We start from the raw sequence: 112632 nt of genomic DNA on the forward strand, positions 1-112632 counted from the left end.
GCAAAGCCCAGCATGTTCAGCCCCTCGACCGGCGTATAGCTGCGCGGCAGGATGATCATCACCACGCCCATCAACAGGAAATTCGCCATCATCGGGTAAAGCAGCATGACGACCGAGCGTTCCTCGGATCCGATCTTGCGTACGATCACGGCCGCGAAGGCGCCGCAGAAGGCCGCGACCATGGCCGCGACATGGCCCACGGTCAGCGCCGCCCCACCGGGGTTCAGGACGATGCCCACCCCCGCCAGGCCCACGCAGATGGCGATCCAGCGATGCAGGCGTACCTTTTCCCCCAGCAGCGGGATCGAGATCACCGTGATCAGCAGGGGGGTTGCAAAGAAGATGGAATAGGCATCGGCCAGCGGCAGCACCGAAAAGGCAAAGAAGGCGCAGCCATTGGCGGTGACGGTGAAAAGCGTTCGGGCCAGCATCCACCAGGGATGCACCGGGATCAGCGTTCCGGGCTTGGCGTCCCGCATCAGCATGACCGAGGTCAGTGGAAAGCCGAACAGGACCGAGAAGAAGACGATCTGGAAGGATGAATAATCCGCCCCGAGGTATTTCACCACCACGTCGTGGGTCGAATAGATGCCGTAGGCCAGCAAGGCGAAAAGAATCCCACGGGTATTTCCAGACATGCTGTCCCCTTCAAAAAAGACATCCTCCCGGCCTTATGCTGGGGCCGGGAGGCGAAAAGGCAAGCGGAACCTGCCCTTCAGGTCAGATTGTCGGGTGGGCTGCCCCGGTCCGGACCGGGACAGCGGCAGTCAAAGGCTGGCGTCCAGCGCCGCGATCACCGCATCGCCCATGTCGGCGGTCGTCGCCGGGGTGATGCCTTCGTCGTTCAGCAGGTCCGCGGTGCGCACACCATCGGCCAGCACCTTTTCCACCGCTGCTTCAAGGCGGGTCGCCTCGTCACCCTGATCAAAGCTGTAGCGCAGCGCCATGGCAAAGCTGAGGATACAGGCACAGGGGTTGGCCTTGCCCTGTCCGGCGATATCGGGGGCCGAGCCGTGAACGGGTTCGTAAAGCGCCTTGGGCCGGCCATTGGCCATCGGTGCACCCAGCGAAGCAGAGGGCAACATACCGAGTGATCCCGTCAGCATGGCGGCGAGATCGGACAGCAGATCGCCGAACAGGTTGTCCGTCACGATGACGTCGAACTGCTTGGGCCAGCGGGTCAGCTGCATGGCACCGGCATCGGCATACATATGCGACAGCTCGACCTCGGGGTAATCCTTGCCGACTTCCGTGACGACTTCGCGCCACAGGATGCCGGATTCCATCACGTTGGCCTTTTCCATCGAGCACAGCTTCTTGCCGCGCTTCATCGCCAGTTCGAAGGCAGAACGCGCCACGCGGTCAATCTCGGATTCCGTATAGCGCTGCGTGTTGATGCCGACGCGCTCATTGCCTTCCTCGATGATGCCGCGCGGCTCACCGAAATAGACGCCCGAGGTCAGTTCGCGCACGATCATGATGTCGAGCCCGGCGACCACGTTCTTTTTCAGGGACGAGAAATCCGCCAGCGCGTCAAAGCACTGGGCCGGACGCAGGTTGGAGTAAAGGTCCATCTCCTTGCGCAGGCGCAGCAGGCCGCGCTCGGGCTTCACCGAAAAGTCGAGTACGTCGTATTTCGGTCCACCAACGGCCCCCAGCAGAACCGCGTCGGCCTCTTGCGCCTTGGCCATGGTTTCGTCGGTCAGCGGGGTGCCATGGGCATCATAGGCCGCGCCGCCCACCAGGTCCTCGGTCACGTCGAAGGCCATGCCACGCTTGTCACCGAACCAGCCGATGATCTTGCGCACTTCGGCCATGACTTCGGGGCCGATGCCGTCTCCGGCAAGGATAAGAAGCGAGGGGTTGCTCATGGTCACTGTCCTTCCTGAACTTCCGGCCTGTCAGCGACCGGAACTGTTCCGCTTCGCCTAACGGCAAGTAGAGGAAAGTTCAAGAAACGAAGGCGGCGAGTCCGGCCTCCAGCCGGTCCCAGACCAGGGCGACGCGGGGGGTGTGGCGCAGGACCTCATGGGCGGCCAGCCAGACCGGCAACACCGGCAGCGCAAGCGGGCTCGGGATCTCTTCCAGCTGCGGATCGGCGCGCCCGATGCTGCGCTGGCCGAAACCGATGCCGCAGCCGGCGCGGACCAGTTCCCAATAGGTCACCTGATCATCGCAACGGACCGCGAAATCTTCGCGGGTCAGGGCGATCCCCATCGCGCCCATGCCGCGCAGGATCAGGTCCGACCGGTCATAGCCCACAAGGTCGCAGGCCAGAATCTGCGCCATGGTTTCCGGCCGCCCCACCCGATCAAGGTACTGTGGCGCGGCAAAGACCCCGATCTCGACCACGCCCAGCCTGCGGGTGACGATTTCCAGCTGCTCGGGGCGGAACATCCGCACCGCGATATCGGCCTCGCGGAAGGTCAGGCTTTCGGCCCGGTCAGAGGCGGCAAGTTCAATGCGTAGTTGGGGCACCTCGGCGCGCAACTGCGCCAGGATCCCCGGCAGGATGCGGAAGGCCACCATTTCCGAAGCCGTGATCCGCACCGTGCCCGCCAGCCGGTCGTCCTGCCCGGCCACGCAGAGCGCGATCTCTCCGACCGAGGCCTGGATGCGCCGCGCCGCCGGCAGGATCTGCTGTCCGGTGGGCGACAGGGCAAGACCACGGGGATGGCGCAGGAACAGCTCGGCCCCAAGGGTGTCCTCCAACCGCTTGACCTGCCGCCCCAGCGTGGGTTGCGACAGTCCAAGCGCCCGTGCCGCGCCCGACAGCGACCCGGCATCGGCCACGGCGACAAACACCTGCACCAGCGCCCAGTCGAGGGAAGAGACCCGGTTATCCATTCATTTCTGAATATAGGATATGTGGTCTCGGTCAATTCCCCAACAAGTGTGAACAGGCCATCCTGCCCGCAGATGTCAGAACAAGAGGCAGGACAGATGCAACCCACGAAGACTTCCCAAAACGTGTTGATCCTCGGCGCGCGGGGTAAATTTGGCTCTCATGCACAGGCCGCTTTCGAAGCGGCAGGCTGGAGGACCCATTGTTTCCAGCGCGGGCAGGACGACCTGATGCAGGCCGCGCAGGGCATGGACGTGATCGTGATGGGCTGGAACCCGGTCGATTACAGCCGTTGGAAGGCCGAGCTGTTGCCCATGCACGAGGCCGTCATCGCAGCGGCCAGCGCGGCAGGCGCCACCGTGATCCTGCCCGGCAATGTCTATGTCTTCGGTCCGGCATCGCCCCCGGTCTGGTCGTTGCAGACCCCACATCGCGCGACCAACCCGCTGGGGCAGTTGCGGATCAAGGTCGAGCAGATGTACCGCACCGCGCCCTGTCGGGTGATCTTGCTGCGCTGCGGAGATTTCATCGACACGCGGCCCTCCGGCAACTGGTTCGACCAGATCATCACCCGGCCGCTGGCCCGTGGCAGGATCACCTATCCGGGGCCCGCTGACCGCCCCCACGCCTGGGCCTACCTTCCCGATGCCGCCCGCGCCGCCGTCGCGCTGGCCAAAATCCGCGAAGATCTTGCCGGCTTCGAGGACGTACCCTTTCCCGGCTACACCCTGACCGGGGGCGAACTGGCCGCCGCACTGGCCTCGGCTCTGGGCCGGCCGGTCCGGGTCGCGCGTTTCCACTGGTTGATTGTGACGCTGCTGAGGCCCGTCATGGCAGGGGCCTCCGGGTTGATCGAGATGCGCTATCTCTGGGAAAAACCCCAGCGGTTGGACTCCGCCAGATTGGCGCAGCTACTGCCCGACTGGCAGCCCACGCCCCTGCCCGAAGCGCTTGAAGCTGTCACGGACTCACTGCCCGGCCGGGCCCGCCGCCGACCATCTGACCGCGGCGCAAAGCACCATCCCACATCACGCGGAAAGAGAAAATTGCACCTTGATCATCGGGGCGGTTAAACTGTTCGGTAAGCCCTTTCGTGGACAACCCCTCGGTATGCCCTCTGAAAGGACGCGCTTTCGATGACCAGTGACATGCCTCACCTTCTGAACACCCTGGGGCTGGATGCGGCCGCCCGGTCGCTGCTGAACGATGCCGGGACAATCCTGTCCGGCCAGATGGAAGAGATCGTCAACGACCAGAAGGCGATGATCCGCGCCCGTCCCGACCTGATCGGCATGTACCCGGACGAGGCGGCGCTGGATCGCGAAGTCCGGGCGCGCTCGGCCCATTGGTCCCGGCTGTTCTCTGACAGGCTGGACAACGCCTTTGCCACGGAATCGCGCAATATCGGGCGGGCGCATTTCCTGTCCGGCCTCGATATCGAAAGCTTCTTCACCGCCTACGGGCGGGCCCTGGCGCAGATCCACGTGGTGATCCTGCGCAGCGCGGCGCGGCGCGGCAAGCTGCGGCTGGAAATGGCCGAACAGATCGCCGATGCGGTGACCCGCGCGGCGATCCTTGATCAGATGCTCGCGCAGGACGGCTTCAATACCGCGCAGAAGGAAGACTTCGGCAAACGCCTGGGCCGGCTCGGCGCCCGGGTCGAGGCCGCCTTCGGCTCGGTTTCCACCAATGTCCAGAGCTCGACGCATGAACTGACGGGAATCGCCCGCACGATGTCCGAAGGGTCGCGCAGTGCCCTGCCCCGTGTCGATGCCGCTGTCGGGGCCGCCGGAGAAACGGCGGTCAAGATCCTGTCCGTCTCCAGCGCTGCCGAGGAACTTTCTGCCTCGATCCGCGAAATCACGGCACAGGTGCACGACGCAGACCGGATTTCGGCCGAGGCAACCGCCAAGGCGGAACGCACCGACGATCTGGTCCAGGCGCTCAAGGGCTCGGGCCAGGAAATCAGCGGCGTGATCGAGATGATTTCCGATATTGCCTCCCAGACCAACCTGCTGGCCCTGAATGCCTCGGTCGAGGCGGCGCGCGCCGGGGAAGCGGGCAAGGGGTTTGCTGTTGTCGCCCAAGAGGTAAAGCAGTTGTCGACGCGGATTTCCCAGGCGACGACGGATATTTCGGGCCGCATCGACCAGATGCATCGCGACATCATCGAAGCCGTGGACGCAATCCACGATGTCGGCGGCACCATCCGGCAGATCGCCGAAATCAACTCGGCCATCTCGGTCTCGGTCGAGCAACAGAAGCTGGCCACCGACGACATCGCCCGCCACGCCGAGGCGACAGCGACCGGCACCGATCAGATGACCCAGAACATAGAGGCCGTCAGCACGGTCGTGCGCCAGACCAACGACCACACCGCCACGGTCCTGACCGCCGTCCAGGGGCTGAGCGATCAATCCGACAGCCTGCAGGCCCAGATCAAGAAGTTCATCGCCGGGATCAAGGCCGCCTGATCGCTGGTGCCCCGCCGCCGTCTGACCGGGGTTTCAGGGCTTCAGGATATCAACCCAGACCAGCCGATGCCGCCCGACCAACTGCGGCGCCTCGGCAAGCGAAGACTCCACGGGCCAGTAGACCCCGGACCCGACCACCTGCAAAGCCGCGCTAGGCAGCACGTAGTCGACCCGCATTCGGCCCGGCCCGGCACCGCCCCAATCCACCGTCGCCACCTCTCCCTGCCCATCTGTAGGGCGCGGATCCTGAAGCGCAGGATCGGCCAGCAGGGCATGGATCGCCTCCCGACGCCCGTCGCCCTTGGCGGGGTCGAGGTTGGCGCCGCCGATCACCACGGGGAATGCCGGGGGCGGGCCGAATTCCCCGGCCAAAAGCAATTGCCAAAACCGGATCTCATCCGCATTGCGCCGCCCGTTGCGGTCTTCGGGCCCGTCGAAAACCGGTGTCGTGGCGCGAAAGATCCCCAAGGTCAGCGGCCCCGCCGGGATCAGCCAATGTCCGACTGAGGACAGGCGTTGATGATCGCGTCCCGTATCGTCTGGTTGCATCAGACTGCCCGGCAGGTCCTGCCACAATAGCTCCGAAAAGGACCGCGCCGGCCCCAGCGGCAAACGGGACAGCACCGCCAGCCCCGCCGCGCCGTTGAACCGACCATAGCCCTGGGCATCGCGCGCCTCGCCAAGGCGACCGTTGCGATCCAGATCCAGCCCGGTCGGCACACCACTGTTCGGACGGGCGGCGAAAAGATGAGGATAGGGCGCTGCGAAACCTGCATTCAATGCGGAAAGCGCGCGGTTCTCTGCATCGTAGTCAATCCCCGCCAGGACCAGGATATCCGGATCAACCCGCGCGACAACCTGCCCAAGGGCGGCGAAACGCGGATCCTTGCCCGCCAGCAGATCGCGCAGCAGAAGACCCGGTCCTTCGGCCTCAAGCTCCGTGTCGTAATAGGCAATGCGCAGGGTCCGGGGATCTGCCGCCGCCCCGGTGGTCAGCGCTATCGTCCCCAGCGCCAGAAGCCATCGCCATGCCTTGCCCATCTGCCCCTCCGTCCTGTCCGGCAAGGTGGCAGGGCGTGGTTAACGCAGGCTTAACCTGCGTCTCCCATCCCGAAACGCAAAAGGGCGCCCCCAAGGACGCCCTTTCACCTGACGGGACACGCGCTCAGACCCAGGGGCGGGACTGGGTTGCAGCGGCTTCGAATGTCTCGATCGAAGCGACCTTTTCAAGCGTCAGACCGATATCGTCCAGCCCTTCCAACAGGCAATGCTTGCGGAACGGATCGACCTCGAAGGCAAAGACTTCGCCATCCGAGGTGGTGACAGTCTGCGCCTCAAGATCCACGTCCATGCGCGCGTTGGAGCCCTTTTCGGCGTCCTTCATCAACACATCCACGACCTCTTGCGGCATGACGATCGGCAGCATCCCGTTCTTGAAGCAGTTGTTGAAGAAGATGTCCGCGAAGGAGGTCGAGATCACCACCTTGATGCCGAAATCCGCCAGCGCCCAGGGCGCGTGTTCCCGTGACGAGCCACAGCCGAAATTGTCGCCCGCAACGATCACCGACGCCGCGCGATAGGCCGGGCGATTCAACACGAAATCGGGGATTTCGTCACCATTGTCGTCATAGCGCATCTCGGCAAAGGCATGCACGCCAAGGCCGGTCCGCTTGATCGTCTTCAGGAATTGCTTCGGGATGATCATGTCGGTGTCGATGTTGACCAGCGGCATAGGCGCCGCAACCCCGGAAAGTTTTTCGAATTTTTCCATATCAGTACTCGTTTTCTGTTCTGATCAAGCCGTCGCCATTGCCGGTCGTGCCTGCAACAAGCACGCTGCCATCGATCCGCTTCTCGACCTCGTAGACACCGCCGCGCGGGTAAAGAGGACCCTCGGCACAGGACGCGGCAAAGGACACCGTCCTGCCATCGGGTTGGGCGGTCTCTGCATAGCCTGTAACCTTGCCGCCCCTGCAGGCCGCCCCAAGGTAGGTCGGCACCTCTGCGGCGAAGAAGCCGAGCGGGTTGTAGGTCCCGGCGAGGCGGCCAGCGTCACTGCGGAAAAGAAATTCCTCGGATGGCAGGGCCGTGCTGTCATTCGTGGCCGCGCAGGCGCTCAGCGCGCCCAGAATCAGGGCCGCGGCGACCGTTCTGATCTTGGTGATTTGCCTCATGTCAGGTCATCTCCCTGGGGAACAGGCGCCCGGTGGGTCCCTGCGGGCCGGCCGGACGGGTTGATCTTGAATGCTTAGGGACATCCCGGCGCCAGGACGGCGCCGGGGCGAAATCTTTTAGTTGCCGTTGCGGCGGATGACGATGCCGAAGGTCAGCAGGCCCAGCCCTTCGGCCAGCAGCTGGAAGCCCAGAAGCAGGCCCAGAAGGGTCGGCGCCGCGCTGGCAAAATCAAAGAACACCAGCAGGCCGATCCCGACCGAAGCCACCCCCGACAGGACCGCCAGCCAAAGGAAAGGCGTGCCCGCCAGCCGGGTCGCCATCATCAGGCGGACGATCCCCATGACAAAGAAGACCACACCCAGGATCAGCGTCAGCGACACCGTGCCCTGCAGCGGATTGGCCAGCAGCCAGACACCCGCGACGATGGTCAGCAGCGCCACGAAGGCGTTCCACAACCGGAGGTCATGGGCGTCGGCCTTGAACAGGATCCAGGCCTGGATGATCCCGCTGGCAAGAAAGAAGATCCCCACCATGGTCGTCACGGCCAGCGAGGCCGCGAAGGGGTTCATCAATGCCAGGACGCCGCCGATCAGCAGCAGGGCTGCAACGGCGATCAAAGTCGTGGATACCTTCATGGGTTCGCTCCCCCGCCGGGTTTGAAAGACCCGGACATGATTACATCAATTCCCGGATATCCGTAAGCCGGCCCGTGACCGCCGCTGCCGCCGCCATCGCCGGGGACATCAGGTGGGTACGTCCGCCCCGGCCCTGACGGCCTTCGAAGTTCCGGTTCGAGGTCGCGGCACAGCGTTCACCGGGGCTAAGCTGATCCGGGTTCATCGCAAGGCACATGGAGCAGCCCGCAAGCCGCCATTCGAAACCGGCGTCGATGAAGACCTGCGCCAGGCCTTCTTCTTCGGCCTGCGCCCGGACCAGACCGGAGCCCGGCACGACCATGGCGCGCATGCCGTCCTTGACCTTCTTGCCTTTCAGGATCGCGGCCGCAGCGCGCAGATCTTCGATCCGGCCATTGGTGCAGGACCCGATGAAGACCGTGTCGATGGCAATATCGCTCAGCTTCTGGCCCGGCGTCAGGCCCATGTAGTCAAGCGCGCGCCTGGCGGCCTCGACCTTGCCACCCTTGAAGCTTTCGGCGGCGGGGACTTCGGCGGTGATCGGCAGCACGTCCTCGGGCGAGGTGCCCCAGGTGACGACCGGCGCGATATCTTCGCCCTTCAGGGTGATGACCTTGTCCCAATGCGCGTCGTCGTCGGAATAAAGCGTCTTCCACCAGGTCATCGCGGCTTCCCACTGAGCGCCCTTGGGCGCATGGGGGCGGCCCATGACATAGGCAAAGGTGGTTTCGTCCGGCGCGATCAGGCCGGCGCGGGCGCCGCCTTCGATGGCCATGTTGCAGACGGTCATGCGGCCTTCCATCGACAGCGACCGGATGGCTTCGCCGCAATATTCGATGACATAGCCGGTGCCGCCGGCGGTGCCGGTCGCGCCGATGACCGACAGGGTGATGTCCTTGGCGGTGACACCGGGCATCAGCTGGCCGGTGATCTCGACCTTCATGTTCTTGGACTTGGACTGGATCAGGGTCTGGGTGGCCAGCACGTGCTCGACCTCGGAGGTACCGATACCGTGGGCCAGCGACCCGAAGGCGCCATGGGTCGCGGTGTGGCTGTCACCGCAGACCACGGTCATGCCCGGCAGGGTCCAGCCCTGTTCGGGCCCGACGATATGCACGATGCCCTGGCGGACATCCGAGACGGGATAGTAATGCACGCCGAAGTCCCTGGCGTTCTTGTCCAGCGCGTCGACCTGGATGCGGCTTTCCTCGTTCTCGATCCCGTTGGCGCGGTCGAGCGTGGTCGGCACGTTGTGATCCGGCACGGCGATGGTCTTGTCGGGCGCATGGACGCTGCGCCCCGCCAGACGCAGACCTTCGAAGGCCTGCGGGCTGGTCACTTCGTGCACGAGGTGACGGTCGATATAAAGAAGACAGGTGCCATCATCGGCCTCGTGGGCGACATGGGCGTCCCAGATCTTGTCGTAAAGCGTCTTGGGGGACATGGGAATCCTCTCCCTGGATTTGCGTGGAATCGGTGATGGAGACATGCGGGATCAACCCGCCGCGCTCATAGGCGGGCGAGGATCGTCAGGGTCGCGCCGAAGAAACGCCAGGGCAGGCGCGCTCGGTCATCCATGTCGAATATCTGCGTCATGGGGCTCCAGATACTCTCAGTCGGGGCGATCGGCAAGCTTTTACGGGGCTGTGGGGTGCAGATCCCGTGGGGCGGCGGTCCGGACCTGGGGGCGCGCAAGCAGTGGTGGGGGTGTGAAACCGCGCGCTGGATGAGCGAAGGCAGTGTGACGCAGCGGCCTTATTCATCGGCTTGAAGCGGGGGCCCAAAGGCTATAAGTGGCCTGTTCCTGCCAAAGGGCGCGCTTTCGTTGAAATGAAACCGCAGGCTTGCTATCTTTGGAACACGCCCGGCACCGGGGCTTGGGCGGTGCGCTGCCAGGGAGGACAATGTCCTGTCATTCGACACATCAGCGGATCATTCCGCGCAAGACGGGGCCTTTGTGATGACCGCCCCAGACGAGCTTTCGCCCAAGGGGCAGCTCAACCTCATCCTGCAATCGCTGGACGACGACAAGGCCGAAGAGATCGTGACCATCGATCTTGCGGGCAAATCGTCGATTGGCGATTACATGATCGTCTGCTCCGGCCGCTCGTCGCGGCAGGTCGCGGCGATCTCGGAAAAGCTTGTCGACCGGCTGAAGCAGGCGACGGGCCGGACCGCCAAGGTGGAAGGCAAGGAAACCGGGGACTGGGTGCTGATCGACACCGGCGACGTGGTCGTCCATGTGTTCCGCCCCGAAGTCCGCGAGTTCTACCAGCTTGAGAAGATGTGGCAGCAACCGGCCAGCGCGACCCCGCGCGGCTGATCCGGCTGCCGATCCATGAAGCTGGGTATCTGCGCCATCGGCCGGCTGCGCGCCGGCCCTGAAAAGGCGCTGATCGACGATTACCTGGACCGGGCCGGCAAGTCCGGCCGGTCCATGGGCCTTGGCCCCGCCTCTGTGCAGGATGGCGAGGCTAAGAAGGGCGGCATGTCGGCCGAGGCCGAGATCCTGCTGCGCATGATCCCCGATGGCGCCCGCGTCGTGGCCCTGGATGAACGGGGCAAGCTTCTGACATCCCCTGATTTCGCGCAGGTCCTTGCGGGCTGGCGCGATGAAGGCATCCGCGATACGGTTTTCCTGATCGGTGGCGCCGACGGGCTGGACCCGGCCCTGCGCCGGCGTGCCGATTTGATGCTGTCTTTCGGCAAGATGGTCTGGCCGCATATGCTGGCCCGTGCCATGCTGGCCGAGCAGATCTATCGTGCGGTGACCATCCTTGGCGGTTCTCCCTACCATCGGGTCTGAGCGGGTGTGTCCGACGACGGTAGAGGGGCTCTGCCCCGTCTCCCTGCGGGAGACTCCCCGGGATATTTGGAACAGGGAAACATTTGCAGGTCAGGGCCCGGCAGATGCGGGGAAAATGGTCTTGCCCCGGGGTTGGGCGGGAGTGCATCCGCTACAATCCGCCCTGATGGTGCAAAGCCGGTTCACCCGGCGCCGCCAAGCGGTTAGAACCGGGCGAAACAGGTCAAGGATCCCGTCATGCGCATTCCCGTTCCCGTTGTTCTCTGCATTCTCGATGGTTGGGGGTTGCGCGAAGAGCGCGAAGCCAATGCGCCCGCGCTGGCCGATACGCCGACCTATGATCGGATCATGGCGACCTGCCCCCAGGCGACGCTGGTCACCCATGGGCCCGATGTGGGCCTGCCGCGCGGGCAGATGGGCAATTCCGAAGTCGGGCATACCAATATCGGTGCAGGACGGGTTGTGGCGATGGATCTGGGCCAGATCGATCTGGCGATCGAGGATGGCTCCTTTGCGCAGAACGGGCCGCTGAACGACATGATCGCGGCCCTGAAGAAAAGCGGAGGTGCCGCCCATGTGATGGGGCTGGTGTCCGATGGTGGCGTGCATGGCTCGTTGGTGCATATCATCGCCGCCGTGAAGATCATTGCCGCTGCCGGGGTGCCGGTGAAGATGCATGCGGTGACGGACGGGCGGGACGTGGCCCCGAAATCGGCGCTGAGCTATATTGAGACACTGGAAGCCGCGCTGCCCGAGAACGCCGAAATTGTTTCCGTTTCGGGGCGGTATTACGCGATGGACCGGGACAACCGCTGGGAGCGGGTCAGCCTTGCCTATGGCGCGATGATCAAGGGCGAAGGGGTGGCCGCCGAAAGCGCGAAGGCCGCGGTCGAAGCCAGCTATGCCGAGGGCAAGAGCGATGAATTCGTTCTGCCGGCCGTGATCGGGGAGTATGCCGGGCTGGGGGATGACGACGGCTTCTATTGCATGAACTTCCGCGCCGACCGCGCGCGTGAGATCCTGGCCGCGATCGGTCAGCCCGGTTTCGACGGTTTCGACACCGGGTCGCGCCCGAAACTGGCCGCCTTCCTCGGCATGGTGCAATATTCCAACGAGCACAGCACCTATATGACCACCTGTTATCCCAAGCAGGATCTGGTCAACACTCTGGGCGAATGGGTGGCAAAGCACCACAAGACGCAGTTCCGTCTGGCCGAGACCGAGAAATATCCCCATGTTACCTTCTTCCTTGATGGCGGGGTCGAAAAGGCCAAGGAGGGCGAGGATCGCTACATGCCGCTGTCGCCGAAGGTGGCGACCTATGATCTGCAACCCGAGATGTCTTCGGGCGAGGTGACGGACAAGTTCGTCGAGGCAATCGAACATGGCTACGACCTGATCGTGACCAATTTCGCCAATCCCGACATGGTAGGCCATACCGGCGATATCGATGCGGCCGTCGCCGCCTGCGAGGCTGTGGACCGGGGTCTGGCCCGGGTGGTCGACGCGTTGGAAAAATCCGGCGGGGCGATGATCCTGACCGCAGATCACGGCAATTGCGAAACCATGATCGATCCTGAAACCGGCGGCCCGCATACCGCCCATACGACGAACCTGGTGCCCGTGGCGCTGGTCGGCGGGCCGGGCGGCGTGGCCTTGCGGGATGGCCGGCTGGCCGACCTGGCCCCGACGCTGTTGCAACTGATGGGGCTTGAGCAACCCACCGAGATGACAGGCAAGACCCTGATCGTCGGGGAGACCGCCCCGAAATGACCACCGCGCGCCGGACCTATGCAGGCCTGACCGCGCGAGCGGCGGCGCTTGGGCTGTTGCTGGGCTGCGCGCCCCTTGCACAAGGCGTTCTGGCGCAGGAGGCTCCGGCGGCGACGGCCGCGCGCGCAGCAGCCGATGCGCTGGAGGCCGCGCATATGCGGCTGGATGCGGCAGAAGGCGCGCGCGACCGGGTCGCGGCCCTGACCGAGACGGTGAAGGCCTATGAACAGGGCCTTGCCGCCTTGCGCGACAGCCTGCGCGATGCCGCCCGCCGCGAAACCGCCCTGCAGGACAAGTTCACCACGCAGAGCGAGGAGATTGCGGCGCTGGTCAGCACATTGCAGGTGATCTCGACAGAACCGGCGCCGGTCCTGCTGCTGCATCCCGCCGGTCCCATCGGGACGGTGCGCGCGGGCATGATGATGTCCGACACCGCGCCGGCCCTGGCGCAACAGGCGCGCGACTTGCGGGCCGAGCTGGACGAGGCCCGCGCCCTGCGCAGCCTGCGCGAAGGCGCTGCGGCCCGATTGCAGGAGGGGCTTCGCGGCGCCCAGTTGGCCCGGACCGAACTGAGCCAGGCCGTTTCGGACCGGCGCGGCTTGCCGAAACGGTTCTCGGCCGATCCCCTGAAGGTGCAACTGCTGGTCGCCACGACCGAAACCCTGCGCGAATTTGCGCAAGGCCTGCCCGATATCGTCGATGACGACAGCGTGACCGATGCCCCCGACCACGACCTGACGGGCCGCAGGGGGCGCATCCCACTGCCCGTCGCCGGCACGCTGCTGCGCCAGGCGGGCGAGGCCGATGCTGCTGGTATCGTGCGCCCCGGAATCCTTGTCGCCACCCTGCCCTCGGCGCTGGTGACAACACCGGTTGCCGCGACGATCCGCTACCTCGGCCCCTTGCTCGACTACGGAAACGTGATCATCCTGGAACCGCAATCCGGCGTACTCCTTGTTCTGGCGGGGCTGAAGACGGTATACGGAGAAACCGGAGAGGTCCTTTCGGCGGGTGCTCCGCTGGGCCTGATGGCAGGGCAATCGCGCGCAAGTGACGGGGTTGCACCGGCCGCAGCAACAGAAGAGGCTGGTCCTGCCTCCGACGAAACGCTTTATATAGAGGTCAGGCAGGATAACGTGCCGCAGGACCCCGCAGGCTGGTTCGAGATGACGAAGGAAACGCAATGAAGAGAAAATTCGCCCTGGCGGCCATCGGCGGCGCTGCCGTCGCCGTGCTGGCCACGACGCAGATCGCCCCGCCGCTTCTGGCGCAGGACAATGCCCGCGAGGCCGATGTCTATGGGCAGCTCGAGCTTTTCGGCGATGTCTTCGAACGGATCCGCAGCCAATATGTAGAAGAAGTCGATCCCGCCAAGCTGGTCGAAGCAGCCATCGACGGAATGCTGACGTCGCTTGATCCCCATTCCAGCTATCATCCCCCGGCCGAAGCCGACGCCCTGCGGGTCCAGACCCGCGGTGAATTCGGCGGACTTGGGATCGAGGTCACCCAGGAAGACGGCTTCGTCAAGGTCGTGACCCCGATGGACGGCACCCCCGCCGATCAGGCCGGTGTCGAGGCCGGCGATTTCATCACCCATGTCGATGGTGAAAGCCTGCTGGGTCTGACCCTGGACGATGCGGTCGAACTGATGCGCGGCCCCGTCGGCTCGGAGATCGTGATCACCGTGGTACGCGAAGGCGAGGCCGATCCCTTCGACATCACCATCACGCGCGACACGATCAAGCTGACCGCCGTGCGGGCGCGCACCGAGGGGCAGACCGTTGTCCTGCGGGTCTCGACCTTCAACGACCAGACCTTCCCCAACCTGCAGGAAAACCTGGAAGCCGAGATCGAGGCCGCCGGTGGGCTGGACAACATCAACGGCGTGGTGCTGGACCTGCGCAACAACCCCGGTGGTCTGCTGGTGCAGGCGATCCGGGTCTCCGATGCCTTCCTCGACAAAGGGGAAATCGTGTCGACCCACAGCCGCGATCCGGGCGATGGCGACCGCTACAACGCGACGCCGGGCGACATGATCGACGGCAAGCCCATCGTGGTGCTGATCAACGGCGGCTCTGCCTCGGCTTCGGAAATTGTCGCAGGTGCGCTCAAGGATCATCGCCGGGCGATCGTCGTGGGTACCAAGAGCTTTGGCAAGGGCTCTGTCCAGACGGTGATGCCGCTGCGTGGGGATGGCCAGATCCGGCTGACGACGGCGCGGTATTACACGCCCTCGGGCCGGTCGATCCAGAACCTTGGCGTCTCGCCCGATATCGTGGTGGAACAGCCGCGTGTCGATCCAGATGCCAGCGCGGAAGACGAAGTTCCGCTGGGCTTCTCGCGGTCCGAAGCGGATCTGCGCGGAGCGCTGGACAATGATTCGCTGTCCGAGGACGAGATCCGCCAGATCGAGGAAGAGCGCGCCAAGGCCGATGAAGCCGCCCAGCTGCGGGATGAGGATTACCAACTGGCCTATGCCATCGACATCCTGAAAGGCCTGTCGGCGCTTGGTCCCCAGTATCGCCTGGAAGCCGCCGCCGGCGGCGATGACGCGGCCGCTGCCAACCCCTAAGTCCTTGGTCCATCGCTGACCTGAAGGGGCGTTGCATCTGCAGCGCCCCTTTTGCGTGACTGGTCAGGGGGTGGGATCAGCGGGATCCGGATCATGGCAGACGATGCAGATCTTGTTGCCGTCGGGGTCCCGGAAATAGGCGCCGTAATAATTCGGATGATAGCGCGGCCGCAAACCCGGCGCCCCGAGGTCCGTCGCGCCGGTGGCAAGAGCCATATGATGCGTGTCGCGCACCGCGCCCCGGTCGGGCGCGAGAAAACCGATCATCGGCCCGTTTCCGGGTGCCGGTTCACCTTCGTAGGGCCGGGCTAGGAAGAACAGCGGGCGCGGTTGCCCAGGGGCACGCCAGGCGGCTTCCTCTCCGGGCAGGAACCAGGATTCCTGCAACCCGAGGCGCAGCAGCAGCGGCTGGTAGAAGGCGCGGGCGCGGTCGAAGTCAGAGATGGCGATGGTGACATGGCTGAGCATGGCGACAGGATGCCATGCAGTCGGGTCGCTGGGAAGCCTGCTGTGTGGGCGCTGCCGGTCAGGCGGCGTGCCGGGGGCTCTGCCCCCACGCCCGGTGACCGCTCGACGCGGTCTCCGGGCGTTCCTCCGGGATATTTTCCAACAGGGAAACATCAGGGGGGAGCGAGATTGGGCAGGGCCTAGAAGAAAGCCTGCAGACCGGTCTGGGCGCGACCCAAGATAAGGGCGTGGACGTCGTGCGTACCCTCGTAGGTATTGACCGTTTCCAGATTCATCGCATGACGCATGACCTGATATTCGATCTGAATGCCGTTGCCGCCATGCATGTCCCGCGCCATGCGCGCGATATCCAGCGCCTTGCCGCAGTTGTTGCGCTTGATCAGCGAGACCATCTCCGGCGAAGCCATGGCGCGATCAAATAGCCGCCCCGTGCGCAAGGCCGCCTGCAGGCCGAGGGCGATTTCGGTTTGCATATCGGCCAGTTTCTTCTGGTAAAGTTGCATCCCCGCCAGCGGCTTGCCGAATTGCTTGCGGTCGAGCCCGTAGGACCGTGCACGGAACCAGCAATCCTCGGCCGCGCCCATGACGCCCCAGGCGATACCGTAGCGCGCGCGGTTGAGGCAGCCGAAGGGTCCCTTGAGACCGGAGACATGAGGCAGGAGCGCCTCTTCGCCGACTTCGACGTTGTCCATGACGATCTCGCCGGTGATCGAGGCCCGCAGGGACAGCTTGCCGCCGATCTTGGGGGCCGTCAGGCCTTTCATGCCCTTTTCCAGCACGAAGCCGCGGATCGCGCCATCATGGGCTTCGGATTTGGCCCAGACCACGAAGACATCCGCGATCGGTGCGTTGGAGATCCACATCTTGGACCCGATCAGACGGTAGCCGCCCTCGGTCTTGATGGCGCGGGTCTTCATGCCGCCGGGATCGGAGCCTGCATCAGGTTCGGTCAGGCCGAAACAGCCGATCCATTCGCCGGACGCCAGTTTCGGCAGGTACTTCCGGCGCTGTTCCTCGCTGCCGTAGGCATAGATCGGGTACATGACAAGGGAGCTTTGCACCGACATCATCGAGCGATAGCCGGAGTCGACGCGTTCGACTTCGCGCGCGACAAGCCCGTAGGAAACATAGCCGGCACCGATGCCGCCGTATTCCTCGGGGACAGTCACGCCGAGCAGGCCCATTTCGCCCATCTCGGCGAAGAGGTCCGGTTCGACGCCTTCTTCGAGGTACATTTTCTCGACCCGGGGGGCGAGCTTTTCCTGGGAAAAGGCATGCGCGGTGTCGCGGATCATGCGCTCTTCTTCTTCCAGTTGATCCTCGATCAGGAAGGGGTCTTCCCAGGCAAAGCTGGACATGCCGGGGCGGTCCTTGTCCTTCAGTGCGGGTTTGACGGGCGTGTCCATGGCATCCTCCGGGTGTGTCGTTTCGCGGACAGGATAGGCGATGGACGGCGGCGAGGCTAACGAGTAATTCTGGCAGGGCTATGAGATTTCGGAATGAAGGGGACCCGGGTGCGCAAAGCATACACACCTTCGGTGGGCGAGCTTGAAGCCTTTTGTTCATGTGCTCGGGCCGGAACGACCACGGGGGCTGCACGGGACCTGGGCCTGACGCAAAGCGCGGTCAGCCGATCGATCGCCACGCTGGAGGACCGGTTGGGCGTGGCGCTGTTCCTGCGTGCGCGGCAACGACTGAGCCTGTCGGCTGCGGGCAGGGCCTTTCTGGCCGAGGCGGAGGATCTGCTGACGCGGCTCGATGCGGCGGCGACCGGGGTGATGGCCTTTGCCGGCCAGGCAGCGGTGCTGCGCATGGCCGTCCTGCCGAGCTTCGGCCGCAGTTGGCTGATCCCGCGCCTTGGGGCCTTTGCTGCGACGACCCCCGGCGTCGGGTTCGACGTGGCCGCCAGGCTTGCGCCGGTGGATTTCGAAACGGCGCCTTTCGATCTGGCGATCCAGCGCAGCCAGCACCGCAGCGCCGGGGCGCATCACCTGCATCTGCTGGACGAAGACATGGTGGCCGTTGCCGCCCCCGCCCTGATCCGGGGTGGTCCATTGCCGGATGGCGATCTGCTGGCCCTGCCTCTCTTGCAGCAAAGCACGCGGCCCGGCCTTTGGCCCGATTGGTTCCGCGCCGCCGGGATCGACCCGCGCCGCAGCCTGCGGGGCGCGCGGTTCGATCATTTCGACATGGTGGTGGATGCCGCCATCGCCGGGCTGGGCGTCGGTCTGGTGCCCGAAATCATCGCAGCGACCGCCCTGCGCGACGGGCGGCTGCGCCAGGCCTCGACCCGCAGGCTGGAAACCGGGCAGGCCTATACACTGATCTACCCCGATCGGAGCGCCGACCGGCCCGATGTGGCGCGCTTCCGCGACTGGCTGAGCGCGGAAATTGCCGGAATTTGGGCCTGAGCCCCCGCCGCGTTGCGGTTCGCGCAGCAGTAGATAGGATGCAGTGAAAATCAATGGAGTGCCCCATGACCCCCGAAGAGATCGCCGCCCTGCCCTATCGTCCCTGCGTGGGCGTGATGCTGGTCAATGTCGAGGGCCGGGTGTTCACCGGGCAGCGCAACGACATGCGACCGGGCGAGCCGCCTGCCTGGCAGATGCCCCAGGGCGGGATCGACGAAGGCGAATCGGCGCAGGAGGCCGCCCTGCGGGAGCTTTGGGAAGAAACCGGCGTGACCGCGGACAAGGTCAGCATCATCGCAGAAACCGGCGAATGGATTCCCTACGACCTGCCCCATGACATCGTGCCCCGCATCTGGAAGGGCCGGTTTCGCGGACAGGAACAGAAATGGGTTCTGATGCAGTTCCACGGCCAGGATTCGGACGTGAACATCGCCACCGAGCACCCCGAATTCACCGAATGGCGCTGGATGCCGGTCGGCGACCTGCTGGAAAACATCGTCCCCTTCAAGCGCGAGGTCTATGCGCGGGTGCTGGAGCTGTTCGCTGACGAGCTGATCTGACCTGTCTAGGTGCCGCGGTCCCCGACGCCGGCGACCGCGCCCCGGCTACTGACGCCAGTCGAAGAAATCATCCGCGACACGGGACAGCAGCTTTTCCGCCATCTCGCGGCCAAGGGCAGCACCGTCCTCGATCGGGGCGCTCTGGTCGTCGGCATGGGCTTCGGAGCCGTCGGGGCGCAGGATCTCTCCGCGCAGGCGCAGGGAGGTGCCGTCAAGATCTGCCAGCCCGGCGATGGGGGTTTCGCAAGAGCCGTCGAGACGGGCAAGGAAGGCGCGTTCGGCTGCAAGGCGTTGACCGGTGGGCTGATGGTGGATCGGCTCCAGCAGCGCAGCGGTAGCGCTGTCGGTCTGGCGTCGTTCAATGCCGATGGCGCCCTGCGCGATGGCGGGCAGCATGTCTTCGGGGGCAATGGCGCTGCGGGCGATTTCGGCCATGCCGAGGCGATTGAGCCCGGCCATGGCAAGAAAGGTCGCATCGGCCACCCGTTCATCCAGCTTGCGCAGCCGGGTCTGCACATTGCCGCGGAACTCCACCACGTTCAGATCCGGCCGGCGCAACAGAAGCTGGGCGCGGCGACGCAGGCTGGAGGTCCCCATGGTGGCGCCCCGGGGCACCTGGGCAATGGCTTCGAAACGGCGCGAGACGAAGGCGTCGCGAGGGTCTTCGCGCGGCAGGTAACAATCGAGGATCAGCCCCTCGGGCTGCTCCACCGGCATGTCCTTCATCGAATGCACCGCGATGTCGATGCTGCCTTCCAGCAGCGCCTGTTCGATTTCGCGGGTGAACAGCCCCTTGCCGCCGACTTCACGCAGTGCCTTGTTCTGAATCCTGTCGCCCGCGGTCGAGATCGGGACGATCCGGAAGGCCTCCTGCGGCAGGTCGAAGGCCGCGGCGATGCGGTCGCGGGTTTCCTCGGCCTGGGCAACGGCGAGGGGGGACCCTCGGGTGCCGATCTTTAGCGGGGCGGCGGGGCTTGGCAGGGCGTTTTTCATGCTCCGAGGGATAGGCGGGCGCAGGCGAGGGCGCAAGAGGAAGGGTGCGCGGGGCATGGGTGGCACCTTGAAGCAGGGATGTCGCGGCGCGGCGGGCGTTGGCACTGCCTCCGGCGGGGATATTTGGAACAGGGAAACATCAGGGGAGGCGCAGGAGAGGCAGGGTTTTCGGTGCTGGTGGGCGGGGGAATGGGGGCATCGGCTTGACAATCGGAGGGCGGACCGCGACCAGAAGGGGAAATGCTGGAGGGAAAAATGGCGCAGAAGACGATCCTGAGGGCCCTGGCCGGAGAGACATTGCCCACACCGCCGATCTGGATGATGCGGCAGGCCGGGCGGTATCTGCCGGAATATCGCGCGACGCGGGCGCAGGCGGGGGATTTCCTGTCGCTGTGCTACAACCCGGAACTGGCCGCCGAGGTGACCCTGCAGCCGATCCGGCGGTATGGTTTCGACGCCGCGATCCTGTTTGCCGATATCTTGCTGTTGCCTCAAGCGCTTGGCGCGGATCTGTGGTTCGTGACCGGAGAGGGACCACGCCTGTCGACGATCACCGACGCAGGTGGCATGGCGACGCTGAAGCCTGCGTCAGAGGTGCACGAAGTGCTGTCGCCGATTTACGACACCCTGAAGATCCTGAAGGGCGCCCTGCCCGAGGAAACGACGCTGATCGGTTTCGCCGGCGCGCCCTGGACCGTGGCGACCTATATGGTGGCCGGGCGTGGCACCCCGGACCAGGGGCCGGCGCACAAGCTCAAGAACGAAGATCCGGCGGTTTTCGACGCGCTGATCGAGCGGCTGATCGAGGGGACCATCGAATACCTTTCGGCCCAGGTCGAGGCCGGGGCAGAGGTGGTGAAGCTGTTCGACAGCTGGGCCGGGTCGTTGCAGGGAGCGGATTTCGACCGTTATGCTCTGGAGCCCATGCGCCGCATCGTGACGGCCTTGCGCGCCAAATACCCCGAGCTGCCGGTGATCCTGTTCCCACGCCAGGCCGGGCCGCGCTATGAAGGGTTCGCCAAGGCAACCGGCGCAAGCTGTGTCGCGCTGGACAATTCCGTCGATGCGCAATGGGCGGCATCCCATGTTCAGGTCGACGGCTGTGTACAGGGCAACCTGGCCCCCGGCCACATGGTCACCGGTGGCGATGAATTGGTTTCAGAGGTGAAACGCATTGCCGGAGCGTTTTCGCAAGGTCCGCATATCTTCAACCTTGGCCACGGTATCACACCGGATGCCGATCCCGAAAACGTGGCTCTGATGATCGAGACCCTGCGCAGCCTCTAGGCGGTATGCGCAGGCTCGGAGCGACCGACGGGGGCGGGCGTCGTCGGGGATGCGGCGGGGTCTTCCGCTGCCGGGTCAGCGGCCTCGCGGTTGACCTTGGCTTCACTTTGACGGGCGCGCAATTGCACGTTCAGGACCGCGCCGATCAGCACCAGGAAGGCGCTGATATACAGCCAGAACAACATCGCGACGGCCGCGCCAAGCGATCCGTAGACCTCGTTGTAATTGGCGAAATTCGACAGGTAGACCGAGAACCCGATCGAGGCCACGGCCCAGAACAACACGGCGAAGGCCGCCCCCGGTGTCACCCAGCCAAGTCGCGCGCCGGCGTTGTTGGGGCCGTAGCGGTAAATCAGGCTCAGCCCGACGTATAGCGCCAGGACAGCTGCCGCCCATCGTGCCAACTCCACCAGCACCGTCGCCAGGCCGCCAAGGGGCACGAAGCTCAGCACCACGGGCACCACGACCACCGAAGCCAATGTCACGATCGCAACCCCGATCAACGCCACGGTCAGGGCGATGGCAATCAGGTAGTGCAGCAGGGACGACCGGTTGTCTTCGCCGTGGATCTGGTTCAGCCCCAGGATCAGCGCTGCCACGCCCGAGCGCGCCGACCAGATCGCGATCAACAGCGACAGCGCCCCGGCCCAGCCAAGCGTGCTGCCGCTGGACGTGGTCAGCGTCATGATCTGTGCTTCGACTAGGGAATAGATCTCGGCAGGGATGATCTCTTGCAGCAATTGCAGCTCCTGCAACACCACATCGGGATCGGAAATCAGCCCCCAGAGCGCGATGGTCGCCGCAAGCGCGGGGAACGTCGCCAGCATGGCATAGAAGGCCACTCCGGCAGCGATCAGCCCCATGTTGAGCTGCCCCATGCGGGCAATGATGCCGCGTATCAAGGTCCAGATGTCGCGCAGGCTCATGGAATTCCCCTTCCGTCGGGGACAAGCTAGCCCGATGCTCCGACGCAGGAAATGGCCCGGGGCATTTTCACCAGCAACAGCGGCAGCAATGCATCGCTTCGTTCAGATCCGTCCTTGCAGCGGGGCGAAGGTGCGCCGCCCCTGTCCCGGGATCAGATCCATTTTGCCAACGGGGGCAGTGACATCAGGACCGCATTCGCGTCATGACCGGTCTCCAGCCCGAATTTCGTGCCCCGGTCGTAAACCAGATTGTATTCGGCATAGAGACCGCGATGCACCAGTTGCGCCTCCTTGTCGGCCTCGTCCCATTCGATACCGCGTCGCTTTTCAATCAGCGGCAGGAAGGCGGGCAGGAAGGCGCGTCCGACATCCTGGATAAAGGCGAAATCGGCCTCCCAATCGCCCGAACAATGATCGTCAAGGAAGATCCCCCCGACGCCACGTGCCCGCATGCGATGCGGGACATAGAAATACTCGTCCGCCCATGCCTTGAACCGCGGGTAGAAGTCCGCGTCGTGGCGGTCGCAATGGGATTTCTGCACGGAATGGAAATGCGCCGTATCCTCGGGACGTTCCAGACAGGGGTTCAGGTCCGACCCACCCCCAAACCACCACCCATGCGGGGTCCAGAACATGCGGGTATTCATGTGCACGGCCGGGCAATGCGGGTTCTGCATATGCGCCACCAGCGAAATCCCCGATGCCCAGAAACGCGGATCATCAGCCATCCCCGGCAGCCCCTTGCGGGCGGCCATCGCCGCCTGCGCGCGTTCGCCCAACTGGCCATGCACGGTCGAAACATTGACCCCGACCTTTTCAAAGACGCGCCCGCCACGCATCACGCTCATCAGCCCGCCCCCGGCGTCCGAACCGTCTTCAGAGGCCCGCCGCGTCTCACTCACCTCGAAACGACCCGGCGCGGTCCCGGAAAGCGGCCCCTTCACCTGTGCCTTCTCCAGCCTTTCGAAGGCCGCGACGATTTCGTCCCGCAGGCTGCGGAACCAGGCGCTGGCGCGGGCCTTTTCGGTGTCCATGTCTGCCATGAAGGCTCCCCTGTCATCTGGCCGGAAATACTCCGGGGTGAATTGAGGGCCCCTGGGGCCTCAAGAGGGGCAGCGCCCCTGCCCTGCGCCCGCTCTGAACGGGCCGAAGGGCTATATTCATTGCGGTAGCGACCGCTCTAAATGCGCTGGTGCGGCGCCTTGTTAATGTGCCGGTGCGGCGACGGAATCCAGCAGGCTACGCCCGCCGTCCACGGTCATGATCTGACCGGTCATGAAGGACGACGCCTCGCAGACCAAATATTGCACCGCCTCGGCCAGTTCGCTTGGCGGGGCGATCCGGTGCAGCGGGGTGTGATCCTCGATATCGGTGCGATATTCGCGGTTGTCCTTCAGCGTTTCCTGCAGGGACGAGGACATGACCGACCCGAAGGCCACAGCATTGACGCGGATCTTGTGCGGTGCCAGCGCCAAGGCCATGCTGCGCGTCATCTGATCCAGAGCCGCAGTCGAGACCGAATAGGCCATCAGGTCCGGGTGGGTGCGTCGGGCGGCGATCGAGGACAGGTTCACGATGGCCCCGTTCTGTCCGGATCCCTGAACACTGTCGCGCGCCTCGGCCTGCTTGATCATCCGCTTGGCAATGGTCTGGCTGACCCGCAGGGCCGTGATCAGGTTCTGCTGCAACAGCGTTTCGACTGCGTCATCATCGGGGTTCAGCGCATCCGACACCGCAATCTGACGCGAGGCATTGACCAGGATATCCACCTGATCAAAGGCATCCAGAGTCGCCGACAGCAGGTTCGCGATGGTCAGCTTTTCCCGCAGGTCGCCGGCGAAATAGCGGATATTGCCTTCGTCCTCGCCGATCTCGCCCAGCTCGGCCTGCAACCGGGCTTCGTCCATGTCGGCGAACATGACATTGGCACCCTTGTCGGCAAACAGCTTGGCGATGGCCAGGCCGATCCCGTTCGCGGCACCCGTCACGATGGCCGTCTTGCCGGCAATCGAAAAGCTCATCTCTGTTTTCCCTTTTGTCCCGGTGGCGAGCCTACTGCGCCGCGCGCAGCTTGGCGAGACCGGCTGCCGCGGGGCTGGAGCCCGCGCAACAGCTTGAAACTGCGGTTTCCGCCGAATTCACCCGAATCGACGAAAAGCTCGTCCAGCAGCGGTTCGTAGGGCAGATGCCGGTTGGCGACCAACAGCAGTTGACCGCGCCCGTTCAGCCCGCGCGCGGCGGCGCGGATGAAATCGCGGCCAAGCTCCGGATCGGCGGCCCGGCTGTTGTGAAATGGCGGGTTCATCACCACCGCGTCCAGCGGCGTCTCGGGCTGCCAGTCGCGGGCATCGGCCCAGTGGAAGGCCGCACGCGTATCGGTGACATTGCGGCGCGCGCAGGCGAGCGCGCTGTGATCGGCCTCGACCAGGTCCAGCCGCGTGACTGCGGAGGCCTTCAGCACCGCGGCGGACAACCAGCCCCAGCCGGCACCCAGATCGGCCACCCGGCCCTTCAACGCCGGCAACGCCTCGGCCAATAGGGCCGAAGCCGGATCGACACCATCGGCCGAAAACACGCCGGGCAAGGTGGTGAAGCCCGGCACGACCTCTTGCGGGCCGGCCACGGCCCAATCGGCGAAATCGCCGTCCTGCATCCAGAACATCCGGCCATGTGCCTTGTTCACAGGGCCTTCGACAGTAGCGCGACGCCGGCAATCCCGAAAGACCGAATCGATGCCGTCTTCCTTCTGGCCATCGACGATCACCGGCCCGGCGGTCATGGTACGGGCGGCAGCGATCAGCCCCCGCGCCTGCGCCTTGGCCCGTGGCAGGCAGACAATCACGGCCGCAAAGGCCCCATCGGCCTTTACAGCGCACTCCGGTCCCAAGGCACAGGCATGGCCGGAGGCGCGAAAGGCCGCATGATCAGGATAAAATCCGGTGACGATACGCAGGCGATCCTTCGGCAGGGCCGTCAGATCTGCCCCCGCACGCGGGGCGAGCACCGCAACAGGACCATCGGGCAGCACAAGGCCACCCTCGTCCAGGGCGAGCGGCAGGCGGGATCCGATCATGGCCGGATCTATTCCTTTTCCATCGTGCATTGCAGCGGATGCTGATGCTTGCGGGCGAAATCCATCACCTGGGCGACCTTGGTTTCCGCGATCTCGTGGCTGAAGACGCCGACGACGGCGACGCCCTTCTTGTGCACGGTCAGCATGATCTCGAAGGCCTGAGCATGGTTCAGGTGGAAGAATTGCTCGAGGATCAGCACGACGAATTCCATCGGCGTGTAATCGTCGTTCAGCAGCAGCACCTTATAGAGCGGCGGGCGTTTTGTCCGGGTACGGGTCTCGACGACGACAGAGGCATCTCCGTCATCGTTGTCGTTGTCTTTGTCCGCCATGGAGATCGGCCACAGGTTCATCATTGCGCTCATCCGCCCGGTTCGGGCAATTGTGGTGCTGGAATCAATGCGTCTATATAGCGTCTCGACCCCTGTTTGAAAGGGGGCGGGAAACCAAGGTTACCCGGAAATGCCACAAAAAGTCACGACAATCGGTTTCGATGCGGATGATACGCTCTGGCATAACGAGGTCTTCTTTCGCGTCACGCAGGAACGTTTTGCAAGCCTGCTGCGCGACTATGCCGAGCCGGGTGACCTGGAAACCCGCCTGTTGGCGGCCGAGCAGCGCAACATCGGCCACTACGGATTCGGTATCAAGGGCTTTGTCCTGTCGATGATCGAGACCGCGATCGAGATCACCGATGCCCGCGTGCCCGCCGCTACCATCCGCGAACTGATCGACGCCGGGCAGGAGATGCTGCGCCACCCCATAGACCTTCTGCCCCACGCTCGCGCCGCCGTGGAATCCACCGCCCGCACCCATCGCGTCATCCTGATCACCAAGGGCGACCTGCTGGACCAGGAACGCAAGCTGGCGCAATCCGGCCTCGGGGACCTGTTCGATGCGGTCGAAATCGTCTCGGCCAAGACCGCGACGGTCTATGCCGGTATCTTCGCCCGCCACGGCAACGGCGCTGACCGCGCCCTGATGGTGGGCAATTCGATGAAATCCGACGTGCTGCCCCCGATCGAGGCCGGCGGCTGGGGCGTCTTCGTGCCTCAGGGTCCGGCCTGGGCGCTGGAACACGCCGAACCACCGGCCCGCGATGATCATGCCGCGCGTTTTCACCAACTCGACGACCTGGCGGCCCTGCCCGCATTGATCGACGCCATCGGCTGACATGGGGGCACAATCGGCAGAAATCCGCACCCGAAACTTCGGATCACGCGGACTCACAGGGCCTTGAAGCCCTGTTTTTCAACGTCCGCTGTTGCGAAATTGCCTAAAATCTTCGGCACGGGATGGCATTTATTGTAGGTTAACAGCGCCTTACAACCAGATGTAGGGTGCGTTAAGATTCCTCTCCAAACCCCTAAAAACAAAGGGCTTTGCGTCAATATTCTGCTGTGCTACCTTTTTTGGATAACATCGCCAGTCGGATAACCGGCGGCGGAAAAGGCAGTTGCGGCCATCCCGGTCGCCTTGAGGCAAATAGGTGAGCGACGTGACGAAGCGGCAGGTCTGGCCAGCCCTGAAGGGGCTATTTTCGACATTCTTCGCAATTCTCTGTGCGGTCGGGATGATGACCGGCGCAGCCCGGGCAGCGCCCTATGCGGCAATCGTGATAGACGCGCGGACGGGCGAGGTCCTGCATTCGCGCAATGCCGATACGCGCCTGCACCCGGCGTCGCTGACCAAGATGCTGACGCTCTACATTGCCTTCGAGGCCGTCCGCAATGGCGAGATCTCGCTTGATACGATGGTCACCGTGTCGCGCAACGCCTCGTCGGAACCGCCGTCGAAGCTGGGGCTGCGTACCGGTCAGAAGATCAAACTGCGCTACCTGATCCGCGCTGCCGCCGTCAAAAGCGCCAATGACGCGGCCACCGCCATCGGCGAAGCCATCAGCGGGTCCGAATCCGCCTTCACGGCCCGGATGGATCGCACCGCCCGTGCCCTGGGGATGAGCCATTCGACCTTCAAGAACGCCCATGGCCTGACGAGCACCGGGCACATGTCGACCGCCCGCGACATGGCCAACCTGGGCCGCCACCTGTTCTACGACTACCCGGATTACTACAACCTGTTCGGGCGTACGACGACCACGGTGCCGGGACGGACCCTTTACAATACCAACCGCAAGTTCCTGGCCGCCTATCGTGGCGCGGACGGAATCAAGACCGGCTATACCCGGGCCGCTGGCTTCAACCTTGTCGGCTCGGCCGAACGGGGTGGCGTCCGGATCATCGCGGCCGTTTTCGGCGGCAGCTCGACCCCCTGGCGCAATCAGCGCATGGCCGAACTGCTCGACATGGGCTTTGACCGCGCCGACAAGTCGGTGACCACCCGCAAACCCAGCCTGCCGAATTACACGCCTCAGGATCCGTTGCTGATGTCGGGCCGCGAAAGCAACAGCCTGCGCGCCGTCACCGCCAGCCTGCGCCCTGTCGCCCGCCCAGAACGCCCCGCCCCGGCAGAACCCGCGCCTGCCAATGTCGCCGGCATTGTCGAACCCGAGATTCCCGAACAGCTGGCCCTTGCCGAGGGCGATCAGGACAACGATCCGCAAATCGAGGACATGCTCGCCCGCCAGGTTGCCGCGCTGGCCCCCACAGGGGCGACAGCGACGGCCACCGATGCCGCCTATGAACCCGCGGCTCCGGCTGTGCTGCCGCCGGAAGTCCCGGCTCAGATCGCCGCGACAGCGGAACCACAGGCTGCGACCCAACCGGTCATGCTGTCGAGCCTTGCGATCACGACGCCCAAGATCTTCCCCAAGGCCCGCCCCGGTGATCTGCTGGGCCAGTTCCCTGCCGCTCTGCCGGCCACGCCCGGATCGACGGCATCGACACAGAGCGCCGGCGAAGTGGTCGTCACCCGCCGCACCGACGCCGGCGAAGCCAACTGGGCCGTGAATGTCGGACGCTTCAACACCGAAGGCATCGCGGAACGCGCCCTGCTGACCACCGCCCTGTCGGAAATCGAGACTCTGGACGGCGCCGGGCGCAAGGTCGTGCGCGGGCCGCGTGGTTTCGACGCCACCTTCACAGGGCTGACACGGGACGAAGCCGACCGGACCTGCCAGCGGCTGGTGGCGCGCAGCCAGACCTGCTTCATGCTGCATCCGGGCACCTGACCCGAAGCTGATCCACATGCGAAAAGGGCGCCCGGTCGATGACCCGGCGCCCTTTTTCCTGCTGTCCTGACCGCGAGCGATACGCGGATTCAGGGTTGCGGATGGTTGTCCCATTGGTCCGACAGGATGCGTTGGGAATTGCCGTCCGGGTCGTCATATTGATTGGCCCGCAGGCTCCAGACAAAGGCGACAAGCCCGACTGCCCCGAGAAACAGGGAGATCGGGATAAGCCAGATAAGCACGTCCATTGGATTTACCTCAATCGCAGCGCGTTGAGCGACACGGTGATCGAACTGGCCGACATGGCCAGAGCAGCGATCAGGGGCGAACACAGCCCCGCAACGGCCAGCGGCACAGCGATCACATTATACAGTGTCGCAATGCGGAAGTTCTCACGAATCCGCGCCGTTGCGCGAGAGGCGGTCGTCAAAGCCCCCGGAATGGGCGCCAGATCGCCACCCAGCAGCACGATATCGGAGGCAACCCGCGCAGCATCCAGCGCCGAGGCGGGTGAAATGCTGACATCGGCAGAAGTCAGCGCAGCGGTGTCGTTCAATCCGTCGCCCACCATCAGTACCTTGTGGCCTTCGGCCTGCAGAGCCGCAATGCGCGCGGCCTTGTCGCCCGGCAGCGCCCCGGCCTGCCAATCCTCGATCCCCAGCCGTTTTGCCAGGTCCGCCACCGGCCCGGCACTGTCGCCCGAGATCAGCAGAACCCGGCGGCCCTGGGCACGCAATGCCGCCACGGTGCTTTCCGCGCCCTCGCGCAGGCTGTCGGCAAAGCGCAGCTCAACCGGATCCGCCCTGCCCGATTGCAGCCATGTCGCGGTTTGCGGACCCGCCTCGACACCAAGCCAGTGCGCCCGGCCAAGGCGCAGGGTCATGCCATTCCACTGGGCTTCGGTCCCGAAACCGGGCACTTCGCGCAGCGCCGTCACGGCTGCGGGTGTCACCTGCCCTGTCAGGGCCGTGCGGATTGCGACGCTCAGCGGATGCGACGAGCCCTGCGCGAGGCCGAGCGCCAGCGCCTGATCTTCGCGCGACAGCGCCTCGGGGTTCAGCAGGCGCGGGGTGCCGGTGGTCAGCGTCCCGGTCTTGTCGAAAACGACCGTGTCGACAGCAGCCAGACGTTCCAGCGCGGTCTCATGCTTGATCAGCATCCCGCGCCGGAACAGCCGCCCGGAGGCAGCCGTGGTCACCGCCGGCACCGCCAGCCCAAGCGCGCAGGGGCAGGTGATGATCAGCACCGAGGCCGCGATGTTCAGTGCGAGCCGCGCATCGCCGCTCCAGGCCAGCCACCCGATGAAGGCAAGCGCCGCCAGGATATGCACGCCGGGCGCATATAGCCGCGCCGCGCGATCGGCCAGCGGGGTGTAGCGGCTGCGCCCGCTTTCGGCCAACGCGACGAGATCAGCCATGCGGTGCAGCGAGGTATCGCGCCCGACCGCCGTGGCGCGCAGGGTCAGCGGGCCGGTCAGATTGACCTCGCCCGCGCTGACGCGCTGCCCCGGCGCGGCGACGACCGGCAGGGTTTCCCCGGTCAGCAGGGCGCGGTCCAGTTCGGAATGGCCTTCGGTGATCTCGCCGTCCACCGGCAGGCGGGCGCCGGGGCGCAGGCGGATCAGGTCCCCGACGACGACTTCGGCAATGGGCAGCAGGACCTCTTGTCCGTTGCGCAGGACAGTGGCACGGGGAACCTCCAGCGCCGTCAGTTCCTCTGCCGCCGATCGGGCGACGGCGCGGGTCCGGTGGTCCAGGTAGCGCCCCCCCAGCAGAAAGAAGGTCAACGTTAGCGCCGCGTCGAAATAGGCGTCTTCACCTGAAAGCGCGGTTTCCCAGACCGAAGTGACCAGAGCCAGCAGGATTGCCAGAGTGATCGGCACATCCATGTTCAAACGCCCAGCCTTCAGCGCACCCCAGGCGCTGCGAAAGAACGGCTGCCCGCTGAAGGCAATGGCCGGCAGGGCGATCGCCGCCGAGATCCAGTGGAACATGTCGCGGGTGGCGTCCTCTGCCCCCGACCAGACCGAAACCGACAGCAGCATGACATTCATCGAGGCAAAGCCCGCCACCGCCAGCCGCATCAGCAGGTCGCGCCCGGCACGGTCGGTGGCCGTGGCCGCAATGCTGCCAGCGTCCAGCTCATGCGCCTCGTAGCCTGCGGCCTCGACAAATGGGATCAGGTCGGCCGGGGTGAGGCCCGGCTCGGTCTCGATCATGGCGCGCTTCAGGGTCAGGTTGACCCGCGCCCGCCGGACCCCCGGCTGCCCCTGCAAGGCACGTTCGACCTTGTCCATGCAGGCCGCACAATGCAGGCCGGGCACCGACAAGGTAATCTGCGCCGGTCCCATCACGCGGGCGGCCCGGTCCTGCGCCAGCGGCGCGGCGGCGCAGGCGGGACAGGCAGACAGACTGGCCGTTTCGCCCATGTCAGCGGATCACGTGCAGGACGACCCGCTGGCCGAATTCCGTGCCGTCTTCGGCAATCGCGGTCATGCGGATGTTCCAGTTCCCGTCCGCCAGTTCCAGCGGCGCTTCGTAGAAGCTGCCGTTCCAGGCAAAGGCCGGGCTGATGTCCTCTGATGCGATAGTGGCGCGCCCGACCACCGCGTGCAGTTCCCGTGCGCGGACCGGCGTGCCATCGGCATCGGTGATCTTCAGATGCACCATCCCGTCCTGTTCATCGGCCCAGATGGTCCAGCCAAGCGCCTCTTGCGCGACGCGGCGGGTGTCGAATTGCTGCGAGGCGACATAGGAGTTCTTGACCTCCAGCCCCGGAAAGGTCCGCACCGCCTGGGTCGCCATGAAGATATTCACCCCGATGATCACCGAAAAGGCCGCGACGAACCCCGCCAGCACATGCCAGCCCTTCAGTTGAAAGCCCGGCTTTGCGGATCGTTCCAATGCCTCGTCCATCAGTTTGCCCTTCCGTTGAAGACCGTATCCTTGCTGGCCCGCTCTCCGCTGTCGAGGTCTTCGATCCAGAAGCGGAATTCCGTGCGATCGATGCTTGCCGCCGGGGTCCCGGCCGGCGCGGTGACATAGACGCGGGCCAGACGGGCGCTGTCGGCGGGCACTTCAAGCGTGCCGTCTTCGCTGCCCTCGACCTCGACCTCCAGGGAGGGATCGCCGGCCAGCGCCATGCGGAAGGGCCGCGCATCGCCGCTCTTGTTGCGCATGCGGATGTCATAGACGTTGCGGATGGCGCCATCGGACAGGGTGATGAAGGTCGGGTTGCGCACCGGGGCGACGGTCATGTCGATCTCAGGGCGGATGAACAGGGCAAAGAGCATCGCCAGCCCGATCCCCGCCCAGAGCACTGTATAAAGAATGGTGCGCGGCCGCAGCACGTGCTTCCAGATCTTGCGCGGTTCGGCCCCGGCGCGTTCGGCATTTTCATCCGTCAGTGCCATGTAGTCGATCAAGCCGCGCGGCTTGCCGATCTTGTCCATCACGTCATCGCAGGCGTCGATGCACAGGGCGCAGGTGATGCAGGCCATCTGCTGGCCGTCGCGGATGTCGATGCCCATTGGGCAGACGTTGACGCAGGCGTTGCAATCGATGCAATCGCCCAGGGTTTCCTTTTCCGGCACCGCACCGCCCACGCCGCGGGGCATGCCGGGCATGGGGATGAGCGGACTTTGCCGCCCCTCCTTTGGCCCGGTGGCGCGCAGGTCGCTGTGGGCAGAATCGGCGGCAGCCTGCATCTTGGCCCGGCGGCGGTGCTTGCCGCGCGGCTCTCCGCGCCACTCGCGGTAGGCGACGGTGATGGTTTCCTCGTCCATCATCGCGGCCTGGATACGCGGCCAGGGACAGGCATAAATGCAGATCTGTTCGCGAGCGAACCCACCGAACAGGAAGGTCGTGAAGGTCAGGATCGCCATGGTCGTATAGGCGACCGGATGCGCCGTCAGCGTCACCAGGTCATGCAGCAGGGTCGGCGCGTCGGCAAAATAGAACACCCAGGCGCCGCCGGTCCCCAGCCCGATCAGCAACCAGATAGTCCATTTCGTGACCCTTAGCCGGATCTTGCGCAGGTCCCATTTCTTTTGCCGGTGCAGGCGCAGGCGCGCGTTGCGATCGCCTTCGATCCAGCGTTCGACAAGGATGAACAGATCCGTCCAGACGGTCTGCGGGCAGGTATACCCGCACCAGACCCGGCCGAGCGCCGAGGTGAACAGGAACAGCCCCAGCCCCGCCATGACCAGAAGCCCGGCGACGAAATAGAACTCATGCGGCCAGATCTCGATCCAGAAGAAGAAGAACCGCCGACTGCCCAGATCGACCAGCACCGCCTGATCCGGCAGGTTCGGCCCCCGGTCCCAGCGGATCCAGGGCGTCAGGTAATAGACCCCGAGGGTCAGCACCATGATCACCCATTTCAGCCGGCGAAAATTACCCGAGACCCGGCGTGGGAAAATAGGTTCTCTGGCGGCGTATAGCTGGGGCTCTTGCTCGTTGGCAGTCACTGGGGCGACTCGCTTTATCCAAGGTATTTCCGGATCCTTTTGTCAGCCGGATCGGGGCGAAACATTGACCTGCATCAAATGCCATATTTTCGCCGAATCATTTCCCAAAGAGTTTACAACCAGCAGGACAAATCGCGAAATGGCGTCGGCGCCGATCACTCGGTGCTGTCCTGCCCCGCCGCGTGATCCTGCCAGGTGCCACTGATCTGCCCACGGACCTGGGTGCGGATCCAGGCCGCGAAATCCCGCGCCACGGGGCGCATCGTTTCGGGGCGCGTGACCAGAAAGTACCCTTTCTTGCGGCGGTCCTCATACAGCAGGCGCAGCCGCCCGGCGGCGATATCGGCCTCGACGAACGCGCGGGCGATGACTGCGACGCCGCGCCCGTCCCGCGCCGCGTCCACCATCAGGTTCCCGGGCAACGAGGTCACGCCCATGCGCGTGTCCAGGTCCTCTCCGTGGTGGCGCAGGAAATCGCTGGCCTCGGATGTCCCAAGCTCCTGCAGCCAGGGATAGGCCTGAAGATCGCCCGGTGCGATCTGCCCGTTGCCCGGCACAAGATCAGGCGAGGCGACGATGGCGATCGGCGTGTCGATCACCAGTTCGCATTTCAGGCCCGGCCAGTCCCCGGCGCCATAGCGCAGGGCCACATCGACGCCACCGGGGCCGACCTTTTTCAGGGTCGGAGTCGGGTCGATCATCAGCGAGGTGCCGGGATAACGCCGCTGGAAATCTGCCAGCCTCGGCATCAGGAAAGAGGTCGCGAAGGCGGGGGTGCAGGAAACGGTCAGCGGCCGACTGGCATCCTGACCTGTAAGTCTTTCAATCAGGTACTCAATTTGGACCATGCCGCCGATCATCGCCTCGGCCAGCTGCTTTCCATCTTCGGTCAGGACCAACTGCCGCCCGGACCGATCCACCAGCGCCACACCCAGATGCGCCTCCAAGGTCTTTATTTGCTGACTTACAGCCGCGTGGCTGACATTCAACCGCGCGCCAGCCTCGACCGTCGATCCGGTTTCGGACAGGGCTGCAAGGGCACGGAGCGCCGTCAGGGGCGGGAGGGATATCCAATTGATCATGTAAGCTGAACTTACACGAAGTCAGGCTTTCTGAATAGGGCGATGCCGCCGGGTGCTGTAGATCTGTGAGCAGAGACAGACATCAACCAGCCCGAAGGAGGCCAGACATGCTGAACATCTACGCAAGAAGCTTCATGACCGCGACCCGTTCCGAAAAGCGGGTGTCCAACGCCAGTCGTCACCCCGACGCGGTGCTGCCCCGGCTAAGCGTCCCGGCTGGTCGCACGGCCGACTCCGTGCCTGACCGGACCACCGGCAAGTCGCGAGGGTAGCGTCATGGACCCGATCATCTATCGCCCCCTCGATATGGTCTCGGCACGCGCGCGCCATGCAAGCCGCTGGCAGGACCGCAAGCCAGCCGCGATTGATCCGCAACCGAAGGGCGCCGACAGGATGCCATGGTGGCACAGGTTGCCGGGTCGGCAGCGCTGCGCACCCAAGTGATAAAGGCCCCGCAAGCGTTCGCGCCTGCGGGGCCTTGTCCTGATTTGGCAGATCCCAGAGGGCGGACCGGTTATTCGCCACCGCCAAGCTGGTGAACATAGGTCGAGACGGCGCGGATCTGCGATTCGCTCAGACGGTCGTTCCAGGCGGGCATGACGCCGAAACGCGCCCGGACGACAGTTTCGTGGATCGCCTCGTAGCTGCCGCCGTATAGCCAGATCGCATCGGTCAGGTTCGGCGCGCCCTGCTCCCGGTCACCCATGGCATTGTCGCCGTGGCAAGTGGCACAATTGTCGGCAAAGACGGTCGCGCCTGTGTCGATCAGGTCAGGCGAAGGCGCCTCTCCGGACAGGGACATGACGTAGTTGACCACCGCGTCGATCTGATCGTTTTCGAGCAGGTCGTCGGTCCCGAAGGCCGGCATCTGGCTGTAGCGCGCGTCCGGGTCGGTTTCGTTGCGGATCCCATGGGCCACGGTCTGGTAGATCTCTTCGACCGAGCCGCCCCAGAGCCATTCATCATCCAGCAGGTTCGGGTAGCCGACCGCCCCTGCCGCGCCGGAGCCGTGACACTGCGCGCACCAGGTCTTGAAGACCGCCCCACCAGCGCTGACCGCATATTGGTTCAGCTCGGCATTGATCGGGATCTGGGTCAGCGCGACCTCGGTCAGCTGCTGGTTGATGCCCGCATTCGCCCGGGTCGCATCGTCGATCTGCGCGGCGACCTCGGCACGTGTCGAAAAGCCCAGAAGCCCCGGCGTGGCGCGGCTGATCAGCGGCCAGGCGGGATAGGCGATGACATAGCCGATGCCCCAGATGATGCAGAGGTAGAACGTCCAGAGCCACCAGCGCGGCAGTGGGGTGTTCAGCTCCTCGATGCCATCCCAGGAATGCCCGGTCGTGCCATGTTGCTTTTCAAGATCAGATTTTTCGCTCATCTCACGCATCCTTTTCCGTGAGGGCCGCATCCGGGGCGGCTGGCTTTTCGGGGTCCGGGGCGGCGGGGCGGCTTTCGTTGCGGAACGGAATGCCCGCCGTCTCGCGATAGGTCTGGCGGCTGCCCGGACGCATCACCCAGAGAAAGACCCCGATGAAGAACATGAACAGCGACAGCAGCATCCAGCTGTCGGCGAATTCACGGAAGATCGAATAGGTATCCATTGTCCTCGCGCCTCCCTCAGCGGCTTTCGTCGGGAATGAAGGTCGAAAAATCGACCAGCGTCCCGAGCATCTGCAGATAGGCGATCAGCGCATCCATTTCCGAAATCCCCGGTTCGCCGTCGAAATTGCGCACCTGGGCGCCGGGATAGCGTTCCAGCAGCCCGTCGATATCGCCGTAGGGATCTATCTGGACGGTGAAATCCCGCTGCGCGTTGTCCAGCATCTCGTCGGTGTAGGGCACGCCGACGATGGAATGAGCCTGCATCGCATCACCTATGTAGCGCCCGTCCAGCCGCGTGTTCAGCAGGAAGCCGTATTTCGGCATCACCGATTCGGGCACCACGCTTTCGGGGTCGCTCAGGTGATCCACGTGCCATTCGTCCGAGTAGCGCCCCCCGACGCGGGCCAGGTCCGGCCCGGTCCGCTTGGACCCCCATTGGAACGGGTGGTCATACATGGATTCCGCTGCCAGCGAATAATGCCCGTAGCGTTCGACCTCGTCCCGCATGGGACGGATCATCTGGCTGTGACAGACATAGCAGCCTTCGCGGACATAGATGTCCCGCCCGGTCAGCTCGAGTGGCGAATAGGGGCGCACCCCCTCGACCTTCTCGATCGTGTTTTCCAGGTAGAACAGCGGCGCGATTTCCACGATGCCGCCGATGCTGACCACCACGAACGACCCAGCCAGAAGCAATGTGGCGTTCTTTTCGATGAACTTGTGCTTGTCGAGAATTCCCATTGTTTCCGGTCCTTATTCCGCGGGCACAAGGCTGTTCTCGCTTGCCATCGCGGGCTGTGCCCGGACGGTAAGCCAGAGATTGACGCACATGATGATCCCACCGGCGAGGTACATGACCCCACCCAGACCGCGCACGATATACATCGGGAACTTGGCCGCGACCGTATCGGCGAAGGAATTCACCAGGAAGCCGTTGGCATCGACCTCGCGCCACATCAGCCCCTCCATGATCCCCGAGACCCACATCGAGGCCGCGTAGAGAACGATACCGATCGTCGCCAGCCAGAAGTGCCAGTTGACCATCGACAGGGAATAAAGGCGTTCGCGTTTCCACAGCTTCGGCACCAGGAAATAGAGCGCCCCGAAGGTGATCATGCCGTTCCAGCCGAGCGCACCGGAATGCACGTGGCCGATGGTCCAGTCCGTATAGTGGCTCAGGCTGTTGACCGCGCGGATCGACATCACAGGCCCTTCAAAGGTCGACATGCCGTAGAATCCCACCGCGATCACCATCATGCGCAGCACCGGGTCGGTGCGCAGCTTGTCCCAGGCCCCGCTAAGGGTCATCAGACCGTTGATCATGCCACCCCAGCTCGGCATCCATAGGATGATCGAAAAGACCATGCCCAGGGTCGAGGCCCAGTCGGGCAGCGCCGTGTAATGCAGGTGGTGCGGACCGGCCCAGATATAAAGGAAGATCAGCGCCCAGAAGTGGATGATCGACAGCTTGTAGGAATAGACCGGACGTTCGGCCTGCTTGGGAATGAAGTAGTACATCATCCCGAGGAAACCGGCGGTCAGGAAGAAGCCAACGGCGTTATGCCCGTACCACCACTGCGTCATCGCATCCTGCACACCGGCGAACAGGGACACGGATTTACCGCCCCAGATGGACACCGGCACCGCCAGGTTGTTGACCACATGCAGCATGGCAACGGTCACGATGAAGGCCAGGAAAAACCAGTTCGCGACGTAGATGTGCGGCTCTTTGCGCTTGATGATCGTGCCGAGGAAGACCGCGAGGTAGGCGACCCAGACGACGGTCAGCCAGAGGTCGATGTACCATTCAGGCTCGGCATATTCCTTGGATTGCGATCCCCCCAGCACGTAGCTGAGCGCCGCCATCACGATGAACAGGTTGTAACCCCAGAAGACGAACCAGGCCAGGTTCCCACCCCAGAGCCGCACCGCGCTGGTGCGCTGCACCACGTAGTAGGACGTACAGATCAGCGCATTGCCCCCGAAGGCAAAGATCACCGCACTGGTGTGCAGCGGGCGCAGCCGACCGAAGTTCAGGTATCCCTCGGCCCAGTTGAAATTGAGCACCGGAAACGCCAGCTGAAAGGCAATGAAGACGCCGACCAGAAAGCCCACGACCCCCCAGAAGGACGTCGCGATCACGCCAGCGCGCACCACATCGTCCATGTATTCGCCGGACCGGTCGACGGGCACGACGGCCTCGTCGGTGTTGCGCAAGACCCAGATGAACAGGCCCGCGGCCACAAACATGACCACAAGGGCGTTCACCATATAGGCCAGGTCGCGTGCGTAATTCGCTGCGATTGCCGCCAGCAGCGTGATGGCTGCCAGCGCAATGAGCTTGATTGCGTTCGTCATTTCGCGTCCTTTTCCGTCGCCGCGACCGCCCTGACGCAGCCGCTTAGCCGAGATATCTCCCCATGACATGCCGTCCACACGGGGCCGTGACATTGATCTGTATCAAGCGGTTGCGCCTGAAGTCTTGACCGGGATCAAAGTTATCCAAAAAAATTCACCGTAGACTAATGATAGCAAATTTTTCCCGCAGGAGGTGAACATGTCTTACAAATCAATCCTTACCGTTCTCACATCCAAATCGGGTGCAACGTCGCTTCTGGATCAGGCCGTTGCGCTGGCGGACCGCCATGATGCGCATCTCGACGTGCTTTGCCTCGGGATCGACCGGGCGCAGATCGGGTATTATTACGGCGGCGCCGATGCCACGATTCTACAGGACGCCGTGGATCGCGCGACCGCCGAATCCAAGGAAATCGAAGAGGCCGCGATCCAGCGTCTGACCGGCGAATCGATCCGCTGGTCCACCGAATCGGACCTGGCCCAACTGGGGGACATCGGGCGGCGCATCGGCTGGCAGGCGCGCTTCGCCGATCTGGTCGTGCTGCCCAAGCCCTATGGCGACGACAAGGGCGTCGAACTTGAACCCGTGACGGAATCTGTCCTGTTCGAAGGCCGCGCCTCGGCCTTGATCCTGCCGGGCGACGTGGCGGCCCCGGTGGCGCCGAAATCGGTGATGCTGGGCTGGAACGAAACCCCCGAAGCCCTTGCCGCCATCCGCGCCGCGCTGCCGATGCTGAAAACCGCCGAGGCCGTGCATATCGTGATCATCGATCCGCCCAGCCATGGCCCCGACCGCTCTGATCCCGGCGGGATGCTGGCGAACTGGCTGTCCCGCCACGGCGTCTCGGCCGAGATCGAGGTCGTAGCCAAGACCCTGCCGCGGATTTCGGACCTGATCAGCCGCCATGCGCTGGATATCAGCGCCGACCTGGTCGTGATGGGGGCCTATGGGCATTCCAGGTTCCGCCAGGCGATCCTGGGCGGTGCGACCCGCAACATGATGGAAGGCACCACGCTGCCAATCTTCATGGCGCATTGAAGCGGAACCGCCAAAGCCGGGGCCCCTGCCCGCGCCCCCGAACCGGGCGCGGGTTTCCTGGCTCGTGATATCAGGGCGTCGAGGCGCCGCGCACGCGGCTCAGCTTAGCTCAGCATGCCGCCGTCGCTGTCATCGCCCGCTTCTTCCAGCAGGCGGCCGACATCGGGCACCATGACATGCCGCTTGCCTTCCAGATGGATCACCTTGTCGCGTTTCAGCGCCGAAATCTGGCGGCTGACGGTTTCCAGCGTCAGGCCCAGGTAATCTGCCATCGCCTCGCGGGTCAGAGGCAGGTCAAAGCTTATCCGGTCACGGGGCTGGGCAAGGTTCAGCGTCGCATCCCGGCGCAGGATGATGACCATGAGCGAGGCGATCTTTTCCCGCGCGGTCTTGCGCCCCAGCACCAGCATCCATTCGCGGGCCGCATCCAATTCGTCCAGCGTCATCTGCAACAGGCGCTGTGCGATATGTGGCGTCGTCTCCATCAGCTTTTCGAAGGGCTTCTTGCGGAAACAGCACATCACCAGATCCGAGGTCGCCATGACGTTGTAGGCCGCCCCGTCACGTCCCGGCCGACCGACGAAATCGGACGGCAGCAACAGGCCCACCATCTGGGTCCGCCCGTCTTCCATCGTCTGGGTCAGCGTCGCGATTCCCGAAACCACCGAGCCGACGAAATCCATCCGGTCGCCGGCCCAGATCACGGTCTGACCGGCCTCGTAGCTGCGGTAATACTTGATCTCTTCGAGAATCTGCAATTCGTCCGCATCACACCGGGCACAGACGGCACGGTGACGGATCGGACAGACGCCGCAATCTTGCGGCACGATGCTGAGGTCAGGCTGAAGCATGGCCCCTCGTTGGTTTGTTGATCTGGGTCAATGACAGGTTGCGCGGTCACGTTAAGCCTAGTGCCATGGTCAATGGAACGCAACTTGAACGGTTGGGACTGTTTGACGCGAAAGTGCCGCGTTACACAAGCTATCCCACCGCCCCGCATTTTTCGGACGCCACCGGCGCGGCACAACATACCGCCTGGATCGAGGCGATCCGCCCCGGAGCCGAGATCTCGCTCTACCTGCATGTGCCCTTCTGCCGAAGGCTCTGCTGGTTCTGCGCCTGCCGCACCCAAGGCACGCAAAGCGAAGCCCCCGTGATCGCCTATCTCGACACCCTTCTGGCGGAACTGGCGCTGCTGAAGGCGCATCTGCCCGAGGGCGTGCGCCTGTCCCGCCTGCATTGGGGCGGCGGCACCCCGACCCTGCTGAACCCGGCGATGATGGAAACGCTCGCCGGAGCGGTGCACGACGTGCTCCCACTGGCCCCCGGCGCCGAGTTTTCGGTCGAAATCGATCCCAATGAGGTCGATGACGCCCGGCTGGCCGTGCTGTCCCGCGCCGGAATGAACCGCGCCTCTATCGGGGTGCAGGATTTCGATCCCGAGATACAGCGCTGCATCGGGCGCATCCAGAGCTACGAAAAGACCCGCGATGTGACCGAGGCGATCCGCGCCCATGGGGTGCATAGCCTGAACGCCGACATCCTTTATGGGCTGCCGTTCCAGACCCCAGAAAAGATCACCGAGAGCGTGCAGAAACTGCTGGGCCTGTGCCCCGACCGGGTGGCGCTTTACGGCTATGCCCATGTGCCCTGGATGGCGCGGCGGCAATCGATGCTGCCATCGGAGTCCCTGCCGACCCCGCGCGAACGTCTGGCCCTGTTCGAAACCGCCCGAAAGCTGTTCAGCTGGGATGGATACGCCGAGATCGGCATCGACCACTTTGCGCTGAAGGGCGACGGGCTGGAAACCGCCCGTCAGGCCGGCAGGCTCCGGCGCAATTTCCAAGGGTATACCGATGATTCCTCCGACGTGCTGATCGGCATCGGGGCAGCGTCGATTTCCCGCTTTCCGCAGGGATACAGCCAGAACAATCCCGCGACCTCGGGTCATACGGCGGCGATACGGGGGGGGCGTTTTTCCACCACGAGGGGTCATGGCTTTGACGCGGACGACCGGATGCGGGGCCGGATCATCGAGGCCTTGATGTGCGATTTCACCGTCTCCACGGCCGAGATCAGCGGCCGCTTCGGCCTTTCCCGACCCGAGGTCGACGGGCTGTTCCGCGCCGTTGCCAGCCGCTTTGACGGGTTGCTGCGGCTCGATGAACACGGCCTGTCGATCCCGCCAAAGGCGCGGCCCCTGACGCGGATCGTGGCACGGGCCTTTGACGCCTATGACCATGCGCGGGCACGCCATTCCTCGGCGATCTGAGGGGGCCGAGGTAAGGCGCCCTGCTGCGCCTAGTGGTCCATCGCGGCCGCGAACAGCTCTTTCGTATAGGGCTCCTGCGGCGCGTTGAAGATCCCCTCGGCGGTGCCGCTTTCGATGATGTCGCCATGGCGCATGACCATGACCCGGTGCGACATGGCGCGCACCACCTTCAGGTCGTGGCTGATGAACAGATAGGCCAGCCCGTATTTCCGTTGCAGGGCGCGCAGCAGGTCGACGATCTGCACCTGCACCGTCATGTCCAGCGCCGAGGTCGGTTCGTCCAGCACCAGCAGTTTCGGACGCAGGATCATGGCACGGGCAATGGCAATCCGCTGGCGTTGACCGCCTGAGAATTCATGCGGATAGCGATCCATCGCCGCCGGATCCAGGCCGACTTCGCGCATCACCTCGGCCACCAGATCGCGCGGGGCGCGACCATCGCCGATCTTGTGGATGGACAGGCCCTCGGCGATGATCTGTTCGCAGGTCATTCGCGGGCTGAGCGACCCGAAGGGGTCCTGGAACACGATCTGCATGTCCTTGCGCAGACCGCGCAACTGATGCGTGGTCAGGCTGCGGATATCGCGATCCCCGAAGGTCAGCTGCCCTTCCGAGCCGATCAGCCGCATCACCGCCAACGCCAGCGTCGTCTTGCCCGATCCGCTTTCCCCCACGATGCCAAGGGTCTCGCCGGCACGCAGGCTGAAGCTGGCGTCGTTGACCGCCTTCACATGACCCACGGTGCGTTTCATCAACCCGGCCTTGATCGGGAACCAGACCTTCAGGTGATCGGCCCGCAGCACCACGGGCGCGTTTTCGGCCGCGCGCTCCGGTGTCCCGGCGGCGGCGGCCGAAAGCAGTTTCCGGGTATAGGGATGCTGCGGGTCGGCAAAGATGCGGTCTGTCGGGCCGGTTTCGACGATTTCGCCGTCCTTCATCACGCAGACCCGGTCGGCAATGCGGCGCACGATGCCAAGGTCATGGGTGATGAACAGCAGCCCCATCGACGAGCGGTTCTTGAGATCCGCGAGCAGTTCCAGGATCTGCGCCTGGATGGTGACATCCAGCGCCGTGGTCGGTTCATCCGCGATCAGCAGGCCGGGGCTGTTGGCCAGCGCCATGGCGATCATCACCCGCTGGCGCTGACCGCCGGACAATTCATGCGGATAGGCCGTCAGCCGGCTTTCCGCGTCGCGGATACCGACCTGTTCCAGCAATTCGATCGACCGGGCGCGGGTATCGCTGGCCATGATCCAGGCGCCGGCGCCGGCCTTCAGCAGCGCCTTGACCAGCCAGAGCGCCCCGGTCAGGCCCACCACCCAGAACAGGCCGTGCAACAGGCGCAGGCCCAGTTCGCCCCAAAAGTTATCCCATCCGGTCAGGGAGGGCACATCGGGCGCGGTGGCCACGAAGGCACCGTAAAGGGCCAAGAAGGCACATAACACCGCCAGCGCCGCCGCCACGGGGCGCGGGCTGAGGGTCATCCAGCCTTCCAGGAACCGCTTGCCCCAACCGCGCCCCTTCAGCCCCTGATGCAGGGCCATGGTTTCGGCCAGTTGGCGTTCGATCGTATGCAGCGGGTTCAGCGATGTCATCGGCTCCTGGAAAATGAAGGAGATCCGGTTGCCGCGCAGCTTGCGCAGCTTTTCCACACCGGCGCCGATCATCTCCTGCCCGTCGAAACACGCGCTGCCGGTGACGGTGGCGTTGTCCCCCAGCAGCTGCACGGTGGACAGCGCCGAGACGCTTTTGCCGGATCCGGATTCCCCCACCAGCGCCACGGTTTCGCCCTTGTCGACATCGAAGGACACGCCGCGCACGGCAAGGTGGCTGCTGCCGTCCTGGCGGAAGGCGACTTTCAGGTCGCGGACCTCGAGAAGGCTCATTGGAAGGTTTTCCTTGGGTCGAAGGCATCGCGCACGCCTTCAAAGATGAAGACCAGCAGCGACAGCATCAGGGCAAAGACCGTGAAGGCCGTGAAGGCCAGCCAGGGCGCCTGGAGGTTTTCTTTCGCCTGCAGCGTCAGCTCGCCCAGAGACGGCGAGGACGAAGGCAGCCCGAAGCCGAGGAAATCGAGCCCCGCCAGCGTCGAGATGGTCCCGGTGACGATGAAGGGCATCATGGTCAGGGTCGCGACCATGGCATTGGGCAGCATGTGACGGAACATGATGACGCGGTTCGACACGCCTAGTGCCCTTGCGGCGCGGACATACTCAAGGTTGCGGGCGCGCAGGAATTCCGCCCGCACCACGCCCACCAGCGCCATCCACCCGAACAGCACGGTCAGCACCACCAGTAACCAGAATCCCCGCCCGACAATCGCGAAGAGGATGATGATGACATATAGGGATGGCGTCGCCGACCAGATCTCGATCAGGCGCTGGAAGATCAAGTCGATCCATCCGCCGAAGAACCCCTGCACGGCACCGGCGACGATGCCGATCAGCGATGACAGGGCGGTGACGATCAGGGTGAAGACGATGGACAGGCGGAACCCGTAGATCACCCGCGCCATCACGTCGCGCTTGGTGTCATCGGTCCCGAGCCAGTTCTGCCGGTTGGGCGCCAAGGGCGCGGCACCGGGGCGGTCGACAGGGCTGTTGTAGGAATAGCGTATCGGCGGCCAGACGGTCCAGCCAGCTTCGATCGCTTCGCCATCGACGGTGCCCGTCTCGGCCTGCGCCATGATTCCGTCGGGATCGTCAAAGCAGCTTTCCAGCCCGCCGCTTTCGATCAGGCACTGGACCTCCGGGTCGCGATAGATCGCCTCGGTGCGGAAATCCCCGCCGAAGGTGGTCTCGGGGTAGGTGCGGAAGATGGGCATGTAGAAATCGCCGCGATAGCTGACCAGGATCGGCTTGTCGTTGGCGATCACCTCGGCCATCAGCGAAGCGCCAAACAGGATCACGAAGACGATCAACGACCAGAAGGCCCGGCGATTGCGACGGAAATTGCGCCAGCGGCGCTGGTTCAGCGGCGACAGGCGGGATTTCTTCACCTCGGGCACGGGTGCGGGCGCGTCATGGCCCGGAATATGCGGCACGGGGTCCTGCATGGTTCAGCCCTCGCGCTTTTCAAAGTCGATACGGGGATCGACGAAGACATACATCAGGTCCGAAACGATCCCGACCACCAGGCTCATCAACCCGAAGATGAAGAGCGTGCCGAAGATCACCGGGTAGTCGCGCTGTACCGCGGCCTCGAAGCCGAGACGGCCGAGACCGTCGAGCGAAAAGATCGTCTCGATGATCAGGCTGCCGGCGAAGAAGATCGAGATGAAGACGCCCGGAAAGCCCGCGATCACGATCAGCATCGCGTTGCGGAAAACGTGACCGTACAGGACCTTGCGTTCGGTCTGGCCCTTGGCGCGGGCGGTGATGACATATTGCTTCTTGATCTCGTCGAGGAAGGAATTCTTGGTCAGCAGTGTCAGCGTGGCAAAGGCCGAGATCGTCGAGGCCAGCACCGGCAGGGTAATGTGCCAGAAATAATCCCCGATCTTGCCCAGCAGGGTGAGCTGGTCGAAGTTGTCCGAGGTCAGCCCCCGCAGCGGGAACACCTGCCAATAGGACCCTCCCGCGAACAGCACCAGCAGCAGGATCGCGAAGAGGAAACCGGGGATCGCATAGGCCACGATGATGATGCCCGAGGACCAGTTGTCGAAACTGGTGCCGTCCTTCACCGCCTTGCGGATGCCAAGCGGGATAGAGACGAGATAGGCGATCAGCGTCGACCACAGCCCGAGCGAAATCGACACCGGCATCTTTTCCAGCACCAGGTCGATGACCGACACAGAACGGAAGTAGCTTTCCCCGAAATCGAGCCGCATGTAGTTCCACAGCATCCGGCCGAACCGTTCCAGGGGCGGCTTGTCGAAGCCGAATTCCTTTTCCAGCTTTTCGATGAACTCCGGTGGCAGGCCACGGGCGCCGACGTACGACTCATTGCCGCCCCCGCCCAGCATCTCGGTCGAATCGACGCCGCCGCCGGTGAAGCCCGCGGTGACATCACCCTGGCCCTGAACCTGGGCGATGATCTGTTCGATCGGCCCGCCGGGGACGAATTGAACCAGCGCGAAGTTGATGATCATGATGCCAAGCAGGGTCGGGATGACCAATGCCAGGCGGCGAAGGATATAGGCGCCCATTGTGCTTGGTTACCGCAGCGCGCCGTTGGCCTTCAACTCGGCCGCGCGATCCGCATTATACCACCAGAAATCGAGGTAGCCGAGGTCATAGGGCGGGATCTCGGGGTGTTCGAACATGTCGTAATAGGCCACCCAGCTGCCCGCCTTGTACCACGTCGGCACCATCAGGAATTCATGGCGCAGCGCCCGGTCGAGACCACGCAGGGAGGCGTCCTGCATGTCCTGATTTTCGGTATGCAACGAGGCTTCGATGATCTGATCGACCAGCGGGCTGGCCAGGCCGGCTGGGTTGAAGACCGAGAACTCGGCCTCCTTGGAGCCATACATCTGCATCAGCCCGGTGCCGGTGCCGAGGATGGCGCGATAGCCGTCATAGACCATGTCGTATTCGCGCGCGCGGGTCCGGGTGGTGTATTGGCTGGGATCGATCTTTTCGAAATTGGTCCGGATCCCCAGCGTCTTGAGATTGATCGCGTAGTTCTCCAGCACCGGCTCCAAAGAACTGGCCGCGGCTGAGTTGATCGGGAAGTCGATGGACAGGACCTCGCCCGACGCATCGTGGCGCAGCCCGTCGTCACCGACGATCCAACCGGCCTCTTCCAGCAGGGCGGCGGCCTTGCGCAGGTTGCCCCGATCGTTCAGGCGGTCTGCTGAACTGGTATGGATCCCCACGGGCGGCTCGGTCTTCAGCGCCTCGGGCACCACGTCGCCCAGACCGTCAAGGAAGACCAGATCATCGCCTTCGGGCAGGCCTTCGGCCTGCAGCGGCGTGTCCTGGAAATAGCTTTCACGATGCTTGTAGAGCCCGAATTGCAGGCTCTCGTTGGACCATTCGAAGTTGTAGGCCAGCGCGATTGCCTCGCGGACGCGCTTGTCCTTGAATTTGTCCTTGCCGAGGTTGAAGACGAAACCAAGGTTGCTGGGCGGTAACCCGTCGGGCAGTTCGACAGCATTGATCGCGCCCGATTGCACGCCGGGGAAATCATAGCTGGTCGCCCACTGGCGCGGGTTGGTTTCTATGCGGAAGGTATATTCCCCAGCCTTGAACCCCTCGAAAGCGGCGGATTCATCCGAGAAATATTCCACGCGGATCTGGTCGAAATTGTAGCGCCCGATGCTGACCGGCAGGTCCCTGGCCCAATAGTCGGGGTTACGCTTGTAGGTGATGCGCCGGTTCACGTCGTAGCCGTCCAGCATGTAGGGGCCCGAACCGGGAGAGGTTTCAAACCGCGATTCGTCGAGCCGCGCGCCAGTGTCCTCGTACCATTTCTTGCTGAAGACGGGCGTGCCGCCGACCTGGCTGATCAGCGAACGGCGGGAAATCCCGGTCGCGAAGGTGAATTTCACCGTGTAGTCATCCAGCGCCTCGGCGCCCAGCACCCGCGCGCTGACACCGGCGGAATAGGACGGCAGCCCCTGTTCGATGAACAGGTCGTGGCTGAAGACCACGTCGGCGGCCTTCAACGGTGTTCCGTCCGAAAAGGTGATATCCTTGCGCAGGTGGAAAATGACCCAGGTCTTGCCCTCGTCATATTCCAGGCTTTCGCAAAGCAGGCAGTAGGAGCCGTTGTAATCATCCGCCGCCTCGGTCAGCAGGCTTTCGTACATGGTCGAGGCCAGCGCCCCGGCCCGCCCCTTGACCGTAAAGGGGTTCATCGAATCGAAGGTGCCGGAGGCCTGGATGGCGATCTCGCCGCCCTTGGGCGCATCAGGATTCACATAGTCGAAATGCGCGAAATCCTCAGGGTACTTGAGATCCCCGAAGTAGGAATAGCCGTAAGATTTGACGATGGTGCCATCCGACGCGGTGGCGTCTGCGGTTTCCGGCGTACCGGCATCCTGCCCCCGCGCGTCTGTGGCGGCAAGGCCCAGGGCCAGCACCCCGAGCGCAAGGGCGGCCATACCGACGCGCCAGGTCTGTCCCTTCTCATCCGCTCGCATCTCTCTGACATCGGACGAAACGCGCATGGCGCGACAATTGGGACGCTGCATCTATAGCTCCTCGACTATCCTTCTGGACGGTTTGGGCGGTCTGGGCGGCCCTTCGGCGCGCCCGAAGGCAAACCCGTCATTCCGGACAGGCTATCGGTCGTTCTTGCCGGTATTCAAGTTGAGATTGCGTGAAGGCCCTGTGATCGGCGTATTGTTTTCACCAAAAGGACCGCCACCTGTAAAAGTGACGGTCCCTTGGAGGTTCAGGTGGCGGATCGGCGCTCAGGTGTGAGGACCTGGTTTACCCCGTCCCATGGCCGGCCTTACCCGATCTGGCCCAGTCTGGCCCCTCGGGGCCGATCGGTCGGGATCAGTTCGGCAGGGACTCGAGGTAGGCGATCACGTTGGCGCGATCCTCGATCTTGGGCAGACCGTTGAAGGTCATCTTGGTGCCCGGCGCCGAAGATCTCGGGCTGGCCAGGAAGGTGCTCAGATTTTCCGGGCTCCAGACATCGAAATGCTCTTCCAGGGCGCCGGAATAATTGAAGCCATCGACGCTGTCGACGGCACGGTTCACGACGCCGTCGAGGTGCGGTCCGGTCCCGTTGGAGCCGTCGACCTTGTGGCAGGCCTTGCACTTGTTGAAGACGCGTTCGCCGGCGCCGGCATCGGCCGTCGCGAAAACTTCCTCGAAGCTCGGACCCTCTTCGGCAGGGCCCGCATCACCGTCATCGGCGGTTTCGATCAGGTAGCCCTGAACGGCGGCTTCTTCGCCGCCATGACCTGAGGTTGCACTGGTTTCGTACAACAGGTCGGCAACCCAGTTGCCAAGAAGGAACACGAGCAGCGTACCGCAGAGGCCGCCCACAACCTTCGTGATCGTCATAGTATCAAACATGAAATGCCGCGCCCTCGATGGTTCCGATGCAGGTGTTTCGGCGCTCATCTATCCGCTTCCCCTTCCTCAACGCAAGGTGTAGTTACCGCGACCAATCGCCCGACCGGGAGATTTCAGTTGGAATTACATGGATTGACGCGCAATGACCCGCCGCATCGCCTTTCAGGGAGAGCTGGGGGCCTATTCCCACCAGGCCTGCATCGAATCTCGTCCCGACCATGAGCCCCTGCCCTGCCGGACCTTCGAGGACGCGATAGCCGCCGTGCGCGATGGCGAAGCGGCCCTGGCCATGCTTCCGGTGGAAAATTCGACCTTCGGACGGGTGGCGGACATGCACTACCTGCTGCCAGCCAGCGGTCTGCATATCATCGGAGAGGCCTTCGTGCGGGTCCATATCAACCTTATGGCACTGCCGGGCACCCAACTGTCCGACATCACCTCGGCAACCTCCCATTCCATGCTGCTGGGGCAATGCCGCGCCTTTCTCGGGGAACACGGTATCCATCGGATCACCGGCGCCGATACCGCCGGATCGGCGCAGCTGATCTCGCAACAGACCGACCGCAGCCGCGCCGCCCTGGCCAGCGAACTGGCCGCCGAAGTCTATGGCCTCGACGTTCTAGCCCGCCATATCGAGGACGAGGGCAACAACACCACCCGCTTCCTGATCATGTCGTCGGAGCCCGACATGACGCGCCGCGGCGAGACCGAGATGATGACCACGCTGATCTTCGAGGTCCGCAACATTCCGGCCGCGCTTTACAAGGCCATGGGCGGTTTCGCGACCAATGGCGTGAACATGACCAAGCTGGAAAGCTACATGGTTGGCGGCAGCTTTACCGCGACCCGGTTCTATGCCGATATCGATGGCCACCCCGAGGACGCGAATGTCGGTCGGGCGCTGGACGAGCTGGCGTATTTCTCGTCCCACGTTCAGGTGCTGGGCACCTATCCCGCGGATCCCAAACGAGCCTGAAGACGCGGGGCGGCGCTGCCCCCTTGCCCGCTCAGTGCGTCCGGTGCGCTCAGGCGCGGCGGATGCCGGGGCGCCCTTCGATGGTTGCGGCGAAATCGGACAGGCGCTTCTGCAACCGGGTTTGCACATTGGACCGCGCCAAGCGCAGGGATTGCAGCAACAGCCGCGCCGACAGGGTCTGCGGCTTGATCTCCGTCTCGACCCGCAGCCGTGTCCGGCTGGGCGACAAGGCGACCAGATCGACCTTGACCAGACCGTGCATGCCATCGGACCGCACCGTCAGCCGGATATGCTCGGGCGCATCATATTGCTCGATCTGAAGACGGATATCGCGGCGTTTGCCGCGCATGGTGAAATTCGCGTCCCATGCAACACCCTCGCCCGCCACCTCGAAGTCGCCGACGCGTTTGACCCCAGCTCCCCGACGGATGGCTGACCGTTCGAAGGTCCGAAAATCCGTCAGGCCCGCAAAAACCTTCTGGATCGGGGCCTCAATGTCTTCTTTCGCAACGACTTTCATGAAGTGACGCGGGGCTCGTTCTTTGGGGATTACCTAACGCAAGCATCGCGTCAATGCGGGCGGTCCGCAAGCCAATAGCGCAGAAGATGCGCTGCAATTGCCCCGTCGCGCGGCGGGTTGATGGTCGGATGATCGCCCGCAAAGACCGAGACCAGATCTTCGCGCGACAGCCAGAGCGCATCTGCGATCTCGACCGGGTCGATGGTGATGGTCTCGGACAGGGCCTCGCCGGTGCATCCGAACATCAGCGAATTGGGGAATGGCCAGGGCTGGCAACAGGCGTAATCGACGCGGCCGACGGCGATACCCGATTCCTCCAGGACCTCGCGCCGCACGGCGGCCTCGATCGTTTCGCCCGGCTCGACGAAGCCGGCCAGCAGGGAATACATGCCCTCGGGCCAATGCGGCGACCGCCCCAGCAGCACCTTGTCGCCCCGGGTGATCAGCATGATGACCACCGGGTCCGTGCGCGGGAAATGCCGCGCCGCGCAAGCCGGGCACTGGCGCTGCCAGCCCCCGTCCGCAATGGCCGAAGCCATACCGCAGGCGGCGCAGAACCGATGGCTCTGATGCCAGCAAAACAGGGCGCGCGCGGTCGTGACAAGCTCTGCGTCCTGCGGTGTCAGGCGGGTCATCACCTCACGCAGGCCCGCCAACCGGGCGGTGCCGAAGGCGGGATGCTGCGGGGCCGCCCCGTCTGCGCCGACCGCCTCGGGCGCCGGTTCCCAGCCTGAAATGTCGCGGCCAAAGATCGGGCCTGCATCGCCCAGACCAAGGAAAATCTCTCCCTCCCCGCTTTCGGCAAGCGCCGGATGGTCCATCGCCAACCGCGCCAGTCCATCGCCCTGCATCAGCACCAGCCCGCGCCACAACAGGATCGTGCGCGCGCCCGGCAAGGCGGCCTGCGCAGCGGCAGCGGGGCGCAGATGCGCTGCCCGCTCGAAGGACGACGCGCCGCCGAAGGTCACGTCAGAGGAAAATCCGCCCCCAAGGTCCCCGCCCCCAAGCCCCCGGTCGCAAAGCTCTTGGTCATGATGGGTCCCGCCTGTTATCTTTTGCCTGCGGCACAGACTGACCATTCTTCCCGCCGGGTGCAACGCCCCGCCGCCACCGCATCGAAATTGGACAAGGCCACCGCTGGTCCGGAAAATTTTCACCACCCGCCCACCGACTGACGTAACGCCACCCGATTTTTGTAGTCGCGCTGTCATCAAGAAGCAGGAAAATGCGGCCCAGCAAACAGATGGAGACTCCCATGTCGCAAAACTCGTCCTCGAAATTCTCTCGCCGCGGCTTCCTTGCCAGCTCCATCGCAGGTGCCTCCTTGCTCAGCCTTCACCCCTTCTCGGCCCGCGCCGCCGGCGCCCAAGCGCACCTGCGCATCCTGGAAACGACCGACCTGCACGTGCATGTCTTCCCCTACAACTACTACGCCGACAAACCCGACGACACGGTCGGCCTTGCCCGCACGGCGGCCCATATCGACGCGATCCGCGCCGAGGCCACGAACTCCATGTTGATCGACAACGGCGACTTCCTGCAGGGCAACCCGATGGGCGACTACATCGCCTACGAGCGCGGCATGAAGGAAGGCGACATGCACCCGGTGATCGCGGCGATGAACACGCTTGGCTACGACGGATCGACGCTTGGCAACCACGAATTCAACTACGGCCTCGACTTCCTGATGAAGTCACTGGCGGGCGCAAACTTCCCCGTCGTCTCGGCCAACGTGGTCAAGGAAATGGGCGGATCGCCCACCGGCGACACCACCCTGCTGAAACCCTACGTGATCCTCGAAAAGACGATCACCGACGGTGACGGCACAAGCCACCCGATCAAGGTCGGCCTGATCGGCTTCGTGCCGCCGCAGATCATGAACTGGGACCGCAAGCACCTCGAGGGCAAGGTCACCACCCGCGACATCGTGGAAACCGCCAGGGCCTGGGTGCCCCAGATGAAGGAAGAGGGCTGCGACATCATCATCGCCCTGTCGCACTCGGGCATCGGGTCGGCCAACCACGAGGACCTGATGGAAAACGCCTCGGTCCCGCTGGCCGAGGTCGAGGGCATCGACGCCCTGCTGACCGGGCACTCGCACCTGGTCTTCCCCTCGCCCACCTATGCCGACTACGCCGCCGTCGACGTGGCCGCGGGCACCATCCATGGCAAGCCCGCCGTGATGGGGGGCTTCTGGGGCTCGCACCTCGGCACCATCGACCTGCTGCTGGAACGCGACGGCAACGCATGGCGCGTCCTCGCGCATGAGGCAGGCACCCGGCCGATCTACCAGCGCGAAGAGGACCGCTCCATCACGCCGCTGGTCGAAAGCGCCGCGCCGGTGCTGGCAGCCGCACAGCAGGAACACGATGAAACGCTCGACTACGTGCGCCGCGCGGTAGGCGAAACCGATACGCCGCTGCACTCCTACTTTGCGCTGGTGGCCGATGATCCCTCGATCCAGATCGTGACCGATGCACAGAAATGGTACATCGAACAGATGATGGTGGGCACGGAGTACGAAGGCCTGCCGATCCTCTCGGCCGGGGCACCCTTCAAGGCCGGGGGCCGTGGTGGCGCGGAATACTATACCGAGGTCCCCGTCGGCCCGGTCGCGATCAAGAACGTCGCCGACCTCTACCTTTACCCCAACACCATCCGCGCGGTGAAAATCGACGGCGCGCAACTGCGCGGCTGGCTCGATCGTTCGGCCGGCATGTTCAACCAGGTAACGCCCGGCGCCACCGATGCCCCGCTGCTGAACCCCTCCTTCCCGTCCTACAATTACGACGTGATGGATGGCGTGACCTACCGTATCGACCTCTCCAAGCCTGCGCGTTACGACGCCGACGGGAACGAGGTCTCGACCGACAGCCGCATCACCGACCTGATGTTCGGCGATGCCCCGGTCACCGACGACATGACCTTCGTCGTCGCCACCAACAACTACCGCGCCTCGGGCGGCGGCAACTTCCCCGGCACCGGCGACACGGTGATCTTCGAAGGGCCCGACACCAACCGCGACATCATTGTGCGTTACATCGTCGACAAGGGCACGATCAGCCCCAAGGCGGACGGCAACTGGACTTTCGCCCCGCTCCCCGACACCAGCGTCCTGTTCGAAACCGGCCCCGGTGCAACGCAATATGCCGACAGCGTCCCCGGTGTCACCATCGAACCGGCAGGCGACGGCGAAGAGGGGTTCAAGCTCTTCCGCATCTCTCTCTGACCCCCCGACCCGGAACCGGGGCCCCGCCCATGGCGCCCCCGGTTTCCCTGTTCCAAATATCCCCGCCGGAGGCTTCGACCCCGGCGGGTTTTCCATGACCGCCCCATCTTGCGAATCCGCCCCGGCTCGCCTATATCCCCCGGTGAGAGGTTGGCGCGGGCGAGCGCCTCGCCAACCCGGTCAGATCCGGAAGGAAGCAGCCGTAACGAGCCCCGCTTGGGTCGTTGTCCAGCCTCTCACCCCGACACATGGCCCCGATGGGGCCTGAACCGGACGCAGGCCCAGACCGCCTGCACGGTTTCCAGGCCCGGTCTCGGGTGCAGCCGCCCCGCCAAAATCCCAGGAGGCGGGCACCAGAACGAGAGGACCACGAATGCCTGTGCAAGTGACCCTCCGGGCAGCACGCGGCTGACCGCGCTGCCTGTCCGCCCCACCGCACCCGTCGCCCCTTCGACGGGACAGGCGGTGTCTGGCTGTTCCGGACCTCTCTCGTGACCTCCTATACCCTTGCCGATCTTGGCTGGTCCGATCATTTCGCCGATCAGATCGCGGCGGATAACACCGACATTCCCGCCCGGATCACCGATATCCACCGCGCGCGCATCATCGCCCTCGGCGCGGGTGCCGAACACCTGTCGCTGCCGCTGTCCGGTCGCACCGGGCTGGCCATCGGCGACTGGATCCTGCATGATCACGACCGCATCACCCGCAGCCTCGACCCCACCGGCGTCATCCAGCGCGCGGCCCCGCATACGCTGCTGCCGCAGATCATCGCAGCCAATGTCGACACGCTCGGCATCGTCACCAGCTGCAATGCCGATTTCAACCCGGCCCGGATCGAACGCTACCTCGCCATGGCCATGGCGGCCGAGGCCCTGCCGCTGGTGATCCTGACCAAGCCCGACCTCGCCGACGACCCCGACAGCTACCGCCGCCAGACCGAGGCGATCTCTCCTCTGCTGGTCGCCATCACACTCAATGCCAAGGACCCCGAAGACGCCCTGCGCCTCGCGCCCTGGTGCGGTCCCGGCCGCACCCTGGCGCTGACCGGCTCCTCGGGCGTCGGCAAGACCACCCTGCGCAATGCCCTGACCGGAGAGGCCGACCGCACCGCCGGCATCCGTGAAGACGACGCAAAGGGCCGCCATACGACCACCGCCCGCGCCCTTCGCCCCACCATCACTGGCGGTTGGCTGATCGACACGCCCGGCATGCGCGAACTGGGCATGTCGGGCACCTCCGAAGGCATCGATGCGGTGTTTTCAGATATCGGGGACCTGCTTGGCACCTGCCGCTTTTCCGATTGCGCCCATGTCTCGGAACCCGGCTGCGCCATCCTGGGCGCGGTCGCCGCCGGACAGATCGACCCGGCGCGGCTGGACCGCTGGCGCAAGCTGCAGGCCGAAGAGGCCCATAGCCAGGCCAGCACCTCGGCCGCACGGGATCTCGCGAAGAAACGCGAAAAGATGTACAATTCAGGGCGCAAGCGCGGGCGACAGAAGCGCGGCCAGTCCGAAGACTGACCGACGTCTGCGCAGCTGTCAGAGCCGCGCGGCGTTGAATGTATCGCAATCCCCAAGCTCACCGCTGCGGTAACCCGTGGTGAACCAGTTGGCCCGCTGTTCCGAAGTGCCATGGGTGAAACTGTGCGGCTGCGGCACCCGACCTGCCTGTTCCTGCAGGCGATCATCGCCGATCATCCGAGCGGCATTCACGGCCTCCTGCACGTCGCCGGGCTCCAGCAAGCCATCCACGTAAGAGGCCCAGACGCCGGCAAAGCAATCTGCCTGCAATTCGATCCGCACCGACATCGCGTTGGCCTCGCTCTCGCTGGCCTCGCTGCGCACCCGGTTCGCCTTGCCGAGGATGCCAAGCTGATTTTGCACGTGATGCCCGACTTCGTGGCCGACCACATAGGCGGCGGCGAAATCGCCCTCTGCACCCAGTTCACGCTCCAGCGTCGCGAAGAAATCCGTGTCGAGGTACACCCTGTTGTCGAGCGGGCAGTAGAAAGGTCCGGTTGCCTGCGACGCCCCGCCGCAACCGCTGTTGGTCACCCCCGAGAACAGCACCATCACCGGAAGCTCGTAGTCGATACCGACCTGCCGGGGCAGGACCTCCGCCCAGACATCCTCGGTCGTGGCCAGAACCTGGGCGGCGAATTGCCCTGCGGTTTCTTCTTCTGCACTCAGTTCACGCGTAGTGCCGTCGCTTGAATAGCTCCCCTGGTCCCCGGTCAGCAACGGCGTCACGTCGACACCTGCAAACCAGCCTATGGCAAGGACCAGCAGCACGCCACCGATCCCGAGGCCACCGATCCCGCCGACGCTCCCGCGTCCCCTGCCGCCCTGCGCCCGTCGATCATCAATGTTCCGGCTTGCCCGCCGCCCTTTTAACCGCATCCGCTCTTCTCCGTTGTGTCGCACGAGGTCGCCGCACGATTTCGACCGGCCAGCGCCGGACCCTGCTTCACAAACTAACACCATTCCGCGACCGGGGTTCCACCTGCGAAGGAAGTCCGCGCCCGACAGGCTCGGGCGGGGTTCGGCGGTGGACGCCCCTCTTGCCCGCGTTTACTCTTGCGCGACCCCGCACCGAATCCGAGGCCCCCGCGCCCGCTCAACCAAAGGACTGCCCGCCGACATGACCGACAGCGACAGCCCCCGGAAAGACCCCTATCAGGTCCTGGCCCGGAAATACCGGCCCGAGACCTTTGCCGATCTTGTCGGCCAGGAGGCCATGGTGCGCACCCTGAAGAACGCCTTCGCTGCCGACCGCATCGCCCAGGCTTTCATCATGACCGGCATCCGGGGCACGGGTAAGACCACCACGGCGCGGATCATCGCCAAGGGCATGAACTGCGTCGGCCCGGATGGGAATGGCGGCCCGACGACCGACCCCTGCGGCAAATGCGACCCCTGCCGCAAGATCATGTCCGGCAGCTTCATGGACGTGCTGGAACTCGACGCGGCCTCCTCGACCGGGGTCGATAACATCCGCGAACTCAACCAGATGGCCAACACGCGGCCCGCGGAAGGCCGCTACAAGATCTTCATCATCGATGAGGTCCACATGCTGTCCACGGGCGCCTTCAACGCCCTGCTGAAGACGCTCGAGGAACCGCCCGCCCACACGAAATTCATTCTTGCCACGACCGAGATCCGCAAGGTCCCGGTGACGGTGCTGTCGCGCTGCCAGCGCTTCGACCTGCGCCGCATCGAACCCGAGGACATGATCGGCCTGCTGCGCCGCATCGCCAACAGCGAAACCGCCGAGATCACCGACGAGGCGCTGGCCCTGATCACCCGTGCCGCCGAAGGCTCGGCCCGCGACGCGACTTCGCTGCTCGATCAGGCGATCAGCCATGGCGCGGGGGAAACCAGCGCCGATCAGGTGCGCGCGATGCTGGGACTGGCCGACCGGGGCCGGGTGCTGGACCTTTACGAGATGATCATGCGCGGCGACGCCGCCGCCGCCCTGACCGAACTGTCCGCCCAATATGCCGGCGGGGCCGATCCGCTGGCGGTGCTGCGCGACCTGGCGGAGATCACCCATTGGGTTAGCGTGGTCAAGATCACGCCCGACGCTGCCGAGGACCCGACCATCGGCCCGGACGAACGCGCGCGCGGGGTCTCGCTGGCCGAACGCCTGCCCATGCGGGCCATGACACGGATGTGGCAGATGCTGCTGAAGGCGCTCGAGGAAGTCTCGGTCGCGCCCAATGCGATGATGGCCGCCGAGATGGCGGTGATCCGACTGACCCATGTCGCCGAACTGCCCAGCCCCGAAGACCTGCTGCGCAAGCTGAAGGATACCCCCCGCCCCCCCGACGGCCCGAACGGTGGCGGCGGTGGAAATGGCGGGTGGTGGCTCCGGACCCGTGCAGGGCACGGGCGCGCCTGCGGCGGGCGGGGGGCCTCGGCTTACGCTCGGCCGGTGCGGGCGGCCGGGGGCACCTTCGGCCCAGGCCCCGCGCATGCAATCGGGGGGCCGCTCAGGCGGTCAGGGCAGCGGCGCGGCGACCAGCCGGGCCCTGGCGCCCGAGACCGAACAGGCGCTGGCCCATTACCCGACCTTCGATCACGTGGTCGAACTGATCCGCGCCAACCGCGACGTCAAGCTGCTGGTCGAGGTCGAAGCCGGCGTGCGCCTGATCGCCTACCGCCCCGGCGTCATCGAATTCGCCCTGGCCGCCAATGCACCTGGCAATCTTGTCCAGCGTCTGCGCGACCGGTTGGAAATGTGGACCGGCAACAAGTGGGCAATCATCCTCGGCAATGCCGAAGGCGCTGAAACCATTGTCGAAAAGCGCGACGCCAAGGACCGTGCCCTGCGCGCCGAAGCTGAGGAACACCCCATGGTGCAGGCGCTGAAAGCCGCCTTTCCCAAGGCCGAGATCACCGGCATCCGCAGCCAGCAGGACATCAGCGCCGAAGCCCAGGCCGAGGCTCTGCCCGAGGTCGAGGACGAATGGGACCCCTTCGAGGACGACTGAGCCTTGCAGCTTGGCCCCCGCATGGCGATATGACAGTCAGAAGCGCATGACCGGCCCCCGACGCGCGACGCAGGGCGGCCCGCAGACAAGGAGATAAACGGATGTTCAAGGGTTTGGGCCAGATGGGCGACATGGCCAAGATGATGAAGACGGCCAAGGAAATGCAGGACAAGATGGGCCAGTTGCAGGACGACCTGCACGACATCACCGTCACCGGCGAAAGCGGCGCCGGCCTGGTCAAGGCCGTCGCAAGCGCCAAGGGCGACCTGAAAAGCCTGGATATCGACCCGTCGATCTTTTCCGCCGATGACAAGGAAGTCGTCGAGGACCTGATCCTGGCCGCCATCAAGGACGCTCAGGCCAAGGCCGCCGAACGCTCGCAAGAGGAAATGGGCAAGCTGACAGAGGGGCTTGGCCTGCCCGAAGGCTTCAAGATGCCGTTCTGACCCGGTGAGCAGCAACAAGGACATCGAGTCTCTGATCGAGATGATGGCGCGGCTGCCGGGGCTGGGGCCACGCTCGGCCCGGCGGGCCGTGCTGCAACTTGTCCGCAAGCGTGACCTGTTGCTGCTGCCGCTTGCCGACCTGATGCACCAGGTCGGCGTTTCGGTGCGCGAATGCGAAACCTGCGGCAACCTTGCCTCTTCCCCGCTTTGCGACATCTGCATCAGCCCGAAACGGGCCGGACCCGAGATCTGCGTGGTCGAGGACGTCGCCGATCTGTGGGCGATGGAGCGTGGCGGGTCCTTTCGCGGGCGCTACCACGTGCTGGGCGGCACCCTGAGCGCACTGGATTCCATCGGCCCGGAAGACCTGAAAATCCCCAAGCTGGTGCAACGGGTTGCCGATGAATCGGTGCGCGAGGTCATCCTGGCGCTGAACGCCACTGTCGATGGCCAGACCACCGCGCATTACATCGCCGACCAGCTTGAGGGCAAGGTGCGCATGACGTCGCTCGCGCAGGGCGTGCCCATCGGGGGCGAGCTTGATTACCTCGACGACGGGACGATCTCTGCCGCGCTGCGCGCCCGCAAGGACATCTGAAGTCCGCTGACACCCGCGGGCGGCGCCCTTTCCGACACCGCCCGCCCGCTTGTTTCGCCCGAAGATCCTGACCCGGATCAGCCGATCGTGGCGCCGTCGTCCCGCCAGACTGCAATCACCGACGACCGCGGCTTGCCAGCGCCATCGGGCCATTGGCCGCCGGGGTGCTGGATGCCGACGAAGGCCACCTTGCGATCCGGCGACCAGGTCAGGCCCGTCACCTCGGCGCCATTGGGGGCGGTGAGGAAACGCGCGATCTCTCCCGTTTCGGGATTGCCGACCAGCATCTGGTTGTTGCCCTGCCCGGCAAAATCACCTTCGTTGCTGTCATCGCCATCGGTCTGGATCCAGAGCATCCCATCGGTGGAAAAGATCATCCCGTCGGGCGAATTGAACATGTTGCCGGGGGTCACGTTTTCGGATCCGGCCATCGCGTCGTCAAAGACCTCCGGGTTGCCGGCCATCACGTAGAGATCCCAGTCGAAGGCATCGGCCCCATGGTCGCCGCCCTCGGGACGCCAGCGCACGATCTGGCCGAAGTCATTGGCCGGACGCGGGTTGGCGGCATTGACCGGCATGTCTTCGCCGCCCCGCCTGGAGTTGTTGGTCAGGGCGCAATAGGCCTCGGCCTTGTTTGGATGGGCGGCGATCCATTCCGGACGGTCCATCGAAGTCGCACCGACCTTGGAGCCCGCGATCCGCGCAAAGACCAGCATTTCCGCCATATCCATGCCGGTGGTCTCGGGCGTCAGGGCCAGCCATTCGCCGGTCATGTCGTCATTGAACCTGGCGACGTAAAGCGTGCCATCCGACAGCAGGCCGTCCGTCGCACCACCTTCGCTGTAGATGCCGTTCGAGACGTAGCGATACATGAATTCGCCGCGTTCATCATCGCCCATGTAGACGACGACCCGGCCATCGGCGGCCTGCACCATCGCGGCGTTCTCATGCTTGAAGCGACCAAGGGCGGAATGCTTGACCGGCATGCTTTCGGGATCGGCGGGGTCGATCTCGGTCACCCAGCCATGGCGGTTCGGCTCGAAGGGCTCCTTCGAGAGATCGAAGCGCGCGTCAAAGGTTTCATAGGCATAGCGCCCCTCGGCGGCGATGCCGTAGCGCGCAAAACCTTCGGTTTCGGTATAATCGCCGGTGGCGCCGAAGTAGCCGTTGAAGTTCTCTTCGCAGGTCAGATAGGTGCCCCAGAGTGTCAGGCCCGAACCGCAGTTGTTCATCGTGCCGACGGGCGACATGCCATCGGGATCGGCATTGGTGCGCACCAGCTCGCTGCCGGCCACGGGGCCGTCCATGGTCATTGGGGTCTCATGGGTGATGCGGCGGTTGTAGGGGCTGTCGACCACGACTTCGAACCCATTGCCGCTATCCGCGATCTCGACCACGGTGACACCCTGCAGGTTCTTCAGCAGCGTGACTTCTTCCGCGCTGGCCGGCACCCCTTCGGAGGCTTCGGGCAGGTTGATGCCGGGGTTCACGTATTCGGAGTTGATCGCCAGCAGGACATGGCCATCGACCTCGAAAAGCTCCATCCCGTCGGTGTTTTCACCAAAGACCTTGTCGGACATGGCGACCGGCACGCCGGTTTCCGGGGAATAGCTGTCGAGGGCTTCGGACCAGAGCGCATCGCCCCAGCGGACCAGCGGTTTCCACTGGTAGCCTTCGGGCAGGCCGATGTCGAAGCCGGTGCCGATGTCGATGGGGGTAAAGGCAAAGGCGCCGGTCTGGGCGCGCGCAGCGGCCGGGAACAGGCTGCTGCCGAAGACAGCGGCGCCCGACCCGATGGCCAGCGCCCCGCCAAGGAACCCGCGCCGCGAGATCGCGCGTTCGACCACCTTGTCGAAATCATTGGTTTCGGGACGCGGCGAGCGGAGCTCGTCGAATGCGTCCCACGACAGGTTGACTGTCTTCTTGATGTCCATGTCCGTGACCCCTGGCTATCTGCTGGATGCCGCCGCCATCCATGGCGGCCTGTGCCAGCCTGCCTCGCATGATCCGCTGACAACCCGGTGACGCAGTGGCGACACTTTGGTGACGGGCCAGAAGGGGCATTGGGTTCAAATTTCCGGGGATCAGTTATTTGCGATACATTTCAGAGTCTTGAAAAAATAACATCACAACCCAAGCGGCCCCGCCGCCCAATCGGGCAGCGCCTTTCCGCTGACCAGAAGCCCGGCAAGGCGGCCCAGTTCGTCTGAATTCTTCGCCCCCCGGCCACAGCCTGCGACAGCGGTAAAGACCCGGTCCGACAGCGCCCCGATGGCCGGAAGATCACTGGGCATGTAGGTGGTCACGCAGGGCAGGGTTCTGGTCGCAGTGACATTCAGACCGGGCATGATCTGCGCCATCAGCCCCTTCAGATAGCGTGCCACCCCCGCGTCCCCGTCTGAACGGAACCATTCGGTCATATCCGCGACTTCCAAAGGCATATCCGCCGGATCCCCGCCCAGCTTCACGTACAGCCTGCCATCGGGGTAGCGCAGCGGCGGCAGCAGGTAAAAGTCCTCTCCCCCGCGCCAGAGGCTGATGAGGGTGGGCAAAGGGCCAAGGCGCGCGACCTCGGCCTCGGTCACCTCGAACAGGACCACGGTGCGGCCCATAGTGGTCAGAGGCAGCGCGGCACCCGTCAGGGCGCGGGTAAAACCCCCCGTGGCGATCAGGGCGCGGTCGGCTTCAAACGGGGCGCCGTCGCGCAGGGCGATCCGCGTGGCCTGCGCGGTCTCATCCACGCCTATCACCACGTCGCGGATCAGGGTCGCCCCATGGGACCGGGCGGCAATGATCTGGGCGCGCACCATTTCGCGCGGGTCGATCATGCCGGCAAGGCTCGGCTCATGAAAGCCGGTGAACCCCTCGGGGCAGGCATAGGCAGGAAAGCGGGCGCCCATCTCGGCCGTGTCCAGAACGGAACAGGGCAGCGCGTCGCGGGTCAGCACCGCCCGGCACCTGGCGGTATCGGGATGTTCGCCGGGGGCGGTCATCAGGGACCCGACTTCGCTGAAGAACGGCACGCCGGTCTCGGCCTCGAGCCCGCGATAACGCGCGATGGAGGCGCGCGAAGCGCGGCTCCAGAACGGGCTGGGGTCCATCTGCCGGGTGATGCGGCCACTGTCGTAATGGCTGGCGAATGGCCCGTCATGGGCGATGCGGTCAGCGGGTTCCGCCGCCCCGACCAGCGTGACGCGATGGCCCGCCAGGGCGAGGTGGCGGGCAGCGGCGGCCCCGATCATTCCGGCACCGATCACGGCGATATGCATGGGGCAGTCCTGTCTTGCGTTCCCGAGGTTGCCGCCACGGTCGCGCCCCGGCAAGCGGAAGGCAAGAGCCCCTGCGCCACATGCAAAAGGCCCGGAGGGGATACCTCCGGGCCTTCACTGATGTCTGCTGCGCCCGGATCCGGGCAGCGGCGACCCGGATCAATCATCTTCGTCGTCTTCCGGCGCGTCGTTGGGCAGATTGAAGAAGCTGTCCGCATCGACCAGCGTGGACTTGTTGTCTTCTTCTTCCTCGTCGTCCTCGGACAGCGAGAAGGTTTCCAGCCCTTCGATGGCCGTGGGAATGCGCGGCTCGGTGTCCATCGACAGGCTCTGGTTGGTCGACAGAAGCTTGCGACGTTCGTCGTCGGTCATCGCGGTGCCATCGGCGGCCTTCTTGGCGGCGGCTTTCTGCACGGCCGAATCAAGCTCGCTCTGCTTGCACAGGCCAAGAGCCACGGGGTCGATGGGCTGCATGTTCGAGATGTTCCAGTGGGTCCGTTCGCGGATCGACTGGATCGTCGGCTTGGTGGTGCCGACCAGCTTGGCGATCTGGCCGTCGGTCAGTTCAGGGTGGAACTTGACCAGCCAGAGGATCGCGTTGGGACGGTCCTGACGCTTGGACAGCGGGGTGTAGCGCGGGCCACGACGCTTTTCCTCGCCCACGGCAGAGGGGTTGAATTTCAACGCCAGCCGGTGGAACGCATCGGCTTCGGCCTTTTCGATGTCGCCTTGCGTCAGCTGGTTGTTGGCCACGGGGTCGAAACCCTTCACGCCGGCAGCCACGTCGCCATCGGCGATGCCCTGGACTTCCAGTTCGTGCATGCCGGTGAAATCGGCGATCTGCTTGAAGGTGATTGTCGTGTTATCCACCAGCCAGACGGCGGTGGCCTTGGCCATCAGTGGTTTGCCGGTCATGTCTCTCAACTCCTGAACGTCATATCTTTCCCGCTGCCTGGCCGGGGGGCCGAGGCGGCATCGGCGGGGCGATGCAGGCTACCGTTGTCGGGGAACTTGAGCGCTATATAGTCAAGTCGTGCCGAAAATGGAAGAGACGAATGCCAAAGCTCCTTGCCTGCCTGATCCTGAGCCTTTTCGCCCTGCCGCTGCGCGCGCAGGACCGGCCCGGGCAGTTCGACTACTACCTTGCCGCCTTCAGCTGGTCACCGGGGTATTGCGAGGCAACCGGCGGAGAGTCCGAGCAATGCGCGCCCGGCGCGGACTACGCCTGGATCCTGCACGGGCTCTGGCCGCAGTACGAACGGGGCTACCCCCGCGACTGCCCCAGCACCGTCGCCGCGCCCTCGCGCCGCCAGACCGCCGAGATGGCGGACATCATGGGCACGGCCGGGCTGGCCTTTCACGAATGGCGGACCCACGGCACCTGCAGCGGGCTGAGCGCGCGCGCCTATTTCGACCTGTCCCGCAAGGCCTTCGAGGCGATCCGCCTGCCCGCCTTCCCAGAGGAGGCGACCGAGGACCTGCGCCTGCGCCCCGCGCGGATCGGCGCCGCACTGGAGGCACTGAACCCCGCGATCCCGTCGGACGGCTACGTGCTGCGTTGCGAAGACGGGCGCCTGCGCGAGGTACGCATCTGCCTTGACCGCGACGACCTGTCCCCCCGCCCCTGCGGCGCGGATCTGCGCAGCTCCTGCGGGGGCGGGGCGGTGACCTGGGACGTGCAGGACTAGCCCCCGACCTTCAGCACGATCTTGCCCATGTGGCCGGAACTTTCCATGCGGGTATGGGCCGCGCCGACCTCTTCCAGCGGGAATTCATTGTCGATCACCGGCAGGCAGCGCCCCGCCGACAGCAGCGGCCAAACATGGGTGCGCAGGTCCTCGGCGATCTCGGCCTTGGCCTGGTCGGACTGCGCCCGCAGGGTCGATCCCGTGACCGTCAGCCGCTTCATCATCACCTGGGCAAAGTTGACCTCGGCCTTGGGGCCACCGAGGAAGGCGATCATCACCAGCCGCCCGTCGGGTTTCAGCAGGCGGATGTTGCGCGGGATGTAATCGCCGCCCACCATGTCCAGCACCACATCGGCGCCGCCTGCGGATTTCAGCACCTCGACGAAATCCTCGGAGCGGTAGTTGATCGCCCGCTCGGCGCCCAAGCTTTCGCAGAAGGCGCATTTGTCGGGCGTCCCGGCCGTGGTGAAAACCCGCGCGCCGAAGGCCGTGGCCAGCTGGATCGCTGTCGAACCGATGCCAGAGGAGCCGCCATGTACAAGAAGGACCTCGCCGCCCTGCAGGGCAGCGCGGCGGAAGACATTGGACCAGACGGTGAAATAGGTCTCGGGCAGGCAGGCGGCACTGCGCATGTCCATGCCCTCCGGGACCGGCAGACAATGGGCATGGGGCGTCGTGACCTCTTCGGCGTAGCCGCCACCGGGGAGCAAGGCGCAAACGCGTTGGCCAAGCGCCTCGGCGGGAACACCTTGCCCAAGGGCGGTGATCTCGCCCGAGGCTTCGAGCCCCGGCAGATCGCTGGCGCCGGGGGGCGGGTCATAGGCCCCTGCCCTTTGCAGCGCGTCGGGGCGGTTGACGCCCGCATAGGCGATACGGATGCGGACTTCGCCCGGACCGGGCTGCGGCAGGGGGCGGTCGGTCGGGGTCAGGACCTCGGGACCACCGGGGCGCGAGATTTCCATGGCACGCATGAAGGGCTCCTTCGGGATTTTGGCGGCTGCGGGACGGGACGATTCAGCCGGTATGGCCCGGCAGATCGCTGGCCGATCCGGGGCGGCGGATTCGCGACAGCAGCGCCAACGGCCCGCGGCCAAGCGCCTGACCCAGCGGGCTGGCCGCAATCCGCGACTTGGTCTTTTCGACCTGCATCACATTTGCGATGCGGCGGGCGATGAAATCCCGTGTGGCCTGACTGTCCAGCGAATCATCCCCGAGCCAGAACAACACGCAGGAGGAATAGACCCCCGACAACATCATCCGCTTGGTGTACCAGTTCACGTCATCCGAGGTATCGCCAAGGGCCGTCCAGATCGCATCGGCACTGTCCCAGACCGCCCTCGCGCCATCGGCCGTATGAAGCGGCAGCGCAAACAGCGCAGCCCCCCGACGGACCAGTTCCCGATCGGCAATGGCAAGGCGGATCTCGATCACGCGAGCGACCTTTTCGCTGTAGCGCAGGTCGGACAGGTCCTCTGCCTCAAGCTGACGGACCATTTCCGCGTCGCCCCGGCGGTGATAGGCCAGCGCCAGATCCACCGCACCACGGGGGTAAAGCGCCCGCGCGAGATCGGGCGACACATCCGCATCCCGCGCAGCAGCGCGCAGGGTGGCCTCGCTCCAGCCATCAAAGGGGACATGGGTCAGGGCGGCGTCCAGCAGTCGTTCGGCATCGCTGGTCCGGCCCGCCTCGGGCTGAACATTTGGGTCGCTATCAATCATATTGCGCTCCTTCTGAAACGGGCGGCTATCGCACCCTGATCCGGCCGCAGAGGCAGCCGGCTATACTGGACATGTAGGGCCAACCTTGCTATAGGGCCAGCTCCTGCAATTTCATGCAACTCAAACTAGGAAGGTGGTGACAACCACATGCAGGTTAGTGTTCGCGACAACAATGTCGATCAGGCGCTCCGTGCCCTGAAGAAAAAGCTGCAGCGCGAAGGCGTTTTCCGCGAAATGAAGCTCAAGCAACATTTCGAGAAGCCGTCCGAGAAGAAAGCGCGCGAGAAGGCCGAAGCGATTCGCCGTGCCCGTAAGCTGGCGCGCAAGAAAGCGCAACGCGAAGGACTTCTCTGAACTTTTTGTTCAGACGAACCTAAAAAAGATGACCCCCCGCGGCCTGGCCTCGGGGGTTTGTCGTTTTTGTGCAAACGCGCAACGTGCCACCGGCCAAAGGCCTTAGGTCACAGGCGCCGGACACCCCCCCGTCCCCCCCCCCAAAGATCCTGAGCCCTCGTGTCGCAAACCGGCGATTCAAGCCGGATCTGACGCGTGGGAATCGCCGGGAAATGTAACAGTTACTTGAAAAGTGAACGGTCCGGTCTAGATAATCGGTTTGGGCGGCGCACCTCACGTCTCGGTCGTCGCCTCTCCAACCACCTGAATTTCGGACAATCCATGATGAGCCTATCTCGCTTTACCACCTCAGGCGCCCTTGCCCTGCTGGTGATTGCCAACCTGATCGCGATCCCGGTCGCCCTGATAAACCCCGATGTCTTTTCCAGTCGGATTGCTCAGGAAGACGGCCTGATCGAATATCTGACCGCGATCTTCCTTTTCGCCGCCGCCCTCGTTCTGGCCCTGCGCGGGGTTCAGCTTTTGCGGCTGCGCCACCATATACGGGCCGGGCTGACCTGGCTCTATGCGCTGCTTTACACTTTCGTCGCCGGCGAAGAGATCTCCTGGGGGCAGCGGATCTTTGGCTGGCAGTCGAGCGACTTCTTCGTTGCCAACAACCAGCAAGCGGAAACCAATTTGCACAATCTGGTCATCGGGCAAGAGCAGCTTGCCTCGACCCTGTTCGGGAATTGGCTGACCCCGGTGCTGCTGATGTATCTCGTGGTGTTGCCGCTGCTCTATCCGCGTGCCGCCTGGGTGCGTCGGACCGCAGCAAGCCTTGCCGTGCCCGTGCCGCGCGCCATGCACGCCTGGCTGGCAATCGGGGCCTCGCTGGTCATGGTGGCGATCACCGGCGTCTACCGTCAGTACGAGCTTTACGAGTATTCCTTCAGCCTGATTTCCCTGCTGATCTTCGTCCGCCCCCAGAACCCCGGTCTCTACGGCCGTGCCGCCCCCGAAGCGCGGGCCTGGTTCGGCGAGCAGGTCAGACCAGCCGAATAGTCGAGGCGACCGGGTCACCGGTGCCGCCACGGTCTTTTGCAGGCAGGTTGGATCACGGGCAGGGGCTGTCGGCCTTCCCCTTTACGGCCGTCCCTTTCAGGGGGCGGCCGTTTCATGTGACATCAGACCGGCAGCGCCGTCGTCTTGAAAACCGTCCGCAGCGCGAAAGAGCTTTGCATCCTCTGGACGCCCGGCAGCCGCGCCAGACTTTGGCGGTGGATGCGGGCGAAATCTTCTGAGCTTTCGGCGATGACCTTCAGCAGGTAATCCGCCGTGCCCGCCATCAGGTGGCATTCCAGAACTTCGGGCACCCGCGCCACGGCGGTTTCAAAGGCCTCCAGCAGGTCGTCGGCCTGACCGGATAGCCCGATCTCTACAAAGACGGTGGTTGCCAACTGCATCTTGCGGGCATCCAGAAGGGCGACATAGTCACGAATATACCCTTCCTTCTCGAGGCTCTGAACCCGGCGATGGCAGGCTGATTGCGACAAGCCGACCCGGTCCGCCAGTTCGGCATTGGACATACGCCCGGTTTTTTGCAGCGCGCGCAAAATGGCACGGTCCATCGTGTCGAGGGGCATCATGCCTCTTTCAAAATCACTGTTCTTTCGCAGATTATCCCGATCCAGGGAAGATTGGCGAGGGATTCCTCCTGTAGACGCCGGATTTGCACCAAGTTTCCGCCTCCCGGCAGATCTGGCCCAAAGTTTGGCAGGGCAGGACGTTCCGCATCACCGCCTGCCAGTTCAAGGTCGAGCGCGACGACGCACAAGGTATCCTTGGCCTCGGCTGGCTATGTCCGGGAAAGATCCAACAAAAGGGACCGGTGGTCCCCGACGACGCCCCGATCTCCCGGAAATCGACCGCGGCAAGTCCCGAAATCCGGCAACTGTGTTCCTTTCCCAGACCGAACGGGGTGAAGATCTCAGCCACGCTGGAGGAGATCGGGCTCTATTCCGACGCCCACCAGGTGAAAGGATATGCACGCGCCAGGGTGAACTTGCGCTCGCGAAGCCCGGCAGACCTGACCGGATTGGGGATACTTCGACGTGGGGCGGGGGCTCTGCCCCCACGCCCGAAGACCGCTCGACGCGGTCTTCGGGCGTTTCCCCGGGATATTTGGAACAGGGAAACGATCAGGGCAGCGCTTTCGGGCACGCCCTCCCAAGGTGTCAGCCGCGGAGGGTGCCGCCGGTGGCCTTTTCGACCTTTTCGACGATCCTCGCACAAATGGCTTCGATTTCCTTTTCCTTCAGGGTCGCGTCTTTCGGCTGGATGCGAACAGCGAAGGCGAGGCTTTTCTTGCCCTCCCCGAGAGAGGCGCCGGTGAATTCATCGAAGATGCGGACGTCTTCGATCATGGTCTTGTCCGCACCGGAAGCGGCGTTGACCAGGGTCAGCGCATCGACCGAAGTGTCGACGATGAAGGCGAAGTCCCGCTCGATCGCCTGCAGATCGTTGAGGATCAAGGCGCCCTTGGAGGTGGAGGCGGCGCGGGGCAGCGGGATGTCTTCGGGCCAGAGAGTGAAGCCGACCGCCGGACCCTTGACGCCCATCTGTTGCAGCACCTTGGGATGAATTTCACCGAAGACGGCCAGCATCTTTTTCGGCCCCAGGCAGATACGGCCATGGCGACCTGGATGCCACCAGGGGGCGCCGTCGCGCAGGACCTGGACCTTGGCCGGGGCGCCGAGGGCGCTCAGCAGCGCCTCGACATCGGATCTGGCGTCATAAAGATCAACCGACCGCGCCGATGCATGGACGTCCTTGGGGCTGGTGGCACCGACCAGTAGACCCGCGACCTGAAGGTGCTGTTCGCCCGGCTCACCGCCGGTCCAGACCGCGCCGACTTCGAACAGGGCAAGGTCCTGCTGGCCGCGTGCCTGGTTACGGGCCGCCGCCTGCAGCAGGCCGGCCAGAAGATCGGGACGCATATGGCTCATTTCCGACGAGATCGGGTTTCCGACCATGGTCGCATCCGTGCCGCCACCAAAGAGGGCCGCCGAGGTCTTGTCGATGAAGCTGTAGGTCACGCATTCGCTGTAGCCAAGCGCGGCGGCCGTGCGGCGGGCCGTCTGTTCGCGCTTTTGCAGCGGGGTCAGGATGGGCTTCGGCACGCCGGGGGCGATGCGCGGCAGGGGCTTGGGTTCCAGGTTGGACAACGAGGCGATGCGCGCGACCTCTTCCACCAGGTCCGCTTCGCCCAGCACGTCAGGCCGCCAGGAGGGAACCTGCGCCATATCGCCATCCATGACGAAGCCGAGCCGTTCGAGGGTCGCGCGCTGGTCATCCGCCGGGATTTCCATACCGACGAGCGAGGAGCAGCGATCCGTGTCGAGGCGATAGGCCCGCGCAACATCCGGGACTTCTCCGGCCACCACGGCCTCGGACACGCTGCCGCCGCAAAGCTCCACGATCAGGGCGCAGGCGCGGTCGAGCCCTTCCATGTTGAAACCGGGATCAATGCCGCGTTCATTGCGATAGCGCGCATCGGAATTGATCTTCAGCGCCCGCCCGCCATGCGCGATCGAGATATGATCCCAGACGGCGGCTTCGACGAAGACATCGACAGTGGTTTCGTTGCAGCCCGAGGCCTCTCCGCCCATGATGCCGCCGATGGATTCGACGCCGTTGTCATCCGAGATGATCAGCGCGCCCTCGGGCATGGCATAGGTCTTTTCGTCCAGCGCCAGCAGTTCCTCGCCGCCCTTGGCGCGGCTGATCTTCAGACCGCCCGCGACCTTCCCCGCGTCGAAGACGTGCAGGGGGCGGTTCAGGTCGTAGGTAAAAAGGTTGGTCACGTCGACCAGCGCGGAAATCGGGCGTAGGCCGATGGCCGTCAGCTTCTGTTGCAGCCAGGCCGGGCTGGGGCCGTTCTTCACGCCCTTGATCAGGCGCCCGGCGAAGACCAGGCAGCCGTCCGCCGCGTTGTCCTCGATGGTGACGGGGATCGGGCAGGCGCCCGCCTCGGTCAGCTTGTAATCGGGCATCGGGCGCAGGGTGCCGAGGCCCCGCGCCGCCAGGTCCCGCGCCACGCCGCGCACGCCAAGCGCATCGGGGCGGTTCGGCGTGATCGCGATCTCGATCATCGGGTCGACGGTTTCAGGGCGGTTCTGCGCCAGCCAATCCGCGAAATCCTGCCCCACCTCGCCGGTGGGCAGTTCGATGATGCCGTTGTGCTCGTCCGAAAGCTCGAGCTCTTTCTCGGACGCCATCATGCCGTGGCTTTCGACGCCGCGGATCTTGCCGACGGAGATCGTGATGTCCAGGCCGGGAATATACATGCCCGGCTTCGCCAGAACCACGGTGATGCCGGCCCGCGCATTGGGCGCGCCGCAGACGATCTGGGTGAGGCCCGCATCGGTCTCAACCTTGCAGACCCGCAGGCGGTCGGCATCGGGATGCTGCTCGGCCTCGGTGATTTTGGCGATGGTAAAGCCCTTCAGCTTGGCCGTGGGGTCCGTTACCTCTTCGACCTCGAGGCCGATATCGGTGAGGGCCTCCAGGATCGCGTCCAGCGAAGCGGTGGTGTCGAGATGTTCCTTGAGCCAGGAAAGGGTGAATTTCATCGGTCTGATCCTTATGCGCCGGGTGCGCGTCGGTTATTCGGATAACGTATTGGCGGCCTGATCGGAACCCGCGAAGACCGCAAGAAGACGCATCGGGCCAGCACCGGTGTTTTCACCTTCGTGAACAGAGCCGAAGGCCTCGATCACCGCATCGCCCGCCCGATAGGTCTTCTTGCCGTCAGCGCCGTAATCCACCGTAATCTCGCCTTCAAGGATATAGGCGAACAGCGGCGCGTCGTGGTGATGCAACCCCGTGGTCTGCCCGGGCTGCATCGAGACGATGGCCGCAGTGATCTTTGCCACCCCTTCGGGATAGGCAAAGGGCTGGCCGATCACGGTTTGCGAGCTTGAGACCAGCACGTCCAGCGGTGGGTAGTCGTCAGCACCCGCCGGTCCGGCGAACGCCGAGACTGTCAGTGCCGCGATGCATAGGGCCTTCATCGTCATCTGCGTTCCTTCGGTGGTGGACAAGCCTAGCGGTCAAGCCGCGCGGCCAGGTCCTCGTCATCTCCGAGTCGGTAGAGCTTGACCTCCCGGACCAGCCGGATCGTCGGCTTGGCGGCAAAGAGGAAAGATCCGAAAAGGAAAAACCAGGTGCCTGCGATCATCAGGCTTTCATAGAAGAAAAACACCGATCCGACGATGAAAAACGCCGCAGCGAGGAAATCGACCAGCGTGTAGAGGATCTCGAACTGCGCGTAGAGCCTTTTGCTGTGTTCGGATTTCTGTCGGGCTTCGTGGCGGAAGAGTTTTGAAAGCATGCGGGAGAATCCTTTTGCGGGGGAGGCTGGACAGGTTGGCGAAGTATAGTCCCCTGCTGCCTGGCGGCCAGTATTTCGCGCAGGTTGGGAAGCATGGAATTGCTCGTGGAACGGTTGCCAAACTGCCAAGCCGTGTCGCGAAGCGGCACGGCCAGCCACCGACCGCCCCCATGGGCGGGGGCTGACCACGATGTAAACAATGCTTCCTACAGCGACCTGCCAAAACCGATTTCAACTTAAGTACACTTAAGGCTTGCGTGGCGCTCCAAATCGAGGCAGTATCCTTAAGTGGCCTTAAGAAACTTAAGTGGCTCGCGGCCAGACACCACAAAGGAAGACACCATGAACAGTATTACGATCAAAATTGACCTCGCTCTCCACAAGTTTATAGAAGCAAAGCGTTGCTCCTTCGAACAATCGCCCTGTGAAATCATAAAGAAAGAGCTTGGGTTAGCAGACACTAGTGAGACAGAAAGCAATCTTACAAAGCCTATGCAGCCGATCAAAGGAAGCAACTCTTCAAGGCAGAAGTTCAGCATCGCTTTTGGAGACGCGACAGTCAGCGCCGGAAGCCTCAAGGAATGCTACTTCCAGGCACTGAAGCGAATGCGCGAGGCTAATCCCGACTTTCTAGACGAACTTTCGGCCGTAAAATACTCACGTCGCAGGATCGTCGCGAAATCTCCTGAAGCCCTCTACGACGGAGACGGACTTGCGCATTTCGGCCTCGAACTCGGAGACGGGTACTTCTACGATTCGAACCTGTCCCGTCAACAGGTGGAAAGCCGCCTTGGCCATTGCTCCGAAATTCTCGGCGTGCCGGTCGTCTTGACCTAAAACTTATGACCGGGGGCGGGGGTCAAACCCCGCCCCGGATCGTCGGCACCTGCAAGGCGCTGAACCCGTAGTGCCGCAGCCACCGCAGGTCTGAATCAAAGAAGGCGCGCAGATCCGGGATGCCGTATTTCAGCATCGCGATCCGGTCGATCCCCATGCCGAAGGCAAAGCCCTGCCATTCGTTCGGGTCGACTCCGCCCGACTTCAGCACATGCGGGTGCACCATGCCGGAGCCTAGCACCTCGAGCCAGTCGTCGCCCTCTCCCACCACGACCGTGCCGTCCTTCCAGGAACACTGGATGTCGACTTCGGCCGAAGGCTCGGTGAAGGGGAAGTGCGAGGCGCGGAAGCGGGTTTTGACCTTGGTGCCGAAATAGGCCGAGAAGAACTCCTCGAGCACCCATTTCAGGTTCGCCATTGAGATGTCGCGGTCGATGGCAAGGCCTTCGATCTGGTGGAACATCGGCGTGTGGGTCTGGTCGTAGTCGGCGCGATAGACGCGGCCCGGCGCGATGATGCGGATCGGCGCGCCCTGTTCCTGCATCGAGCGGATCTGCACCGGGCTGGTATGGGTGCGCAGCACATGCGGCGGGCGGTCGTCGCCTTCCGCACGGTGCATGTAGAAAGTGTCCATCTCGGCCCGCGCGGGGTGGTGGCCGGGGATGTTGAGCGCATCGAAATTGTACCAGTCGGTTTCGACCTGCGGCCCCTCGGCAACGGCAAAGCCCATGTCGGCGAAGATGGCGGTGCATTCTTCCCAGACCTGGCTGACCGGGTGGATCGTGCCCTGGCGTGTCGCCCGGCTGGGCAGCGTCACGTCCAGCCATTCGGTCCGCAGGCGTTCGTCCAGCGCGGCATCCGACAGGGCGGCCTTCTTGGCAGCCAGTGCCGAGTTGATCTCGTCCTTGAGGGCATTCAGCGCGGGGCCGGCCTGCTGACGTTCTTCCTGGGTCATCTTGCCCAGCTCGCGCATCTTCAGGCTGATCTCGCCCTTCTTGCCAACCGCCTGCAGCCGCAGCTGTTCCAGGGTGGCTTCATCGCCCGCCCCGGCAATCGCGCCAAGGTATTTTGCCTTCAGATCGTCCATCGCCGCCTCCGTTCGCAGACGGCGTTGGGGTTACCACAAGGGTCCCGGATTGCAAGGATCATGGACCGGGTGGCTCCGCGCGTCAGGCCGCATCGCGTGGCCTCAGGCGACGGTCGAGCATCATCCGCTCAAGCAGCACGCGGGTGGTTTCTGCTCCGGCAGAGACATCGGTGGCAATCGCATCCGCATCTTCGGCATGGCGCGCCATTTGCTGGGCCTCGGCGGCCACGGTCATGACAATGATATCGACCTCTGTCACCGCTTTGTGCTGATCGGTACCGGCGCGGGCCAGGGCGCAATTGACCTCGTAGCTTTGTTCGGCGGTTTCGGCGATACGGCCCAACTGTTCGCGGGTGGCGGACACCAGAGAGGCCCCGGCGGAGACCTGGTCCCTGACCGTTTCGGCCCGCGCCCGGATCAGTTGCAATGCCTCACGGGTGCGGCCCGCGAGGGCGCGGACCTCTTCCGCGACCAGCTTGAACCCCGACCCTGCAGAGCCGCCATTTCGGGCCGCTTCGACCGCCGCATTCAGCGCCAGAAGATTGGTTTGGCGCGCGATGTCCTCGATCAGGTCGACAGAGCCGTTGATCTCCTGTGTGGCCTCTTCGGCGGACAGGATGTTTTCATGACTGCGCTCGGCCGTCGAAAGCCCTTCGCGGGCGTTGCCCTGGGTCTTGCGGCTTTGCTCGGCGGCTTCCTCGGCCAGGCTCTTGCCGTCCCGCGACAGGGCGCGCAGCTCTTGCAACAGGCTCTCGGCCTGCTGCATCTTGGCAGCCAGATCCTGCACCCCGCTGCGGATGCCGGCAGAGGCAGAGGACCCATCGGCCCCAAGCCGCGCATTGTCTTCCGCCGCCTCGCGGACCTGCACGAGGGTCTGGGACAGCCGGGCCGAGCTTTGATTGAGGCATTCCTGGATCTCGGCATAGCGGCCGCTGTAATCCCCCAGCATACGCGCCGCCAGATCGCCCGCGGCCATGCGGGTCAAGGCATCGTGCAATTCCGTCACGACCTTGTCCGAATGCGCGCCAAGCCGGTTCAACCCGGAACAGATCCGCGCGATCTGACCCGACTGGCCTTCCAGGCCGATCACGGCATCGAAACGCCCTTCGATCCCGGCCTCCACCGCGCAATCCACGCCTGAAACCGCCTGCGCCATCTGCTGCGCCATGGCTTCGAAGTCTTCCTGAAGACTGCCGAGCACGCCTTCATAGCGTCTCAGCATCACATGACGCCCTTCCCCGGACAGCAGATCCGCAAGGGCCGCCGACATATCCTCCAACCCGTAGGTTGCGGCCCGGGACAGGTCATTTATCCGCTCCGACAGACGCCGCAACACGCCATCCTTGCCATCCAGCGGGACCTGGGCGGCGAAATCGCCGGCTTCGAAACGGTCGAGGACCTGCCCGACCTCGGAGGCCAGCAAATCCGCGATCGCCTCGTCCTGCGCCGCTTTCCGGCGGGCCTGTTCAGCCTCGGCGTCCTGCAGTCGCTGCGTATCCAGGGCGTCCAGGAGGAAATTGAAATCCATGGCAAGCTCAAAGGCTTCATCCCCTTGATCGACCTCGATCCTCAGGTCCGGCCGGCCGGGCTCGACGACCATGGCGCGGACCGCTTCCTGCACGCGTGTCAGCCCCAGCGAAGCGCCGTGTTCCGAAACGTTCAACCCGTCGCGTTCAAAGGCTTGCGAGACCCGCAGCCCGCCGCCCGGGTGGTCGTCGCTGCGGGAGCACAATGTCACCAAGCCAAGCACCAGGAAAGTCAGACCGAAGGCCCAGACGAAGACTACGCCGACCCCAAGCGCCTGGATGCCAAGCTGCCCAAGGACGGACCCTGCCGGCAGGGCCGCGGGGTCACCAAGCAGGGCCAGCGACAGGGTGCCGAAAGCCCCCGCCGCCCCATGGACCGCAATCGCCCCCAAGGGGTCATCCAGTTTGCAGACATGTTCCATGAAACGCGCAAAGAAGAAGGCCACTGTGGCCGCCCCGATGCCGGTCAGCGCAGCGCCACCGCCATCCAACAGATCGCAGCCCGCTGTCACCCCGACCAAACCGGCCAACGCTCCGTTCACCGCAGCCTCGGGGCGGAAAAGGCCATCCAGACTGCGCCCTAGGATCATTCCGGAAACGCCCCCCGTCGCGCCCGAGATCATTGTGGCCATGATGATTCCCGAAAAGGCACCGGTCCCGGCGGTGGTCGACCCGCCGTTGAAACCGATCCAACCGACCCAGAGGATCACGCAGCCCGCAGTTGCCAGAACCGGCGAATGCCCGTGCAGCACCCGCGGGCGCCCGTTTTCATCGAACCTGCCGAAGCGCGGGCCGATCAGGATCACCGCCGCCAGGGCCGCCCAGGCACCGACGGAATGAACCACGGTCGAGCCGGCGAAATCCAGGAACCCCAGCCGCGCCAGCCAGGGATCGCCGCCGCCCGACAACAGACCGCCCCAGACCCAATGCCCGGCCACCGGGTAGATCAACAAGGTAATCAGCAGGGTGATCGCGATATAGCCGAACATCGACATGCGTTCCGCAACCGCGCCGGAAACGATGGTCGCGGCTGTACCGCAGAACACCACCTGAAAGGTGAAGAAGGTCATCGACCATTGATCGCCGGTCCCGAACCAAAGCATGTCTGGCGACCAGCCGAACCAGCCCCCCTGCGAGGTGCCGAACATCACGCAAAAGCCGAAGGCGCCATAGCAAACTGTCGACAGGATGAAGTCGATCAGGTTCTTCTGCGCCACGTTCACGGAATTCTTGGACCGCACCTGCCCGGCCTCAAGCAGCAGGAACCCGGCCTGCATAAAGAAGACCAGCCCCGCCGCGGTCATGGTCCAGACGTGGTCGAGATTGCTTTGCAGAGCGAATTGATCGGCCGCCGGCACAGGCAGTGGCAGGATGTACAGGCCAATCGCGAGGAAAGCGATGCGTTTCATGAAAGGTCCCGGATTGCGCAGGCCCCAGACCTAGGGACGAAGCGCTAACGGGTCGTAAAGACAATGAAAAAAACCCCGCCGAATGGGCGGGGTTTTAACTATTTCAGCGACACATCGGAAGGCCTGCCTGCGAAGGGGCCGGGCCTTGCGCTGTATCGGATCAGGCCGCCAGAGCGCCCTTGGCCTTGTCGACGATGGCACCGAAAGCATCGGGCTCGTTCACGGCCAGATCAGCCAGGACCTTGCGGTCCACTTCGATACCGGCCAGCGTCAGACCGTTGATGAAGCGCGAGTAGGTCAGCGCTTCGTCGTGCGAACGGACGGCCGCGTTGATCCGCTGGATCCACAGGGCGCGGAAGTTGCGCTTGCGGTTCTTGCGGTCACGGGTCGCATACTGGTTGGCTTTGTCGACAGCCTGACGGGCAACCTTGAAGGTGCTCTTGCGACGGCCGTAATAGCCTTTCGCTGCGTCGAGGACTTTCTTGTGACGGGCGTGGGTTGTGGTTCCACCTTTAACGCGGGACATGTGCTGATCTCCTTAGCGTGCGTAGGGCATCATCGGCTTGATGATTTGCTCATCAGCCTTGGACAGCGTGGTTGTCCCACGGGCATTGCGGATGAACTTGGTGCTCCGCTTGATCATGCCGTGGCGCTTACCGGCCTGGCCGGCGAGGATACGACCGGTGGCAGTAACCTTGAACCGCTTCTTGCAGCTCGACTTTGTCTTCATCTTGGGCATTTTCGTCTCCTGTCTTTAGAGAATCGACGCGACTCGGCATGCCTCTTTCGCCGGACGCGCAACAGAAAGGCGCGTATAGGCGGGGCGTGAGGATTTGGCAAGCCCCCGGTGCAGGGAAAGACGTGGTTTCGCGGCCATGGGGCGGACGCGGAATGCCAAGCGGGGCGGGCCGTTTCTAAAAGCTGTGCCAGACCGCGCCGAAGACGCGATAAGTCGTCTCGGGGAAATTGCGCAGGGCATAGATCTGAGGATCAAGATACCAGACCCAGCCCATCGCCGCGACTCCGATTGCCAGCATCAGCGACATCGGCAGCAGCGGCCGGCGGTCGGCCAGGGCGGTCACCAGCCCCGGAACAGCGAAGAAGATCACCGCAGCGCCCCCGACGTAGATCGCATCATAGATCGTATCGTGCAGCATGAAATTTTCGGGGCTCGTATTCTGCGACCGACAAATCGGGGCGCCGGGCCGGATCAGACCCGCCCGGCGCCCCCTGTCCGGTCAATCCGGATCGGCGGCAAAGATCAGGCGTTCATCGCAGGGCGCGACGCGCAGGATGTTCGTGGTGCCGGACTGGTTGAATGGCACCCCGGCAGTGACGACGATCTGGTCATCCTCGGTCGCCAGCCCGGTGACACGGGCGCAGCGCGCGGCATTGACGACGGCCTGCTTGAAGCGGTGCAATTCGCCGGTCATGTGGCAATTGCAGCCCCAGACCAGGGTCAGCTTGCGGGCCGTGCCACGCAGGTGGGTCAGCGCCAGGATCGGCACCTTGGGCCGTTCGCGGGCCACCAGCAACGCAGTCGTGCCATGCTGGGTAAAGCAGCAGATCGCCTTGATGTTCGTGGTCTCGGCGATTTCGCGTGCCGCGGCGACGATCCCGTCGGCAATCGTGCCACGCCCGGTGGTGGTGCGCCGCTGCGCTTCCATCACCTCGGCATACAGCGGATCGCCCTCGACCGACCGCGCCACGTTGTCCATCGTCGCGACCGCTTCGATCGGGTACTGGCCGGCGGCGCTTTCGGCGGAAAGCATCACCGCATCGGTGCCCTCGTAGATGGCGGCAGCCACGTCCGAGACTTCGGCCCGTGTCGGGACCGGGCTTTCGATCATCGATTCCAGCATCTGGGTGGCGACGATGACCGGCTTGGCCGCCGCACGGGCCTTGCGGATCAGGCGTTTCTGGATCGGCGGCACCGCGTGGACGGGCAGTTCGACGCCGAGATCACCCCGCGCCACCATGATCCCGTCCGAAACCGCCAGGATCTCCTCGTAGGCGGTGACAGCGGCGGGCTTTTCGATCTTGGCCAGAACAGCGGCGCGACCATCGGCCAGGCGCCGGGCCTCGTGCATGTCCTCGGGGCGCTGCACGAAGGACAGCGCCAGCCAGTCGACCCCCAGCTGGCAGACGAATTCCAGATCCTTGCGGTCCTTCTCCGACAGCGCCGCCAGCGGCAGCACCACGTCGGGCACGTTCACGCCCTTCCGGTTCGAGATCCGGCCACCGACGATCACTTCGCAGTCCGCGAAATCCTCGCCGCAATCGGTGACCTTCAAACGGATCTTGCCGTCGTTGACCAGCAGGCTGGAACCCGGCTCGAGCGCCGCGAATATCTCGGGGTGGGGCAGGTTCACGCGGGACACATCGCCCGGCGCGTCGTCAAGATCGAGCCGGAAGGCCGCGCCCTCGGCCAGATCTTCGCCATCCTCGTTGCGGAAGGTCCCTACCCGCAGCTTCGGCCCCTGAAGGTCGGCGAGGATGCCGATGGTCCCGTCGACGTCGCGTTCGATCTGACGAATGATCCGGTGGCGTTCGCGGATCTCGTCATGGCTGCCGTGGGACATGTTCAGCCGGAACACATCCGCCCCCGCTTCATGCAGCGCGCGGATCGTCTCGTAATCCGAGGAGGAGGGCCCCAGAGTGGCGACGATTTTGGTATTGCGCTTGCGTATCATATAAGGTCTTCCCCTGCTATCTGGCCCGATCGGGCTGGATGTTAGCGTTCACATGCATCCTATTGCGCCCCGCCAGCATTGCCAATGGCAAGCCGGTCTGTACAGGGGCGCTTGTCCGACACCCGCGACACGTGTCCCTTTGGCACCCGTCGCGCGCACCCGGACCCTGTGCCGGGAGGGTGACATCCTGATGAAGCTGCGCCGCGCGGGGCGGATCGCCCGATGATGCTGCCTGACATGCTCCCCCCCTTCATCCGGCCCGACAGGCCCGGTCTTACCCCTGACAGGTTAACGCTTTTGTGTTCTCTGGGCAGCTTCATGGTGCCAGAAAGCGCTGCGGGGGCGATGGTTCGCTCAGGATCTAGGCGGCGCGCGCCTGCCTGCCCCCGTGACACTGGCCTCGCCAGAGGTCATTAACAGGCATCCCCTGCCGGAAAGGACATGACATGGACACCCTGGACGACCAGACCCGCATCGAGTTGGAAGCCGCCGCCTTTCGCCGCCTCCGCCAGCACCTGATGGACGACCGCATGGACGTTCAGAACATCGACCTGATGAATTTGGCCGGGTTCTGCCGAAATTGCCTCAGCCGCTGGTACCAGGAGGCCGCCAGCGAACGCGGCATGGACATGGGCAAGGAAGAGGCGCGAGAGGTCTTCTACGGCATGCCCTATGACGACTGGAAAACGGCGCACCAGACCGAAGCGCCCGCCGACAAGCAGGCCGCCTTCGCCACCGCCCTGCGGGACAACGTCACCGACAAATAGACCACGCAAAAGGCCCGCCGGATCACCGACGGGCCTTGCACGGGACAGCAAGACGGCAATCAGATCGCGGTCTTCAGGCTTTCCTCGAGATAGATCTCGCGCAGCCGCGCGGCTACGGGACCGGGCTTGCCATCCCCCAGCGAGGCGCCATCGATCTCGACCACCGGCATGACGAAGGCCGAAGCCGAGGTGATGAAGGCCTCATCGGCCTGCATGGCTTCCTCGATGGTGAAATTGCGTTCCTCGACCTCCATCTGGGCCTCTGCGGCAAAGCGCAACACGGCAGCCCGGGTGATCCCGTGCAGGATGTCGGTGGACAGTTCGCGGGTGATGATCTTGCCGCCCTTGACGATATAGGCGTTGTTGCTGGTGCCTTCGGTGACGAAACCGTCCTCGATCATCCAGGCGTCATCGCAGCCGGCCTTCTTGGCCATCATCTTGCCCATCGACGGGTACAGGAGCTGCACCGTCTTGATGTCGCGGCGATGCCAGCGGACGTCGGGGATCGAGATCACCTTCATGCCGACCTTCGCCGCCGGGCTGTCGGCCAGTCCAGGCTTGTTCTGGGTAAACAGAACGATGGTCGATGGTGTGGTCGCGGGATCGGGGAAGGCGAAATCACGGTCCTCCGGCGCGCCACGTGTAATCTGCAGATAGACCAGCCCATCGGTGATGCCGTTCTTTTCGACCAACTGGCGGTGGATCTCCAGCAGTTCCTCGCTGGTGACGGGCGCGGCCATGTCCAGCTCTCCCAGCGACCGTTCCAGCCGCTTGGCGTGACCGGCGAAATCGATCAGCTTGCCGCCCAGCACGCTGGTCACCTCGTAAACCCCATCGGCCATCAGGAAGCCGCGATCAAAGATCGACACCTTTGCCTCGGTCTCGGGAAGGTAGTCGCCATTCACATAGACGGTACGGGTCATTTCATGTCCTTTTCAGTGAGGCATCAGGCCTCGGTCAGCCCCAGAGTGCGCGATCCGAGGGATGCACCCCCGCATCATCATATTGCAAGGGGCAAGCCCGGTCCGACGCCAGCAACAGCGGGCCATCCAGATCGGTCACCATTGCCCCCTGCGCCAGCAGGACCGCCGGCGCCATGGCCAGCGATGACCCCACCATGCAGCCGACCATGACGTCATACCCTTCGGCCAGCGCGGCGCGGCGCAACTCAAGCGCCTCGGTCAGCCCGCCGGTCTTGTCGAGCTTGATGTTCACCACATCGTACTTGCCCTTCAGACCGGGCAGGCTGTGACGATCATGGCAGCTTTCATCGGCGCAGACGGGCACCGGGCGATCCATGCCGATCAGACCCTCGTCCAGCCCTGCGGGCAGCGGCTGTTCGACCAGCGCCACGCCAAGACGCAGCAGATGGGGCGACAGATCCGCGTAGACCTCCGGCGACCAGCCTTCATTGGCATCAATGATGATCTTCGATGTCGGCGCACCGCGTCGCACGGCCTCGAGCCGGGGCATGTCGTCCGGCGTGCCGAGCTTGATCTTCAGCAGCGGCCGCCAGGCGTGTTTCTCGGCCTGGGCCTGCATCGCAGCGGGCTCATCAAGGGACAGGGTATAGGCCGTGACCTCGGGCTTGGGCGCCGGCAGCCCGGCCAGTTCCCAGACCCGCTTGCCGGCCTTCTTCGACTCAAGATCCCAAAGCGCGCAATCCAGCGCATTCCGCGCCGCGCCCGGTTCCATCAGATCCTGAAGCCCCTTGCGGGTAATGTCATGGGGCAGCGCGGCAATCTCGGCCTCGACCGAGGCCAGCGTCTCGTCATAGCGCGCATAGGGCACGCATTCGCCGCGTCCCACGTGGTCGCCATCGCTTAGCGTGACCGTCAGCACCTCTGCCTCGGTCCGCGCGCCCCGGCTGATCCGGAACACCTGCGCCAGCGGAAAGACATCGCGTGTCACCTCGATCTTCATGAGGTCGCTCCTTCATTCATCCTGTCGGAAATACTCCCGCCGGAGGCCGTGCAAGGCCACTACCGGCGGGACATGGGATCAATGCTCAGCCGAGCGCGACCAGCGCATCCACCAGGCTTTCGGCGCCATAGCGATAGGGGTCCGTGGCCGGCATCCCCATCTCTTCCTCGACCTTGGCGAGGTAGGCCTTGGCAGTTTCCTCGTCCATGTGCTGGGTGTTGACGGAAACCCCGACGACCTTGACGCCCGGATTGACCACCTGGGCCAACCGCAGCGCAATATCCTGCACGTCCTGCAGCGAGGGCAGCGTGTAATCCGGCAGGCCGCGCATGTGCTCGCGGGTCGGTTCGTGGCAAATCACCAGCGCATCGGGCTGACCGCCATGAACCAGCGCCATGGTGACGCCGGAATAGGAGGCATGGAACAGCGACCCCTGCCCTTCGATCATGTCCCAGTGGTCATCATCATTGTCCGGCGTCAGGTATTCCACCGATCCGGCCATGAAATCCGCGATCACGGCGTCCAGCGGCACACCATCGCCGGTGATCAGGATACCGGTCTGCCCGGTGGCCCGGAACGACGATTTCAGCCCACGGGCCTTCATTTCGCGGTCCATGCACAGCGCGGTGTACATCTTGCCGACCGAACAATCGGTTCCCACGGCCAGGCATCGTTTGCCGGTCCGTTTCACGCCGTTGGCGATGGGATATTGCACCGACGGGATACGCACGTCGTGCAGCGTGCGCCCGGTCGCCTCGGCCACGGCCTTCAGATCGGCTTCGTTACGCAGCAGGTTATGCAGGCCCGAAGCAATGTCGAAGCCTTCTTCCAGCGCCGCGATCAGGACCTTCTTCCACGCCGGAGAAATCACGCCGCCCCGGTTCGCAACACCGATGACCAGCGTCTTGGCACCGGCCGCCTTGGCCTCGGCCAGGGTCATGTCCTGCAGCTTCATGTCGGCCTTGCAGCCTTCCATGCGGAACTGGCCGACGCAATTGTCCGGACGCCAGTCCTTGATGCCCTGGGCCACCTTGGCCGCCAGCGGGTCCGGCGCATCGCCGAGGAAAAGCAGATAAGGGGTCTCGATCATGCCGGTGCACTCCATGAATGGTTTTCCTTACGATGCACCGGCAGCGCATCAATTTGTTTGCAAATTACGCGCGCCAACGTCGAATTGGGGGAGGTTTTGCGAACTTTTACCCCCGAGACAGAAGATTCTGCCATGCTGGCGGGCAGCCATGCTGCAGCGCAAAATAGACTTGCCTATCGTTACGCAATTTAATACCAACAAAACAACCAACGGCGCAATTAAGTTTCCCCACGGAGAAGCCGCATGTCCTTCCAGATCCAACCGACGCCCCCGGCCCGCCCAAACCGCTGTCAGCTGTTCGGACCCGGCTCGAACCCAAAGCTGTTTCCCAAAATGGCGGGATCACAGGCGGATGTGATCAACCTCGACCTGGAGGATTCGGTCAGCCCGAACGACAAGGAAGCCGCCCGCGCCAATGTCATCGCCGCGATTGGGGATCAGGGATGGGGCGGCAAGACCCTGTCGGTGCGAATCAACGGTCTGGATACGCCCTGGTGGTACCGCGACGTCGTGGACCTTCTGGAGCATTGTGCCGACCGGCTCGATCAGATCATGATTCCCAAGGTCGGCTGCGCGGCGGATATCTATGCTGTCGACGCGCTTGTCTCTGCCATCGAGGCTGCAAAGGGACGCGGCAAGCGGATTGGCTTCGAGGTCATCATCGAAAGCGCCGCGGGCCTTTCCCATGTCGAGGAAATCGCCGCCGCCTCGCCCCGGATGCAGGCCATGAGCCTGGGCGCAGCGGACTTCGCGGCCTCCATGGGTATGCAGACGACCGGAATCGGTGGCACCCAGGAAGACTACTACATGTTGCGGGAGGGCCAGAAATACTGGCCAGATCCATGGCATTGGGCCCAAGCCGCCATCGTCGCCGCCTGCCGGACCCACGGGCTTTTGCCGGTCGATGGGCCCTTTGGGGACTTCTCGGACGACGAGGGCTATCGGGCGCAGGCGTATCGTTCGGCGGTGCTCGGCATGGTCGGCAAATGGGCCATCCACCCCCGCCAGATCGCCCTCGCGAACGAGGTCTTCACCCCCTCCGCGGAAAAGGTCGCAGAGGCAGAAGCAATTCTTGCCGCAATGCAAGAGGCCCAGACCAAAGGAGCGGGCGCGACGGTCTATAAAGGAAGACTTGTTGACATAGCGTCCATAAAGCAGGCACAAGTAATCGTGAGACAGGCCGAGCTTATCGCCGCGGGGTAACCCAGCAGGCCGGTTCGGCAAAGCGCCCGCGTGAGGAGGACTCGCGGGCGCTTTTTTGATTCTGCAAACCCATTTCAGTTTCCGTCATGCGGCCCTGTCCCGACCCGACCGCAAGGCAGGTCCGGGCGCGTGTTCGCGCCGCCCCTCGCCGCCAAGCCCCCGCTGTCGGTGCGAAACCCGCCCAAGTGGCGAAGCCCTGCCGAAGCCCTTGGCAATGGGTCGCAAACACGCCAGTTTGCCTGCAAGACATGCCTGTCGGGTCCATAACGGCACCGCAGGCCCCAATATCTGACCCCTCGTGACCCGGAGACCTGCCCCGTCATGCGCCTTTTCCAGACATCCCTGCCCGCCGCCCGCAAACTTGCCCCCAAGTGGGCCCCGTACCTGGCCGTCGCCCTGAGCCTTGCCGCCCCCCTGCCCGCCCTGGCGCAATCGGTGGTCGAAAACGACCAGGCCAAGGTGTTCAATGAACGTTGGATGCAAAGCAAGGCGCCCGACAAGGCCGGCCTGCTGATGTACCTGACCCCGGAACGCGCAGTCGCCGGCGAATATTTCTCGATTCGCTGCGAAGAGGGCGGGGGGCGGTCCGTGCGGGTGTCCTTCGCTGAAAAGCTGCCCTCGACCGACGGCAAGGTGCCCCGCAGCGACAAGCCCTATGCGTCCCAGATGCTGGTCGCCGTGGACGGTAACCAGGGCGGCTATGCGCTGGAATATACCGGCCCTGTCGAGGACCCCCAGATCCACAAGGGCACTTTCCACAGCTACCGTGTGCAATTCCCAAGCCCGCAGGCGATGACCGATTTCCTGACCGCCCTGCAACGCGGGCAGGAGCTGACGATTCTCGGCCAGTCGCTGCCGGTAGACCTGACCGGAGCGGGCAAGGCGATCACCGAACAGGCGGCGTATTGCGGTTAATCCCGGCTAGGCTCGCTCATCCTTGGGCGAGCCCATGACGACATATGTCGTCAGGGCGTTGACCTGCGGCAGGGTGCCCAGCACATCGGTGTGAAAGCGCTTGTAACTGCCCAGGTCCGCCGTCTCGATCCGCAGCAGGTATTCCCGTGTCCCGGTGATATTATGGCATTCGCGCACCTCGGGGGCGTGAGCCATGGCGCGCTCGAACCCTTCCTGCGCCGCCTTGGTATGTTCACTGAGCCCGACCGAGACATAGGCCAGAAACCCCTGCCCCATCGCCTCGGCGCTGGTGACGGCCCGGTAGCCAAGGATCACCCCGCCGCGTTCAAGGTCCTGCACCCGGCGCAGGCAAGCCGAAGGCGACAGGCCGACGCGCTCCGCCAGCTCGAGATTCGAGATCCGGCCATTGCGGGAAAGCTCACGCAATATCCTGCGGTTTATGTCGTCAATCTTCGTCATAGATTGTGAAAATAGCACCAGTTCCCGCGCGATCGCAACAACTGGCCACGAAAACAGACATATCATTGCCATACTCTGAACCGACAGGCCCCTCCATGCCCCTTTCCGTCCTCGGCGCGATCTTCGCGTTCTGCTTCGTCTCCACGGTCACCCCCGGACCGAACAACCTGATGGTCATGGCCTCGGGCGCGAACTACGGCTATCGGCGCACCCTGCCGCATATGCTGGGCGTCGCGGTCGGCTTTTCGCTGATGGTGCTGCTGGTCGGTCTGGGCCTGATGCAATTGTTCGACCGCTTTGCAATGCTGCGCGACATCCTGACCGTCGCCTGCGTGATCTACCTGCTTTACCTCGCCTGGAAGGTCGCCCACGCCACCCCACCGCAAGGCGGGGCCGAGGATGGCGCGCGGCCCATGGGATTCTTTCAGGCGGCCGCCTTCCAGTGGGTGAACCCCAAGGCCTGGACCATGGCCCTGAGCGCGATCACCCTTTTCGCGCCCGAACGGAACCTCCTCGGGGTCACCTTGATCGCCCTGTGTTTCGGACTGGTCTGCATGCCGGCGCTCAGCCTCTGGACCCTGCTCGGCCAGCAGGTGCAGCGATGGCTGGGCAACCCGGCGCGGCTGCGCATCTTCAACTGGACGATGGCCGTGCTTCTGGTCGCCTCGCTGGCGCCGGTGCTGATCCCGCACTAAGGCGGATCAGGTTGCTGTCAACGGCAGAAAGATCTCGGTCCGCAGATCGCCAGGCGCCGTGTCGAGCGGCGAATTCAGGTAGACCTCGTAGGATGGCGCGCTGTCCGGCGCTCGTCCCGAGGCCGGCAGCCATGTACCGTAAAGATATTGATAGGCGGCAGGCAGACCCGAATAGGACCCGCTGAACGCCAGCACGGCGGCGTCTCCGGCGGGCATCTCGCGGATCTCCAACACGTCGGGCAGCGGGATATCCTCGGTCAATTCGTAGGCCGCAAAGGATCGCAGGTCATCTTCGGCCACCACCGAGGGATCATCGTAAAAGATCCCGACCATCGCCCCGGCCGAGCCGAAAAGCTGCCCCGCGGCAAAGATTTCCGACAGGCGGGTGAAGGCCTTGTTGATGGTGACATAGCTGCCGCGATGGGCAACCCCCACAAGGCGCCGGGCCGGAGCGAAGGCGATCGTGACGGGATATTCATCAGATGACATGGCAAGGATATCCTTTCCGGGGGCGCAGAGCCGTTATGACGGTCAGTCGGTCCGCCCCATCAGGCTCCGGGGTCTTTCCGTCAGGATACCATGACCCGAGGCGGCAAATCTTGCCTTATTGCATGTTTTGCCCGTCACCTTCATATAACGTGTTGACCGTAGCGGGAGCCCCAGATGACCAATTATCTCGATTTCGAACGTCCCCTGGCCGAGATTGAAGGCAAGGCCGAGGAACTGCGGGCCATGGCCCGCCAGAACGAGGAAATGGATATCGAATCCGAGGCAGCCGCCCTCGACAAGAAGGCGGCGGAGATGCTGAAGGATCTCTATGCCAAGCTGACGCCCTGGCGCAAATGCCAGGTCGCGCGGCACCCCGACCGCCCCCATTGCAAGGATTACATCGAGGCGCTGTTTTCCGAATACACCCCGCTGGCCGGGGACCGGAACTTTGCCGACGATCACGCGGTCATGGGCGGGCTGGCCCGGCTGGGCGACCGCCCGGTGATGGTGATCGGCCATGAAAAGGGCAATGACACCAAGTCCCGGCTGGAACGCAATTTCGGCATGGCGCGCCCCGAAGGTTACCGCAAGGCGATCCGCCTGCTGGACATGGCCGACCGCTTCAACCTGCCGGTCGTGACGCTGGTCGATACCGCCGGCGCCTATCCCGGCAAGGGCGCCGAGGAACGCGGCCAGTCCGAAGCCATCGCGCGCTCGACCGAGAAATGCCTGCAGATCGGCGTGCCGCTGATCAGCATCGTCATCGGCGAAGGCGGATCCGGCGGGGCCGTAGCCTTTGCCGCCGCCAATCAGGTCGCCATGCTGGAACATTCGATCTATTCGGTGATCTCGCCCGAAGGCTGCGCCTCGATCCTGTGGAAGAACCCCGAAAAGATGCGCGAAGCCGCCGAAGCGATGCGCGTGACCGCCCAGGATCTGCACGGCCTAGGGGTGATCGACAAGATCATCCCCGAACCGACCGGCGGCGCACATCGCGCGCCCGTCGAAGCCATGGGGGGCGTTGCCCGCGCGCTGGAAACCATGCTGTCGGAGATGGACGGGAAAACCCGTGCCGAACTGATCGCCGCACGGCGGCAGAAGTTCCTCGACATCGGCTCGAAAGGGCTGGCGGCCTAAGCGGGCTGCGGCGCTTCCGACACTGTACAAGGGCCGCCCATGGGCGGCCCTGTTTGTTCGCGATCAATGTCCGACCTTCGCCAGCACATCGGCCTTCAGGAACCGTTCGATCACCAGCATGAACCCGATCGAGGGCACCAGCAGAAGCAGTGCCGTGATCGAAGCGATCTGGTAGTTGCCCTCCATCGAAGCGGTATAAAGCAGCAGGGGCATGGTCGTGATGTCCGGCGTACCGACGAAGAACGTCCCGGTGAATTCATCGAGCGAGATCAGGAAGACAAAGATCGCGCTGGCCATGAGGCCAGGCAGGGCCAGAGGCAAGGTCACAGTGCGAAAGACCGTCCAGGCTGAAGCCCCCATGTTCTGCGCCGCTTCTTCCAACTGCCGGTCCACTGCGCCGAAGGCCGCCGCCGCGATCCAGACCGAAAACACCATGCCTTGCAACGCATGCACCAGAACGACGCCCAGAAAGGTTCCGTTCAGCCCGATGGTATAGAAGATCCGCGCGATGTTCATGTGCACGCCAAGCGCCGGGAAGGCCTGCGGCAGCAAGAAGATCAGCAGGAAAAGCACGCGGAACGGCAGCCGCCCCCGGCCAAGGGCCAGCCCGGCCGGAATCGCGATGATCAGCGACACCCCCACCGTCATACCGGCTATGATCACCGAGTTTCCCAGCGACACCAGCGCATGGCCCTGGGGACGAAAGACCCGCTCCCAAAAGGCAAAGCCATAGGATTGAGGCAGTTTCGCAGGGAAATACCAGGTCTCGGCAAAGGCCCAGAGGATCATGTTCGAAATCGGCCCGAAGATCGCCAGCGCCAGCAGCGCCACCGCCATCCCGATCAGTGCAGATCGCATCAATCCCGGCATCAGGCAGCCCCTCCGCGCGTCTGCAGCTCGCCTCGCAGATAGATCCACGCCACGCCCGCTGTCATGAGATAGGCGATGAAGCCAAGCGCATTGGCGACGCCGTAATCACCGTATGCATTGATCCGCCACGCCATATCCACGGTCAGCATGGTTGGTTGCTGGGCGTTGATCATCATCGGCACCGACAGGACCGACATCATCGTCACATAACTTAGGATCAGCCCGACCATCAGGGTCCGCGAGATCTGCGGGACGATGATCCCCAACAGGATCCGGCCACGTTTCGCCCCCATGTTCTGCGCCGCCTCGATCATCGCGCGGTCCATTGCCGCCATGGCCCCGGCCACCAGAAGCGTCACGAAAGGCGTCTGCTTCCAGACAAAGGTGATCACGATGCCCCGCCAATCCAGGTAGCTGGCGGTCTGCAGCGGGGCCAGCAGGCCCAATTCGACCAGCGCATTGTTCATCATGCCGTTCTTGGCCAGGAAGGTGCGCATCACCTGCGCCGCGACCACGAAGGGAATGAAGAGCGGCCAGCGATACAGCCAGCGCAAAAGCGTCACTGCCCACCCGCTGCGCCCAAGCGTAAGGTAACCCGCGATGGCCAGCGAGAACCCCGCGATCAGCGCGGTCGCAAGGGTCACGATCACCAGCGAGAACAGGATGTCGGCGGAATAATACTCCCAGGCCTTCAGGAAATTGCCGATGCCCCAGGTCTGCGCCTCTTCCTCTCGGAATGCCCAGAGCAGCGAATAGCCAAGCGGCATCATGAACAGACCGGCCATCAGTGCCAGCGCGGGCGCGATCAGCAGAAGGGACGCTTTGGAAGAGATCATGCTGCCCTCCGCAGGCAGGTAGGGGCGGCGCAGGCCGCCCCCCTGAAGCCTCAGTTGGAGACTTCGGTTTCGTATTGATCCATCAGATCGGTGAAGAAGGGCCCAAGCGGGAAGGGCTTGGCCTTTTCCGACAGATCCGCAGGGGTCACATCGGTGAACAGCTTGTCCCAGCTTGCCTCGTCCATCGAGGCTTCGAGGTGCTGCGCGTCGATGCCCGGATACCAGTTGAACTTCTTCACGATGCCTTCGGCCTGCACCTCGGGCGAGGTGGCCAGCGCGATGAACTTGCGGGCGGCTTCGGCATGGGCCGTCTTGGCGGGAATAGCGTAGTAATAGGGCTGACCCGGCATGCCCGGCTCGGGCAGGGTGATCTTCAGGTTCGGGTTCAGGCGGCCATCGGCCTGCCAGCTGTAGAACATGTCTACCCAGACCGGGCCCATCGCGATCTCGCCACGGTTCAGCATGTCCAGCGTGCCGGCATTGCCCGGCGTGAAGGTGACGCTTTGGTTGAAAGTCTTCAGATCCGCGAGGGCCTCGGCCCAGCCGGCTTCGGCACCGGCATCATAGGGGCCTTCCATCAGGGTCTTGGGATCGCTACCGCCGAAGGCATAGATCCATGCGGTCGCAAAGGCGACGCCCGACATACCGTTCTTGATGCCGTTATAGCCAAAGGCGCCGGGGTTGGCCTCGGACCAGGTCTTGATCCCTTCGAGCGAGGTCGGGACGTCCTGCACCAAGTCGGGGTTATAGGCGATGGCGGTCTGAGACATGAACATCGGCATCACATAGCCGTCGACATCGGTGCCAAGCGCCATTTTCGCGGCGTCCGAAGTCACCAAAGCGCCGGTTTCGATCTGATCGCGGTACTTTTGCAGCAACCCCTCCGTCACCATTTCAGCGGTCTTCAGCTGGTTGGTCACGATCACGTCCGTGTCCCAGGTCGGCTGGTCCTTCTGGGCTGTCAGCTTCTCCAGCACCGCCTGAGAGCCGGCATCGCCGGGGCCGGTTCCGAGGGACTTGACCGTCCAGCCGGGGTTCTGTTCTTCGAAAAGCGGGCCGAGATAGTCGGTCACGTAGTCGACCATATTCTCGCTGCCGCCGGTGACGACGACAAGGGTTTCGGCCTGCGCGGCATTGGCGGTGACCAATGCAACCGCCGCCGAGGCGAAAAGCTTTGCAATTCTGGATGACATGGTATTTCTCCGGAAGGGTCAGGGGGGAGGTCGCGGCACAAGCGGCCGCCTTTCAGCCGGTCGCGGCGGTCTGGGATCTTGCAGGAAACAGACTGAGCGCCGTGGCCGGCACACCCAGTTCGACAAAACTGCCGACAGGGCGTTTCTGGCTGGCATCGGCCATGAGCCGAAGCGCGCCAATTTCAACTTCGTGACGATAGGTCGACCCGAGGTAGGCGTGCTGCACCACCTTGCCGCGCAGCAGCAGGGCCTCGGCGGGGTCAGGATCGAAATGCGCCGCGTCCGAGCGGAACATCACCTGCGCCGGTCCAGTTGGCAGGCCTTCGGGCGCATGCAGGGCGGCGCGGGGCAAAGTCACCACACTGGCATCGGGCAGGGTCAGCGCAAGGCGCGCGGCCTCGGCCCGGACCTCGACCGGAAGCGCATTCGTGGCCCCCATGAAGCGCGCGACATAGCTGTTCGCCGGACGATGATAGATCTGCTCCGGCGTGCCGATCTGCGCGATCTGCCCCTTGTTCAGGATCACCACCCGGTCCGCCATCGACATCGCCTCTTCGCGGTCATGGGTGACAAGGATCGTGGTCAGGCCAAGCCGCTGTTGCAGGGCGCGGATTTCATGGCGCATCGCGACACGGATGCCGGCATCGAGGTTCGAAAGCGGCTCGTCCAGCAGCAGCACCGGGGGATCTATCGCAAGGGCGCGGGCCAGCGCCACGCGCTGTTTCTGCCCGCCCGACAGGGCCGGGATCTTGCGCGCGGTCAACTCTCCCAACCCGACAAGCGCGGCCATCTCGGCCACGCGGCGGGTGATCTCGGCCCGGCCGGCGCCGCGCAGCTTCAACCCGTAGCCGATGTTCTGTGCCACGGTCATATGCGGCCAGAGCGCGTAGGACTGGAACATCATCGCCATGCCGCGGGTTTCGGGCGGGGTCCGGCTAAGGTCCCGGTCATCCAGAAGGATCTGCCCCTGACGCACAGGTACGAACCCCGCCAGCGCGCGCAGCAAGGTGGTCTTGCCACAGCCCGAAGCGCCCAGCAGGGCAATGAATTCGCCCGCGCGCACCTCAAGCGACAGATCGGCGATCACATCCGTTCTGTCGTATCCCAGATGCAGACCACGCAGCGTGATCGCCTTGCCAAGGGGCGCGCGGGTCTGCGTCGTCGCGATGGGGGTCTGCAGCATCCGGGCGGCCCTTCATAATTCTGCTACACAAAGTATGCACACGTGTTCATATACGGGTAGAGCGTGACAAGGTTATGACGCCCGACCAGAAAGAAAGCTGCGCCGATGAGCCCTTCCCAGCCTCCCCCCACACGCCCGCACCGCGTCACCGCGGCCGATGTCGCGAAGAAGGCCGGGGTATCGCGGTCCGCCGTATCCCGCGCCTTTACGGAGGGCACCTACCTCGACAAGGAGAAACGCGTGTCGATCCTGCAGGTTGCGGCGGATCTCGGCTATCGGCCCAACGCCCTTGCAGCGGGGTTGCAGGCGCAGGGGCGATCCAACCTGGTCGCGGTCGTCACCGGGGACCTTGCCAACCATTACGACGGAGAGATCCTTGCCAAGCTGATCCACCGCCTCAGGGATCTGGGCAAGTGGCCCATGGTCATCGGCGGTGGCGAAATGACAGAATCGGATGTTCTCGGGGTGCTCGGCTTTCCGCTGGATGCGATGATTCTGCGCGGCGGGTCGGTCCCGGATCAGGTCGTGGAAGAATGCCTGAAGCTGCAGATCCCGCTGATCGTCTCGGGTCGCGTGCTGGACCGTCCGGGGGTGGATTCGGTCTGCTGCGACAATGAAACCGGGGCGGAACTGGCCGTCGGGGCATTGGTCGCGGCCGGGCGACGCCGGATTGCCTATCTGGGCGGGCGGCAGGACCTGACCTCGGACCGCGAACGCCGCGCCGGGTTCGTCGCCGCAATGGCCGCTGCGGGCCTGACACCGGTCGCCTTGTTCAGCGGAGACTACAGTTTCGACGGCGGGGCCAGTCAGGCGCGCCAGCTTCTGACGCAGCATCCCCAGATCGACGGTCTGTTCTGTGCCAATGATGCGATGGCGCTTGGCGCGATTGCCATCGCCGGGCAGGAATGCGACCGAAAGGTCCCCGAAAGCCTGTCGGTCATAGGGTTCGACGATATCGCCATGGCCCGCTGGCCCGCGATTGCCCTGTCGACCATCCGCAACGACATGGATGAAACCGTATCTCAGATGATGCGCCTGCTGAGCGCCCGGCTTGCCGATCCCGACAGCCCATCGCGGGTCATCCGCATTCCTCCCGAATTCATTGCCAGGAATACCCATTGAACACGGATCTTTCGCTGTGGCTGGTCCCGGCCCGGTCGCAGGCCGCGCGACTGCGCACCCGGATCGACGATCTGGCAGCCCGGACAGGGCGGCCCGGTTTTGCGCCCCATCTGACGCTTCTGGGCGATCTGCCGGTGTCCAGAGACCGCCTGCAAGCGGCCCTGCACGACACCGGCGATGCTGCCGCGCCCGAGATGCAGGTGCGTGCCATCGGGGCCGAGCCGCATTACTTCAAATCGCTCTATCTGGATTTCGGGACACAGCCGGACCTCAACCGGTGGCGCGATGATATCCTTGCGCGCCTGCGGCTGGCCCCCTCGCCCTTCGCACCGCATCTCAGCCTGGCCTATGGGCCGCTGGAGCCCTGCGAAAAGGACGAAATCCAGCGCCTCGGCGATCTGATCGGCGAGACCCTCCGCCTTGAGGCGTTGCAGATTGTCCATTCGAACCGCAGCCTGCCTCCGGAGCAGTGGCGGGTTTTGTCGGAGGTCCCCTTGGCGGCAAGGCCGCGCTGATCCCCTGCCCCCGGCGCGGCAAAGCTACCCCTCGGCGCGCATCCCGGCGGCAAAGCTTTCGGCCAGAGCCATGACAGCGGCATGGACAGGGCCTGCAGTGATCGCCGGAATGACCGAACTGTCAACGATCCAGAGGTTGTCGAGCCCGCGCATCCGCAGGTCCGCATCCGTCACCGAGGCCTCGTCCGCGCCCATGCGGCAGGTGCCGACGGGGTGGTGGTGGGTGATCGCACTTCGGGCGATGAAATCATCCAGGGCCGCGTCATCGGCTACGACAGGCCCCGGCAGGACCTCTTCCTGCACCCATTCCGACAGCGGCGCGCTGCGGGCGACGGCGCGGGCGCGGTCCAGGGCGATGCGGAACATCCGGCGGTCGTGGTCCGTCTGCAGGTAGCGCGGGTCGATCACCGGCTTGTCGTCGATCCGAGGCCCCGTCACATGCAGCGCGCCCCGGCTGGTCGGGTGGGTAACACCGAACAGCAGGGTAAAGGCCTCGCCCGGCGGCGGGGCATCGAACCCTTCGGCGGCACTTGGACCGACGACGCAACCGACAACGATATCGGGCTTGCCTGTGGTGCGGGAAGGGTCAGCGGATTGGTAGGTCATGGATTCCGATAGCTGCAACCGCGACGGGGCCAGGGGCCGCGCGGATCGGTAGAGGTTCCCGGCGCCCAGCAGGTGGTCATGCAGGTTGCGCCCGATCTCGGACCGCGCGTCGCGACAGGCGATCCCGGCGGCGGACAACACCGCCGGATCGCCATAGCCGGAGCGCATGAGCAGCAGCGGGCTGGCGATGGCGCCCATCGCCAACAGGACGCACCCTCCGGTCACCGTCCCGGGCTGACCATGTCGCGTGACCTCGGCGCCGGTCACGCGGGCACCCTGCACGGTCAGCCGGTGGACCAGCGTGTCATCAAGGACCGTCAGGTTGGGCCGGGCCAGCACCTCGGACGTCAGGTAGGCGTCGGCCACGGTGACCCGCCTGCCGTCGCGGATCATCAGGGCATTCGGCGTCGCCCCGATCATCTCGCGCCCGTTGTGATCCGCCAGACGCGGCAGGCCAAGGGCGGTCCAGCTGCGGATGTAATCGCCCACGATCGGATGGCTTTCGCCCTGCGGCAACAGGACCGGCATCGGGCCGTCGCCACCGTGCAGATCGTCCGCCCCTGTGGAACAGCTTTCAGACATGCGGAAATAGGGCAGCAGGCTGTCGTAGGACCAGCGCTGCGAGCCGGTCAGGCGCGCCCATGTGTCGAAATCCTCGGGGTGCCCGCGCACATGGGCCATGGCGTGCAGGTTGCTGGACCCGCCAAGCGCCCGGCCCCGCGCCCAGTGATGCCGCCGGCCTGCGGTGCCCGGTTGCGGTTCGGTCACGAAACCCCAGTCAAAATCCCGCCCCTGGATAAAGGGCCACATGGCAGGGCGGGCGATATCGGGGTCGTTCGGCCAGCCGCCGGCCTCGACCAGCGTGACCTCGCAGGTGGGGTCCTGCGACAGGCGGGCCGCAAGGATACAGCCGGCAGACCCGGCGCCGAGGATCAGGATATCGGTCATGGGGCGTTCCCTGCAGTTCGGGCTTCCGGATCAGGCCGCCAATTCAGGCCGCATCGGTCGAGCGAGAGCCCAGCCTTCCCGTCAACTTGCGCTGCGTTCGCTCAAGGTGCTCATACATCGCCTGTTCGGCACTGTCGGGGTCGCGTTCGGCAATGGCGGCGGCGATTTCCTGATGTTCCAGATCGCGCGCACGGACGCGCTCGACGGTGGTATTGCTGTCGGAATCGCTGTCGGTAAACCGCAGCCGGGCATCGTTCTGGACCCGGTGCAGCAGGATATGCAGCTCTGACGCCAGCGAATTGCGCGACCCGGCGGCGACGGCGCGGTGGAATTCCTGATCCGCCTGGCTGGGCGACATCCCCCCCGGCGAGGTCGAGGTTTGCACAATCCGCGCGATCTCGTCCGGCGAGGCCCGCAGCGCTGCAAGCCGGGCCAACGAGGGTTCGATCATCAGGCGCATTTCCATCACTTCCAGCGGGTTGGTGGATTGCACCAGCCGGGCGCTTGGCGTCGACTTGTCCGGCGCCGCGCGACGACCGCTTTTCGCCGGCTCGAGTTCTCCGTTGTCGCGCAGGGTCTTGAGCGCCTTGCGCAGGGTATGACGCGACACGTCAAGCTGTTCGGACAGCCTGCGTTCCGGCGGGATCTTGGGGCTTTCCGACAGGAGGCGGCGCAGGTTCGCCAGCACCGTCTCCAGCTTGTCGTCCTGCTCGGCTCCGCCTGCGGGCTGGTCGGGCAAGTGATCCTGATCGCTCATACCTACCTCGTTCTCCTCGTCTGGCCGAAGCTTTCGGTTGCCATGGCAGGGCAGCCATATGCCTTTTGTTTTGCAGAAGTTTGAGAGAATTGCGCCCGCTTTGCAACCAAAAAGTCAAATCTGGTCAGAAGTTGGTTGCCGATTTGGTTGGCATATGGTTGGATTTGGTTGCGCCCCGTCTGCACACAGGGGGCGCTGGTCGCGCGGCGCCTTGCCTTACCCCTGGCCAGCCCCAAAAGGAGCCGATCGTGCAAGGGGCCGGGAAAGGCCGGACAGAAACCGACAGGATCGAACCGATGAATGACAGTCTTGCCGCCACTGCGGCCCCCGCCCTTTTCACGCTGACCACCGGACCGGTGAATTGCTATCCAGAGGTCCTCTCGGCCATCGGCAAGCCGGTCCTTTACGACTACGACCCCAGCTTCCTCGAACATTATCAATCGGTTGTCCTGAAACTGCAGAAGGCCCTCGGGATCAGCACCATGCCGGTCATCCTGCAAGGCGAGCCGGTTCTGGGCCTCGAAGCGGCAGCACATGGTCTGGTCGCGCCGGGGGACAGGGTGCTGAACCTGGTTTCCGGGGTCTACGGGGCGGGCTATGGCGAATGGCTCAAACCGCTTGCGGGGGCGTTTCACGAAATCCGCGTGGGCTATGATCAGGCCATAGACCCGGCCGATGTGCAGGCCTTCCTTGCGGCGCATCTCGACACGGCCGTGGTCGCGGTCTGCCATCACGACACGCCCTCGGGGACGCTGAACCCGATCGCCGAGATCGGCAAGATCGTCCAGGCCCATGGCGCGTTGCTCATCGTCGACGCGGTGTCGTCCTGGGCAGGCATGGAGATCGACATCGAAGGCATCGGCGCCGACCTTCTGATCACCGGCCCGAACAAATGCCTCGGCTGCCCGCCGGCCCTGTCGATCCTCACCCTGTCCGACCGCGCCTGGGCCAAGCTGGAGGCGAACCCGAAGGCGCCGCGCGCCTCTATCCTGTCGATCCTCGACTGGAAGACGGCCTGGAAGGCCAGCGAGGGCTTTCCCTTCACCCCTTCCGTGGCCGAGATCAACGCGCTGGATGCCGGGCTCGACCGCTACCTGTCCGAAACGCCCGAAGCGGTCTGGGCCCGCCACGCCCTGACGGCCAGGGCCATGCGCGCCGGGGTCAAGGCCATGGGGCTGACCCTCTGGGCGACGGATGAAGCGATTGCCTCGCCCACCTGCACGGCCGTCAGGCTGCCCGAGGGCGTCGACGAGACCCTGTTGCGCAACCGGATGAAGCAGGATTACGGCGTGGTCATATCCTCGGGTCGGGCCGAGACCTTCAACGCCCTGGTGCGCATCGGCCACATGGGGCCGACCGCCTATCCGCTGTATGCGGTGCTGGCGCTGACGGCCCTCGGCGGGGCAATGGGCGCGCTGACGGGCAAGCCGCTCGACATCGGGGCGGGGGTCGCGGCGGCGAACCGGGTCATTCAGGGCTGAGGCATCCTCCTCAGCCATGCACCACCTTGCCATCGCGGGTCATCGCCACACCGTCCAGCGACAGCGAACAGCCCCGCAGCGGGATATCCAGATGGCAAGGCGTGTCGCGGCTGCCGCCCGCTTCGGTATTCGGGCCGGTCGAGAACAGGAAGTTGCCCTCGAAACAGCGCGCATCCATGAACAACGCAGCCTCGCGGTCATAAAGCCCCATGGTCGTCCAATGGGCGCGGGGGTCCAGCCCCCAGCCGACATGGGCCATGGCATAGGCATCGGGATCGTCAAAGCTGTCCATGAAGGCACGGATATACTCGGCCGTCATGCCGCCGCCCGCGACGCGGGTGACAAAGCCCTTGTCGATGGTCAGGGTAACGCGGTCGCGGGCATAGGTCTTGAAAGGCAGAAGGATGTCACCTTCGTCGATGACGATGGTGCCTTCGCTGCTGCCTTCATCGGGCCAGCGGGCAATCATGCAGCTTGGCCAATGGTCCCAACGGCCCGGCTCATCGGCCAGACCGTATTGCATCAGCACCGGGTATTGCCCGAGCGCACAATGGAAATCCGTCCCCGCAGCCGAGGTCACATGCATCGCGCGCGCCGGCTCCATGAACCTGTTGGCGGCCCGGACGCGGGCCTTGAAATCGGGCGTCGGCATCATGCGCATCATGGTCTCTGGCGGTTCGACCGCCAGCAGCATGCGCGTGCCCTTCTTCAGGATCTCTTCCTGTTCGGGCGAGAACAGCAGCTGCATCGTGTCGATGATCATATCCGCGGATTCCAGCGCCTTCATCGCCACCGTGTTGAAAGCCAGAGGGGTCTTGCCGACATAGCCGGACTTGTCTCGCGACAGGGCCTTTTCGCCATTGATCGGCGGCAGGTGGATCAGCGTCAGCACCGCGCCCATCAGGCCGACGGCCACGCGCGCGCAGCGCACGATCTGCGGGTTGCTGTCGTCGGACATCAGAATCGCGACCTGTTCACCAGGCCGGACCTTGCACTGCTCCAGCACGTCTTTCCACGCGATGACGAAATCTGCGTCACTGATCGGCATGTCTGTCTTGCTCCTTTTCGGGGCCCTTGGGGCGATGTCTCTAGCGGCGTTCGCCAAGCGGATGGAAGCCGCGATTGAAATGCAGCAGGGGCGGGCGATCGGGGTTGACCGAGACCTCTTCGACCCGCCCGATAAAGATGCTGTGGCTGCCCGCAACCAGCGCCTGATCGAGACTGCAAGCGATATGGGCCAGCGCGTGGGCATAAGCGGGCGCCCCGTTGAGGGTTTCGACCCAGTCATGGCCGTCGAACTGCGCGGCCCCGCTGCGCCCGGTCATCCCGGCAAAGTCGGCGGCCAGATCCTGCGCGTCCTCGCCCAGCAGGTTGACGCAGAAGTGCCCCGCCTCGGTAATCGCCTCATGCGTGGCGCCGCTGCGGTTGACGCAGACCAGCACCGTCGGCGGCTCCATCGTCACCGAGGAAAACGCCGTGGCGGTCAGCCCGCGCCGCTGATCCCCCTTGCCGGCAGTGATCACAGTCACGCCCGACGCGAAATGGCGCATCGCCATCTTCAGGCCATCGACCGCATCGGAGCGCGGGAAGGTCATGGGTATCGTCATACGGTCATCTCCTCGACGGCAAGGGCGGGCGCGCAGGGCTCCAGATCGGCAGCCGGGCAAGGCGGCCGACGATCATCGGCCCGAACAGGACCACGGCGAACATGCGTACGGTCTGGAAAGCCAGCACGGCGGCGACATTGGCATTGGTCGATATGGCGACAAGGGCGACGGTTTCGATGCTGCCCGGCGCGGTGGCCAGCAGCGCCGTCTTGAGGTCGAGATCGGTGAGCATCGACAGCGCCCAGCCGAGCAGCGCGCTGATCAGGATCAGCACCATGGTCGAGACCAGCACGACGGGCATCAGACGCATGACCTTGCCCAGCACATCGCGGGTGAACTTCAGCCCGACCTCCAGCCCGATGATGCCGAAGGTCAGCACCAGCACCGGGGCGGGCATCGACAGGTGCATGAAGCCGCCGGCCTCGATCACCGCGCCCAGGATCATCGGCACCAGCATTCCCGCGCCGGGCAAAAAGCGCAGCCGCCCGGTCAGCAGCGACATGGCCGCGATCCCCAGCGCCACGACCGAGGACAGCGGCGTGACCTCGCGCAGCACGGCAACCTCTCCGGGTTGCGAGGGCAGCAGGCTGGCCAGCACGGCGATGGAGACGATGACCCCGGCAAGGCGCACGTATTGCATCAGGGCCACGACGCGCGCATCGGCGCCCCGCTCGGTCGCAATGATGACCATGGCGCCGGACATGCCGGGCAGGCTGCCATAGATCGCCACGTCGCGGTCGATCCCGGTGCGCCGGTTCACCGCCCAGCCAATCGCGAAGGCGGCCGTCAGGGTCAACGCGGTCATCAGCAGCAACAGCGGCCAGTCCTGGATCATGTCGACCAGGATCGCGGGCGACATGGCCGTGGCGATGAAGACCCCGGCGCAGCCCTGCGCCAGCACGTAGATCGGCCGCGGAATGCGCAAGGGACTGCCGCTGGCGCCAAAGCCGATCCCGGCGATCATCGCGCCCAGAAGCGGCGCAGCCGGGAAATGCACCAGCGTCAGGACCAGCGCCAGCGCCGATGCGAGGCTCAGCATGGCCGCCCATTGCAGCGCCCCCCGGACACCTTCGGTGCGCCCAAGATCAAGGCGGGGCACTCCTGTCACGGCGCGACCTTCGGCGCTTCAAGGCAGCGCTCGACCCAGGCCGCGGCCCGCAATGTGGCCGCGTCCTCACCGATACGGCCGATGATCTGAACCCCGACCGGCAGCCCGTCGGACAGAATGGCCGGCAGGGTCAGCGCGGGCATGTGCAGCACGGTCCAGGGCGTGTTGAATTCCGGCGACCCGGTCGCCTCCAGTCCTTTGGGCGCGGTGCCCGGTGCCGAGGGAGCGAGCAGGATATCGACCTCTGCCATCGCCTGCGAAAGGCTTTGGTGGACGGCGGGCAAGGCGCGCCGGGCAGCGTCGTATTCCTCGACCGTGACCCTGGCCTTTTCGGCCAGGAAGGCGCGCGTGACCTCGGTCAGACGGTCGCCCAGCACCAGACGTTCATGCGAAAGGGCGCGCGAGACCTCCCAGCCCATGATCGCGGCGTGCAGCCCGTGGGTCGATCCGAAATCGGTCGGCGGCGTGATGTCGGTTACCCGGGCACCCGCCGCGCCAAGCGCCCTGATCGCATGATCGAGGGCGGCATCGGTCGCGGCCTCGGTGTTGAAGGGCGGCGTGCGGAACACCCCGATGCGCGGCGCTGTATCGGGAAGGCCCTTCAGCGCCAGACCGGGGCGCCCGCCAAGGATCGCGGCGACAAGGGCCGCATCCGCCACGCGGCGCGTCACCACCCCCAGCGTGTCGAGCGAATGGGACAACACCTTGATCTCGGACGGATCCAGCAGGCCGAAGCTGGGCTTGTAGCCCACTACCCCGCAATAGGAGGCCGGGCGAATGATCGACCCGGCGGTCTGGGTGCCGAACCCCATCAGCGCCATGCCCGAGGCCACCGCAGCGCAGGACCCGCTGGAGGAGCCTCCGGGCGTATGGGCGGTGTTCCAGGGGTTGCGCGTCTTGCCGGGACTCGCCATGGCGAATTCGGTCGAAACCGTCTTGCCCATCATCAGCGCGCCTGCCTGCCGGGACTGGGTGACGCAGGGCGCATCCCAGACCGGCTGCGTCGCGCCATACAGGGCCGAGCCATAGCCCGTCGGCATGTCGCAGGTGTCGATCACATCCTTGACCCCGACCGGCAGCCCGGCCAGCGCCCCCCTCGTGCCCGCAAGATCCAGCGCATCCGCCGCATCGCGGACCATTGCGGAATCGTGGAAAATGAATGCGCCGACGGACTCTTCTTTCGTGGCGATCCGGTCCAGGTAGGCCTCGGCCACGGCACGGTGGCTCAATGCACCATCACGAACCCCGGCGATCAGGCTGCAGGCATCAAGGGACAGGATGGGGTCGGTCATGCTGGGGACTTCTCTGTCAGGTTGGGGCGACGGTGCGCCCAGGGGGCGGCGCGTTCGATCTGCCCGGCGAGCGAGAACAGAAGCGCATCCTGCCCGTAGCCGGCCCCGAAATGCACCCCGATGGGCAGCCCCTCGACAGACAGGCCGAAGGGCAGGTTCATCGCCGGACAGCCCGAGGAATTGAAGACGCAGGTAAAGGGGCTGTGCTGCCAGAACCGGTCATAGAACGCATCAAGATCCGCCGGGCTGTCGCCGGTGGCGCTCGACATCTCGCCGATGCGGGGGGGCAGTTCGCCGCTGCCGGGGGTCAGCAGGATGTCGTAGCCCGCAAAGAACCGCCCCATGTCGCGCGCGGTGCGGTGCAACAGGTTGACGGCTGCCAGATAGTCCATCCCGCTCAGCCCCATGCCTTCGCGGATCCAGGCGCGGTTCACCGGTTCAAGCTCGGCCACCGGATCGGCGAGCCCGAGCATGGCGCCGCGCGCCGTCACGGCGCTGGCGACATTGACTCCGGGGATCACCCGCCAGGCGGTCTTGAGCGCATGGGCGTCATACCCGGCATCGGTGATCTCTTCGACATGATGCCCAAGGCTTTCCAGCAGGCGCGCAGTCGCCACGCAGGCCGCCCGGACCTGGGGATCGACGGGCGTGCCAAGCGGTGAGTCCAGGGTCATCCCGATCCGCAGCGGACCGGGATCGCGCGCCGCCGAGGTCGCAAAGCTGTCGTGAACAGGGGGACAGGCCGAAGGGTCACCCACATCGCCGCCCGCGGTCGCATCCAGCAGGGCCGCGCTGTCGCGCACCGACCGGGTCAACGCATGGGGCGTCGACATGCCCGCGATGCCTTCGACCACCACGGGGCCAAGCGGATTGCGCATCCGGCTGGGCTTGAACCCGAACAGACCGGTGTGACTGGCCGGCAGACGTGTCGACCCTGCCCCGTCCGAGGAATTGGCGAAGGGCACCAGCCCAGCCGCCACGGCCGCCGCCGATCCACCCGAGGATCCGCCGGGCCCATGATCCTTGTTCCACGGATTGCACGTGGGCCCGGAAGTGGCAGGTTCGGTGGCAAAGCTGAGCGCGAATTCCGGCGTATTGCTCTTGCCCATCAGCACGACACCGGCCTTGCGGTAGCGGGCCACCAACGTGCAATCCGCCGCATCTGTCATACCCTGAAACAGGCGGCAACCGGTCGACATTTCCATCCCCGCCACGGCGATGCCGGTGTTCTTGACCAGCATGGGCACGCCGGTAAAGGGCCCATCTGGCAGGCCGCGCACGATATCGGCCTGCGCCAGGTCGAAATGCGGATGCACGATGGCGTTGATCTGCGGTTCCAGCCGCGCGATGCGGTCAAGGGCGGTCGCAAGGACCTCTTGCGAGGTCACCTCGCCGCTTCGCACCAGCGCGGCAAGCGCGGTCGCATCAAGGGTGTCGTATTCCGAAATCATAGGTCAGCCGATCTGGGCGAGGAAGGCGCCCTTGTCCCAGTAATCCCGCGTACCCTCGATCCGGTCGTCGCGGATCCGGATCAGGTGCAGGCCATCCAGCACGACCTGCCGGCTGCCGGGCACCTCGCCGTCCTTGCCGCCGCGCAGGGTAAATGTGCCGGTCATGACGTAATTCACCGCTGTCCAATCCGCTGATCGGATCACCTTGCCCGGCGCCCAGCGGACATCGGGCAACATGCGGAACAGCCCCGACAGGCCATCGGCCAGGGCGACCTGGCCTTCGCGGCGGCCCTCCATGGCGATTTCCTCGTGCCAGCCATCGGCGTGATACAGCGCGGCGGCGGCAGGGGCGTCATGGCGATTATAGGCGGCGTAGAACGCCTCCAGCAGGGGGTTATCCAGCATGGCGGGAAGTCTTCCGGGATTCAGGATTTGGAAAACCCCGGACCGCAGGCAGCGCGGTCCGGGACAACGGTATTACCAGTCCATGCCCGCGATGGTCTTGACCTGATCGACGAAGGCCTCGCGCTTGACCTCCTCGAAGAGGCGGGCGCGCAGGCGCGGCGCGGGCGAGGAATTGACGTTTTCAAACAGCGCCACGCGTCCGGCCAGGGCCCCGCTGGTCATGTCCCAGATGAAGTTCATCAACAGCTCTTTCTGCATCGCGGACACACCGTGGCCGGGCAGCAGATCCTGCAGGTAGTGACCGACCTCGGGGTTCTCGAAGGCGGCCTTGCCGAAGCGCATGACCAGGCCCTGACCACAGATTTCCTGAAGCGTGTGGATGACTTTCGGATAGTTATCAATGGAATAGAGCCGGCCTGCCGTCAGCATGGAGACATCGGGCGTCAGCACACCGGCCGCGGTCATGGTGGCCTGCGCTTCGGCGGCGATGACGAAGGCACGCAGGGTCTGGGCGTATTCGATCAGCTCGCCCAGCATCAACTGCACAGCCGGGATCTTGCCGGTGCCGAGCACGTCCAGCACCATCTGACCGGCACCCACGAACAGCTCGGCCTTCACCGCCAGGCGGGTCAGCACGTGCCAGTGGGCAAAGACGCAGACCGGCCCGTACCAGGACATGCCAGTGGGGTCACCAAGGTTGAAGATCTTGTCCTTCGGCACGAAGACATTGTCGAAGATGATGAACTGGTCGGCCTCTTCCCCCATCGAAGCGACGGGATGGTCGAACTTGTCCGCACCGGGTTGCGAGACCATTTCACGCGAGATCATCTTGATCCCCGGCGTGTTGATCGGCACCGCACCCCAGACGCAGGCTTCGGGCGGGGTGGTGGTCAGCCCGCCGAGGTTGGTGAAGAAGATGTCATTGGCCTGAGCGGCGATCGACCCGACGGTCTTGGCCCCCGATACGACGATCCCGTCGGCCCGCGCCTCCTTGACCCGCAGGAAGGCCATCTCGGCGGCTTTCGGGTTCGACCGGTCGGTCTGCGGACCCGCCAGGCTTTCCGAAGCGGTCAGGTTGTTGTTCCGGCCGAAGTCCATGTAGGCTTCGATGTTCTCGACGAAATCAGGCTGGCAGCCGTCGATCATCGAGGATTTCTCCTTGAAGGCTTCGCGGTGCGCCATCAGCCCGGCGACGATGGCGGGCGACAGATCCGGCGGACGGCCGAAGGTGCCCGCGGTCTTGAGGCTGGTATATTCGATCATCTTGCGCCGCGCAGTCAGTTCTTCGGGCGTAGTCGGAACCTGCCAGGACCGGCTGACCAGCTCTCCGCTGGCGGGATCGTTATAGGTGGTGGCCTCGGCGAACTCGGGCTTGAACTGGTCGTCGAACATGCTGGCAATCAGGTCGACCCCGGCAGCCAGCGCGGGTTCGTCCGTGACCTTGTCCAGCTTGCGGCCCCCCAGCCAGATCTGGCGTCCATCATCAAGCGAGGCCTTGAACTCTGCCCCGGTCTTGAGGCGATGCGCCGGCTTCACGGCCGCGGGATTGGTATCTTGCACAGTCATTGGGGTCTCCTGAAACTTCCTTGTCGGCGGACCGAAGCGGCGGATGGCTCTTGCACGTCTTCAGGGCGCCCTTGGCCCGCCCGTGCCGGCACCTCTTGGTATGAGTCGAGCGTATGGTTGCCGACCGAACCATTGCAACCAAAAAGAATGGTTGCGACCGAATTCTACCTTCCGGGCCTGAAATTCACGCAGAGCATCCCAAAAATCAAAGCCACATTCGTAATAATGCCCGCAAAAATAGTGCAAATAGGAACATTCAGGGGGTCGCTTGCCCAAAGTCAGGGCATTTTCACTGATTGACCGCAAGAAGTTCGCCCGCAACCATTTAAACGGTTGAGATGTGTTGACGGACCATTTTCGCCGGATATGGTCTGACTCGTAGCGGTTGGTTGCAGTCCCCTCGACCACCGCAAATCACGTAGGACGTCCGGCGACAGACCGGCGGCGACACGCCGTCTCCGGTGCCGGGAGCCCTGTGACAGGAGCATGGATTGATGACCGCCTTCCCCACCCCGCACAGACGCGCCGCCCGGAAGGGCCTGGCGCCTGCCGTCCGGGCGGTGGTGCAGAAGGCCTGCGATCAGAAAGCGGTGCAGACGGTCTTTTCCACCGCCTCGGGCAGGGCGTCTTCGGGCGATGTGGTGCAGCTGTATTCCATCGGCACCTCCTGCGCGCCGACTGCCCGCTTCAGCGGCATTTCAAAGCGTGTGTCCCAGCTGCGCCCCGCGACCCCGCACCAGATCCGCTCTACCGGCATCTGGTCCTCGACCGGGTTCAGCAGCAGCACCGCGCCGGTTTCCGGATCGGACCAGAAGCCGCTCGACAGGGTCGCCCCGAAGGCGACCGTACCGATGTCGAAAGAATACCAATGCGCCAGCTTCACCCCACAGGTCAGCGGCACGACGCCGATGTTCTGCACGGCAAAAGGCACGGCCACCAGACCTTCGGTGCCGCGTTCCGGCGTCAGGCCATGGCCCTGGGCAAGGGCCGGCGCGGCCAGGGCAAGGGTGGCGCAGAAGGTCAGCGCGGAACGGAAGAAGGAAACGGTCACGGCAAACCTCGTCTGATCGGAAAGAAGAAAGCGGGCACCGCCGGGACAGGCGGGCCTTACAGGCCCGAGAAACGAAAACCAAACGGGCTGAATGTCAACAACAGGGAACCAATGATGCAACATTCTCGGAATCGAAGACTGACTCACCTTGTGTCTGCTGCAGCGCTAAGCGTTGTGCTGGCGCTTCCGGCCTGGGCCGAAGACATCTCCTCCATCGCCATCCTGACCCCGGAAGCGGGCACCGATTTCGGCTGGAACCAGCAGGGGATCGACGGGGCCAAGGCCGCCGGCGCCGCCATGGGCGTCGACGTGATCGTCGCGGAAAACCTCGGCTACGGCGATGTGCGCCCGACCCTGCGCGAACTGTCCGAAGAAAAACCCGGCCTGATCATCGCCCATGCCAGTGGCTACAACACTGCCGCACCCGAAATCGGCGCCGAAGCCGGTGTGAAGGTCGCGATCACCGACAGCCCGGATTCCCTGATGGAAGGCGCCGTGGTCGACTATACCTCTTCGGGTCACGAAGGCGCCTATCTTGCCGGTGTTCTGGCCGCCAAGATGTCCCGCTCCGGCATCGTCGGCATCGTCACCTCGGGCGAGCCGCCCTCGTGGAATTCCCAATCCGCGGCCTTCGCCGAAGGCGTGAAGGCGACCAATGCCGATGCCACCGTACGGTATGCCGTGATCGGCCCGGCAGCCTATTCCGATGCGGCGGGCGGCAAGCGCGTGACCGAATCGCTGATCGCTTCCGGGGCCGACATCATCTTTGGCCAGGGCAACGGGTCGTCCTTCGGCATGTTGCAGGCGGTCGAGACCACGCCGGCCGCCGATGGCGAAAAGGTGCTGTTCATCGATGTGATCGGCGACAAGACCCCGATCGACAAGGGCTATCTGCTCAGCTCCGTCCTGTGGAACCTGGCGCCCGTCTACGAAGAGATGATCGCGGACATCAAGGCCGACACCTTCGGCACCCGCAACTACGGCATCAACCTGGCCGATGGGTCGGTCGCGCTGCTGCAGACCCCGCAGATCCCGGATGACGTCTGGGCCGAGGTCATGACCGTCAAGGACGAGATCGTCGCCGGCGACCTGGTGATCGAACCGCATTTCGACGCCCAGTCGGTGCATGACCTGGTGGCGGGCGAGTAACCCGCGCCCCAACCGCTGAAACGCTTCATGCGGGCCCCGACCGGGCCCGCATTTCCCAACTTCCCCGGAGGTCCGACATGCCGGACGGACAGCAGATCCCCCTTGCCGCACAGCCCGTCGCCCCCGGCGCGGTGATCGTGCAGCTGGAGGGCGTGACCAAGCGCTACCCGGGCATTATCGCCAATGATTCCATCGACATGGAGTTTCACGCCGGCGAGGTGCATGTGCTTCTGGGGGAAAACGGCGCGGGCAAGTCCACCCTGGTCTCCATGCTCTCGGGGCTGCAGCAACCCGATGACGGGCGCATTCTGGTCGATGGCGCGCCGCGCGCCGTGGCCTCGCCTGCCGCCGCGCTGGAAATCGGGATCAGCACGGTCTTTCAGCATTCGATGCTGGTGCCCAGCCTGACCCTGGTCGAAAACGCCACGCTGGGGCGCGGCTGGTTGCGCCGTCCCGACCGCGACGGCACCGCCGCCGAAATGGCCGAGGTTGCCGAGCGGATCGGCGTCCGAATCCATCCCCGCGCGCTGACCAGCGACCTGTCGCTCGGGGAACGCCAGCAGGCCGAGATCGTGCGCGCGCTGATGCGTGGCACAAGGTTTCTGATCCTTGACGAAGCCACCGCGATGCTCACCCCGCATGACGCCGCCCGGCTGGGCGAGCTGATGCAGCGGCTGGCGGCCTCGGGCGTGGCAGTCGTCTTCATCACCCACAAGCTGAACGAGGCGGTGGCCTATGGCGACCGGATCTCGGTCCTGCGGCTGGGAAAGAAGGTGGGCGGGATCGCCCCGGACGCGCTGAAGGCCATGGCCCCGGCCGAAGCCACCGCCGAGGTGGTGCGCCTGATGTTCGGTACCAGCGACATGACCAGCGCCCGGACGAGCCGCCCCGAGACGGCCACGCTGGACCGCAAGGCAGGTCCGGCGCTGGAAGTGCAGGCGCTATATGCCGCCGCCGCCCATGTGCCGCTGTCCAATATCGACTTCAAGGTGTGGCCGGGCGAGATCCTCGGCATTGCCGGGATCGACGGCAATGGCCAGAAACAACTGGCCGAGGTGCTGGCCGGACAGGCCCCCCTGTCGGACGGTCGCATCCGTCTGGACGGTGATTTCATCGACGGGCTCAGCATCGGGCAGCGTCGTGCGCGCGGGCTGCGCTATGTCAGCGACGACCGTCTTGGCGAAGGTACGGTGGGGGCCTTTCCGGTCTCGATCAACCTGCTGCTGAAGCAGATCGGCGCCGCACCCTACTGGACCAACGGGCTGGAAAGACCTGCGGCGATTGCCACCAATGCCCGCGCCAAGCGGCGCGATTTCGACATTCGCACGCCCTCGATCGAAACCCCGGTGGGCAAGCTTTCGGGCGGCAACATTCAGAAGGTCCTTCTGGCGCGCGAACTGACCGGCACGACGCGGGCCGTGATCTTCAACAAGCCGACCTACGGGCTCGACCTGGCCAATATCTCGGCCACGCGGGCGCGGATCCGCGAAACGGCCACGGCCGGGGCGGCGGTGCTGCTGATCTCTACCGAACTCGACGAGGTGCTGGAGCTCAGCCACCGGGTTCTGGTCATGGATCAGGGCCGGGTCGCCGGGATCGTGGACAATGACGAGGATGCGCGCAGGCGGATCGGGGAACTGATGAGCGGAGTAAGCAAATGAGCGCCGGATCCATGGCAGATATCGACGCGCCGGGTGGCAACGGACGCCTGCGCGACCTCGGCACCGCCTGCGCGATGAGCATCGGCCCGGTGATCGTGGCGCTGCTGCTGTCAGGGCTGATCCTGTTGGTGATGCAGGTCAACCCGTTGGAATATTACGCCTATGTCTTCGGGCGCGGGCTGCTGTCGCCCACCGGCGTACAGGCCACGCTGACCCGGATGGGGCCGCTTCTGCTGATCGCAGCCAGCCTGATCGTCGCCTTCCGCGCCGGGATCTGGAACCTTGGCGGGGACGCGCAATTCCTGATGGGCGCCGTGCTGGCCGCCGCCTGGACACCGTTGCTGGTCAGCCATGTGCCGGTCAGCGTGGCGCTTCTGGCGGGCCTTGGCGTGTCCTTCATCTTCGGCGCGATCTGGGGGCTGATCCCGGCCATCCTGCGCGCCTGCCAGGGCGTGAACGAGATCATCACCACGCTTATGATGAACTTCCTCGGCATCTCGCTTGCCAGCGTGCTGGTCAAGCTGGTCTATTTCGACCCCGACACCACGGTGCCCCAGACCCGGACCCTGGCGGTGGCGGACCGCTTGCCGACGCTGTTCGGAACCACGGTATCCAGCGGCCTGCTGATCGGGCTGGTGGCGATCCTGATCGTGCATTTCGTGATGACGCGCACCGCCTTCGGACTGCGCCTGCGGGTGGTCGGCGCGAACCCCGGCGCCGCCGTCCACGCGGGCCTCGCGGTGCCTGCACTGACCGTTTCGGTCTTTGCCATCTCGGCCGGGCTGGGCGGACTGTCGGGCGGCGTCGCCATCCTTGGCCAGTACGGCAATGTGCGCGCCGACTGGAACCCGGCCTATTCGCTGTCCATCGTCCCGCTGGTCTTTCTTGCGCGGTTCAACGGCTTTGCCTCCATCGCCTTCGTTGCGCTGTTCTCGATCCTCTCGATCGGGTCGGAAAGTGCCGCCCGGCGCATGGGCGTGCCGAACTACTTTACCCTCGTCACTGTGGCGATCCTGCTGATCGTCCTCGGCGTCACGGAATACATGGGCGCCCGGCGGCGTCAGAAGGCAGGAGCCTGAGATGTCGCTGTTCACAGATACCTTCCTGATCGCCCTTTTCGTCGGAGCGATTTCCGCCGGCATTCCCCTGCTGCTGGCCGGGCTTGGCGAACAGCTGAGCGAAAAGGCCGGGGTGCTTAACGTCGGCATCGAAGGCATGATGCTGGGCGGGGCCTATGCCGGGTTCTGGGTTGCCTGGGCCTATGACAGCATCGGTCTGGGGATGCTGGGTGGGGTCCTTGGCGGGCTGGCCGTGTCCTCGTTCATGGTGATCTTCTGCGTGCGGCTTGGCCTGAACCAGATCGTCGTCGGCATCGCCCTGACCCTTGGCGCAGAAGGGGCGACGGCCCTGCTGCACCATATCCAGTTCAGCCGCCTTTACCCCCGCCTGCCCCAGGTGCCGACTTGGCGCATCCCGGGGCTGGCGGATATTCCCATCCTCGGCCCGGCGCTGTTCGACCGCGAACCGGTCGTCTACCTGGCGCTGCTGCTGGTACCATTCTTCGTCTGGCTTTACCGGCGCACCCATCTTGGCCTTGCCATCCAGGCCGCCGGCGACAAGCCCGCCGCGCTGGATACCGCAGGGGAAAACGTCCTGGCGATCCGCAGCCTTGCCGTGCTGACCTGTGGCGGATTAGTGGGACTTGGCGGCGCCTTCATGTCCATCGTCGCGGCGGGCGTCTTTGTGCCCTTCATGACCCATGGCAACGGCTTTATCGGCATCGTGCTGGCGATGCTGGCGCGCGGTCGCCCGCTTTGGGTGCTGCTTGGGGCGCTTTTGTTCGGAGCCTGCCTTTCCGCCGCGACGGCCCTGCAGGTGGCGGGCGTGAATGTCCCGACGGACGTGGTGCAGATGCTGCCCTATGCGGCCGTGATGCTGGTGCTGCTGTTCGCGGGCCGCAAGGCAAAGCTGCCGACCGCCCTTGGCGCCGCCTATGTGCGTGGCGAACGCTAGGGGCGCGCCGGGCCAGAGCCGTGAAAACGTCGGGGGCAAACGGCGTTGTTGCACAAATCGGCTGATGATCAGGCTCCCCCTTTCCCCGGACGGAATTATCCTACGGCCACAGTAACGGGTATGCCGAGCGCGGTGTAACCGTTCATGACGGCGATACGGACTTGGACTTCCGCCACCTGACGGTCGAAATCCCGGGCCATGAGGCGTTGGCCCAGCAGTTTCATACAGTGCATCCAATCGCCGGGAAAACGATCCCCCGGATCGTTTCCTGGCCCGGCTCATATCTCGACGCGGCTTCGGCGGTGGTATCCGGTCCAGTTTCGCCAGATGGCGCGACCGAGGCATTTCGATGCGCGAAGCGCCTCGTTGCGCGCGATTGCGCCTGCTGTCGTGGGTTTCCAGGGCTTGGCGTTCCTGCGAGGTGGGATGACGGCATGCGCACCGCGGTCGGCGATAGCGTCGTGGCACTTGCGCGTGTCATAGGCACCGTCGGCGGTGACGCTGCCGATCTGCTCATCCGCCGGGATCTGGCTGAGCGGGTCGGGCAGAACAGGTGCGTCGCCGATATGGTTCCCTGTGACTTCAACGGCTCGGACTTCCAGTGTTTGCTCATCAATCCCGAGAAGGATCTTGCGCCAGACCCGCCGCTTGGGACCGCCATGCTTGCGGGCGTTCCACTCGCCTTCGCCCTCGATCTTGATCCCGGTGCTATCCGCTGCCCGGCAGGGTCACGCGAAGCATGATCCCGAGAGGGGATCAGCAGGTGCAGCGGCCCCTTGGAGCCGCGATACGGGACATTCACAGCGAGGATCTTCCGACGGCGGGACAGCGTGCTGAAGTCTGGCACCACCCAGTTCAGACCGATTAGAGAAAGCAGGCTCTCGACGAAACCGGTCGTCTGCCGCAAAGCCATGCCGAACAGCACCTTCATCGTCAAGCAAGCATCGTCAGGCAAGTTTGAATGGCGGTATCGCTGTAGGTCTGTTGTCGGCCACGCCTGCCAGTCGGCGTGGCATCCCAAATCATCTCGGGGTCAAACCAAATCGTCCGAGAGGTCGTGAAACGACGCGCTTGAGCGCTTCATTGTAGGCTGGCCAGTTCCTGGTCTTGTAGGTTGGGGGTGTAGGTTTGCTCATGGAGCCCAGCTACCATACTGGATTCACAAGATGAATCGCTCACGCGGTTTGTGCAACATAGCCGTTCAAAACCCGTCTTTTGTCGAAAAGACGGTCTTTGGATGTCGAACAACAACTGATGTTCAGTGGTGACCCCGGCAGGATTCGAACCTGCAACCTGCCCCTTAGGAGGGGGCTGCTCTATCCAGTTGAGCCACGGGGCCGACCTGAGCATCTCTTACCCGGTCAAATCAGGCTTGTCATCGTCGGATTCCCGCCCGAGGTCTGTTGAAGTCGAAACATAATTTCAGGCCGAACCGAGCAACTTCACCGCCATTTAAGCTGTCCTTAAAGCGTTGATGCCATCTCTTCCGCCGGATGCGGCCTTCCCAATGACAAGCAGCGGGGGCCCGACGAAATCGTTTCGGCGCCCCCGATGGTAGCCACCTGCAGAGGATGACAACATGACGGCATTTTCAGGTTCCGGCGGGGCATCAGCCTCAAGAAGTTCGCGGTTTACCCTACTTGGCAATATCCGCCTGGCCGTGAAACTGCCACTGATCATCACCCTGGTCAGCCTGATCGTGGGTGGCGCTCTTGCCTATACCGCCTTCCGGGACGCCCGGATCATCATGACAGAGCAGCTGGAGCAGAAATTCCAGGCCACGGCCGATGCGCGCAAGCATGCGCTGCTGGAGTTCATGGCTTCGATGGATGAATTGCTAACGTCGCAGGCCGAAAATCCGACCGTCATCGCCGCCATGAACAGTTTCAAACTGGCCTGGCCCGGCATCGGCGAAAACCCCGGAGACGCCCTGCAAACCGCATACATCCAGAACAACCCGAACCCTATCGGCGATCGCGATGAAATGACGACCTCCGGCCAATTCCCCCAATACGACCGCGTGCACGAGAAATATCACGAGTACATGCGCCGCTTCATGCGATCGCGGAACATGCAGGATGTCATGTTGATCGATCCCAATGGCAATATTGTCTATTCCACTGCGAAAACGGCGGAATACGGCACCAACCTGGTTGACGGCCGGTGGCGCGATACCGCGATTGCCCACGCCTTCCGCGACTCGCTTGACGCCGGAAAAGGAGAGGTCGCCTATTTCGATTTCGCGCCCTATGCCGTGCAGGACAACATGCCGGTCAGCTTCTTTGCAACGCCGATGTTGGGGCGCGACGGCAAGCCACTCGGTGTGCTGGCCTTCGAATTGTCTGCGGCACCGATCAATGCGCTGATGCAACGCGGCGAGGGCCTGGGCAGCACGGGCGATGCGCTCTACGTCGGCTCAGACATGCGCCTGCGCAGTGCAAGCCGCTTTACCGACGGGCCCCAGCTTCTGGAGCAACTGCCGGACGATGGCAATATCAGCGAAGCCGTGGCCAGTCGCCGTGCAGCCTTCGTCGAAACGGTCGGCACCAATGGAGAGCCGGTACATGCGCTGATCGACCCGATCGACATCGGCTCGGCCAGCGGGGCGATCATTGTCGAGCAGAAGGATTCCGAACTTCTCCAACCCATCGTCAAGCTGCGCAACATGCTGTTCGTGCAACTGGGGGTTCTGGGGCTGATAATCACAGTTCTGGGCGTCGTGATCGGTCAGACGATCTCCAAACCCTTTGTCCAGATAGGTGCTGCAATCCGCAAGGTCGCCGATGGGGATCTCGACAGCACCATCCCCATGACAGATCGGCGTGAAGACGTCGGCAACCTTGCCCGCAGCCTAGACAACCTGCGTGGAAAGCTGTCCCAGGCCTCGGATCAGCGGCAACTGCAGGAACAACGAGCGGAAGAGCAACGTACCGTGGTGCAGCATCTGACTGGCGCGATCAATGAACTGTCCGACGGCAACCTGACGGCCGT

The 112632-nt window shown here is 64.4% G+C and carries 105 protein-coding genes, 1 tRNA gene, 1 other RNA gene and 2 pseudogenes (2 of these 109 only partly in view); 39 read left to right on the forward strand and 70 right to left on the reverse strand.

What is annotated here, in order from left to right; genetic code table 11:
- The 3 genes from PSAL_RS11655 to PSAL_RS11665 all read right to left on the reverse strand — a co-directional run.
- Positions 1–638, reverse strand: the 5' portion of a protein-coding gene (locus PSAL_RS11655) for a DMT family transporter (RefSeq protein WP_119838559.1). It extends 322 nt beyond the left edge of the window; only the first 638 of its 960 coding nucleotides appear in the window; the start codon lies at positions 636–638; the stop codon falls past the left edge of the window.
- 129 nt (positions 639–767) lie between these two features.
- Positions 768–1871: a 3-isopropylmalate dehydrogenase gene (gene leuB / locus PSAL_RS11660; protein ID WP_119838560.1), complete on the reverse strand. Its 1104-nt coding sequence runs from the start codon at positions 1869–1871 to the stop codon at positions 768–770.
- Positions 1872–1950: 79 nt separating this feature from the next.
- The gene (locus PSAL_RS11665) at positions 1951–2847 is read right to left on the reverse strand and encodes a LysR family transcriptional regulator (protein ID WP_119838561.1); all 897 of its coding nucleotides are present in this window, start codon (positions 2845–2847) and stop codon (positions 1951–1953) included.
- A 96-nt stretch (positions 2848–2943) separates the two neighbouring features.
- Here PSAL_RS11665 and PSAL_RS11670 point away from each other — a divergent pair, with 96 nt between their 5' ends.
- Entirely contained in the window at positions 2944–3918 is a 975-nt protein-coding gene (locus tag PSAL_RS11670; protein ID WP_196222746.1) for a Rossmann-fold NAD(P)-binding domain-containing protein, read from the forward strand.
- 63 nt (positions 3919–3981) lie between these two features.
- A complete protein-coding gene (locus PSAL_RS11675; RefSeq protein WP_119838562.1) occupies positions 3982–5319 on the forward strand; it encodes a methyl-accepting chemotaxis protein in 1338 nt (445 codons plus the stop codon).
- 33 nt (positions 5320–5352) lie between these two features.
- Here the strand turns inward: PSAL_RS11675 and PSAL_RS11680 are convergent, their stop codons facing one another.
- From PSAL_RS11680 to leuC, 5 genes are all read right to left on the reverse strand, one after another.
- Positions 5353–6360, reverse strand: a complete 1008-nt coding sequence (locus tag PSAL_RS11680; protein WP_119838563.1) for an endonuclease/exonuclease/phosphatase family protein — start codon at positions 6358–6360, stop codon at positions 5353–5355.
- A 124-nt stretch (positions 6361–6484) separates the two neighbouring features.
- Positions 6485–7090 carry a 3-isopropylmalate dehydratase small subunit gene (gene leuD, locus PSAL_RS11685; protein WP_119838564.1) on the reverse strand — a complete coding sequence of 202 codons (606 nt, stop codon included), beginning with the start codon at positions 7088–7090 and terminating at the stop codon, positions 6485–6487.
- 1 nt (position 7091) lies between these two features.
- Positions 7092–7493: a hypothetical protein gene (locus tag PSAL_RS11690; RefSeq protein WP_119838565.1), complete on the reverse strand. Its 402-nt coding sequence runs from the start codon at positions 7491–7493 to the stop codon at positions 7092–7094.
- A gap of 117 nt (positions 7494–7610) precedes the next feature.
- Entirely contained in the window at positions 7611–8129 is a 519-nt protein-coding gene (locus PSAL_RS11695; RefSeq protein WP_119838566.1) for an HdeD family acid-resistance protein, read from the reverse strand.
- A 40-nt stretch (positions 8130–8169) separates the two neighbouring features.
- Positions 8170–9573 carry a 3-isopropylmalate dehydratase large subunit gene (gene leuC, locus PSAL_RS11700; RefSeq protein ID WP_119838567.1) on the reverse strand — a complete coding sequence of 468 codons (1404 nt, stop codon included), beginning with the start codon at positions 9571–9573 and terminating at the stop codon, positions 8170–8172.
- Positions 9574–10089: 516 nt separating this feature from the next.
- Here leuC and rsfS point away from each other — a divergent pair.
- From rsfS to PSAL_RS11725, 5 genes are all read left to right on the forward strand, one after another.
- Positions 10090–10452: a ribosome silencing factor gene (rsfS, locus tag PSAL_RS11705; RefSeq protein ID WP_119838569.1), complete on the forward strand. Its 363-nt coding sequence runs from the start codon at positions 10090–10092 to the stop codon at positions 10450–10452.
- Between the two features lie 15 nt (positions 10453–10467).
- The gene (gene rlmH / locus PSAL_RS11710) at positions 10468–10935 is read left to right on the forward strand and encodes a 23S rRNA (pseudouridine(1915)-N(3))-methyltransferase RlmH (RefSeq protein WP_119838570.1); all 468 of its coding nucleotides are present in this window, start codon (positions 10468–10470) and stop codon (positions 10933–10935) included.
- Positions 10936–11172: 237 nt separating this feature from the next.
- Positions 11173–12708, forward strand: coding sequence for a 2,3-bisphosphoglycerate-independent phosphoglycerate mutase (gene gpmI, locus PSAL_RS11715; RefSeq protein WP_119838571.1), 1536 nt, complete (start codon positions 11173–11175; stop codon positions 12706–12708).
- A complete protein-coding gene (locus PSAL_RS11720; RefSeq protein ID WP_119838572.1) occupies positions 12705–13895 on the forward strand; it encodes a murein hydrolase activator EnvC family protein in 1191 nt (396 codons plus the stop codon). The genes gpmI and PSAL_RS11720 overlap by 4 nt, the downstream gene beginning before the upstream one ends.
- Positions 13892–15280 (forward strand): S41 family peptidase, encoded by a 1389-nt coding sequence (locus tag PSAL_RS11725; protein WP_119838573.1) that lies wholly within the window; start codon positions 13892–13894, stop codon positions 15278–15280. Before PSAL_RS11720 ends, PSAL_RS11725 begins: the two co-directional genes overlap by 4 nt.
- 63 nt (positions 15281–15343) lie before the next feature.
- On the opposite strand, the gene PSAL_RS11730 is transcribed toward PSAL_RS11725, so the two are convergent.
- Together PSAL_RS11730 and PSAL_RS11735 are read right to left on the reverse strand one after the other, a co-directional pair.
- Positions 15344–15748, reverse strand: a complete 405-nt coding sequence (locus PSAL_RS11730) for a VOC family protein (protein ID WP_119838574.1) — start codon at positions 15746–15748, stop codon at positions 15344–15346.
- 179 nt (positions 15749–15927) lie between these two features.
- Positions 15928–17154 (reverse strand): acyl-CoA dehydrogenase, encoded by a 1227-nt coding sequence (locus PSAL_RS11735; protein WP_119838575.1) that lies wholly within the window; start codon positions 17152–17154, stop codon positions 15928–15930.
- Between the two features lie 108 nt (positions 17155–17262).
- On the opposite strand from PSAL_RS11735, the gene PSAL_RS11740 reads away from it, so the two are divergent.
- Positions 17263–18159: a LysR substrate-binding domain-containing protein gene (locus tag PSAL_RS11740; RefSeq protein ID WP_119838606.1), complete on the forward strand. Its 897-nt coding sequence runs from the start codon at positions 17263–17265 to the stop codon at positions 18157–18159.
- Between the two features lie 65 nt (positions 18160–18224).
- Complete coding sequence (locus tag PSAL_RS11745; protein WP_119838576.1) at positions 18225–18719, forward strand: RNA pyrophosphohydrolase; 495 nt, start codon at positions 18225–18227, stop codon at positions 18717–18719.
- A 45-nt stretch (positions 18720–18764) separates the two neighbouring features.
- Here PSAL_RS11745 and hemC read toward each other — a convergent pair whose 3' ends face one another.
- Entirely contained in the window at positions 18765–19712 is a 948-nt protein-coding gene (gene hemC, locus PSAL_RS11750) for a hydroxymethylbilane synthase (RefSeq protein WP_119838577.1), read from the reverse strand.
- A gap of 255 nt (positions 19713–19967) precedes the next feature.
- On the opposite strand from hemC, the gene hemE reads away from it, so the two are divergent.
- A complete protein-coding gene (gene hemE, locus PSAL_RS11755) occupies positions 19968–20999 on the forward strand; it encodes a uroporphyrinogen decarboxylase (RefSeq protein WP_119838607.1) in 1032 nt (343 codons plus the stop codon).
- Here the strand turns inward: hemE and PSAL_RS11760 are convergent.
- The 5 genes from PSAL_RS11760 to clpS all read right to left on the reverse strand — a co-directional run bounded on the left by PSAL_RS11760 (position 20996) and on the right by clpS (position 25330).
- Positions 20996–21925: a YihY/virulence factor BrkB family protein gene (locus PSAL_RS11760; RefSeq protein ID WP_119838578.1), complete on the reverse strand. Its 930-nt coding sequence runs from the start codon at positions 21923–21925 to the stop codon at positions 20996–20998. The genes hemE and PSAL_RS11760 overlap by 4 nt on opposite strands.
- Positions 21926–22077: 152 nt before the next feature.
- Positions 22078–22968, reverse strand: coding sequence for an oxygen-dependent coproporphyrinogen oxidase (gene hemF / locus PSAL_RS11765; RefSeq protein ID WP_119838579.1), 891 nt, complete (start codon positions 22966–22968; stop codon positions 22078–22080).
- 162 nt (positions 22969–23130) lie between these two features.
- Positions 23131–23946, reverse strand: coding sequence for an SDR family NAD(P)-dependent oxidoreductase (locus tag PSAL_RS11770; RefSeq protein ID WP_119838580.1), 816 nt, complete (start codon positions 23944–23946; stop codon positions 23131–23133).
- Positions 23943–24998 (reverse strand): class I SAM-dependent methyltransferase, encoded by a 1056-nt coding sequence (locus PSAL_RS11775; RefSeq protein WP_119838581.1) that lies wholly within the window; start codon positions 24996–24998, stop codon positions 23943–23945. Before PSAL_RS11775 ends, PSAL_RS11770 begins: the two co-directional genes overlap by 4 nt.
- An 8-nt stretch (positions 24999–25006) precedes the next feature.
- Positions 25007–25330 (reverse strand): ATP-dependent Clp protease adapter ClpS, encoded by a 324-nt coding sequence (gene clpS, locus PSAL_RS11780; RefSeq protein WP_231388501.1) that lies wholly within the window; start codon positions 25328–25330, stop codon positions 25007–25009.
- Between the two features lie 130 nt (positions 25331–25460).
- Between clpS and PSAL_RS11785 the strand changes: the two genes are divergently transcribed.
- Positions 25461–26171, forward strand: coding sequence for an HAD family hydrolase (locus tag PSAL_RS11785; RefSeq protein WP_119838583.1), 711 nt, complete (start codon positions 25461–25463; stop codon positions 26169–26171).
- Positions 26172–26571: 400 nt separating this feature from the next.
- A complete protein-coding gene (locus tag PSAL_RS11790) occupies positions 26572–28128 on the forward strand; it encodes a D-alanyl-D-alanine carboxypeptidase family protein (protein ID WP_119838608.1) in 1557 nt (518 codons plus the stop codon).
- Between the two features lie 89 nt (positions 28129–28217).
- Here the strand turns inward: PSAL_RS11790 and ccoS are convergent, their stop codons facing one another.
- The 5 genes from ccoS to PSAL_RS11815 all read right to left on the reverse strand — a co-directional run bounded on the left by ccoS (position 28218) and on the right by PSAL_RS11815 (position 33678).
- On the reverse strand, positions 28218–28376 hold the full coding sequence (ccoS, locus tag PSAL_RS11795; RefSeq protein WP_119838584.1) for a cbb3-type cytochrome oxidase assembly protein CcoS: 159 nt from the start codon (positions 28374–28376) through the stop codon (positions 28218–28220).
- Positions 28377–28381: 5 nt separating this feature from the next.
- Positions 28382–30556: a heavy metal translocating P-type ATPase gene (locus PSAL_RS11800; protein WP_119838585.1), complete on the reverse strand. Its 2175-nt coding sequence runs from the start codon at positions 30554–30556 to the stop codon at positions 28382–28384.
- A gap of 1 nt (position 30557) precedes the next feature.
- Positions 30558–31043, reverse strand: coding sequence for a FixH family protein (locus PSAL_RS11805; protein ID WP_119838586.1), 486 nt, complete (start codon positions 31041–31043; stop codon positions 30558–30560).
- Positions 31043–32596, reverse strand: a complete 1554-nt coding sequence (locus PSAL_RS11810; RefSeq protein ID WP_119838587.1) for an RdxA/RdxB/FixG family protein — start codon at positions 32594–32596, stop codon at positions 31043–31045. Before PSAL_RS11810 ends, PSAL_RS11805 begins: the two co-directional genes overlap by 1 nt.
- Positions 32597–32751: 155 nt before the next feature.
- Positions 32752–33678: a LysR family transcriptional regulator gene (locus PSAL_RS11815; protein ID WP_119838588.1), complete on the reverse strand. Its 927-nt coding sequence runs from the start codon at positions 33676–33678 to the stop codon at positions 32752–32754.
- Between the two features lie 107 nt (positions 33679–33785).
- Between PSAL_RS11815 and PSAL_RS11820 the strand changes: the two genes are divergently transcribed.
- Complete coding sequence (locus PSAL_RS11820) at positions 33786–33950, forward strand: hypothetical protein (RefSeq protein WP_196222747.1); 165 nt, start codon at positions 33786–33788, stop codon at positions 33948–33950.
- Positions 33951–34192: 242 nt separating this feature from the next.
- Here the strand turns inward: PSAL_RS11820 and ccoP are convergent, their stop codons facing one another.
- From ccoP to ccoN, 4 genes are read right to left on the reverse strand one after another with little or no spacing between them, the layout of a single operon-like run.
- Entirely contained in the window at positions 34193–35059 is an 867-nt protein-coding gene (ccoP, locus tag PSAL_RS11825) for a cytochrome-c oxidase, cbb3-type subunit III (protein WP_119838589.1), read from the reverse strand.
- 1 nt (position 35060) lies between these two features.
- Complete coding sequence (locus PSAL_RS11830; RefSeq protein ID WP_119838590.1) at positions 35061–35282, reverse strand: cbb3-type cytochrome c oxidase subunit 3; 222 nt, start codon at positions 35280–35282, stop codon at positions 35061–35063.
- 16 nt (positions 35283–35298) lie between these two features.
- On the reverse strand, positions 35299–36024 hold the full coding sequence (gene ccoO / locus PSAL_RS11835; RefSeq protein WP_119838591.1) for a cytochrome-c oxidase, cbb3-type subunit II: 726 nt from the start codon (positions 36022–36024) through the stop codon (positions 35299–35301).
- Between the two features lie 12 nt (positions 36025–36036).
- On the reverse strand, positions 36037–37641 hold the full coding sequence (gene ccoN / locus PSAL_RS11840; RefSeq protein ID WP_119838592.1) for a cytochrome-c oxidase, cbb3-type subunit I: 1605 nt from the start codon (positions 37639–37641) through the stop codon (positions 36037–36039).
- A gap of 199 nt (positions 37642–37840) precedes the next feature.
- Between ccoN and PSAL_RS11845 the strand changes: the two genes are divergently transcribed.
- Complete coding sequence (locus PSAL_RS11845; RefSeq protein ID WP_119838593.1) at positions 37841–38680, forward strand: universal stress protein; 840 nt, start codon at positions 37841–37843, stop codon at positions 38678–38680.
- Positions 38681–38784: 104 nt separating this feature from the next.
- Here PSAL_RS11845 and fnrL read toward each other — a convergent pair whose 3' ends face one another.
- Positions 38785–39531 (reverse strand): transcriptional regulator FnrL, encoded by a 747-nt coding sequence (gene fnrL, locus PSAL_RS11850; RefSeq protein WP_119838594.1) that lies wholly within the window; start codon positions 39529–39531, stop codon positions 38785–38787.
- A 65-nt stretch (positions 39532–39596) separates the two neighbouring features.
- Here fnrL and hemN point away from each other — a divergent pair, with 65 nt between their 5' ends.
- Positions 39597–40952: an oxygen-independent coproporphyrinogen III oxidase gene (gene hemN / locus PSAL_RS11855; protein ID WP_119838595.1), complete on the forward strand. Its 1356-nt coding sequence runs from the start codon at positions 39597–39599 to the stop codon at positions 40950–40952.
- A 29-nt stretch (positions 40953–40981) separates the two neighbouring features.
- Here the strand turns inward: hemN and PSAL_RS11860 are convergent, their stop codons facing one another.
- From PSAL_RS11860 to PSAL_RS11880, 5 genes are all read right to left on the reverse strand, one after another.
- On the reverse strand, positions 40982–42838 hold the full coding sequence (locus tag PSAL_RS11860) for an ABC transporter ATP-binding protein (protein ID WP_119838596.1): 1857 nt from the start codon (positions 42836–42838) through the stop codon (positions 40982–40984).
- Positions 42835–44007 (reverse strand): ABC transporter permease, encoded by a 1173-nt coding sequence (locus tag PSAL_RS11865; RefSeq protein WP_119838597.1) that lies wholly within the window; start codon positions 44005–44007, stop codon positions 42835–42837. The genes PSAL_RS11860 and PSAL_RS11865 overlap by 4 nt, the downstream gene beginning before the upstream one ends.
- A gap of 3 nt (positions 44008–44010) precedes the next feature.
- The gene (locus PSAL_RS11870; RefSeq protein WP_119838598.1) at positions 44011–45099 is read right to left on the reverse strand and encodes a microcin C ABC transporter permease YejB; all 1089 of its coding nucleotides are present in this window, start codon (positions 45097–45099) and stop codon (positions 44011–44013) included.
- 9 nt (positions 45100–45108) lie between these two features.
- Positions 45109–47091 carry an extracellular solute-binding protein gene (locus PSAL_RS11875; RefSeq protein WP_231388502.1) on the reverse strand — a complete coding sequence of 661 codons (1983 nt, stop codon included), beginning with the start codon at positions 47089–47091 and terminating at the stop codon, positions 45109–45111.
- A 310-nt stretch (positions 47092–47401) separates the two neighbouring features.
- Positions 47402–47929, reverse strand: coding sequence for a c-type cytochrome (locus PSAL_RS11880; RefSeq protein ID WP_119838610.1), 528 nt, complete (start codon positions 47927–47929; stop codon positions 47402–47404).
- Positions 47930–48071: 142 nt separating this feature from the next.
- On the opposite strand from PSAL_RS11880, the gene PSAL_RS11885 reads away from it, so the two are divergent.
- On the forward strand, positions 48072–48905 hold the full coding sequence (locus PSAL_RS11885; RefSeq protein ID WP_119838599.1) for a prephenate dehydratase: 834 nt from the start codon (positions 48072–48074) through the stop codon (positions 48903–48905).
- A 49-nt stretch (positions 48906–48954) separates the two neighbouring features.
- Here PSAL_RS11885 and PSAL_RS11890 read toward each other — a convergent pair whose 3' ends face one another.
- Both PSAL_RS11890 and nudC read right to left on the reverse strand, forming a co-directional pair.
- Positions 48955–49425, reverse strand: coding sequence for an SRPBCC family protein (locus PSAL_RS11890; protein WP_119838600.1), 471 nt, complete (start codon positions 49423–49425; stop codon positions 48955–48957).
- A gap of 50 nt (positions 49426–49475) precedes the next feature.
- Positions 49476–50393 carry an NAD(+) diphosphatase gene (gene nudC / locus PSAL_RS11895; RefSeq protein ID WP_231388503.1) on the reverse strand — a complete coding sequence of 306 codons (918 nt, stop codon included), beginning with the start codon at positions 50391–50393 and terminating at the stop codon, positions 49476–49478.
- Between the two features lie 287 nt (positions 50394–50680).
- On the opposite strand from nudC, the gene PSAL_RS11900 reads away from it, so the two are divergent.
- The 3 genes from PSAL_RS11900 to rsgA all read left to right on the forward strand — a co-directional run bounded on the left by PSAL_RS11900 (position 50681) and on the right by rsgA (position 54177).
- Entirely contained in the window at positions 50681–52654 is a 1974-nt protein-coding gene (locus PSAL_RS11900; protein ID WP_119838602.1) for a bifunctional 2',3'-cyclic-nucleotide 2'-phosphodiesterase/3'-nucleotidase, read from the forward strand.
- A 144-nt stretch (positions 52655–52798) separates the two neighbouring features.
- Positions 52799–52895, forward strand: an RNA gene (gene ffs, locus PSAL_RS11905) — signal recognition particle sRNA small type.
- Between the two features lie 250 nt (positions 52896–53145).
- The gene (rsgA, locus tag PSAL_RS11910) at positions 53146–54177 is read left to right on the forward strand and encodes a ribosome small subunit-dependent GTPase A (RefSeq protein ID WP_119838603.1); all 1032 of its coding nucleotides are present in this window, start codon (positions 53146–53148) and stop codon (positions 54175–54177) included.
- Between the two features lie 18 nt (positions 54178–54195).
- Here rsgA and ypfJ read toward each other — a convergent pair whose 3' ends face one another.
- The gene (gene ypfJ, locus PSAL_RS11915) at positions 54196–55056 is read right to left on the reverse strand and encodes a KPN_02809 family neutral zinc metallopeptidase (RefSeq protein WP_119838604.1); all 861 of its coding nucleotides are present in this window, start codon (positions 55054–55056) and stop codon (positions 54196–54198) included.
- Positions 55057–55297: 241 nt separating this feature from the next.
- Here ypfJ and PSAL_RS11920 point away from each other — a divergent pair.
- The 3 genes and pseudogenes from PSAL_RS11920 to recR all read left to right on the forward strand — a co-directional run bounded on the left by PSAL_RS11920 (position 55298) and on the right by recR (position 58193).
- Positions 55298–57149, forward strand: a pseudogene (locus PSAL_RS11920) (DNA polymerase III subunit gamma/tau).
- Positions 57150–57250: 101 nt separating this feature from the next.
- The gene (locus PSAL_RS11925) at positions 57251–57595 is read left to right on the forward strand and encodes a YbaB/EbfC family nucleoid-associated protein (protein WP_119838456.1); all 345 of its coding nucleotides are present in this window, start codon (positions 57251–57253) and stop codon (positions 57593–57595) included.
- Positions 57596–57599: 4 nt separating this feature from the next.
- Complete coding sequence (recR, locus tag PSAL_RS11930; protein WP_119838457.1) at positions 57600–58193, forward strand: recombination mediator RecR; 594 nt, start codon at positions 57600–57602, stop codon at positions 58191–58193.
- A gap of 77 nt (positions 58194–58270) precedes the next feature.
- Here recR and PSAL_RS11935 read toward each other — a convergent pair whose 3' ends face one another.
- The 3 genes from PSAL_RS11935 to PSAL_RS11945 form a co-directional block, all read right to left on the reverse strand.
- Positions 58271–60127, reverse strand: a complete 1857-nt coding sequence (locus PSAL_RS11935) for a PhoX family protein (RefSeq protein ID WP_119838458.1) — start codon at positions 60125–60127, stop codon at positions 58271–58273.
- A 192-nt stretch (positions 60128–60319) separates the two neighbouring features.
- Complete coding sequence (locus tag PSAL_RS11940) at positions 60320–61462, reverse strand: NAD(P)/FAD-dependent oxidoreductase (protein ID WP_119838459.1); 1143 nt, start codon at positions 61460–61462, stop codon at positions 60320–60322.
- Between the two features lie 159 nt (positions 61463–61621).
- The gene (locus tag PSAL_RS11945) at positions 61622–62377 is read right to left on the reverse strand and encodes a DUF1013 domain-containing protein (RefSeq protein WP_119838460.1); all 756 of its coding nucleotides are present in this window, start codon (positions 62375–62377) and stop codon (positions 61622–61624) included.
- A gap of 140 nt (positions 62378–62517) precedes the next feature.
- On the opposite strand from PSAL_RS11945, the gene PSAL_RS11950 reads away from it, so the two are divergent.
- Complete coding sequence (locus PSAL_RS11950) at positions 62518–63150, forward strand: ribonuclease T2 family protein (protein ID WP_119838461.1); 633 nt, start codon at positions 62518–62520, stop codon at positions 63148–63150.
- On the opposite strand, the gene PSAL_RS11955 is transcribed toward PSAL_RS11950, so the two are convergent.
- Positions 63147–64121, reverse strand: a complete 975-nt coding sequence (locus tag PSAL_RS11955) for an NAD(P)H-quinone oxidoreductase (protein ID WP_119838462.1) — start codon at positions 64119–64121, stop codon at positions 63147–63149. The genes PSAL_RS11950 and PSAL_RS11955 overlap by 4 nt on opposite strands.
- A 43-nt stretch (positions 64122–64164) precedes the next feature.
- Positions 64165–64869, reverse strand: a complete 705-nt coding sequence (locus PSAL_RS11960) for a COQ9 family protein (RefSeq protein WP_119838463.1) — start codon at positions 64867–64869, stop codon at positions 64165–64167.
- 147 nt (positions 64870–65016) lie between these two features.
- Between PSAL_RS11960 and rpsU the strand changes: the two genes are divergently transcribed.
- Positions 65017–65223, forward strand: a complete 207-nt coding sequence (rpsU, locus tag PSAL_RS11965; protein ID WP_005614280.1) for a 30S ribosomal protein S21 — start codon at positions 65017–65019, stop codon at positions 65221–65223.
- Between the two features lie 321 nt (positions 65224–65544).
- The gene (locus tag PSAL_RS11970; protein WP_119838464.1) at positions 65545–66267 is read left to right on the forward strand and encodes a hypothetical protein; all 723 of its coding nucleotides are present in this window, start codon (positions 65545–65547) and stop codon (positions 66265–66267) included.
- Positions 66268–66389: 122 nt separating this feature from the next.
- Here PSAL_RS11970 and PSAL_RS11975 read toward each other — a convergent pair whose 3' ends face one another.
- The 4 genes from PSAL_RS11975 to PSAL_RS11990 form a co-directional block, all read right to left on the reverse strand.
- The gene (locus PSAL_RS11975; protein ID WP_119838465.1) at positions 66390–66848 is read right to left on the reverse strand and encodes an Lrp/AsnC family transcriptional regulator; all 459 of its coding nucleotides are present in this window, start codon (positions 66846–66848) and stop codon (positions 66390–66392) included.
- A 591-nt stretch (positions 66849–67439) separates the two neighbouring features.
- Entirely contained in the window at positions 67440–69836 is a 2397-nt protein-coding gene (gene pheT / locus PSAL_RS11980; RefSeq protein WP_119838466.1) for a phenylalanine--tRNA ligase subunit beta, read from the reverse strand.
- A gap of 33 nt (positions 69837–69869) precedes the next feature.
- The gene (locus PSAL_RS11985) at positions 69870–70283 is read right to left on the reverse strand and encodes a cupin domain-containing protein (protein ID WP_119838467.1); all 414 of its coding nucleotides are present in this window, start codon (positions 70281–70283) and stop codon (positions 69870–69872) included.
- Between the two features lie 26 nt (positions 70284–70309).
- Complete coding sequence (locus PSAL_RS11990; RefSeq protein WP_119838468.1) at positions 70310–70597, reverse strand: YrhK family protein; 288 nt, start codon at positions 70595–70597, stop codon at positions 70310–70312.
- A gap of 342 nt (positions 70598–70939) precedes the next feature.
- Between PSAL_RS11990 and PSAL_RS11995 the strand changes: the two genes are divergently transcribed.
- On the forward strand, positions 70940–71434 hold the full coding sequence (locus PSAL_RS11995) for a hypothetical protein (protein ID WP_119838469.1): 495 nt from the start codon (positions 70940–70942) through the stop codon (positions 71432–71434).
- A gap of 22 nt (positions 71435–71456) precedes the next feature.
- Here the strand turns inward: PSAL_RS11995 and pheS are convergent, their stop codons facing one another.
- The 6 genes from pheS to pyk all read right to left on the reverse strand — a co-directional run bounded on the left by pheS (position 71457) and on the right by pyk (position 78149).
- On the reverse strand, positions 71457–72521 hold the full coding sequence (pheS, locus tag PSAL_RS12000; RefSeq protein WP_119838470.1) for a phenylalanine--tRNA ligase subunit alpha: 1065 nt from the start codon (positions 72519–72521) through the stop codon (positions 71457–71459).
- 82 nt (positions 72522–72603) lie between these two features.
- The gene (locus tag PSAL_RS12005; RefSeq protein WP_119838471.1) at positions 72604–75456 is read right to left on the reverse strand and encodes a methyl-accepting chemotaxis protein; all 2853 of its coding nucleotides are present in this window, start codon (positions 75454–75456) and stop codon (positions 72604–72606) included.
- 160 nt (positions 75457–75616) lie between these two features.
- On the reverse strand, positions 75617–75982 hold the full coding sequence (rplT, locus tag PSAL_RS12010) for a 50S ribosomal protein L20 (protein ID WP_119838472.1): 366 nt from the start codon (positions 75980–75982) through the stop codon (positions 75617–75619).
- Positions 75983–75994: 12 nt separating this feature from the next.
- The gene (gene rpmI, locus PSAL_RS12015) at positions 75995–76195 is read right to left on the reverse strand and encodes a 50S ribosomal protein L35 (RefSeq protein ID WP_119838473.1); all 201 of its coding nucleotides are present in this window, start codon (positions 76193–76195) and stop codon (positions 75995–75997) included.
- A 175-nt stretch (positions 76196–76370) separates the two neighbouring features.
- On the reverse strand, positions 76371–76613 hold the full coding sequence (locus PSAL_RS12020; RefSeq protein ID WP_119838474.1) for a hypothetical protein: 243 nt from the start codon (positions 76611–76613) through the stop codon (positions 76371–76373).
- 81 nt (positions 76614–76694) lie between these two features.
- Positions 76695–78149 (reverse strand): pyruvate kinase, encoded by a 1455-nt coding sequence (gene pyk, locus PSAL_RS12025; RefSeq protein WP_119838475.1) that lies wholly within the window; start codon positions 78147–78149, stop codon positions 76695–76697.
- Positions 78150–78604: 455 nt separating this feature from the next.
- Between pyk and PSAL_RS12030 the strand changes: the two genes are divergently transcribed.
- Positions 78605–78916 carry a DUF1244 domain-containing protein gene (locus tag PSAL_RS12030; RefSeq protein WP_119838534.1) on the forward strand — a complete coding sequence of 104 codons (312 nt, stop codon included), beginning with the start codon at positions 78605–78607 and terminating at the stop codon, positions 78914–78916.
- A 59-nt stretch (positions 78917–78975) separates the two neighbouring features.
- On the opposite strand, the gene PSAL_RS12035 is transcribed toward PSAL_RS12030, so the two are convergent.
- From PSAL_RS12035 to dgcN, 3 genes are all read right to left on the reverse strand, one after another.
- Positions 78976–79839, reverse strand: a complete 864-nt coding sequence (locus tag PSAL_RS12035) for a D-amino-acid transaminase (protein WP_119838476.1) — start codon at positions 79837–79839, stop codon at positions 78976–78978.
- 34 nt (positions 79840–79873) lie between these two features.
- Positions 79874–80839, reverse strand: a complete 966-nt coding sequence (dgcA, locus tag PSAL_RS12040) for an N-acetyl-D-Glu racemase DgcA (protein WP_119838477.1) — start codon at positions 80837–80839, stop codon at positions 79874–79876.
- An 85-nt stretch (positions 80840–80924) separates the two neighbouring features.
- A complete protein-coding gene (gene dgcN, locus PSAL_RS12045; protein ID WP_119838535.1) occupies positions 80925–81929 on the reverse strand; it encodes an N-acetyltransferase DgcN in 1005 nt (334 codons plus the stop codon).
- Positions 81930–82172: 243 nt separating this feature from the next.
- On the opposite strand from dgcN, the gene PSAL_RS12050 reads away from it, so the two are divergent.
- Both PSAL_RS12050 and PSAL_RS12055 read left to right on the forward strand, forming a co-directional pair.
- Positions 82173–83132: an L-malyl-CoA/beta-methylmalyl-CoA lyase gene (locus PSAL_RS12050; protein WP_119838478.1), complete on the forward strand. Its 960-nt coding sequence runs from the start codon at positions 82173–82175 to the stop codon at positions 83130–83132.
- 321 nt (positions 83133–83453) lie between these two features.
- On the forward strand, positions 83454–84047 hold the full coding sequence (locus PSAL_RS12055; RefSeq protein ID WP_119838479.1) for a hypothetical protein: 594 nt from the start codon (positions 83454–83456) through the stop codon (positions 84045–84047).
- Between the two features lie 6 nt (positions 84048–84053).
- On the opposite strand, the gene PSAL_RS12060 is transcribed toward PSAL_RS12055, so the two are convergent.
- Positions 84054–84506 carry an Lrp/AsnC family transcriptional regulator gene (locus PSAL_RS12060; RefSeq protein WP_119838480.1) on the reverse strand — a complete coding sequence of 151 codons (453 nt, stop codon included), beginning with the start codon at positions 84504–84506 and terminating at the stop codon, positions 84054–84056.
- A gap of 95 nt (positions 84507–84601) precedes the next feature.
- Here PSAL_RS12060 and PSAL_RS12065 point away from each other — a divergent pair, with 95 nt between their 5' ends.
- Complete coding sequence (locus PSAL_RS12065; protein ID WP_119838481.1) at positions 84602–85201, forward strand: LysE family translocator; 600 nt, start codon at positions 84602–84604, stop codon at positions 85199–85201.
- Positions 85202–85207: 6 nt separating this feature from the next.
- Here the strand turns inward: PSAL_RS12065 and PSAL_RS12070 are convergent, their stop codons facing one another.
- Positions 85208–85690 carry an AraC family transcriptional regulator gene (locus tag PSAL_RS12070; RefSeq protein ID WP_119838482.1) on the reverse strand — a complete coding sequence of 161 codons (483 nt, stop codon included), beginning with the start codon at positions 85688–85690 and terminating at the stop codon, positions 85208–85210.
- A 174-nt stretch (positions 85691–85864) separates the two neighbouring features.
- On the opposite strand from PSAL_RS12070, the gene PSAL_RS12075 reads away from it, so the two are divergent.
- The gene (locus tag PSAL_RS12075) at positions 85865–86827 is read left to right on the forward strand and encodes an acetyl-CoA carboxylase carboxyltransferase subunit alpha (protein WP_119838483.1); all 963 of its coding nucleotides are present in this window, start codon (positions 85865–85867) and stop codon (positions 86825–86827) included.
- 63 nt (positions 86828–86890) lie between these two features.
- Here the strand turns inward: PSAL_RS12075 and PSAL_RS12080 are convergent, their stop codons facing one another.
- The 4 genes from PSAL_RS12080 to PSAL_RS12095 are packed head-to-tail and all read right to left on the reverse strand — an operon-like array spanning position 86891 to position 90909.
- Complete coding sequence (locus PSAL_RS12080) at positions 86891–87685, reverse strand: ABC transporter permease (protein ID WP_231388504.1); 795 nt, start codon at positions 87683–87685, stop codon at positions 86891–86893.
- Between the two features lie 11 nt (positions 87686–87696).
- Positions 87697–88533, reverse strand: a complete 837-nt coding sequence (locus PSAL_RS12085) for an ABC transporter permease (RefSeq protein WP_119838485.1) — start codon at positions 88531–88533, stop codon at positions 87697–87699.
- A gap of 50 nt (positions 88534–88583) precedes the next feature.
- Complete coding sequence (locus PSAL_RS12090) at positions 88584–89726, reverse strand: extracellular solute-binding protein (protein WP_119838486.1); 1143 nt, start codon at positions 89724–89726, stop codon at positions 88584–88586.
- Between the two features lie 52 nt (positions 89727–89778).
- Positions 89779–90909, reverse strand: coding sequence for an ABC transporter ATP-binding protein (locus tag PSAL_RS12095; protein ID WP_119838487.1), 1131 nt, complete (start codon positions 90907–90909; stop codon positions 89779–89781).
- Positions 90910–91014: 105 nt separating this feature from the next.
- Here PSAL_RS12095 and PSAL_RS12100 point away from each other — a divergent pair, with 105 nt between their 5' ends.
- Together PSAL_RS12100 and PSAL_RS12105 are read left to right on the forward strand one after the other, a co-directional pair.
- Positions 91015–92031, forward strand: a complete 1017-nt coding sequence (locus tag PSAL_RS12100; protein WP_119838488.1) for a LacI family DNA-binding transcriptional regulator — start codon at positions 91015–91017, stop codon at positions 92029–92031.
- Positions 92028–92546: a 2'-5' RNA ligase family protein gene (locus tag PSAL_RS12105; RefSeq protein ID WP_196222740.1), complete on the forward strand. Its 519-nt coding sequence runs from the start codon at positions 92028–92030 to the stop codon at positions 92544–92546. The genes PSAL_RS12100 and PSAL_RS12105 overlap by 4 nt, the downstream gene beginning before the upstream one ends.
- Before the next feature lie 24 nt (positions 92547–92570).
- Here PSAL_RS12105 and PSAL_RS12110 read toward each other — a convergent pair whose 3' ends face one another.
- Complete coding sequence (locus PSAL_RS12110) at positions 92571–94100, reverse strand: GMC family oxidoreductase (RefSeq protein WP_119838490.1); 1530 nt, start codon at positions 94098–94100, stop codon at positions 92571–92573.
- A gap of 43 nt (positions 94101–94143) precedes the next feature.
- Positions 94144–94857, reverse strand: coding sequence for a FadR/GntR family transcriptional regulator (locus PSAL_RS12115; protein ID WP_119838491.1), 714 nt, complete (start codon positions 94855–94857; stop codon positions 94144–94146).
- 296 nt (positions 94858–95153) lie between these two features.
- On the opposite strand from PSAL_RS12115, the gene ppaT reads away from it, so the two are divergent.
- A complete protein-coding gene (gene ppaT, locus PSAL_RS12120) occupies positions 95154–96338 on the forward strand; it encodes a pyridoxamine--pyruvate transaminase (RefSeq protein ID WP_119838536.1) in 1185 nt (394 codons plus the stop codon).
- Positions 96339–96348: 10 nt separating this feature from the next.
- Here the strand turns inward: ppaT and PSAL_RS12125 are convergent, their stop codons facing one another.
- The 8 genes from PSAL_RS12125 to PSAL_RS12160 all read right to left on the reverse strand — a co-directional run bounded on the left by PSAL_RS12125 (position 96349) and on the right by PSAL_RS12160 (position 104818).
- The gene (locus tag PSAL_RS12125) at positions 96349–97386 is read right to left on the reverse strand and encodes a 2,5-dihydroxypyridine 5,6-dioxygenase (protein WP_119838492.1); all 1038 of its coding nucleotides are present in this window, start codon (positions 97384–97386) and stop codon (positions 96349–96351) included.
- 40 nt (positions 97387–97426) lie between these two features.
- Positions 97427–97945: a flavin reductase family protein gene (locus PSAL_RS12130; RefSeq protein WP_196941852.1), complete on the reverse strand. Its 519-nt coding sequence runs from the start codon at positions 97943–97945 to the stop codon at positions 97427–97429.
- 4 nt (positions 97946–97949) lie between these two features.
- Positions 97950–99053, reverse strand: a complete 1104-nt coding sequence (locus PSAL_RS12135; protein WP_147407613.1) for an AbrB family transcriptional regulator — start codon at positions 99051–99053, stop codon at positions 97950–97952.
- A complete protein-coding gene (locus PSAL_RS12140; protein WP_119838494.1) occupies positions 99050–100345 on the reverse strand; it encodes an amidase in 1296 nt (431 codons plus the stop codon). Before PSAL_RS12140 ends, PSAL_RS12135 begins: the two co-directional genes overlap by 4 nt.
- A complete protein-coding gene (locus tag PSAL_RS12145; protein ID WP_119838495.1) occupies positions 100342–101796 on the reverse strand; it encodes an amidase in 1455 nt (484 codons plus the stop codon). The genes PSAL_RS12140 and PSAL_RS12145 overlap by 4 nt, the downstream gene beginning before the upstream one ends.
- A 3-nt stretch (positions 101797–101799) precedes the next feature.
- Entirely contained in the window at positions 101800–102201 is a 402-nt protein-coding gene (locus tag PSAL_RS12150; RefSeq protein WP_119838496.1) for a nuclear transport factor 2 family protein, read from the reverse strand.
- A gap of 72 nt (positions 102202–102273) precedes the next feature.
- Entirely contained in the window at positions 102274–103767 is a 1494-nt protein-coding gene (locus tag PSAL_RS12155; RefSeq protein ID WP_119838497.1) for a 4-hydroxyphenylacetate 3-hydroxylase N-terminal domain-containing protein, read from the reverse strand.
- 580 nt (positions 103768–104347) lie between these two features.
- The gene (locus tag PSAL_RS12160) at positions 104348–104818 is read right to left on the reverse strand and encodes a hypothetical protein (protein ID WP_147407614.1); all 471 of its coding nucleotides are present in this window, start codon (positions 104816–104818) and stop codon (positions 104348–104350) included.
- 150 nt (positions 104819–104968) lie between these two features.
- On the opposite strand from PSAL_RS12160, the gene PSAL_RS12165 reads away from it, so the two are divergent.
- The 4 genes from PSAL_RS12165 to PSAL_RS12180 all read left to right on the forward strand — a co-directional run bounded on the left by PSAL_RS12165 (position 104969) and on the right by PSAL_RS12180 (position 109641).
- Positions 104969–105967, forward strand: a complete 999-nt coding sequence (locus tag PSAL_RS12165) for a putative B6 ABC transporter substrate-binding protein (RefSeq protein ID WP_196941853.1) — start codon at positions 104969–104971, stop codon at positions 105965–105967.
- 77 nt (positions 105968–106044) lie between these two features.
- Complete coding sequence (locus PSAL_RS12170; protein ID WP_119838500.1) at positions 106045–107628, forward strand: putative B6 ABC transporter ATP-binding protein; 1584 nt, start codon at positions 106045–106047, stop codon at positions 107626–107628.
- A gap of 11 nt (positions 107629–107639) precedes the next feature.
- Positions 107640–108707 (forward strand): putative B6 ABC transporter permease subunit 2, encoded by a 1068-nt coding sequence (locus PSAL_RS12175; protein WP_196941854.1) that lies wholly within the window; start codon positions 107640–107642, stop codon positions 108705–108707.
- A 1-nt stretch (position 108708) separates the two neighbouring features.
- Positions 108709–109641, forward strand: a complete 933-nt coding sequence (locus tag PSAL_RS12180) for a putative B6 ABC transporter permease subunit 1 (protein WP_119838502.1) — start codon at positions 108709–108711, stop codon at positions 109639–109641.
- A gap of 95 nt (positions 109642–109736) precedes the next feature.
- Here PSAL_RS12180 and PSAL_RS12185 read toward each other — a convergent pair.
- Both PSAL_RS12185 and PSAL_RS12190 read right to left on the reverse strand, forming a co-directional pair.
- Positions 109737–110777 (reverse strand): annotated as a pseudogene (locus PSAL_RS12185) (IS5 family transposase).
- Between the two features lie 126 nt (positions 110778–110903).
- Positions 110904–110980: transfer RNA gene (locus PSAL_RS12190), tRNA-Arg, on the reverse strand.
- 321 nt (positions 110981–111301) lie between these two features.
- On the opposite strand from PSAL_RS12190, the gene PSAL_RS12195 reads away from it, so the two are divergent.
- Positions 111302–112632: the 5' portion of a methyl-accepting chemotaxis protein gene (locus PSAL_RS12195; RefSeq protein WP_196222741.1), read on the forward strand. 958 nt of this gene lie beyond the right edge of the window; 1331 of the gene's 2289 nt are visible here — the first part of the coding sequence; it begins with the start codon at positions 111302–111304; its stop codon lies beyond the right edge, outside the window.

The organism is Pseudooceanicola algae, from assembly GCF_003590145.2.
GTDB lineage: Bacteria > Pseudomonadota > Alphaproteobacteria > Rhodobacterales > Rhodobacteraceae > Pseudooceanicola > Pseudooceanicola algae.

Coding starts and splice junctions, on each gene's coding strand:
- PSAL_RS11985 (WP_119838467.1), bottom strand. CDS start 70,283: ATGACGATGAAGGCCCTATGCATCGCGGCACTGACAGTCTCGGCGTTC.
- PSAL_RS12050 (WP_119838478.1), top strand. CDS start 82,173: ATGTCCTTCCAGATCCAACCGACGCCCCCGGCCCGCCCAAACCGCTGT.
- PSAL_RS12170 (WP_119838500.1), top strand. CDS start 106,045: ATGCCGGACGGACAGCAGATCCCCCTTGCCGCACAGCCCGTCGCCCCC.
- hemN (WP_119838595.1), top strand. CDS start 39,597: ATGGTCAATGGAACGCAACTTGAACGGTTGGGACTGTTTGACGCGAAA.
- PSAL_RS12020 (WP_119838474.1), bottom strand. CDS start 76,613: ATGCTGCACGATACGATCTATGATGCGATCTACGTCGGGGGCGCTGCG.
- hemC (WP_119838577.1), bottom strand. CDS start 19,712: ATGAAAAACGCCCTGCCAAGCCCCGCCGCCCCGCTAAAGATCGGCACC.
- PSAL_RS11860 (WP_119838596.1), bottom strand. CDS start 42,838: ATGAGCCTTCTCGAGGTCCGCGACCTGAAAGTCGCCTTCCGCCAGGAC.
- PSAL_RS11745 (WP_119838576.1), top strand. CDS start 18,225: ATGACCCCCGAAGAGATCGCCGCCCTGCCCTATCGTCCCTGCGTGGGC.
- PSAL_RS12055 (WP_119838479.1), top strand. CDS start 83,454: ATGCGCCTTTTCCAGACATCCCTGCCCGCCGCCCGCAAACTTGCCCCC.
- PSAL_RS12080 (WP_231388504.1), bottom strand. CDS start 87,685: ATGCGATCTGCACTGATCGGGATGGCGGTGGCGCTGCTGGCGCTGGCG.
- PSAL_RS11830 (WP_119838590.1), bottom strand. CDS start 35,282: ATGGATACCTATTCGATCTTCCGTGAATTCGCCGACAGCTGGATGCTG.
- PSAL_RS12155 (WP_119838497.1), bottom strand. CDS start 103,767: ATGACTGTGCAAGATACCAATCCCGCGGCCGTGAAGCCGGCGCATCGC.
- PSAL_RS12075 (WP_119838483.1), top strand. CDS start 85,865: ATGACCAATTATCTCGATTTCGAACGTCCCCTGGCCGAGATTGAAGGC.
- PSAL_RS11870 (WP_119838598.1), bottom strand. CDS start 45,099: ATGGGCGCCTATATCCTTCGCCGCCTGGCATTGGTCATCCCGACCCTG.
- dgcA (WP_119838477.1), bottom strand. CDS start 80,839: ATGAAGATCGAGGTGACACGCGATGTCTTTCCGCTGGCGCAGGTGTTC.
- PSAL_RS12140 (WP_119838494.1), bottom strand. CDS start 100,345: ATGACCGACCCCATCCTGTCCCTTGATGCCTGCAGCCTGATCGCCGGG.
- rsfS (WP_119838569.1), top strand. CDS start 10,090: ATGACCGCCCCAGACGAGCTTTCGCCCAAGGGGCAGCTCAACCTCATC.
- PSAL_RS11695 (WP_119838566.1), bottom strand. CDS start 8,129: ATGAAGGTATCCACGACTTTGATCGCCGTTGCAGCCCTGCTGCTGATC.
- rlmH (WP_119838570.1), top strand. CDS start 10,468: ATGAAGCTGGGTATCTGCGCCATCGGCCGGCTGCGCGCCGGCCCTGAA.
- PSAL_RS12100 (WP_119838488.1), top strand. CDS start 91,015: ATGAGCCCTTCCCAGCCTCCCCCCACACGCCCGCACCGCGTCACCGCG.
- PSAL_RS11935 (WP_119838458.1), bottom strand. CDS start 60,127: ATGGACATCAAGAAGACAGTCAACCTGTCGTGGGACGCATTCGACGAG.
- PSAL_RS11805 (WP_119838586.1), bottom strand. CDS start 31,043: ATGGACGAGGCATTGGAACGATCCGCAAAGCCGGGCTTTCAACTGAAG.
- clpS (WP_231388501.1), bottom strand. CDS start 25,330: ATGGCGGACAAAGACAACGACAACGATGACGGAGATGCCTCTGTCGTC.
- PSAL_RS11995 (WP_119838469.1), top strand. CDS start 70,940: ATGAACAGTATTACGATCAAAATTGACCTCGCTCTCCACAAGTTTATA.
- PSAL_RS11785 (WP_119838583.1), top strand. CDS start 25,461: ATGCCACAAAAAGTCACGACAATCGGTTTCGATGCGGATGATACGCTC.
- leuC (WP_119838567.1), bottom strand. CDS start 9,573: ATGTCCCCCAAGACGCTTTACGACAAGATCTGGGACGCCCATGTCGCC.
- PSAL_RS11945 (WP_119838460.1), bottom strand. CDS start 62,377: ATGACCGGCAAACCACTGATGGCCAAGGCCACCGCCGTCTGGCTGGTG.
- PSAL_RS12090 (WP_119838486.1), bottom strand. CDS start 89,726: ATGTCATCCAGAATTGCAAAGCTTTTCGCCTCGGCGGCGGTTGCATTG.
- PSAL_RS12115 (WP_119838491.1), bottom strand. CDS start 94,857: ATGAGCGATCAGGATCACTTGCCCGACCAGCCCGCAGGCGGAGCCGAG.
- PSAL_RS11815 (WP_119838588.1), bottom strand. CDS start 33,678: ATGATCAATTGGATATCCCTCCCGCCCCTGACGGCGCTCCGTGCCCTT.
- PSAL_RS12125 (WP_119838492.1), bottom strand. CDS start 97,386: ATGCCGATCAGTGACGCAGATTTCGTCATCGCGTGGAAAGACGTGCTG.
- PSAL_RS11875 (WP_231388502.1), bottom strand. CDS start 47,091: ATGCAGCGTCCCAATTGTCGCGCCATGCGCGTTTCGTCCGATGTCAGA.
- gpmI (WP_119838571.1), top strand. CDS start 11,173: ATGCGCATTCCCGTTCCCGTTGTTCTCTGCATTCTCGATGGTTGGGGG.
- PSAL_RS11770 (WP_119838580.1), bottom strand. CDS start 23,946: ATGAGCTTTTCGATTGCCGGCAAGACGGCCATCGTGACGGGTGCCGCG.
- PSAL_RS11890 (WP_119838600.1), bottom strand. CDS start 49,425: ATGAAAGTCGTTGCGAAAGAAGACATTGAGGCCCCGATCCAGAAGGTT.
- hemF (WP_119838579.1), bottom strand. CDS start 22,968: ATGGCAGACATGGACACCGAAAAGGCCCGCGCCAGCGCCTGGTTCCGC.
- PSAL_RS11845 (WP_119838593.1), top strand. CDS start 37,841: ATGTCTTACAAATCAATCCTTACCGTTCTCACATCCAAATCGGGTGCA.
- PSAL_RS12085 (WP_119838485.1), bottom strand. CDS start 88,533: ATGATCTCTTCCAAAGCGTCCCTTCTGCTGATCGCGCCCGCGCTGGCA.
- PSAL_RS12145 (WP_119838495.1), bottom strand. CDS start 101,796: ATGATTTCGGAATACGACACCCTTGATGCGACCGCGCTTGCCGCGCTG.
- PSAL_RS11670 (WP_196222746.1), top strand. CDS start 2,944: ATGCAACCCACGAAGACTTCCCAAAACGTGTTGATCCTCGGCGCGCGG.
- PSAL_RS12035 (WP_119838476.1), bottom strand. CDS start 79,839: ATGACCCGTACCGTCTATGTGAATGGCGACTACCTTCCCGAGACCGAG.
- hemE (WP_119838607.1), top strand. CDS start 19,968: ATGGCGCAGAAGACGATCCTGAGGGCCCTGGCCGGAGAGACATTGCCC.
- PSAL_RS11675 (WP_119838562.1), top strand. CDS start 3,982: ATGACCAGTGACATGCCTCACCTTCTGAACACCCTGGGGCTGGATGCG.
- leuB (WP_119838560.1), bottom strand. CDS start 1,871: ATGAGCAACCCCTCGCTTCTTATCCTTGCCGGAGACGGCATCGGCCCC.
- PSAL_RS11975 (WP_119838465.1), bottom strand. CDS start 66,848: ATGCCCCTCGACACGATGGACCGTGCCATTTTGCGCGCGCTGCAAAAA.
- pheT (WP_119838466.1), bottom strand. CDS start 69,836: ATGAAATTCACCCTTTCCTGGCTCAAGGAACATCTCGACACCACCGCT.
- PSAL_RS11800 (WP_119838585.1), bottom strand. CDS start 30,556: ATGGGCGAAACGGCCAGTCTGTCTGCCTGTCCCGCCTGCGCCGCCGCG.
- PSAL_RS12065 (WP_119838481.1), top strand. CDS start 84,602: ATGCCCCTTTCCGTCCTCGGCGCGATCTTCGCGTTCTGCTTCGTCTCC.
- PSAL_RS11735 (WP_119838575.1), bottom strand. CDS start 17,154: ATGGACACGCCCGTCAAACCCGCACTGAAGGACAAGGACCGCCCCGGC.
- PSAL_RS11720 (WP_119838572.1), top strand. CDS start 12,705: ATGACCACCGCGCGCCGGACCTATGCAGGCCTGACCGCGCGAGCGGCG.
- PSAL_RS11865 (WP_119838597.1), bottom strand. CDS start 44,007: ATGCAGGACCCCGTGCCGCATATTCCGGGCCATGACGCGCCCGCACCC.
- PSAL_RS11955 (WP_119838462.1), bottom strand. CDS start 64,121: ATGCGTGCCATGGAAATCTCGCGCCCCGGTGGTCCCGAGGTCCTGACC.
- rpmI (WP_119838473.1), bottom strand. CDS start 76,195: ATGCCCAAGATGAAGACAAAGTCGAGCTGCAAGAAGCGGTTCAAGGTT.
- PSAL_RS11925 (WP_119838456.1), top strand. CDS start 57,251: ATGTTCAAGGGTTTGGGCCAGATGGGCGACATGGCCAAGATGATGAAG.
- PSAL_RS11950 (WP_119838461.1), top strand. CDS start 62,518: ATGCCAAAGCTCCTTGCCTGCCTGATCCTGAGCCTTTTCGCCCTGCCG.
- ccoO (WP_119838591.1), bottom strand. CDS start 36,024: ATGGGAATTCTCGACAAGCACAAGTTCATCGAAAAGAACGCCACATTG.
- leuD (WP_119838564.1), bottom strand. CDS start 7,090: ATGGAAAAATTCGAAAAACTTTCCGGGGTTGCGGCGCCTATGCCGCTG.
- pyk (WP_119838475.1), bottom strand. CDS start 78,149: ATGATACGCAAGCGCAATACCAAAATCGTCGCCACTCTGGGGCCCTCC.
- PSAL_RS12005 (WP_119838471.1), bottom strand. CDS start 75,456: ATGAAACGCATCGCTTTCCTCGCGATTGGCCTGTACATCCTGCCACTG.
- ccoN (WP_119838592.1), bottom strand. CDS start 37,641: ATGACGAACGCAATCAAGCTCATTGCGCTGGCAGCCATCACGCTGCTG.
- PSAL_RS11960 (WP_119838463.1), bottom strand. CDS start 64,869: ATGATTGATAGCGACCCAAATGTTCAGCCCGAGGCGGGCCGGACCAGC.
- rplT (WP_119838472.1), bottom strand. CDS start 75,982: ATGTCCCGCGTTAAAGGTGGAACCACAACCCACGCCCGTCACAAGAAA.
- PSAL_RS11680 (WP_119838563.1), bottom strand. CDS start 6,360: ATGGGCAAGGCATGGCGATGGCTTCTGGCGCTGGGGACGATAGCGCTG.
- PSAL_RS11730 (WP_119838574.1), bottom strand. CDS start 15,748: ATGCTCAGCCATGTCACCATCGCCATCTCTGACTTCGACCGCGCCCGC.
- PSAL_RS11790 (WP_119838608.1), top strand. CDS start 26,572: ATGATGACCGGCGCAGCCCGGGCAGCGCCCTATGCGGCAATCGTGATA.
- PSAL_RS11775 (WP_119838581.1), bottom strand. CDS start 24,998: ATGATCGGATCCCGCCTGCCGCTCGCCCTGGACGAGGGTGGCCTTGTG.
- PSAL_RS12175 (WP_196941854.1), top strand. CDS start 107,640: ATGGCAGATATCGACGCGCCGGGTGGCAACGGACGCCTGCGCGACCTC.
- PSAL_RS12070 (WP_119838482.1), bottom strand. CDS start 85,690: ATGTCATCTGATGAATATCCCGTCACGATCGCCTTCGCTCCGGCCCGG.
- PSAL_RS11665 (WP_119838561.1), bottom strand. CDS start 2,847: ATGGATAACCGGGTCTCTTCCCTCGACTGGGCGCTGGTGCAGGTGTTT.
- ccoP (WP_119838589.1), bottom strand. CDS start 35,059: ATGAGCGAAAAATCTGATCTTGAAAAGCAACATGGCACGACCGGGCAT.
- PSAL_RS12180 (WP_119838502.1), top strand. CDS start 108,709: ATGTCGCTGTTCACAGATACCTTCCTGATCGCCCTTTTCGTCGGAGCG.
- dgcN (WP_119838535.1), bottom strand. CDS start 81,929: ATGATCGAGACCCCTTATCTGCTTTTCCTCGGCGATGCGCCGGACCCG.
- PSAL_RS11990 (WP_119838468.1), bottom strand. CDS start 70,597: ATGCTTTCAAAACTCTTCCGCCACGAAGCCCGACAGAAATCCGAACAC.
- PSAL_RS11880 (WP_119838610.1), bottom strand. CDS start 47,929: ATGTTTGATACTATGACGATCACGAAGGTTGTGGGCGGCCTCTGCGGT.
- PSAL_RS12110 (WP_119838490.1), bottom strand. CDS start 94,100: ATGACCGATATCCTGATCCTCGGCGCCGGGTCTGCCGGCTGTATCCTT.
- fnrL (WP_119838594.1), bottom strand. CDS start 39,531: ATGCTTCAGCCTGACCTCAGCATCGTGCCGCAAGATTGCGGCGTCTGT.
- PSAL_RS11760 (WP_119838578.1), bottom strand. CDS start 21,925: ATGAGCCTGCGCGACATCTGGACCTTGATACGCGGCATCATTGCCCGC.
- PSAL_RS11900 (WP_119838602.1), top strand. CDS start 50,681: ATGTCGCAAAACTCGTCCTCGAAATTCTCTCGCCGCGGCTTCCTTGCC.
- PSAL_RS12060 (WP_119838480.1), bottom strand. CDS start 84,506: ATGACGAAGATTGACGACATAAACCGCAGGATATTGCGTGAGCTTTCC.
- PSAL_RS12130 (WP_196941852.1), bottom strand. CDS start 97,945: ATGACGATACCCATGACCTTCCCGCGCTCCGATGCGGTCGATGGCCTG.
- pheS (WP_119838470.1), bottom strand. CDS start 72,521: ATGGACGATCTGAAGGCAAAATACCTTGGCGCGATTGCCGGGGCGGGC.
- PSAL_RS11725 (WP_119838573.1), top strand. CDS start 13,892: ATGAAGAGAAAATTCGCCCTGGCGGCCATCGGCGGCGCTGCCGTCGCC.
- PSAL_RS11970 (WP_119838464.1), top strand. CDS start 65,545: ATGATGAGCCTATCTCGCTTTACCACCTCAGGCGCCCTTGCCCTGCTG.
- rpsU (WP_005614280.1), top strand. CDS start 65,017: ATGCAGGTTAGTGTTCGCGACAACAATGTCGATCAGGCGCTCCGTGCC.
- PSAL_RS11690 (WP_119838565.1), bottom strand. CDS start 7,493: ATGAGGCAAATCACCAAGATCAGAACGGTCGCCGCGGCCCTGATTCTG.
- ccoS (WP_119838584.1), bottom strand. CDS start 28,376: ATGGACGTGCTTATCTGGCTTATCCCGATCTCCCTGTTTCTCGGGGCA.
- ypfJ (WP_119838604.1), bottom strand. CDS start 55,056: ATGCGGTTAAAAGGGCGGCGGGCAAGCCGGAACATTGATGATCGACGG.
- PSAL_RS11885 (WP_119838599.1), top strand. CDS start 48,072: ATGACCCGCCGCATCGCCTTTCAGGGAGAGCTGGGGGCCTATTCCCAC.
- PSAL_RS11940 (WP_119838459.1), bottom strand. CDS start 61,462: ATGCATATCGCCGTGATCGGTGCCGGAATGATCGGGGCCGCCGCTGCC.
- PSAL_RS12150 (WP_119838496.1), bottom strand. CDS start 102,201: ATGCTGGATAACCCCCTGCTGGAGGCGTTCTACGCCGCCTATAATCGC.
- ppaT (WP_119838536.1), top strand. CDS start 95,154: ATGAATGACAGTCTTGCCGCCACTGCGGCCCCCGCCCTTTTCACGCTG.
- PSAL_RS12095 (WP_119838487.1), bottom strand. CDS start 90,909: ATGCTGCAGACCCCCATCGCGACGACGCAGACCCGCGCGCCCCTTGGC.
- PSAL_RS11820 (WP_196222747.1), top strand. CDS start 33,786: ATGCTGAACATCTACGCAAGAAGCTTCATGACCGCGACCCGTTCCGAA.